Origin of the sequence: Polyangium sp. 15x6 (genome assembly GCF_029960785.1) — a bacterium.
Taxonomy (GTDB): domain Bacteria; phylum Myxococcota_A; class Polyangia; order Polyangiales; family Polyangiaceae; genus Polyangium.
Genome location: NZ_JASBQE010000015.1, coordinates 57,445 through 172,787 on the forward strand (window position 1 = coordinate 57,445; position 115,343 = coordinate 172,787).

At 69.6% G+C, this 115,343-nt stretch carries 93 protein-coding genes and 2 tRNA genes (2 of these 95 only partly in view); 42 read left to right on the plus strand and 53 right to left on the minus strand.

Annotated elements, in window-relative coordinates; all coding sequences use genetic code 11:
• Positions 1-1,018, plus strand: partial view of an alpha/beta hydrolase gene (locus QHF83_RS13575; protein WP_282418235.1) — the 3' portion only. Its footprint begins 20 nt before the window's first position; 1,018 of the gene's 1,038 nt are visible here — the last part of the coding sequence; its start codon lies beyond the left edge, outside the window; its stop codon occupies positions 1,016-1,018.
• A 27-nt stretch (positions 1,019-1,045) separates the two neighbouring features.
• On the opposite strand, the gene QHF83_RS13580 is transcribed toward QHF83_RS13575, so the two are convergent.
• A complete protein-coding gene (locus QHF83_RS13580) occupies positions 1,046-5,842 on the minus strand; it encodes a sigma 54-interacting transcriptional regulator (protein ID WP_282418236.1) in 4,797 nt (1,598 codons plus the stop codon).
• A 138-nt stretch (positions 5,843-5,980) separates the two neighbouring features.
• On the opposite strand from QHF83_RS13580, the gene QHF83_RS13585 reads away from it, so the two are divergent.
• Entirely contained in the window at positions 5,981-6,685 is a 705-nt protein-coding gene (locus QHF83_RS13585; protein WP_282418237.1) for a hypothetical protein, read from the plus strand.
• Positions 6,686-6,720: 35 nt separating this feature from the next.
• Entirely contained in the window at positions 6,721-7,197 is a 477-nt protein-coding gene (locus tag QHF83_RS13590) for a Kazal-type serine protease inhibitor domain-containing protein (protein WP_282418238.1), read from the plus strand.
• A gap of 10 nt (positions 7,198-7,207) precedes the next feature.
• On the opposite strand, the gene QHF83_RS13595 is transcribed toward QHF83_RS13590, so the two are convergent.
• Both QHF83_RS13595 and QHF83_RS13600 read right to left on the minus strand, forming a co-directional pair.
• Complete coding sequence (locus QHF83_RS13595) at positions 7,208-8,593, minus strand: sigma-54 dependent transcriptional regulator (RefSeq protein ID WP_282418239.1); 1,386 nt, start codon at positions 8,591-8,593, stop codon at positions 7,208-7,210.
• Positions 8,590-10,083: a HAMP domain-containing sensor histidine kinase gene (locus tag QHF83_RS13600; RefSeq protein WP_282418240.1), complete on the minus strand. Its 1,494-nt coding sequence runs from the start codon at positions 10,081-10,083 to the stop codon at positions 8,590-8,592. Before QHF83_RS13600 ends, QHF83_RS13595 begins: the two co-directional genes overlap by 4 nt.
• 345 nt (positions 10,084-10,428) lie before the next feature.
• Between QHF83_RS13600 and QHF83_RS13605 the strand changes: the two genes are divergently transcribed.
• From QHF83_RS13605 to QHF83_RS13630, 6 genes are all read left to right on the plus strand, one after another.
• On the plus strand, positions 10,429-10,800 hold the full coding sequence (locus QHF83_RS13605; protein ID WP_282418241.1) for a hypothetical protein: 372 nt from the start codon (positions 10,429-10,431) through the stop codon (positions 10,798-10,800).
• Positions 10,801-10,816: 16 nt separating this feature from the next.
• The gene (locus QHF83_RS13610; protein WP_282418242.1) at positions 10,817-12,259 is read left to right on the plus strand and encodes a TolC family protein; all 1,443 of its coding nucleotides are present in this window, start codon (positions 10,817-10,819) and stop codon (positions 12,257-12,259) included.
• Between the two features lie 18 nt (positions 12,260-12,277).
• Positions 12,278-13,585, plus strand: a complete 1,308-nt coding sequence (locus QHF83_RS13615; protein ID WP_282418243.1) for a copper oxidase — start codon at positions 12,278-12,280, stop codon at positions 13,583-13,585.
• Positions 13,586-13,651: 66 nt separating this feature from the next.
• Positions 13,652-16,000 (plus strand): helicase-related protein, encoded by a 2,349-nt coding sequence (locus tag QHF83_RS13620; RefSeq protein WP_282418244.1) that lies wholly within the window; start codon positions 13,652-13,654, stop codon positions 15,998-16,000.
• 105 nt (positions 16,001-16,105) lie between these two features.
• Positions 16,106-17,722 (plus strand): right-handed parallel beta-helix repeat-containing protein, encoded by a 1,617-nt coding sequence (locus tag QHF83_RS13625; protein WP_282418245.1) that lies wholly within the window; start codon positions 16,106-16,108, stop codon positions 17,720-17,722.
• 14 nt (positions 17,723-17,736) lie between these two features.
• Positions 17,737-19,203, plus strand: a complete 1,467-nt coding sequence (locus QHF83_RS13630; protein WP_282418246.1) for a right-handed parallel beta-helix repeat-containing protein — start codon at positions 17,737-17,739, stop codon at positions 19,201-19,203.
• Between the two features lie 48 nt (positions 19,204-19,251).
• On the opposite strand, the gene QHF83_RS13635 is transcribed toward QHF83_RS13630, so the two are convergent.
• The 8 genes from QHF83_RS13635 to aat form a co-directional block, all read right to left on the minus strand.
• The gene (locus QHF83_RS13635; RefSeq protein WP_282418247.1) at positions 19,252-23,475 is read right to left on the minus strand and encodes a serine/threonine-protein kinase; all 4,224 of its coding nucleotides are present in this window, start codon (positions 23,473-23,475) and stop codon (positions 19,252-19,254) included.
• A 15-nt stretch (positions 23,476-23,490) separates the two neighbouring features.
• Positions 23,491-24,444: a YdcF family protein gene (locus QHF83_RS13640; RefSeq protein ID WP_282418324.1), complete on the minus strand. Its 954-nt coding sequence runs from the start codon at positions 24,442-24,444 to the stop codon at positions 23,491-23,493.
• Between the two features lie 50 nt (positions 24,445-24,494).
• Positions 24,495-25,145, minus strand: a complete 651-nt coding sequence (locus QHF83_RS13645; RefSeq protein ID WP_282418248.1) for a globin family protein — start codon at positions 25,143-25,145, stop codon at positions 24,495-24,497.
• 267 nt (positions 25,146-25,412) lie between these two features.
• Positions 25,413-26,978, minus strand: a complete 1,566-nt coding sequence (locus QHF83_RS13650; protein ID WP_282418249.1) for an acyl-CoA carboxylase subunit beta — start codon at positions 26,976-26,978, stop codon at positions 25,413-25,415.
• A gap of 3 nt (positions 26,979-26,981) precedes the next feature.
• Entirely contained in the window at positions 26,982-27,773 is a 792-nt protein-coding gene (locus tag QHF83_RS13655; RefSeq protein WP_282418250.1) for an enoyl-CoA hydratase-related protein, read from the minus strand.
• Positions 27,770-28,678 (minus strand): 3-keto-5-aminohexanoate cleavage protein, encoded by a 909-nt coding sequence (locus tag QHF83_RS13660; protein ID WP_282418251.1) that lies wholly within the window; start codon positions 28,676-28,678, stop codon positions 27,770-27,772. Before QHF83_RS13660 ends, QHF83_RS13655 begins: the two co-directional genes overlap by 4 nt.
• Entirely contained in the window at positions 28,675-29,190 is a 516-nt protein-coding gene (locus tag QHF83_RS13665) for a MarR family winged helix-turn-helix transcriptional regulator (protein ID WP_282418252.1), read from the minus strand. Before QHF83_RS13665 ends, QHF83_RS13660 begins: the two co-directional genes overlap by 4 nt.
• Positions 29,191-29,257: 67 nt before the next feature.
• Positions 29,258-29,893, minus strand: a complete 636-nt coding sequence (aat, locus tag QHF83_RS13670; RefSeq protein ID WP_282418253.1) for a leucyl/phenylalanyl-tRNA--protein transferase — start codon at positions 29,891-29,893, stop codon at positions 29,258-29,260.
• 93 nt (positions 29,894-29,986) lie between these two features.
• On the opposite strand from aat, the gene QHF83_RS13675 reads away from it, so the two are divergent.
• Positions 29,987-30,460: an SRPBCC family protein gene (locus QHF83_RS13675; protein WP_282418254.1), complete on the plus strand. Its 474-nt coding sequence runs from the start codon at positions 29,987-29,989 to the stop codon at positions 30,458-30,460.
• On the opposite strand, the gene QHF83_RS13680 is transcribed toward QHF83_RS13675, so the two are convergent.
• The 3 genes from QHF83_RS13680 to QHF83_RS13690 are packed head-to-tail and all read right to left on the minus strand — an operon-like array spanning position 30,443 to position 34,353.
• Positions 30,443-31,660 (minus strand): tetratricopeptide repeat protein, encoded by a 1,218-nt coding sequence (locus QHF83_RS13680; protein WP_282418255.1) that lies wholly within the window; start codon positions 31,658-31,660, stop codon positions 30,443-30,445. The two genes, QHF83_RS13675 and QHF83_RS13680, sit on opposite strands and share 18 nt — an antisense overlap.
• Complete coding sequence (locus QHF83_RS13685; protein WP_282418256.1) at positions 31,660-33,222, minus strand: SpoVR family protein; 1,563 nt, start codon at positions 33,220-33,222, stop codon at positions 31,660-31,662. The genes QHF83_RS13680 and QHF83_RS13685 overlap by 1 nt, the downstream gene beginning before the upstream one ends.
• Positions 33,223-33,243: 21 nt before the next feature.
• On the minus strand, positions 33,244-34,353 hold the full coding sequence (locus QHF83_RS13690) for a DUF444 family protein (RefSeq protein WP_282418257.1): 1,110 nt from the start codon (positions 34,351-34,353) through the stop codon (positions 33,244-33,246).
• Positions 34,354-34,651: 298 nt separating this feature from the next.
• On the opposite strand from QHF83_RS13690, the gene QHF83_RS13695 reads away from it, so the two are divergent.
• Together QHF83_RS13695 and QHF83_RS13700 are read left to right on the plus strand one after the other, a co-directional pair.
• Complete coding sequence (locus tag QHF83_RS13695) at positions 34,652-36,352, plus strand: hypothetical protein (RefSeq protein WP_282418258.1); 1,701 nt, start codon at positions 34,652-34,654, stop codon at positions 36,350-36,352.
• A gap of 2 nt (positions 36,353-36,354) precedes the next feature.
• Positions 36,355-37,290 carry a hypothetical protein gene (locus QHF83_RS13700; RefSeq protein ID WP_282418259.1) on the plus strand — a complete coding sequence of 312 codons (936 nt, stop codon included), beginning with the start codon at positions 36,355-36,357 and terminating at the stop codon, positions 37,288-37,290.
• Here the strand turns inward: QHF83_RS13700 and QHF83_RS13705 are convergent, their stop codons facing one another.
• From QHF83_RS13705 to glnE, 5 genes are all read right to left on the minus strand, one after another.
• Complete coding sequence (locus QHF83_RS13705) at positions 37,291-37,797, minus strand: hypothetical protein (RefSeq protein ID WP_282418260.1); 507 nt, start codon at positions 37,795-37,797, stop codon at positions 37,291-37,293.
• Between the two features lie 388 nt (positions 37,798-38,185).
• Positions 38,186-39,514: a flotillin family protein gene (locus QHF83_RS13710; RefSeq protein WP_282418261.1), complete on the minus strand. Its 1,329-nt coding sequence runs from the start codon at positions 39,512-39,514 to the stop codon at positions 38,186-38,188.
• The gene (locus QHF83_RS13715; protein WP_282418262.1) at positions 39,511-40,881 is read right to left on the minus strand and encodes a flotillin family protein; all 1,371 of its coding nucleotides are present in this window, start codon (positions 40,879-40,881) and stop codon (positions 39,511-39,513) included. Before QHF83_RS13715 ends, QHF83_RS13710 begins: the two co-directional genes overlap by 4 nt.
• A gap of 73 nt (positions 40,882-40,954) precedes the next feature.
• A complete protein-coding gene (locus QHF83_RS13720; RefSeq protein ID WP_282418263.1) occupies positions 40,955-41,560 on the minus strand; it encodes an NfeD family protein in 606 nt (201 codons plus the stop codon).
• 225 nt (positions 41,561-41,785) lie between these two features.
• A complete protein-coding gene (gene glnE, locus QHF83_RS13725) occupies positions 41,786-44,761 on the minus strand; it encodes a bifunctional [glutamate--ammonia ligase]-adenylyl-L-tyrosine phosphorylase/[glutamate--ammonia-ligase] adenylyltransferase (protein WP_282418264.1) in 2,976 nt (991 codons plus the stop codon).
• A 165-nt stretch (positions 44,762-44,926) separates the two neighbouring features.
• On the opposite strand from glnE, the gene QHF83_RS13730 reads away from it, so the two are divergent.
• Together QHF83_RS13730 and QHF83_RS13735 are read left to right on the plus strand one after the other, a co-directional pair.
• Positions 44,927-45,592 carry a metallophosphoesterase family protein gene (locus QHF83_RS13730; protein ID WP_282418265.1) on the plus strand — a complete coding sequence of 222 codons (666 nt, stop codon included), beginning with the start codon at positions 44,927-44,929 and terminating at the stop codon, positions 45,590-45,592.
• 138 nt (positions 45,593-45,730) lie between these two features.
• A complete protein-coding gene (locus tag QHF83_RS13735) occupies positions 45,731-46,660 on the plus strand; it encodes a GGDEF domain-containing protein (protein ID WP_136967543.1) in 930 nt (309 codons plus the stop codon).
• A gap of 8 nt (positions 46,661-46,668) precedes the next feature.
• Here the strand turns inward: QHF83_RS13735 and trpA are convergent, their stop codons facing one another.
• From trpA to fni, 8 genes are all read right to left on the minus strand, one after another.
• A complete protein-coding gene (gene trpA, locus QHF83_RS13740) occupies positions 46,669-47,505 on the minus strand; it encodes a tryptophan synthase subunit alpha (RefSeq protein WP_282418266.1) in 837 nt (278 codons plus the stop codon).
• On the minus strand, positions 47,505-48,707 hold the full coding sequence (gene trpB / locus QHF83_RS13745; RefSeq protein WP_282418267.1) for a tryptophan synthase subunit beta: 1,203 nt from the start codon (positions 48,705-48,707) through the stop codon (positions 47,505-47,507). Before trpB ends, trpA begins: the two co-directional genes overlap by 1 nt.
• An 83-nt stretch (positions 48,708-48,790) precedes the next feature.
• Positions 48,791-50,893 (minus strand): M13 family metallopeptidase, encoded by a 2,103-nt coding sequence (locus tag QHF83_RS13750; protein WP_282418268.1) that lies wholly within the window; start codon positions 50,891-50,893, stop codon positions 48,791-48,793.
• Positions 50,894-51,031: 138 nt separating this feature from the next.
• Complete coding sequence (locus QHF83_RS13755) at positions 51,032-52,450, minus strand: hypothetical protein (RefSeq protein WP_282418269.1); 1,419 nt, start codon at positions 52,448-52,450, stop codon at positions 51,032-51,034.
• 40 nt (positions 52,451-52,490) lie between these two features.
• Positions 52,491-53,162: a phosphoribosylanthranilate isomerase gene (locus QHF83_RS13760; protein WP_282418270.1), complete on the minus strand. Its 672-nt coding sequence runs from the start codon at positions 53,160-53,162 to the stop codon at positions 52,491-52,493.
• Complete coding sequence (locus tag QHF83_RS13765; protein ID WP_136928355.1) at positions 53,159-53,536, minus strand: response regulator; 378 nt, start codon at positions 53,534-53,536, stop codon at positions 53,159-53,161. The genes QHF83_RS13760 and QHF83_RS13765 overlap by 4 nt, the downstream gene beginning before the upstream one ends.
• Positions 53,537-53,539: 3 nt before the next feature.
• Positions 53,540-54,394, minus strand: a complete 855-nt coding sequence (locus QHF83_RS13770; protein ID WP_282418271.1) for a GAF domain-containing protein — start codon at positions 54,392-54,394, stop codon at positions 53,540-53,542.
• 84 nt (positions 54,395-54,478) lie between these two features.
• Positions 54,479-55,576, minus strand: a complete 1,098-nt coding sequence (gene fni / locus QHF83_RS13775; RefSeq protein WP_282418272.1) for a type 2 isopentenyl-diphosphate Delta-isomerase — start codon at positions 55,574-55,576, stop codon at positions 54,479-54,481.
• Positions 55,577-55,679: 103 nt separating this feature from the next.
• On the opposite strand from fni, the gene QHF83_RS13780 reads away from it, so the two are divergent.
• Both QHF83_RS13780 and argH read left to right on the plus strand, forming a co-directional pair.
• The gene (locus QHF83_RS13780) at positions 55,680-56,642 is read left to right on the plus strand and encodes a hypothetical protein (protein WP_282418273.1); all 963 of its coding nucleotides are present in this window, start codon (positions 55,680-55,682) and stop codon (positions 56,640-56,642) included.
• Entirely contained in the window at positions 56,639-57,937 is a 1,299-nt protein-coding gene (gene argH, locus QHF83_RS13785; protein WP_282418274.1) for an argininosuccinate lyase, read from the plus strand. Before QHF83_RS13780 ends, argH begins: the two co-directional genes overlap by 4 nt.
• Here argH and rpiA read toward each other — a convergent pair.
• The 7 genes from rpiA to QHF83_RS13820 all read right to left on the minus strand — a co-directional run bounded on the left by rpiA (position 57,921) and on the right by QHF83_RS13820 (position 62,781).
• Positions 57,921-58,613 (minus strand): ribose-5-phosphate isomerase RpiA, encoded by a 693-nt coding sequence (rpiA, locus tag QHF83_RS13790; RefSeq protein ID WP_282418275.1) that lies wholly within the window; start codon positions 58,611-58,613, stop codon positions 57,921-57,923. The two genes, argH and rpiA, sit on opposite strands and share 17 nt — an antisense overlap.
• Complete coding sequence (locus tag QHF83_RS13795; RefSeq protein WP_282418276.1) at positions 58,610-59,284, minus strand: phospholipase D family protein; 675 nt, start codon at positions 59,282-59,284, stop codon at positions 58,610-58,612. Before QHF83_RS13795 ends, rpiA begins: the two co-directional genes overlap by 4 nt.
• Complete coding sequence (locus QHF83_RS13800) at positions 59,281-59,706, minus strand: thioesterase family protein (protein ID WP_282418277.1); 426 nt, start codon at positions 59,704-59,706, stop codon at positions 59,281-59,283. The genes QHF83_RS13795 and QHF83_RS13800 overlap by 4 nt, the downstream gene beginning before the upstream one ends.
• A 4-nt stretch (positions 59,707-59,710) precedes the next feature.
• Entirely contained in the window at positions 59,711-60,286 is a 576-nt protein-coding gene (locus tag QHF83_RS13805; protein WP_282418278.1) for a DUF3501 family protein, read from the minus strand.
• Positions 60,287-60,306: 20 nt separating this feature from the next.
• Positions 60,307-61,686: a heterodisulfide reductase-related iron-sulfur binding cluster gene (locus QHF83_RS13810; protein WP_282418279.1), complete on the minus strand. Its 1,380-nt coding sequence runs from the start codon at positions 61,684-61,686 to the stop codon at positions 60,307-60,309.
• Between the two features lie 115 nt (positions 61,687-61,801).
• Positions 61,802-62,224 carry a rubrerythrin family protein gene (locus tag QHF83_RS13815; protein WP_281317276.1) on the minus strand — a complete coding sequence of 141 codons (423 nt, stop codon included), beginning with the start codon at positions 62,222-62,224 and terminating at the stop codon, positions 61,802-61,804.
• A gap of 56 nt (positions 62,225-62,280) precedes the next feature.
• Complete coding sequence (locus QHF83_RS13820; protein WP_282418280.1) at positions 62,281-62,781, minus strand: Fur family transcriptional regulator; 501 nt, start codon at positions 62,779-62,781, stop codon at positions 62,281-62,283.
• A 346-nt stretch (positions 62,782-63,127) separates the two neighbouring features.
• Here QHF83_RS13820 and rpsU point away from each other — a divergent pair, with 346 nt between their 5' ends.
• The 3 genes from rpsU (at position 63,128) to QHF83_RS13835 (ending at position 64,728) form a co-directional block, all read left to right on the plus strand.
• Entirely contained in the window at positions 63,128-63,352 is a 225-nt protein-coding gene (gene rpsU, locus QHF83_RS13825) for a 30S ribosomal protein S21 (protein ID WP_136928365.1), read from the plus strand.
• A 116-nt stretch (positions 63,353-63,468) separates the two neighbouring features.
• A complete protein-coding gene (locus QHF83_RS13830; RefSeq protein WP_282418281.1) occupies positions 63,469-64,536 on the plus strand; it encodes a glycosyltransferase family 4 protein in 1,068 nt (355 codons plus the stop codon).
• A gap of 117 nt (positions 64,537-64,653) precedes the next feature.
• Positions 64,654-64,728 (plus strand) — tRNA-Pro (locus QHF83_RS13835).
• A gap of 162 nt (positions 64,729-64,890) precedes the next feature.
• Here QHF83_RS13835 and QHF83_RS13840 read toward each other — a convergent pair.
• On the minus strand, positions 64,891-65,373 hold the full coding sequence (locus tag QHF83_RS13840; protein ID WP_282418282.1) for a hypothetical protein: 483 nt from the start codon (positions 65,371-65,373) through the stop codon (positions 64,891-64,893).
• A 155-nt stretch (positions 65,374-65,528) separates the two neighbouring features.
• On the opposite strand from QHF83_RS13840, the gene QHF83_RS13845 reads away from it, so the two are divergent.
• The gene (locus QHF83_RS13845; protein WP_282418283.1) at positions 65,529-66,017 is read left to right on the plus strand and encodes a GAF domain-containing protein; all 489 of its coding nucleotides are present in this window, start codon (positions 65,529-65,531) and stop codon (positions 66,015-66,017) included.
• A 45-nt stretch (positions 66,018-66,062) separates the two neighbouring features.
• Entirely contained in the window at positions 66,063-66,848 is a 786-nt protein-coding gene (locus tag QHF83_RS13850) for a TIGR02594 family protein (protein WP_282418284.1), read from the plus strand.
• An 18-nt stretch (positions 66,849-66,866) separates the two neighbouring features.
• Here the strand turns inward: QHF83_RS13850 and QHF83_RS13855 are convergent, their stop codons facing one another.
• Entirely contained in the window at positions 66,867-70,424 is a 3,558-nt protein-coding gene (locus tag QHF83_RS13855) for a hypothetical protein (protein WP_282418285.1), read from the minus strand.
• A 210-nt stretch (positions 70,425-70,634) separates the two neighbouring features.
• Here QHF83_RS13855 and arfB point away from each other — a divergent pair, with 210 nt between their 5' ends.
• Complete coding sequence (arfB, locus tag QHF83_RS13860; RefSeq protein WP_282418286.1) at positions 70,635-71,090, plus strand: alternative ribosome rescue aminoacyl-tRNA hydrolase ArfB; 456 nt, start codon at positions 70,635-70,637, stop codon at positions 71,088-71,090.
• A 37-nt stretch (positions 71,091-71,127) separates the two neighbouring features.
• On the opposite strand, the gene QHF83_RS13865 is transcribed toward arfB, so the two are convergent.
• On the minus strand, positions 71,128-71,691 hold the full coding sequence (locus QHF83_RS13865; RefSeq protein WP_282418287.1) for a nuclear transport factor 2 family protein: 564 nt from the start codon (positions 71,689-71,691) through the stop codon (positions 71,128-71,130).
• Positions 71,692-71,967: 276 nt separating this feature from the next.
• Between QHF83_RS13865 and QHF83_RS13870 the strand changes: the two genes are divergently transcribed.
• Both QHF83_RS13870 and QHF83_RS13875 read left to right on the plus strand, forming a co-directional pair.
• Complete coding sequence (locus tag QHF83_RS13870; protein WP_282418288.1) at positions 71,968-75,159, plus strand: PAS domain S-box protein; 3,192 nt, start codon at positions 71,968-71,970, stop codon at positions 75,157-75,159.
• 74 nt (positions 75,160-75,233) lie between these two features.
• Entirely contained in the window at positions 75,234-76,055 is an 822-nt protein-coding gene (locus QHF83_RS13875) for an STAS domain-containing protein (RefSeq protein WP_282418289.1), read from the plus strand.
• A gap of 33 nt (positions 76,056-76,088) precedes the next feature.
• Here QHF83_RS13875 and QHF83_RS13880 read toward each other — a convergent pair whose 3' ends face one another.
• The 3 genes from QHF83_RS13880 to QHF83_RS13890 form a co-directional block, all read right to left on the minus strand.
• On the minus strand, positions 76,089-76,556 hold the full coding sequence (locus QHF83_RS13880) for a hypothetical protein (protein WP_282418290.1): 468 nt from the start codon (positions 76,554-76,556) through the stop codon (positions 76,089-76,091).
• Positions 76,557-76,612: 56 nt separating this feature from the next.
• The gene (locus QHF83_RS13885; protein WP_282418291.1) at positions 76,613-77,185 is read right to left on the minus strand and encodes a transglutaminase family protein; all 573 of its coding nucleotides are present in this window, start codon (positions 77,183-77,185) and stop codon (positions 76,613-76,615) included.
• Positions 77,186-77,501: 316 nt separating this feature from the next.
• Positions 77,502-78,269, minus strand: a complete 768-nt coding sequence (locus tag QHF83_RS13890; RefSeq protein ID WP_282418292.1) for a hypothetical protein — start codon at positions 78,267-78,269, stop codon at positions 77,502-77,504.
• 117 nt (positions 78,270-78,386) lie between these two features.
• Between QHF83_RS13890 and QHF83_RS13895 the strand changes: the two genes are divergently transcribed.
• From QHF83_RS13895 to QHF83_RS13910, 4 genes are all read left to right on the plus strand, one after another.
• Positions 78,387-78,731 carry a DUF4258 domain-containing protein gene (locus QHF83_RS13895; protein WP_282418293.1) on the plus strand — a complete coding sequence of 115 codons (345 nt, stop codon included), beginning with the start codon at positions 78,387-78,389 and terminating at the stop codon, positions 78,729-78,731.
• Positions 78,728-78,949: a type II toxin-antitoxin system MqsA family antitoxin gene (locus QHF83_RS13900; RefSeq protein ID WP_282418294.1), complete on the plus strand. Its 222-nt coding sequence runs from the start codon at positions 78,728-78,730 to the stop codon at positions 78,947-78,949. The genes QHF83_RS13895 and QHF83_RS13900 overlap by 4 nt, the downstream gene beginning before the upstream one ends.
• 88 nt (positions 78,950-79,037) lie before the next feature.
• The gene (locus QHF83_RS13905) at positions 79,038-80,102 is read left to right on the plus strand and encodes a PAAR domain-containing protein (protein ID WP_282418295.1); all 1,065 of its coding nucleotides are present in this window, start codon (positions 79,038-79,040) and stop codon (positions 80,100-80,102) included.
• Between the two features lie 8 nt (positions 80,103-80,110).
• Positions 80,111-80,701 carry a hypothetical protein gene (locus QHF83_RS13910; protein ID WP_282418296.1) on the plus strand — a complete coding sequence of 197 codons (591 nt, stop codon included), beginning with the start codon at positions 80,111-80,113 and terminating at the stop codon, positions 80,699-80,701.
• Here the strand turns inward: QHF83_RS13910 and QHF83_RS13915 are convergent.
• The gene (locus tag QHF83_RS13915; RefSeq protein WP_282418297.1) at positions 80,681-82,102 is read right to left on the minus strand and encodes a cytochrome P450; all 1,422 of its coding nucleotides are present in this window, start codon (positions 82,100-82,102) and stop codon (positions 80,681-80,683) included. The genes QHF83_RS13910 and QHF83_RS13915 overlap by 21 nt on opposite strands.
• 113 nt (positions 82,103-82,215) lie before the next feature.
• Here QHF83_RS13915 and QHF83_RS13920 point away from each other — a divergent pair, with 113 nt between their 5' ends.
• Both QHF83_RS13920 and QHF83_RS13925 read left to right on the plus strand, forming a co-directional pair.
• Complete coding sequence (locus QHF83_RS13920) at positions 82,216-84,189, plus strand: bifunctional serine/threonine-protein kinase/formylglycine-generating enzyme family protein (RefSeq protein WP_282418298.1); 1,974 nt, start codon at positions 82,216-82,218, stop codon at positions 84,187-84,189.
• Between the two features lie 116 nt (positions 84,190-84,305).
• A complete protein-coding gene (locus QHF83_RS13925; RefSeq protein WP_282418299.1) occupies positions 84,306-84,899 on the plus strand; it encodes a Fe-Mn family superoxide dismutase in 594 nt (197 codons plus the stop codon).
• A 205-nt stretch (positions 84,900-85,104) separates the two neighbouring features.
• Here the strand turns inward: QHF83_RS13925 and QHF83_RS13930 are convergent, their stop codons facing one another.
• Genes QHF83_RS13930 through QHF83_RS13950 form a run of 5 tightly spaced genes read right to left on the minus strand, consistent with a single transcriptional unit; the run spans position 85,105 to position 91,445 of the window.
• Positions 85,105-85,569 carry a hypothetical protein gene (locus QHF83_RS13930; RefSeq protein ID WP_282418300.1) on the minus strand — a complete coding sequence of 155 codons (465 nt, stop codon included), beginning with the start codon at positions 85,567-85,569 and terminating at the stop codon, positions 85,105-85,107.
• 26 nt (positions 85,570-85,595) lie between these two features.
• The gene (locus QHF83_RS13935) at positions 85,596-86,675 is read right to left on the minus strand and encodes a phosphotransferase family protein (protein ID WP_282418301.1); all 1,080 of its coding nucleotides are present in this window, start codon (positions 86,673-86,675) and stop codon (positions 85,596-85,598) included.
• Positions 86,676-86,727: 52 nt separating this feature from the next.
• Positions 86,728-87,381 (minus strand): glutathione S-transferase family protein, encoded by a 654-nt coding sequence (locus tag QHF83_RS13940; protein ID WP_282418302.1) that lies wholly within the window; start codon positions 87,379-87,381, stop codon positions 86,728-86,730.
• A gap of 54 nt (positions 87,382-87,435) precedes the next feature.
• Complete coding sequence (locus tag QHF83_RS13945; RefSeq protein ID WP_282418303.1) at positions 87,436-89,094, minus strand: methyltransferase; 1,659 nt, start codon at positions 89,092-89,094, stop codon at positions 87,436-87,438.
• Positions 89,095-89,096: 2 nt separating this feature from the next.
• Positions 89,097-91,445: a glycosyltransferase gene (locus QHF83_RS13950; protein ID WP_282418304.1), complete on the minus strand. Its 2,349-nt coding sequence runs from the start codon at positions 91,443-91,445 to the stop codon at positions 89,097-89,099.
• 134 nt (positions 91,446-91,579) lie between these two features.
• Here QHF83_RS13950 and QHF83_RS13955 point away from each other — a divergent pair, with 134 nt between their 5' ends.
• Genes QHF83_RS13955 through QHF83_RS13965 form a run of 3 tightly spaced genes read left to right on the plus strand, consistent with a single transcriptional unit; the run spans position 91,580 to position 94,361 of the window.
• Complete coding sequence (locus tag QHF83_RS13955) at positions 91,580-92,554, plus strand: carbohydrate kinase family protein (RefSeq protein WP_282418305.1); 975 nt, start codon at positions 91,580-91,582, stop codon at positions 92,552-92,554.
• Positions 92,551-93,402 (plus strand): BtpA/SgcQ family protein, encoded by an 852-nt coding sequence (locus QHF83_RS13960; protein WP_282418306.1) that lies wholly within the window; start codon positions 92,551-92,553, stop codon positions 93,400-93,402. The genes QHF83_RS13955 and QHF83_RS13960 overlap by 4 nt, the downstream gene beginning before the upstream one ends.
• 32 nt (positions 93,403-93,434) lie before the next feature.
• Entirely contained in the window at positions 93,435-94,361 is a 927-nt protein-coding gene (locus tag QHF83_RS13965; RefSeq protein ID WP_282418307.1) for a DUF4241 domain-containing protein, read from the plus strand.
• Between the two features lie 9 nt (positions 94,362-94,370).
• Here QHF83_RS13965 and QHF83_RS13970 read toward each other — a convergent pair whose 3' ends face one another.
• A complete protein-coding gene (locus QHF83_RS13970; RefSeq protein WP_282418308.1) occupies positions 94,371-95,288 on the minus strand; it encodes a hypothetical protein in 918 nt (305 codons plus the stop codon).
• A 108-nt stretch (positions 95,289-95,396) separates the two neighbouring features.
• On the opposite strand from QHF83_RS13970, the gene QHF83_RS13975 reads away from it, so the two are divergent.
• Complete coding sequence (locus tag QHF83_RS13975) at positions 95,397-95,774, plus strand: sensory rhodopsin transducer (RefSeq protein ID WP_282418309.1); 378 nt, start codon at positions 95,397-95,399, stop codon at positions 95,772-95,774.
• A gap of 3 nt (positions 95,775-95,777) precedes the next feature.
• On the opposite strand, the gene QHF83_RS13980 is transcribed toward QHF83_RS13975, so the two are convergent.
• Positions 95,778-96,224 carry a hypothetical protein gene (locus QHF83_RS13980; protein WP_282418310.1) on the minus strand — a complete coding sequence of 149 codons (447 nt, stop codon included), beginning with the start codon at positions 96,222-96,224 and terminating at the stop codon, positions 95,778-95,780.
• A gap of 306 nt (positions 96,225-96,530) precedes the next feature.
• Here QHF83_RS13980 and QHF83_RS13985 point away from each other — a divergent pair, with 306 nt between their 5' ends.
• Positions 96,531-98,843, plus strand: a complete 2,313-nt coding sequence (locus QHF83_RS13985) for a squalene/phytoene synthase family protein (RefSeq protein ID WP_282418311.1) — start codon at positions 96,531-96,533, stop codon at positions 98,841-98,843.
• A gap of 136 nt (positions 98,844-98,979) precedes the next feature.
• On the plus strand, positions 98,980-102,390 hold the full coding sequence (locus QHF83_RS13990; protein WP_282418312.1) for a prenyltransferase/squalene oxidase repeat-containing protein: 3,411 nt from the start codon (positions 98,980-98,982) through the stop codon (positions 102,388-102,390).
• A gap of 317 nt (positions 102,391-102,707) precedes the next feature.
• Here QHF83_RS13990 and QHF83_RS13995 read toward each other — a convergent pair whose 3' ends face one another.
• Complete coding sequence (locus QHF83_RS13995; protein ID WP_282418313.1) at positions 102,708-103,241, minus strand: tellurite resistance TerB family protein; 534 nt, start codon at positions 103,239-103,241, stop codon at positions 102,708-102,710.
• A gap of 93 nt (positions 103,242-103,334) precedes the next feature.
• Between QHF83_RS13995 and QHF83_RS14000 the strand changes: the two genes are divergently transcribed.
• On the plus strand, positions 103,335-105,137 hold the full coding sequence (locus QHF83_RS14000) for an FG-GAP repeat protein (protein WP_282418314.1): 1,803 nt from the start codon (positions 103,335-103,337) through the stop codon (positions 105,135-105,137).
• On the opposite strand, the gene QHF83_RS14005 is transcribed toward QHF83_RS14000, so the two are convergent.
• Positions 105,091-105,531, minus strand: coding sequence for an arsenate reductase ArsC (locus QHF83_RS14005; RefSeq protein WP_282418315.1), 441 nt, complete (start codon positions 105,529-105,531; stop codon positions 105,091-105,093). The two genes, QHF83_RS14000 and QHF83_RS14005, sit on opposite strands and share 47 nt — an antisense overlap.
• Entirely contained in the window at positions 105,528-107,477 is a 1,950-nt protein-coding gene (gene selB, locus QHF83_RS14010; protein ID WP_282418316.1) for a selenocysteine-specific translation elongation factor, read from the minus strand. The genes QHF83_RS14005 and selB overlap by 4 nt, the downstream gene beginning before the upstream one ends.
• 46 nt (positions 107,478-107,523) lie before the next feature.
• Here selB and QHF83_RS14015 point away from each other — a divergent pair.
• Positions 107,524-107,618 (plus strand) — tRNA-Sec (locus QHF83_RS14015).
• A gap of 176 nt (positions 107,619-107,794) precedes the next feature.
• Here QHF83_RS14015 and QHF83_RS14020 read toward each other — a convergent pair.
• Both QHF83_RS14020 and QHF83_RS14025 read right to left on the minus strand, forming a co-directional pair.
• On the minus strand, positions 107,795-109,174 hold the full coding sequence (locus QHF83_RS14020) for a sigma 54-interacting transcriptional regulator (protein WP_282418317.1): 1,380 nt from the start codon (positions 109,172-109,174) through the stop codon (positions 107,795-107,797).
• Positions 109,175-109,190: 16 nt separating this feature from the next.
• Positions 109,191-110,288 carry a serine/threonine-protein kinase gene (locus QHF83_RS14025; protein WP_282418318.1) on the minus strand — a complete coding sequence of 366 codons (1,098 nt, stop codon included), beginning with the start codon at positions 110,286-110,288 and terminating at the stop codon, positions 109,191-109,193.
• A 209-nt stretch (positions 110,289-110,497) separates the two neighbouring features.
• Here QHF83_RS14025 and QHF83_RS14030 point away from each other — a divergent pair, with 209 nt between their 5' ends.
• From QHF83_RS14030 to QHF83_RS14045, 4 genes are all read left to right on the plus strand, one after another.
• Positions 110,498-110,887, plus strand: a complete 390-nt coding sequence (locus QHF83_RS14030) for a CesT family type III secretion system chaperone (protein WP_282418319.1) — start codon at positions 110,498-110,500, stop codon at positions 110,885-110,887.
• A gap of 46 nt (positions 110,888-110,933) precedes the next feature.
• Positions 110,934-111,761, plus strand: a complete 828-nt coding sequence (locus QHF83_RS14035; protein ID WP_282418320.1) for a PspA/IM30 family protein — start codon at positions 110,934-110,936, stop codon at positions 111,759-111,761.
• Positions 111,762-111,777: 16 nt separating this feature from the next.
• Positions 111,778-114,609 (plus strand): cation-translocating P-type ATPase, encoded by a 2,832-nt coding sequence (locus tag QHF83_RS14040; RefSeq protein WP_282418321.1) that lies wholly within the window; start codon positions 111,778-111,780, stop codon positions 114,607-114,609.
• Positions 114,610-115,022: 413 nt separating this feature from the next.
• Positions 115,023-115,343 carry the 5' portion of a hypothetical protein gene (locus tag QHF83_RS14045; protein WP_282418322.1) on the plus strand. It continues 1,608 nt past the right edge of the window, so only the first 321 of its 1,929 coding nucleotides appear in the window; it begins with the start codon at positions 115,023-115,025; the stop codon falls past the right edge of the window.

Below are 115,343 nucleotides of genomic sequence, written 5' to 3' on the forward strand. Positions count from 1 at the left end.
CCCGGTTCCCCCGTTCCCCTACGAGGAGCGCGACGTCTCCTACGAGGGAGCCTCTCCCGAAATCACACTCGCCGGCACCCTGACGCTGCCGCGGGGTGTGCCAAAGGCGCCGGCCGTGCTCTTCGTGACGGGCTCAGGACCGCAGGATCGGAATGAAGAAGTCGCGGACCATCGCCCTTTCCTCGTTCTCGCGGATCACCTGACCCGGCGCGGATTCGCCACGCTGCGCGTGGACGATCGGGGCGTGGGCGGCTCCACGGGAGACGATACCCGAGCGACCCAGGAGGATCTCGCGCGGGACGTGGCCCGGGGCCTTGCATTCCTGCGGCAATACGAAGCGGTCGATCCGAGACGGACCGGGCTCCTCGGGCACAGCGAGGGCGCCCTCGTGGCGGCGATGGCGGCGGCGCATGACCCGGAGCTCGCGTTCCTCGTCATGCTGGCCGGACCCGGTTTGCCCGGGATCGATGCAATCCACCTGCAGAGCGCGCTCCTCGCCCGGAGCCGCGGCGCAGACGAAGGCGCCGTCCTGCGCGAACGCCGCATGAACGAGCGTGTCTTCGCAGCCGTGCTCGCCGCGCCGGACCCGGGCGCGGCCTTCGACATGGGAAAACGTGTCCTCCTCGAAGAGCTCGCGGCGCTGCCCGAGGGCGAGCGCCCGGCGGACGAAGAAATGGAGCGAACCGCCGAAACCATGGCCACCATCGTGAGTGCTCCCTCGTTCACGAGTTTCCTGCGCTCCGATCCGGAGCCATTCCTGCGCGCCGTCCGCTGCCCCGTGCTCGCCCTCGGGGGCTCTCTGGATCTCCAGGCGCCGGCGCGCGAGCACCTCGCGGGCATCGCGGCCGCGATCGAGGCCGGAGGCAATCCACGCGCAGAGGTGATCGAGCTGCCGGGGCTCAATCATCTATTTCAGACCGCGGTCACGGGGGCCATCGAGGAATACGAGCAGATCGAGGAGACCTTCGCGCCGGCGGCCCTGCAACGGATCGCCGCGTGGCTCTCGGCATGGGAATGAACGTCTCGTCCCCGCGCCCGGGAGGGTTCACCTCGGCCGCGCAATCCCATACCGTTCGAGCCGGCGATAAAAGGTCGCGCGTGGAATGGCGAGCGTTCGGGCCGCCTGCGCGGCATTCCAGCCATTCTCGGCGAGCGCGCGCAGGATGGCCTCGCGCTCGGCATCCCCGCGCGGCCGCTCGATGCGCCGCGACGGCAAGGGCCGCGCCTCCCGGAGGCCGAGGTCGCCGGGTCGGATCACCTCGCCCTCGGCAAGCACGATCGCCTTCATGAGCACGTTTTCGAGCTCGCGCACGTTGCCGGGCCAGGAATGGGCGAGCAGCACGCGCATCGACGACGGCGTGATGCGCGGAGCGGGCCTGCCGAGCTCACGGGCCGCGCGCGCGACGAGGTGCGCCGCGAGCTCCGGCAGGTCTTCGAGCCGGTCGCGGAGCGGGGGCAGCGTGACCTCCACGACGCCGACGCGGTAATAGAGATCCTCGCGAAAACGGCCGACGCGGACCTCGGTCCGGAGCGTCCGGTTCGTCGCGCACACGAGCCGGAAATCGACGGGGACCGTGGTGTCGCTGCCGAGCGGGCGCACCACGCGCTCCTGCAGGACGCGGAGCAATTTGGCCTGGACTTCGAGCGGCATTTCGCCGAGCTCGTCGAGGAAGAGCGTGCCGCCCGACGCCGCCACCATGAGGCCCCCGCGATCGCGATCCGCGCCGGTGAAGGCGCCTCGCTTGTGGCCGAAGAGCTCCGCTTCGAGGAGGCTCGCAGGCAATGCGGCGCAATTGATCCCCACGAAGGGGCCCGCCCGGCGCGGGCTCCCGTCGTGCACGGCCCGCGCGACGAGCTCCTTGCCGGTGCCGCTCTCGCCGAGGACGAGCACCGGGAGCGGCGATGCGACGACGCGATCGAGCGTCGCGAGCACGCGGCGCAGGGCGGGGCTCCGGCCGATGATGCCCCGATCGTCGTGGCGATGGTCGAGCGCCTCTTGCTTCGCGCGCACCTCGTCGCCGAGGCGTACGATCTCGGCGGCCTGGAGCCGCGCGAGCTCCTCCACTTTGCTGCGCTCGGCTTCGAGCTCCTCGGTGCGGCGCCGAAGGTCCTCGATGAGGCGCGCGCGCCGGAGGACCAGCGCGACGTGATCGGCGAACCCGAGGAGCAGGTCGATGTCGGCCTCGCGAAACCGCGCCTCGGTGAATCGATTGTCGAGGTAGAGCGCGCCGATCACGCCGTCGGGCGACCGGATCGGGACGGCAATGACGGACCGGAGGCGCATGGCGTGCACGGAGGCATTTTCACGGAAACGTTCGTCCTCGCGCGCGTCGGCAGTGCAGACGGCCTCTGCCGTTCGCATCGCCTGCTCGGCGATCGAGCGGCTGAATTTGAGGTGGCTCTTGCCGATCTGCTCGCGATCGACGTTCCGCGCGGCCGGCACGTAGAGCGCCCCGGAGCGCGGGTCTTCGAGCACGAGGAAGCCTCGTTCGGCGCCCGTGAGCTCGATGGCGGCGTCGAGCGCCATGACGAGGATGCCATTCGCCTCGTCGGTGCCATTGAGCTTCCGGTAGAGGTCGAGGAGGCGCGCGAGTTTTTCCGTGCGTCCCTGGGGCGCGCCTCGGGCGTGGAGCTCGGCAGGCGCCCGCGGGCGCCGTCGTGGATGGGCGAAAAACGCGCTCCGGAGCTCGGGCGCGAGGCCCGAGGCGGCTTCCTCCCAGAGCGCGTCCGCGCGGGCGCGCAGCGGTATGGCGCGCGCCCGTTCGCCGGAGGGGTCGAGCGCCGCGGCGAGCCGGCTCGCGCATACGGCAATGAGGTCCGGCTGCCCCGCGCGCTCGGCGAACGTGAGCGCTTCTTCGAGTCGCGAACGTTCGCCCGCGGGCGCGCCACGCAGCCGGTCGAGCTCCGCCCGCCCGAGCGCTTCCCGCGCCGCGACGTCGGGCGCCTCGCGCGCCTCGCCGGCCACCGCATCGAGCGCGCGCGCCGCGGCCGAGAGGTCCCCGGCCGCGAGGTCGATGTCGGCCCGTTCGAGCGCGACTTCGGCGGCCTCGCGCGCCATGCCGAGCCGATCGAACGCCCCGCGGGCCCGCTCGGCGGCGTCGCGCGCGAAGGCGAGGTCGCCGAGACCGAACGCGTTTTCCCCGACCGCCGACGCGGCCGCCGCGGCGATGGCCACGAGCCCGGCGGCCGTGGCGTCCGCCTCGGTTTTCGTCGCGGTGCGCAGGCCTCGCTCGAAGGCGCCGACGTCGGCCCATAACTTCGCGAGGTTCGAGGCGAACAAGAGGCCGACGTCTTGCTGCCCGAGCGCGCGGCTGACCCGCGCGCCGCGCTCGTAGGCCTCGAGCGCCTCGGCGAACCTGCCGATCTGGTGGCACGCGGTGCCGAGGTTCGAACACGTCCGCGCGATGGCGTCGCTCAGGCCGTGCTCCTCCGCGATCCAGAGCGCCTCGCGATGGCCGGCGAGGGCCGCGCGGACGTCGCCCGCGCGGTAGTCGTGAATGGCGCGATGGCTCCGCGCGCGGAGCAGGCGCCGCGGCGAGCGCTCGGTCGCGGCGGCCGAGAGCGAAAGATACTTCCGCGCCGCGCGGAGATCGCCGAGGTGGGTCGCGGCGACGACGAGATCCTCCACGAGGTCGGCGCGCACGTCGTCGTCTGGCAGCGCGGGCGCGGCTTCGAGCGCGGCCTCGGCGACCACGCGCGCCTCCGCGTGACGCCCGAGCCGCGTGAGCGCGCGTGCTTCGAGATCCGCGCGCCGCGCCCGGCCCACCTCGTCGAGAGGCTCGCGCGCGGCCTCCGCGAGGACCGTGAGCGCCCGCTGCGCCTCTCCCTGCTGCGCGAGGCAACTCGCGAGCGTGAGGAGCGCGCCGCCGCGCCGCGCCCCGTTCGCGAGGCGTGGGAGCCTTCGTTCGATCGCTTCTCTCGCGCGCGCTGGATTGCCGGCGAGCTCGATGACACGCACGGCGAGCAGCCACGCTTCGTCGTCGGCGTGCTCGGCGTCGACCACCGCCTCGGCCGCGCCCCGGAATGCGCGGGGTTGCCGGACCGCGTCGGCTCCGTGTTCGGCGAGCCGACGTGTCGCCTCGGTCGCCCGTCCCGCGAGCGCCCAGTGCCGCACGGCCTGCCCTGCCGCGTCCAGACGTTCTTCCAACGACGCCGCGGCATCCGCGCGACGCGCATCGAACGATCCCGCGATCGCCGCGTGCGCCGCGCGGATCGCCTCGTCGCTCAAGGCGAGCGTGGCCGCCTCGCGTCGCGTGATCCGCAGGGCATCGGCGTCCCGCCGCGCGAGGCCGCGGCCGACCAGCGCGGAGACTTCGGCTTCATCGACGCCGAGGCTCGACAGCAGGGGGAGACGCGCGCGGCCGGAGAGCGCGACGAGCAGCGAAAGCGCGCGCTCCTCGGCCGGCGGCAGGGCGCTCGTGACGGCGGCTCGGGGCCTCTTCGGGACGAGGCTCCCCTTCGTGATCGCACGATCGAGCTCTCCCTCCGCCGCGCTGCCGGCTTGCAGCTCCGCGACGACCTCGGCGATCGCCGCGGGGTGCCCGCCCGTCGTCGCGAAGAGCTCGGCCTCGACGCCGGAGAGGCCGACATCCAGCATCCACCGCTTCACCGCGTGCGCCGCGAGCGGCCCGAGCCCGATCACCGAGGCCCCCGCGGATTCGCCGAGGAACACGCCCTTCGCGTGGTCGATCTCGGTGACGACGAGGAGCACCGGATCGGAAGGATCGAGCGACCGCGCGAGGGCCGAGAGCGCCTCGCGGTCGTCGTCGGGCAGGAGGTGGACGTCGTCCACGAGCAGCGCCACCGGTGTGCCTCGACGAACCAGCCGATCCCGCGCCTCGAGCGCGGCGCGCAGGCTCCCTTCGGCCAGCGGCTCGGAGGCGGCGCGCGTGACGAGGGATGCGAACGGCCTTCGTGTCGTGGCGAGGGCTTCGACGGTCGCGACCCGCGTCTGCGCGATCCACTTGAGCTCGCGAAGCAGGCGGCTCCTCCCTGCCCCTTCCGGGCCGCGGACGATCGCCATCCGCGGCCCGGCCATCCCCGCTTCGAGACGATCGAGCAGCGCCACGAGAAGGCCGAGCTCCGCCTCCCGACCCACGAGCCGTGGCGCTTCCCGCGGCGGGACGTGTATCCACGACGCGTGCCCGCCGAGCGCCTCGATGACCTCCTCCGCGGACGCGGGACGCGCGGCGGGATCCGGATCGGCGAGCCGACGCGCGAGGCGCTCCACCAGAGGAGGCAGCCCGTGCCCGCGCGCGAGATCGAGCAGCGTGACGCCGACGGCGTAGAGATCGCTGCGCGCATCGGCGCGCTCTCCGCGTAACACCTCGGGCGCGATGAACCGCGGCGTCCCGCTCGGCGCCGCCACGCTCCCGAGCCGGCCCGCGCACGACAGATCGAGCAGCACGCCACGACCACGCTCGTCGACCATCACGTTGGCGGGCTTGAAATCCCCGTGCCGGAGCCCGAGGCGATGCAGGAACGCGAGCGCGGACAGGGCATCGACGAGCGGCCCGCGGAGCGCCTCGAACGAAGGCGCCGCCCGATCGAGCTCGCGCCCGGCGACGACCTCGGTTGCGAGGTAGTGCAGCGCCGCGTGTTCGCCGTCCCGCGGAAGAGACCCGAAATCGAGCACGCGGACGAGGTGCGGGTGGACGAGGCCCGCCAGGTAGCCGAGCTCCGCGCGCAGGGCCCATTCGTCCTCCGCGCGCCGTAGCACCTTCAGCGCGACGTCGGTCTCGAGGACGAGGTCTTTCGCGAGGAACGTCCGCGCGAGGCCGCCCTCGCCGAGCGTCGCGACGACCCGATAGCGGTGGGCGAGGATCTCTCCCGGGGCGACCAAGCCCGCGGAGTGTCTCACACGTGTCTCACATGTCGCAACGAGACACTTCCTGCGGGCGAATCACGCGTCCTGCCTCGTGAATTCGCGCGTCCTGCCCCCGGGTGTCGCCTTGGTACGCCCCCTGCTAACGGCCCGCGCATGCATTCCGGTCGCGTGCTTCTTCGTCTCCTCGCCGCGTCGCTCGCCCTGGGGGCGTGCATCGTGAGCCCCCAGCCGACGCCCCCCGAAGAACCCACGCTCCTCGCGGATCTCGTCTCGACGGGTGGGCCCATGGACATGGCCACCACAAAGCGCTTCGTGGGCGAGCCCGGCGCGGTCACGCCGCCGCGAGGCAACGTCGTGGTCACGAACCTGGACACGACCGACGCGCCGGGCGTGGCGACGGTCGCCGCGGACGGGAGCTTCGACATCACCGTCGACGGCACGGAAATGCACGAGTTCCGCGTCGAGATCGTGGGCCCGGACGGCCTCCGCTCCAAGCCCCTCGATCTCGTCCTGAATGCCGCCGGCAGCGCGTACGAGCCCGGTCCGCGGCCGCTTGCCGAGTGCCTCGTGCTCGACCCGGCGTTTTCCCTCTCGTTCGACGGCGCCGGCGACACCCGGAGCCTCGTCGTCCGCAACGATTGCCCGGACGAACTCTCGTTCCTCGCGCCTCGTCTGCGCCGCGGGCAAGCCGCATACGGGTTCGATCCGACGGCGCCGTTCGTCCTCGCGCCGGGCGGCGCGCAGACGATCACGGTCGACGTCGGATCGCAGGCGAACGAGCAGGTCGACGTCTTGTTCGTCGAGACGACCGGCGCCGTCCGGGATCGCCGCCCAATGACTCTCTTCGTAACCCCCTGACAAACCATCGATTCACCAGAAAGAAGGAGAACACCATGTTCCAATCGAATACGTTCGCGCTCCTCACGCTCGCTCTCGTTGCACTGCCTGCCTGCGGGAGCACCGTCGACTCGGGCGGCGATGAGCAAACCGGCTACACGAAGGACGAGGCCCGCGCGATGAACGGCGTCACCGAGGACGGCAAGGACGTGTGCGCCCTCGAAAGCTGGTACGACGACGGCACGTGCGACGACTTCTGTCCGGCGAGCGACGGCGATTGTGTGGTGGGCGGCGGCGGCGAGCTGTGCAGCGAGGAAGCCGGCATGCCGTGCGGAGAGGGCTACTTCTGCGATGTTCCGATCGACACGATGTGCGGGGCGATCATCGATCAGGCCGGGACCTGCAAGCCCAAGCCCGAAGCGTGCGACCAGAACTACGACCCGGTCTGCGGATGCGACGGCCAGACGCACGCGAACGCGTGCACCGCAAACATGGCCGGGACGGCCGTCGCGACGGCGGGGGCCTGCCCCTGATCACGCAGGGTCATTTGCGGAACTCGTCCGCCGAGAGCCCCGCGCGCCGGAGCAGCCGGTAAAAGCTCTCCCGCTCGATCCCCGCGTGCTCCGCCGCGGCCGTCACGTCCCCGAAAAACCTCTTCAACACCGCCTCCAGGTATCGGCGGCTCGCCTCGGCGCGCGACGCATCGACGGCCTCGCGATACGTGAGCTTCGCGAGCTCGGTGTCACGCGCGCCCGTGGCCGCCGCCGCGTTGGCTCCCTGGATTTCCGGCGGCAAGGAGCCGAGCGTGATCTCGCGCGTCGTCTCGATGATCGCGGCCCGCTCGACCGCGCTCCGGAGCTCCCGCACGTTGCCCGGCCAGCGATAAGCGCTGAGCGCATCCATCGCCGCCTCGGAAAACCGCGTCGCGCTCGATCCCGCGTGCGGCGCTCGTTCCGCGAGGAACCTCTGCGCGAGCAAGGGAATGTCCTCCGCACGCTCGCGCAGCGGCGGAAGCTCGAGCACGCACACGTTGAGGCGGAACCACAGATCCTCGCGGAACGATCCGGCTTTCACCATCCCGCGGACGTCGCGGTGTGTCGCGGCGATCACCCGGACGTCCACCTTCCGCTCGCGCGGCTCGCCGATGCGGCGAACGGAGCGCTCCTCGAGCACGCGCGTGAGCTTCGCCTGGATCGTCGGGCGGAGCTCGCCGATTTCGTCGAGGAACAGCGTGCTTTCGTGCGCCTCCTCGAAGAGGCCGGCGCGGTCGGAGGTCGCCCCCGTGAAGGAGCCGCGCGCGTGGCCGAAGAGCTCGCTCTCGATCAAGGACCGCGGAATGGCGGCGCAGTTGACGGCGACCAGGCGCGAGGGCGCACGCGAGGAGCGCTCGTGAATCGCGCGGGCCACGAGCTCCTTGCCGGTCCCCGTCTCGCCGAGGATCAAGACCGTCGCGTCCGTGGGCGCGACGCGCTCGATGAGCTGATAGACCCTTCGCATCGCGGGCGAACGACCGATCATCCCGCCAAACCCGTCCACGTCCCGCGGCTCGTGGCTCTCGTGGAGCACCGCCGCCTGCGCGAGCGCGCGCTCGACGAGGGCCTTGAGCGCGTCGGTCTCGAAGGGCTTCGTGACGTAATCGTACGCCCCTTCGCGCATGGCCTGCACCGCCGTCGGGACCGTCGCATACGCCGTCATCAAAATGAACGGCACCCCCGGCCAGCGCGCGCGCACCGCGCGGAGCACCTCGAGCCCGTCGCCGTCGCTCATGCGCAGGTCACAGAGGACCACGGTGATCGGCTCTCGCTCCAGCGCCTCCAGCGCCGATCGCACGCCCCGCGCGGTGACGACGCGCCCGAGCTTGCCGAGCACCTTGGCGAGCATGGCCGTCATGTTCGGTTTGTCGTCGACCACCAGGATCGTCGGCTTCACGCGGCTTCTTCCTTTCCGGCGTCCACGACCACGCCCGGCAAATCCACGACGAACCGCGCGCCCCCGCCGGCCCGCGCCTCGGCCCGGATGCGCCCGCCATGCGCGGTGACGAGGCCATAACAGACCGCGAGGCCGAGGCCCGTTCCATCCCGCCGTGTCGTGAAGAACGGCTCGAAGACGTGGTCGATCACGTCGTGCGACAACCCCTCGCCGCGATCGAGCACCTCGAAACGATACCCGTCCCCCTCGCGCCGCCCCTCGACGAGGACCGGCTCGGCGCTCGACGTCGCCTCGCGCGCATTCGAGACGAGGTTCACGATCACCTGACGGATCCGCAAGGAATCGACCAGGACCATCGCTGGCTCCGCGTCCACCACGACGGCCGGCGCGCCCGGTGAAGTGGATCTTCGCGAGGGCACGCCTTCAGCGCGATCCGCCGCGTCGCGGAGCAGTTCGGCCGCGTCCACGGGGCGCGGCACGAGCGCGGGCGTACGCGCGTACACGAGCAGCTCCTCCGCGATGCGCTGGCAAAGCGCCGCCTCCTCGTCGAGGATCCGGAGCTCGTCGCGCATCGCATCGTTCTCCACCTCCTCGCGCATCGTGCTCAGGTATCCCCGGATGACGGTGACGGGATTGTTGATCTCGTGCGCCACGCCCGCTGCGACCCGCCCGATCGCCGCCAAACGCTCGGCGGCCACGAGATCCGCCTCCGCGCGCTTCAGCGTGTCGAGCATGCGATTGAACGCGTCCGCCACGACCGCGAGCTCGACCGCGGGGACGGGCTCGACGCGCGCCGTCCGATCCCCCTCGGCCACGCGCCGCGCGACGCGCTCAAGCGACCCGAGCGGCGTGGCGAACGACCGCCACAGGTTCCGCCCCGCGAGCAGCGCCACCGCGGCCGCGAGCAGGCCCGTGCCCACGGCGATCAGAAGCGCGAGCCGCACGGCGCTCGCGGACTCGCCTTCGGCTTTCATCGCCTCACCGTCGAAGTAGCCGGCGATCGCGTCGGCGTGCTCCGTCATCCTGTCGACGAGGGCGTTCGCCCGCTCGTGCGAGCGATGCACCTCCGCCCAGTCTTTCCGATCGATCGCCGGCAGGATCTCCTCCGTGAAGACGCAGCTCAAGTCGCAGCTCGCGTCGGCGATCGCGTCGAGGCGCAGGGCGCCCGCGTCGTCGACCATCGGCCGGAGCGCGCGGAGCTCGTCGTTCAACTTGTCGACCCACTTGTCGTGGTGCGCGACGTGGGAAGGGTCGCGCAGGATGATCGTGTGCGCCTCGTGGATGTATTGCTCGCGCGCCACCACGCTGAGCAGCGCCGCGCGGCGCGAGGCCACTTCCAGGTCGTGCGCCTTCAAGATGGCTCGACGCGACGCGAGCGCCGAGACCACGGCGCTCGCGCCGCTCGCGAGCACGAGGGCCACGAGGAGGCTCACGGTCAGGAGCAGACGGCCGCGGAGGCGATACGCCTGCGGCGACGACGACACCGCCATGCCACGCCTTTAGCAATGCGCATGACCCGAAGCCAGCGCGGCGCGAGGGCGCTCGTATCCGCGGAGGTCACGTGTTGTAACCGGTTCGGTCACTCCCTCCTCCCCTGGCCACGTGATGCTCCGGGAAACCCGAGGGGTCCGCCCTGGCACGAAGCGTGCTGCGCCGCCGCTGCGGCTTGGCGACGAAAGACCCTGCGGACGACTGTAATCAGCGGCTCCCCCTTGCGTCGGCAAGGCGAGGGTTGCGCAGACGCGGATGCCGCGCGATGAACCGGAGCCGCCTGCCCGAATCCACCCCCTCCCCCGATCGTGATGCCGAATTCAGAAGGAACTTGGAGTCCACGCATGAAGACCACGCTGGGCCTGCTCGCCCTGCTCTTCGCATCCGCCTGCAGCGGGCCGGAGGTCCCTTCGGCCTTCCAGCCGGATTCTCCCGCATCACCCGCGGCGTCCCCGGCGCCTCGTCCGCCCGTCGCGGCGGTGCTCGCGGCCTCGGACCCGCGGGACGCCAGCGTCTGCGTGCCCGAGAAGCCTTGCGTCCTTCCCGACTCCGAGGACGAGGGCGGCTCCGGGCATCAACACGGCGGCCACGATCACGGAAATCACGGCGGCCACGATCACGGAAATCACGGCGGCCACGATCACGGAAATCACGGCGGAAAAACCCCCGCGCCGCCCCCCACGGGCCACGAAGGCCATCGCGGCCACCACCATTGACCGGATGGAACCTGCCATGACGACGAGGTCTCTCTTTTCGTTCAGCGCGCTTCTGCTCGCCTTGGGCCTGTCCGCCGGCTGCGCGAGCGGGACGCTCCCCCAGCACGTCGGCGAAGTGAACGACATCTTCGCGGCGCGGAACCGGCCTGATCTCGCCGTGTCCGTGCCCGGGGAGGACGAAGACTGGGAGAAAATCGCGGCGGAGGTGCCGAAGCTTTTGTCGAAGCCGCTCGACGCCAACGGGGCCGTGCGCATCGCGCTCGCGCAGAACCGCGAATTGCGCGCGGCCTTTTACGAGATCGGCATCGCCCGCGGTCGGTTCGTCCAGGCGGGCCTGCCGCCGAACCCCGAGATCGATATCGGCGTCCGGCGCCCGAACGATCCGGCGCAGCCGCTCCAGCTCGACATCGGGATCGAATACAACCTCACCGGGCTCCTCATGCTCCCGCTGCGCAAGGGCGTCGCCGAGGCCGAGCTCGCGGCGGAGCGGCTCCGCGTCGCGGGGCAGGTGCTCGACATGGCCTACGCCACGCGGACGGCGTTTTACACGGTCCAGGCGCGGCAGCAGGAGCTCGACCTCCGCGTCCGCGCGCTGAAAGCGTTCCAGGCCGGCTTTTCCGCGGCCGAGGAGCTCCACCGGGTCGGCAATCTCCCCGAGATGGATCTCGCCACCCAGCGGGCGGCCGTGGAGTCGGCGCGCGTCGACGTCGCGGAGGCGGAAAACCGCCTGCTCGACGCCCGCGAGAACCTGAACGTCGCGCTGGGTTTGTCCGGCGAGCAGACTGGCTGGACCGTCGATCCGAAGCTCCCGGATCCGCCGGCCGAGCCTCTCCCGGTCGAGCGGCTCGAGCAGCGCGCCGTCGCGTCGAGCTTCGAGCTCCAGGAGCTCGAGGCGCGCATGCGTGTCGCCTCGAAGCGCGCCGGGCTCGCGCAGACCGAGGGCACCGTCCCCCACATCTCCGGCGGGTTCCACGGCGAGCGGGATGAGCTTGCGTGGGAGATCGGCGGCCACGTCACGGTGGGTTTGCCCATCTTCGATCGCAACCAGGGCACGGTGCTGAGCGCGCGCTCGGAGTTCGGCGCGCAGCGCGAGCGGTATCTCGCGACCGCCACGTCGCTCCGCGCGACGGCGCGCTCCGCGCTGAACCGCGTCGAATCCGCGGGCCGGCGCGCGCGCCATTACCGCGAAGTCGTCCTGCCGGCGCGCGAAAAAGCCCTCGCGGAGACGCTGCTCCAGTACAACGCCATGCAGGTCAGCGTCTTTCAGGTCCTCGAGAGCCAGCGCCAGGTCACGCAATCGGCCCTCGCCTACGTCGAGACGCTGCTCGATTACTGGAATGCGCGCGCGGCCCTCGATCAAATCCTCGCCGGCCGCCACCGCGGCCTCGCGCTCGGCCCCGCCGGCGCCTCGCGAACGAACCTCCCCTCCGGAAGCGACGGCGCCGCCGCCGAACACTGATTGCAAGGAAGAGATACCATGGATCGCCGCAAATTCGTCCAGTTCGGGGTCGCCGCCGGTGGAGCCTTGCTCGCCTCGCAATCGTTTGGGCAGGCCAAACCCGGCGCCGCGCCTCCTCGTCCCGCGCCGAAGCGCGCCGCCTTCCCCGGCGGACAGGTCGCCGTCACCACACCGAACGGCGTGACCTTGCCCCTCAAGGAAAAGGACGGCGTGAAGATCGGCCACCTCGTCGCCATGCCCGTCAAGCACACGTTCGCGCCGGGGCTCGAGGGCGATTGCTGGGGCTACAACGGCCGGACGATCGGGCCCACGATCGAGGTCGTCGAGGGCGATCGGGTACGGTTTTACGTGACGAACAAGCTCCCCGAGCCGACCACGGTGCACTGGCACGGCGTGATCTTGCCGAACGGGATGGACGGCGTGTCGGGCTTGAACCAGCGCCCGATCAAGCCCGGGGAGACGTTCGTGTACGAGTTCACGTTCCGGCACGCCGGGACGTACATGTATCACCCCCATTACGACGAGATGACCCAGATGGCGCTCGGCATGATGGGGATGATCGTGGTGCACCCGAAGCGGCCGAAGGGTCCGCCGGTCGATCGCGATTTCGTGCTCATGACGCACGAGTGGAAGATCACGCCGGGCTCGCGCCGGCCGGATCCGAACGAGATGACCGATTTCAACGTGCTCACGTTCAATTCGAAGGCCTTCCCCGGGACCGAGCCGCTCCTCGTGGGCCGCGGCGAGCGCGTGCGGATCCGGTTCGGCAATCTCTCGGCGATGGATCACCACCCGATCCATTTCCACGGCCTGACCTTCGAGACCACGTGGACCGACGGCGGCGAGATCCCGGCGGTCGCGCGTCATCCGGAGACGACCGTGCTCGTGCCCGTCGGCAGCACGCGCGTCATCGAGTTCGTCCCCGACGAGCTCGGCGACTGGGCCTTCCATTGCCACATGACCCACCACGTGATGAACCAGATGGGCCACGGGATGCCGGTCATGGTCGGGGCCGACGCGCGGAAAATCGACCCCAAGGTGCAGAGCCTGCTCCCCGGTTACATGACGATGGGACAAACCGGCATGGGCGAGATGGCCGAGATGGGCATGCCCGTGCCGAAAAACTCGATCCCGATGGGCGGCGGGCCCGGTCCCTTCTCGTCGATCGACATGGGCGGCATGTTCACGATCCTGAAGGTCCGCGACAATCCCGAGACGGCCGATCCGAAAGGCTGGTACCAGCACCCCAAGGGGACCGTGGCCGATCGCGTGGACGATGCGCAGTTGAAGGCGGATGGGATCGATCCGGATGTGAAGTTCGGCTGACCGCGCGAAGCCGCTCCCGTCCCCTCGCGTGCGCCTCCCGCCGTCCGCGCTACGCTCGCCCCCGCGATGATTGGCTCTGCGGTCACGGCCGTGCTCGGCCCGACGAACACCGGCAAGACGCACCGGGCCGTCGAGCGCATGCTGGAGCACGAGTCCGGGATGATTGGCCTGCCGCTCCGGCTGCTCGCGCGCGAGGTCTACGACCGCATCACGGCGCGCCTCGGGGAGCAGCGCGTCGCGCTCGTGACGGGCGAGGAGAAACGTATCCCGCGCCGGCCGCAATACTGGGTCTGCACGGTCGAGGCGATGCCGCGGAACCTCGAGGTCGAGTTCGTCGCGGTCGACGAGATCCAGCTCGCCTCGCACCCGCAGCGCGGGCACGTGTTCACCGAGCGCCTCCTCGATGCCCGCGGCACGAAGGAGACCTGGTTCATGGGGGCCGCGTCGATGCAGCCGATCATCGCCGAGCTCCTGCCCGCGGCGCGGATCCAGTCGTTCCCGCGCCTCAGCCGGCTCGCCTTCGCCGGGGCCGAGAAGCTCGCGCGGCTGCCGCAAAGGAGCGCGATCGTCGCGTTTTCCATGCAGGAGGTCTACGAGGTCGCCGAGCGGCTGCGGGCCACGCGCGGGGGCGCGGCCGTGGTGCTCGGGGCGCTCTCGCCGCGCACGCGTAATGCGCAGGTCGCGATGTTCCAGTCGGGCGAGGTCGAGTACATCGTCGCGACCGACGCCATCGGGATGGGGCTGAACCTCGACGTGAAGCACGTGGCGTTCGCGGCGCTGCGCAAGTTCGACGGCCGCGACGTGCGGGACCTCGAAGCCGCGGAGATCGGGCAGATCGCCGGGCGCGCGGGGCGCTACACGAGTGATGGGTCGTTCGGCACGCTCGCGCCGCTCACGCTGCCGCAGGGCCTCGCGAACGCCGTGGAGGCGCACAGGTTCCCCGCGGTCCGGCGGCTCATGTGGCGGAACGCGGATCTCGATACGAGCTCGATCGACGGCCTGCTCGCCTCGCTCAGGCGCTCTCCGGGGCGGCGATCGCTCGTGCTGCAGGAGAGCGCCGAGGACGCGGCGGCGCTCGCGCGGCTGGCCCAGGATCCGGCGATCCGGGCGCGGGCGCAGGGCCCCGAGGCGGTGGAGCTGCTCTGGGAGGTTTGTCGGATCCCCGATTATCGCAAGCTGCTCTTCGAATCCCACGTCGCGCTGCTCGCGGAAATTTTCGCCCACCTCGCCGGGCCGCGGGCATGGATCGACGAGGCGTGGATGGACGAGCGCGTGCGGGAGATCGATGATCCGGCCGGGGACATCGATACGCTCATTGCGCGGATCTCGGCCATCCGGACGTGGACGTACGTGTCGCATCAAGGCCGCTGGGTGAAGGATCCGGCGGCGTGGCAGGAGCGGACGTCGGCGATCGAGGATCGGCTGAGCGACGCGCTGCACGAGCGGCTGGTGCAGCGGTTCGTCGAGAAGAGCGGCGGCGGGAACAAGGCGCGGGCGGCACAGGGCCCCACGCGAAAACCGGCGCCGACGCGGGCGGAGCTTCGCGCGATGGACAAGGCGAATCCATTCGGCAAGCTCGCGGCGCTCAAGGCGCCGCAGGCGCGCGAGGCGGGCGGGGCTTCGACCGACGAGGCGCGCTGGGTGGAGTCCGTCGTCGCGGCGCGGCACGCGGCGATCGGCGTCGATGAATCGGGGCGGGTCACGTTCGAGGACGGGCGCGAGCTCGGGCGGCTCGTGCGGGGATCGAGCCTGCTCCTGCCGGACGTGAAGCTCGCGGCCCTGCTGGAGCTCGGCGCGGGGGCGCGGGCGCGGATCACGCGGCGGCTCGTGGCGTTCGCGCGCGACCTCGTGGAGGAGCTCTGCGCACCCTTGCGAGCGCACGCGCCGCGCGGGCTCGGGGCCGCGGCGCGCGGGATCCTTTATCAGCTCGAACAGGGGCTCGGGACGGCGAGGGCCGAGGACGCGGCCGCGCAGATCGCCGAGCTCGCGCCGGAGGACCGGGACAAACTCGCCGCGGCGGGCATCGTGGTGGGCGCGCGGGTGCTCTACGTACCGGCGATGCTCAAGGGGCCAGCACTTTCGCGGCGGAGCGCGCTCGTGGCGGCGTTCGCGGGGGCGAAGGCGCCGCGAGCGCCGGGGCCGAGCGTGGTGTCGATGCCGATCACGCGGATCGCGGAGATGTCGCTCCACACGGCGGTGGGATATCCGGTCTTCGGGCCTCGCGCGGTGCGCGCGGACGTGGTCGAGAAGGTATTCGCGGCGATCGAGGAGGACGGCGGCCTGCCTCCGGCGGGAAAGCTCGCGGGATGGCTCGGGTGTCCGGCGAAAGAAGCGGCGAAGGTCGGCGCGGCGATCCTGGGCGAGGCGCGGAGCGAGGCGGCGGCCCCGGAACCAGCGAGCGCGGCGAAAGCGTAAGATTTGCTCGGAAACGTGCGTTGGATCCGCGAGCCGCCTTGTGGCGCGGGGCGTCGACATTTATAGTCAGGTGCCTACTTTTTTTCCTTAGCGGAGGTCCGTCTCATGCGTGACGCGTGGATGCGTGCGGGTTTGCTTTTGTGCGGCGTCGTGGGGATGACCGCGGGATGCTTCCAGGTCCCGGCGGAGTCGAACGCGCCCGATGACAGGAACGAGTCCAGCGGCACCCCGGGCGCGGGCGGCAACGGCGGCGAAGGAGGCGACGACGGAGGCTTCGGCTCCGGCGGGGAGGGCGGCTCGCAGGGCGGCAACGACGACTGCGCGATCGGGCAATACCCCACGCTCGACGGGATCCCCGCGAGCGCCACGGTCCGGTACGTGTCGACGATCTGCACCGCGAAGCCCGGCGAGGGAGACGGCACGCGGGACAAACCCTTCGGGAGCCTGCAGGAGGCGGTGAAGGAGAGCGCGCCGGGCGACTATCTCGTGCTGATGAACAAGTCGATCTTCCTCGAAAACGTGGTGATCGACAAGCCGCTGACCGTCCTCGGCGCCGATCCCGAGACGCCCGCCGAGGAGGCCTCGATCATCGTGCAGGCGCCCGCACCGAACGCGATCATCGTGCAATCGAAGGACGTGACGCTGCGCGGGATCATCGTGCAGAACCCCCAGGGGGCCGGGATCTGGGTGCAAGGCGGCGCCGCGACGATCGACGGGTCGAAGGTGACGAAGGCCGAGAAGAGCGGCGGAAGCGAGCTCGAGCGGGGCAACGGGATCCTCGCGACCGACGACGCGAGCATCATCGTGCAGCGCACGATCATCGTGCAATCGGACAACACGGGCGTGCTCGTGCAGGGCGCGCGCGGCACGATCACGGGCAGCACGATCTCGCAGAACAAGGGCGTCGCCGGGATCTGGGTGCAGCGATCGAGCGGGTTCGTGACGCTCTCGGGCAACATGATCGCGGCGAACGCGGGGACCGGCATCTCGGTCCTGAGCTCGCGGGCGATCATCGTGCAAAACACGGTCGGCCAGACTGCCGTCGGCGGCAGCGGCGACGATCGCGCCGACGGGATCGTCGTGGCCGAGCATTTCGTGAATGGCGTGTCGGAGGGCTTCGCCGAGGCTTCGCTGCAAGGCAACGAGATCAGCGGCAATGCGCGGCTCGGCGTGCTGTTCTCGGGCGACGCGCGGGGCATCATCGTGCAGAACACGGTGAAGGGCAACGGCGCCGCGGACACGGCGAAGCGCGGCGCGGGCATCTGGGTGCAATCGGGCGCCGGCGCGCTCGCGCCGATCACGATCGAGCAGAACGTCGCCTCGGGCAATGGCTTCGCGAACATCGGCGTGGGCGGCAATTCCCGGGCGATCATCGTGCAGAATCCGTCGATCGGGAGCGCGATCGCAAAACCCTGGACGGCGAACGGCGTGACGGCGAACGCGGGCGAGGGCATCGTGGTGTTCGGCGGCGGTCACGCGTCGATCAAGAACAACGTGCTCGCGGCGAACGGGCGCTCGGCCGTCTTGCTCGAAGGCCCGGCGAGCGGCACGACGGTCCAGGGGAACACCATTTCGGGCAGCGAATACGCGATCATCGTGCAAAGCGTGGCCGAGCTGCCCTTCCTCGAAATGAACACCCTCCTCGACAACGGGAAGATCGACATCGTCGCGGCCGGAGAGGCCGGTCACCCCGTGCCCCACGAAACCTTCGATACGCCGTGAAAGGAAGGACGACCATGACGAACCGATTGCATTTCGTACGTCTGGCTGCACTGCTCGCCGCGCTGCCGATCGGGGGCTGCGGGGCTGACAATTCGCAGGCGACGCCCGCCTGCGGCACATACGCCGACGCGCCCAAGGGCGCGAGCAGCGCGGTGTACGTATCCGCGACCTGCGGCGCGCGGGACGGGGACGGCTCGGCGGAGCGGCCGTTCGCGAGCATCCAGCAGGGGATCGACGCGTCGGCCCAGGGCGGCGCGGTGCTCGTCGACGCCGGGACGTATGCCGAGAACCTGAGCATCACGAAGACCGTGGAGGTGCTCGGCGCGAACACGCGCGGCGAGCCGGAGAATGCGAGCATCATCGTGCAAGCGCCCTCGCCGTACGCGATCACGGTGGAGGGCTCGACCGTGGTCCTGCGCGGGATCATCGTGCAAAAGCCCCAGGGCGCGGGGATCTGGGTGCAGAAGGGCGGCAACGCCGTGCTCCAGGACTCACGAATCGAGGGCACGGTCGCGGTGAACGAGGACGGCCACGGCGTGATGGCCACCGACAGCGGCAGCATCATCGTCCAGCGGACGATCATCGTGCAATCCGAGGGCGCGGGCGTGTACACCAACGCTGCCGCGGCGGCGAAGGTCGAGCGCAGCATCATCGTGCAGAACGGCGGCTTCGCGGGGATCTGGGTGCAGAGCACGCTCGGCGAGGTTTCCCTCGTGGGGAACGAGATCAGCGAGAATGCCGAGGGCGGCATCACGATCCTCGGCTCGCGCGCGATCATCGTGCAGAACCAGGTGAAGAACACGAAGAGCCGCATGTCCGGAGGGCTTGCGGACGGCATCCGGGTGATCGGCGACAGCAAGGTCGGCGAGGCCTACGTGGAGATCGGCGGCGAGAAGCCCGAGAGCAAGAACGTGGTCGAGGGCAACGACCGCGTCGGGATTCTCTTCTCGGGCGAGAAGGCGCGCGGGATCATCGTGCAAAACGAGGTGGTGGCCAACGCCGACGACACCAAGCGCGGGGCCGGGATCTGGGTGCAATCGAACGCCGGCACCGCCCCGAACGCGGACCAGACCGTGGGCATTCGAATTGCCCAGAACCGCGTCGAGGGGAACCATTACGTCGGGATCGGCGTGACCAACAATGCCCGGGCGATCATCGTGCAGAACCCGAGCATCAGCGGGACGATCGCGGGAGACATCAAGGCGAACGGGATCCTCACCAAGATCGGCGACGGGCTCGGCGTGTACGCGGGCGCGAGCGCGCACGTCGACAAGAACACGATCAGCGCGAACGCGCGCGTGGGCGCATTGTTCTTCGGGGCGGCGAATACGTGCGTCATGACGAACAACGTCTTCGAAAAGAACAGCGAAGGGTCGATCATCGTCCAGAACACGGACGGCCTCGCCCTCGATACGAACGAGGCCGACGTCCCGCCGGTCGCTCCCGCCTTCCCGGTCGGCGTCGACACGTCCGATCTGTGATCCCACCCCGGCGGGCGCCGTCGCTGACGCGCGCCCGCCTCCCCCCGCTCAGCCCGATAGCGACGCCGCGAGCGCCCTCGTCTCCTCGGCGAGCTTGCCCATGTTCGCGGATTCGAAGATCGAGATGCTCTCGTCGAGAAAGCGGCTCGCCTCGGCGAGCGCCGCTCCGTCGCCCTTCGCGCGCGCGTGGAGCACGCGCGCCATCGTGCGGCGCGCCGTGCCCCGCATGTAAGGCGAGCTCATGCGGTCCGCGAGCTCGATGCAGCGCTCGGCGTGCCCCTTCGCCGCGTCGAGCTCGCCCGTGACCAGGTGGCATTCGGCGAGCGCGCGTTGCGCCTCGGCGAGGCCACGCAAAGAGCCGAGCCGCTGGTGCAGGACCTCGGCCCGCGAGAGCGTGCGGATGGCCGCGCGGGCGTCACCGCGGGCGAGCTCGAGCTCGCCGACGTTGCTCAGGATGACCGAGCGGTGCTGGACGAGGTCCCAGCGCTCGGTCTGTTCGAGCGCCGCCCGCCAGGTGGATTCGGCCAGATCGAGGCGGCCGCGGAAGTAATGGAGCGCGGCGAGCCCGTTGTAGGCGTCGACGGCCTCGACGGGCGCGTTCGCCGCGATGGCGCGATCGATGGCCCGCTGGTAGGTCGGCTCGCCCTCGTCGTACCGGCCGGTGTGCAGATAGCCGTTCCCGAGGACGCGGTAGGCCGACGAGAGCGCCCGCTCCCATTCCTGCGTGCGCGCGGCGGCGTCGCCTTTTTCGTGCGATTCGAGCACGCGGCGGAGACGCTCGGCGCAGTCGCGGTGATCCCCGAGGTGCACGCTCGCCCCCATCGCGCCCGTGAGCGCCCGCAGCGCGAGCAGGCTCTCGTCCTCGCCGAGCCATTGTTCTGCTCGGACAAACGATTCTCGCGCGTCCGCATATCGCCCGGAGTGCTCGAGCGCCCAGCCTTTTTCGATGGCCACGCGGGCCTTTTCGTCGGCGAAATCGTCGCGCTCGGCGGCGCGGGCGAGCGCGTCGTCGGCGACCTCGATGGCGCGCGCGAGGCTGCCCGCGAGAACGAGCTCGTGCGCGAGGCTGCCCGCGAGCGAGAGGAGCTCGCCGAGCCGCGTGGCCTCGTCCATGGCCGAGGAGGGCATTTCGAGGAGGATCTCGCGCGCCGCTTCGAGCATCCGCACGGCCTCCTCGATGGCGTGGGTGCGAATGGCGCGCTCCGCCGCGCGGCGCTTGTACGGCAAGGCGAGGGCGAGCTCGCCGGCCTCGCGGAAGTGGTGGCCGATGAGGTCGTCGTGCGGGCCGGGGGAGCCGCCCGTGGCGCGCTCGAGCCAGAGCGCCGCGGCTCTATGGAGCGCGCGCCTTCGCGCCTTGGGCACGCGCCGCTGCGCGACCTCCTGCAAGGCCGCCTGCGTGAACGCATAATCGAGCTCGCCGGCCAGCATCGCGTCGCGGCGGTGCGCGAAGATGCCGCGGCGCACGAGCTCGGCGAGCGAGCGCGGCTCGAAGCGCCCTTCCAGGAGCTCGCCGAGCAGCGACGGCCAGAACCTACGGCCCGCCACGGCCGCGGCCTCCACGGCCTCGCTGAGGCGCGGTTCGAGCCGATCGAGGCGCCCGAGGAGGAGCTGCTCCAACGTCTCGGGCAGGCGCACGCTCGCCGCCCGCGACGACGAGAGCCGCCACGTGCCCTCGCCGACGACGAGCACGCCCTCGTCGACGAGCTGGTGCACGGTCTCCTCGACGATCAGCGGCACGCCGCCCGCGAGCGCCGCGATCTGCCGCACGAGCCCCGCGGGCACGTCGATGAGCGCGCGGAGGACGTGCCGGATGAGCGCCTCGCACGCGTCGTCTTCGAGCGGGTCGACCGGGATCGTGACGACGCCCGAGGCATCGCGGAGGAACGAGAGATCCGGCGCGGCGGCGCCCTCGGCGCGGCTCACCAGGACGAACAGCGCGGGGTAGCCCGCGAGGCGCTCGATCACGTGGCCGAGCAGGGCCTTCGTCGTCGCCGTGGCCCACTCGAAATCTTCGAGCAAGAACAGCAGCGGCGTGCGCGTGGCGAGCCTGCGGTAGGCCTCGGCCACGGCGTCGAAGAGCACCTTTTTTTGCGCCTCGTCGCCGGCCACGACGTCGCGCTCGGCGGTCGCGTCGCCGCTCGTGCCCACGCCGAGCAGCGCGCCGAGGTTGCGACCGAGCTCGACCTCGGCCTCGCCGAGCGTCGTGGGATCGACGGCGCAGTAGCGGCGAATGTAGTGGTCGAGCTTGGCGCGGACCTGCTCGGGGCCGTCGTCGTCGACGACCCGCGCGCGGTGGCGGATGGCCTGGAGAAACGGCTCGTACGGGACGCCTTGCCCCGCCGGGGTCGAGCGGCCCATCTCGAAGTAGTAGGTCTCCCCCTCGCGCTCTTCGAGCTCCTCCACGAGCGCCATGCAGAGCCGGCTCTTGCCAACGCCCGCGGGTCCGGTGACGACGACGACCTCGGGCTTTTGCTCCATGCGGGCCCGCGCGAGGACGGCGCGCAAGACGGAGAGCTCTTCGTCGCGCCCGATGAGCGAGATGCGAACGCCGTGGATCTCGTTCGTCCCGAGATACGCGGTGGATTTCTTCGACGCGACGCGGCGGCCGGGGACGTCGGCGCCCGCGCTCGTGGTCTCGTAGAGGCCGCGGACGCGGCGGAGGACGGCGTGCGTCGCGACAATCTCGCCGGAGGAAGCGGCGCGCGCGAGGCCGCGGGCCTCGAAGACGGGCGCGCCCGAGACGAAGGGGACGCCGCCGCCACGCGGCTGGGTGGAGACGACGCGGCCGGCGTCGATGCCGAGGCGCACGCCGAGCTTGAACGAGGGCGGGAACGTGGGGTCGGAGGAGAGCGCGCCGAGCGCGGCGCGGAGCGAGAGGGCGGCGTCGAGGGCGCGCTCGGCGTCGTTCTCGGCCGCGCCCTCGGGCCCGAAGAGGCAAAGCGCGCGATCAGTGAAGGGCCCGATGGGCTCGCCGCCGTGACGCGCGAGGACCTGCTCGAGGCGCGCGCCGACGACGGCGAGGCAATCGAGGTGCTCTTCCAGATCGACCGAGGCGTCGAGCGCGCCGAGGGTGAGGTCGACATAGAGGACCGTGGCGCTGCGGACCGAGCGCGCGTCCTTGGCCTCGCGGGGCGCCCACGCGCCCGAGCCGACGGCCGTGGGGAAAGGCCGCGACGCGCCTTCGAGGAGCGAGGTCACGCCGGGCAGCGGCCCGAGGGTGCCATCGGCGCCGACGACGATGGTCTCGGAGAGCTCGATCGGCGCGGGCGAGGACGGGCTCGGGGGACGATCGGTGACGGCGCCCCCGCCCGCGTCGAGTGATCGGAGCTCGCGCAAAAGCTCGTGCGTGAAGTGCTCGACGGTCTGGTAGCGATCGCCGGGGTTTGTCCGGAGCGCTCGGCCGATGACGGCGTCGATCCCCGCGGAGATGCCGAGGTCCGGACGGAGGCGCGAGGGCAAGGTCAGGGTGCCTTCGAGGCGCGCGGCGAAGAGGCGGGCGAGGCCGCCGGACTCGTCGAAGGGCCGCGCCCCGGTGACGAGCTCGCAGGCCATGATCCCGAGCGCGTAGATGTCCGCGCGCCCGTCGACGTCGTTCGCCTCGATCTGCTCGGGCGCCATGTACGCGGGTGTGCCGCTCACCTGGCCGTCGACGGCGAGCTCGGGGCCGCCATCGAGGCCAAACGCCTTGGCCACGCCGAAGTCGACGACCTTCACGAAACACGCGTCGCCCGCGAGGGTCGTGAGCAGCACGTTGCCGGGCTTCAGGTCGCGATGGACGATGCCGCTCCGGTGGGCCTCGGCAACGGCGCTGCCGACCTGGGCCATCACGTGGCCGACGAGCGCGGGCTCGAGCCGGCCCACGCGGCGCAGGCGTTCGTCGAGCGACTCGCCGCGCACGTACTCCATCACGATGTAGTGCAGCTCCGTCGAGGCACTGCCGAAGGCGTGGACGACGACCACGTTCGGGTGGCTCAGGCGGGCGAGCAGGCGCGCTTCACGGCGGAAACGCGCGTCGGTCTCGAGAAGCGTGGACAGCTCGGGTCGCAGGATCTTGATCGCGACGAACCGATCGAGGGCGAGATCACTCGCGAGCAGCACCTCGCCCATCCCACCGGCGCCGAGGCGCTTGATGATCTGGTACTTCTGCCCGAGGACCGTTCCGGGGGTGAGCTTTGCCGTGTCGATGACGCCCCTCGCGGGCCCCGAAAGACCTCCCCCGATCCCCGTGGGCCGTGTTCGCCCGTCGTACCATACCGACGAGCGCCGCGTCACGAGGGTCGCGCGGGGCTACTGGAACAGGAACGAATGCCAGTACGCGAGGACCTCGCGGACGATGAACCACGGCTCCTTCAAGAGCCGCCGGCTCATGCGCGCGGGCACCGTGTACACCGCCACGCCCGCGCGCTCGAAGAGCATCTTCACGCGCGGCTCGTGATAATAATGCGTCACCGCGATCGCCCGCGAAAAGCCGTGGCGACGCATCAAGAGCGCCCCGTTCCGCGCCGTCCACGAGGACGTGATGCCCGCCTCGTCGAGGATCACCGCGTCCTTGGGCACGCCCGCCGCGACCGCGCGCGCGCGCATCACCTCGGGCTCCGAAAAACCATTGTGGTCGTCGACAGCGCCGCTCATCACGAGCGCCCCGACGAGCCCCTGCTGGTAGAGGCGAATCGCCTCGTCCACGCGATCCGAGAGCGCGAGCGACGGCGTGCCGTCGTCCCAGACGCGCGCCCCGAACACAATCGCGCAGTCCGCCCGGCGTTCGTACCGCGTCGGGCCGAGCGTGACCATGAGGAGAAGCGGCATGGCCACGAAGCTCGCCGCCGTCACGGCCCCGCACGCGGCCGCCCGCGCGAGCGACCATCGAGGACGATCCGCGCGATCCGTCGCGATGCTCGCCGCGAGCGCGGAGAGACAAACCAGGACGACCAGGGAAGCCGGGACAAACGCCGGGCCATGGATCGCCCCGCTCGCGAGGACGCCGTAAAACGTGGCGACGTCGCGCGCGGCGAGCGCGGCCCCGATCCCGACCACGATCGCCCCCCCGAGGCGCGCCCACGCCGGGCGCAAGGGCCGCGCCGCGTGCCACAGGAGGACGACGGCGGAGGCGAGCTCGAGGACGCGGAAGATCGGCCGCGGCAAACCCGCGTCGCCGAGCCAGGTGTGTGTCGAATCGAAGGGAGGCCGCAAGGCCTCGCCCGCGAGGTTCACGAGGGCGAGCAGGCCGACGGCGAGGCCCACGCCGCGCAAGGTGAAGGCGGCGTGGGAGCGGAGACGAGAAGCGCGCGAGATCAGGTGATCGTGGGCGGGTTCGAGATGCGGGGCAGGCGCGTGCTCGGCGACGCGCCGCTCTTCGAAGACGGCGCCGCTTGCGAGTTCGCGCCGCCGTAGAGGGCCTGGATCGAGGCCGGCATGCGCGAGCCGGGCGGCATCGACGGACGGCCCATCGGCGGGCGGTACGAGGGACGCTTGACGGCGGGCATGCGATGCGCGCTGCCGCGGCGCGAGAGCGGCGTGCGGAGCGAGAGCGGCGCGACCTCGTTCGCCGCGTCCTTCATGACCTTCGCGAGCACGCCGTAGACCGTGGCCCACGCTTCCTTGACCTCGGGCGTGAACGCCTCGCCGAGGCCCTTTTCCAGCGTCCAGAGGAGCGCCGCACCGACTGTGTCGTAGTGATCGTCGCGCACACCGTAGGCCAGGTGGCGGCGACCGAGCGCCTGGACGGTCGGGATCAGCGCATCGAGGCGATCGAGCGCCTGGACCGCCACCTTCAGCGTGGACATGAGCTTCTTGCCCTGGTCCTTCATGTCACCCCGGAAGAGGGGCTTGAGAGACGGATCGACCTCGAAGAGCCGGCCGTAAAATAGTCCGGCGGCCACGTCCGCAATCGGCGCGACCATCTCGAAGGTCTTCTGGACCAGAAGCTTCTGCTCGTTGTTCATCGTTTCCTCGCGGTCAGCCCTGTTGTCCGGGCGGAGAGATGCTTCGGCGACCACCAGCGCAACGACCTCTATCCAAGATCTGCGCCGACGTTTCACCGTAGCATGGGTCGGGCAGGCTCCGACAGTATTTGTTGCGAGGACGCCAAGCACATGGCGTCCAGCGCGCATCGTCCGCGCCCCGACGCGAGGCCCGCAACGTTTGCACCCCAACGACATGGATGTCGCGCCGAACGGTGGAAACGCGCGGGATCGCAGGGCGCGGAGGGGTCAAACGGGAATGATGCCGCGCTTCTTGAAGGGCCGCTCGATGCGCTTGTGCCGCGCGAGCTCGAGGCCCCAGGCCACGGCGCGCCGCGTGTCTCGCGGATCGATGACGTCATCGATGAGGCCCCAGCCGGCGACCTTCATGATGTCGATGTTCTTCTGGAGCATGTCGACCATCTGCTGCTTGAGCTCCGGCGGCGGCGGGGCGTCGCCGAAGAGCTTGCGCGCGGCGATGCCGAGCATGCCCTCGGGGCCCATGACGCTGATCTCGCCGGTCGGCCACCCGACGATGAGGTCCGGCTCGTAGGCGCGGCCGCACATCACGTAATAGCCGGCGCCATAGGCCTTACGCACGACGACCGTGACCTTGGGGACGGTCGCGGCGCTCATGACGTGCAGCATCTTCGCCCCGTGCCGGATGATGCCCTCGTGCTCGACCTTCGACCCGATCATGAAGCCGGGTACGTCCTGCAGAAACACGAGCGGGATGTTGAAGGCGTCGCAGATCTGCATGAACCGCGCGGCCTTGTCGGACGAGTCGACGTCGAGCACGCCGCCCATGTGGTTCGGCTGGTTCGCCACGATGCCGACGCTCTGGCCCCCGATGCGCGCGAGGCACGTGATGATCTGGCGCGCGAAGCGGGGCTTGATGTCGAAATACTCGCCGTGGTCCACGATCGCCGCGATGAGCTTGTACATGTCGTACGCTTTGCGCGGGTTCTCGGGGAGCAGGTCGAGCAGCGACTCCTCGCGGCGATCCGTGGGGTCGGTCACGGCGAGGCGCGGCGGCTCCTCCTCGCAATGCGACGGGAAGAACGAGAGGTACTTCTTGATCGCCGCGATGCATTCGGCGTCGTTCTTGAATTCGCCGTCGCCGACGCCGCTCTTCGTGGAATGGATCTTCGAGCCGCCGAGGTCCTGCTCGGAGATGTCCTCGCCGGTCATGGCCTTGACGAGCGGCGGGCCGCCGAGGGCCATGGAGCCGATTTCCTTCACCATCGGTACGAAATCGGCGAGGCCCGGAATGTAGGCCGTGCCCGCGGCGCCGGGGCCGACCATGGCCGCGACCTGCGGGACGACGCCGCTCATGACGACCTGCTCGCGGAAGAGGTGGCCGCTGCCCGCGAAGAGCGAGATCGTGTCGGGGTGGCTCGATCCCGGGTCGATACGCGCGCCGGCGGAATCGATGAACCACACCATGGGCCAGCGGCCGCGCAGGGCCATCTGGCGCAATCGCGTGACCTTTTCCTCGCCGGTATGGCCGATGCTGCCGCCCTTGACCGTGAAATCGTAGGCAGCGGCGCAGACCATGCGGCCGTCGACCTTGCCGAAGGCGCAGACGACGGCGTCGGACGGCGGGCGATCCTTGCCGTCGCCGGCGGCGAGGCCCATCTGCGTGCCGTGCATGCCGACCTCGAAATGGACGCCGTCGTCGAAGAACGCGGCGAGCCTCTCGCGGGCGGTCAGCTTTCCGCGCGAATGTTGCTTCGCGACCTTGTCCTCGCCGCCCATCTTGCGCACCTCGGCGCGCCGGGCCTCGAGGTCCTTCAAGAGCTCACGCATGTCCATGGGTCATTTACCCGTCCATTTGGGGGTGCGTTTTTCCAGGAACGCCATCAGGCCTTCCCGCGCGTCGTCCGTCGAGAGCACGGCCCCGAGGCGCTCGCGCAAGAGAGGCAATGCATGTTCGAGTGCGAGATCGGCTTGCGCGGCGAACGCTTCGAGGCCGAGCTTGACCGTGATCGGGCTCTTGCTCGCGATCTGCCCCGTGATCCGCGCGACCTCGGCGTCGAGCCCGTCCGCGTCGACGGCCTTTCCGACGAGCCCGATCGCCGCCGCCTCGTCGGCCTCGAGTTTGTCGCCGAAGAGCATCATCTCCAGCAGGCGCCGCTGCGGTACGACGCGCGCCAGCACGGCCATGATCATCATCGGGAAGAGGCCCCGGTTGATCTCGGGCGTGCCGAGCTTGATCCCGCGCGCGGCGACCGCGAAATGGCAAGCCGCCACGAGCCCGAGCCCGCCGCCCATCGCGACCCCGTTCACCCGCGCGACGAGCGGCTTCGGCGAGCGCGTGATGGCGAGCAAGAGATCCGCGTAATCGCCCTTCGGCGGCAATTCCGAGCCCGGCCCGGACGAGCTCATCTGCGTGAAATCGCCGCCGGCGCAGAACGCGTCGCCCGCGCCCGTCAGGACGATCGATCGCACCGAATCGGCGGCGGCCGCGTCTTCGAGCGCCCAGAGCAGCTCGTTCACCATCGCGGGGCCGATGGCGTTTTTCTTGGGCGGGTTTTTCAGGGCGATCCAGAGGGCGCCGTTCTCCTTCGCGGCGACCTCCAGAAACCCATAGGCGCGCGCCGTCGTCATCGCGGCGCTCCGAGCGAGAGGATCTCCCGCGCCTCCTCGACCGTCGCCGGCCGCCGGCCCACGTCGCGCACGAGCCGCACCGCGGTCTCGACGAGCTCACCGTTCGATTTCGCCATCTCGCCATTCGGCAGATAGAAGTGGTCCTCGAGACCACAGCGGACGTTGCCGCCGAGCACGAGCGCCGTGGCGATCATGCGCCAGGCGCCGTGGCTGATCCCGATGACCTCCCACTCCGATCCGGCGGGCATGATCTTCGTCTGGAGCTGGAGCGACTCGACATGCGCCGGAATGCCGCCGAGCACGTTCACGATGAACGAGAACTGGAGCGGCGGCCGGAGCACGCCCATGTCGAGCAGCGGCGCGATCCCGTGCGTGTGCCCCGTGTCGAAGCACTCGAGCTCGGGCTTCACGCCCGCCTCGTTCATCACCTCGAGCAGCTTGATGATCTTCGAATAGGTGTTCGGAAACACCATGTCGAAATCGAATTGCTTGCGCTTGGCCGAGTACTTCGCGTAGTTCATCGTGCCCATGTTGAGGGCAGCGATCTCGGGCTTGCTCTCGCGCACGTACGTGCATTGATCGGACACGTCTTCGAGGATCGTGCCCGTCGAGAAATTGAGGATGATCGGACAGCGGGCGCGGACCTCTTCCTTGATGCGGGCGAAGACGGCAGGCGAGAAGGTCGGGCCGCCTTCGTCGTTCCGGGCGTGGATGTGCACGACCGAGGCGCCGGCGTCATAGGCGCGCTTGCATTCGTCGGCGATCTCCACCGGCGTGTACGGAATGCCCGGGTTTTGCTTGCGATTGGCGAGGACGCCCGTGACGGCGCAGGTGACGACGCAGATATCGGGATCACGCACGCCGGGCTTCTTGGCCTCGCCCGTGAACGACGGCTTCTCCTTCATGGCTTCTCCTCTTCTTCCCCTGCGCGGGGAGCGCCCTCCACCTCGGACACGCGGCCCTCGACGTGCGAGACGACGCGCTTTTGCAGCTTGGTCAGGATGCGCAGCAAATGTTCGAGATCGCCCTGCGACAGATCCGTCAGCGCGCTCCGGAAGATCTCCATCGGCTCGACCTGGATCTCCCGCGCGAGCTTCTGACCTTTTTCGCTGAGCCGGATGTAAACGACCCGCCGATCCGTGGTCGAGCGCTCGCGCTTGACGAGCCCCTCGCGCTCCATGCGGTCGATGATCCCGGTCACCGTGCTGTTCTGGGCCCGGATGCGCTCGGACAGCGACGAGAGCGACAGGTCGCCGAGCTCCTGCAAGAGCTTGATGACGGTGAGCTGCGGGCCTGTGAGCCCGAACTGCGCCGCCAGGCCCTTCGTCAGGCGGCGCGACTCGGTATAGAGGTAGATCATCGTCTCGACGATCGCATCCACCTCGGGCTTGGTTTCGGGAGGGAGGGAGGCCGCCACGGATGTTTCGTGTACGAAATATCCGGGCCGGAACCAAATGTCAAGGAGGGAGTTCTAGCAAGCAAGCTCACGGCTTGAACGGCCGGAGCCCCATGGTCCGCGTCCGAGCGAGCCGTTCGAGGAACTGCTTGCGGGTGAGGACGATGGCGCCGAGCGCCTTCATGTGCGGCGTCATCACCTGGATGTCGATCCAATCGCAGCCCGCCTTGCCGAGGTGGTCCACGAGATACAAAAGCGCGACCTTCGACGCATTCGGCGTGAGGTGGAACATGCTCTCCGCCGAGAAATATCCCTCGACGCAGACGCCATAAATGCCGCCCACGAGCGCGCCCGCCTCGTCCCATACCTCGACGCTGTGCGCGAAGCCGAGCCGGTTCATCTCCTTGTAGGCGTCCATCAGCTCCGGCGTGATCCACGTGCCGTCCTGCCCGGGCCGCGGGACCTCGGCGCAGCGCTCGATGACCGCGTCGAAGCCTTGATCCACCGTGCAGCGGAGCGGGGTCTTCCGGAGCTCGCGGCGGAGGCTGCGCGAGAGGTGGATCCGCGAGAAATCGAGGATCGCCCGTTCTTTCGGGCAAAACCAGGGCAAGACATCGAGCCCGTCGATCGGCCAGGGAAAAACCCCGCGTCGGTACGCCTCGACGAGCACACGCGGCTCCAGGCTGCCGCCCACGGCCACGATGTCGTCGGCGTCGATGCTCATGCTGGGTCTTCCGGGACGCCGGCCATAAAAGCGCCAAACCCCCCCCAGGTCAAGCCTTTGAGCGCGGCCGAATCCGGCTTATAGGCCAGGCGCGTGCCCGTCTTCGAGAAACGTACCCGGATCCAGGCCCCGCCCGAGGTCGTCTTCGCGTTCCACGAGCGTCCGGACGCGCTGAACCTCCTCTTGCCGCCGTGGGAGCATGCCCGCATCCTCGAACGCAGCGGTGGCCTGGAGAAGGGCGCGCGGACCGTGCTCGAGACGTACATCGGTCCCGTGAAACAACGCCTCGTGGCCGTGCACACGGCATACGAAAAAGGGCGGATGTTCCAGGATACGGTGATCGAAGGGCCGTTCGCCCGGTGGGTCCACACGCACACGATGGAGCCGGACGGCGAAGGCGGGACCTTCCTCGTCGACCACATCGATTACGCGCTGCCGCTCGGCCCGCTCGGCGCGCTGTTCGGCGGGGCGTTCGCGCGGCGGAAGCTCGAAAAGATGTTCACGTTCCGCCACGCGGTGACGAAAAAAGCGTGCGAGGGTTCGCTCGGCTCAGCGTTTGTCCGATGAACCGGGCCCGCTGCCCTTCTCGAGCGCAGAGAGCTCGAGGAGCACGGCCTTGACGCGCGGATCCTCGGGATCGAGGGCCTGCGCTTTCTCGTACGCCTCGCGCGCCTCCACGAGTTTGCGCTGCTTGGCGAGGGCGTTGCCGAGGTTCACCCACGCGCTCACGAGCGCCGGATCGAGCGCGAGCGCCTCGCGGTAGACGACCTTCGCGCGCTCGAGGTCGCCCTTCTGCGCGATCGCATAGCCGAGGTTCGAACGGTACGTGGCGCGGCGCGGATCCCGCGCGACGGCCGTCTCCAGGCATCGAACCGCGCGATCGGTGTCGTTCAGCGTGAGCAGCGCGGTGCCGAGGTCGTTCTGGACGCGGGCGTCGTTCGGGGCGAGGCGCGCGGCGCGCTCGTAGGCGCGGACGGCCTGCTCCCGCCGGCCGAGCGCGAGCAGGGCCGTGCCGAGGTTCGTCTGTCGCTCGGCCACGCCGGGCTCGATCTCGGCGGCGCGTTCGAGCTCGCGGACCGCTGGTTCGAGCTGCCCCGTCGCGACGAGCCCGACCCCGAGCGCGGAGTGCGCCTCGACGTCGTTCGGCGAAAGCTCGGTGGCCTTGCGCAAGGCGGCGAGCGCGGCGTCGGCGCGGCCGAGGACGAGGAGCGTGCGGCCGAGCTCGAGGTGCGCCGGCGCATACGCGGGCTCTTTTTGCAGGATCGCTTCGAGATCCTTCACCGCCTGGAGCAGCCCGGGGTGCGTGGGCGCGGCGCCGTAATCGACGGGCGCATCCTCGGCGGACAGGCGCGTCCGCACGAGGCCGACGACCGGCGCGGCATCCTTCGGCGCGAGCGTCTTCGCCTTCTTGTACGCCTTCTCCGCCGCCGGAAAATCGCCCTTCGCGAACGCCTCGTCGCCCTCGGCGAGCGCCTTGTCCGCGGGCGTCCCCGTGCCGCGCGCGAGCTTCGACGGCGCCGGCTGCGCGGCCTGCTCGGTGGAGACGGGCGCGTCGAGCGGGACCCCGGAGCCCGGAGGCGGCGTCGCGGACGCGGGCGCGGAAGCGGGCGCAGGTACGGAAGCCGTTGCGGAAGCGGTTACGGGAGCACTTCCGTAAGTGGTGGGCGGCAACGGTTGGGGGGGCGAGGGCGCGGGCTGCGTGGCGGGGCCGCAGGCGGCGAGGATCACGAGCGTGATCACGCCGCCCGGGCTGGCTCGGTTCTTCATCACAGCTTGTACGGGGTCATCGAATGCTCTTTGCCGTCGTAACGCAGGAGCACGGGCTTGTTGTCGAGGCGCGTCGCCACGGCCACGGGCCGCTTCCAGCAGCGGACGAGCGAGACGAGCGTCTCGCGCGCGTAATCGGCCCGGAGGTCCACGCCGCCGTGCTGGTGCTCGAGCAAGAGCTCGCCGCGATTCTGATGATTCGCGTCGACCACGCGGATGTACGGATCGCCGAAGTTCGTGAGCGAGAAGAGCAGCTTCTCCTTCACGTCGCGGAACTGACGGCTCTCGATCTCGAACCGATCGTTTCGCCCCGAAAAACCGAACGTGTAGAGCTTCTGCTCCAGCACGAATTCGGGGGTCAAGAACTCGTCGATGAACGTGACGTCGTTGTAGAGCGCGCGGACCTGGAAGATCTTCTGCCGGCCGAGGCCGAGGCGCATGTCCCAGCTCCGCTTCGCGTCGAGGTCGTTGCACTCCTCCCATTCGCGGCCGAAGCGCCCCTTGTTCCAGCGCTCCTCGATGTACCGGAAGAGCTCGACCCCGAGCTTGTACGGGTTCAGCCGGCCCGGCGCCGTGGCCATGACGCCCGCGTTGTTGTCGGCGTAATCGATGATCTCCGAGGCATCGAGGATCTTCTCCGTGAGAATCTTCGAATGCCAGTACGCCGCCCAGCCCTCGTTCATGATCTTCGTCTGGCGCTGCGGCACGAAATAGAGCGTCTCGTCGCGGATGACCTCCAGGATGTCGCGCTCCCAGCGCTCGAGCGGCGCGTGATCGAGCAAGAAGCCGAGCACGTCCCGCTCGGGCCGCTCGGGGACCTTGCGCTCGGGTTTGTCCTTCGCGAGCTGCTTCTTCTTGGCCTCGATGTACTCCTCCGGGTTGATGAAGGATTCCATGTACTCCTTCGCCCGGAGCCGCGGCACCTCGATCGGCTTCTCGTCCTCCTCCTCGTCGCCCTTCTTCGCGGCGCCGCGGCCCGAGAACGGCTGCCAGGGGTCGATGAGGTTTTCGAGGGACAGACATCGATCGATGAAATCCTCGACCTTGTTGATGCCGTGCCGCTCGATGTGCCGCGCGACGCGCGCGCCGTGATTCGCCATCTTGTCGATCCAGCGCCGATCGGGGTCGTACGGCGTCGTCTTGCGGACCGGATCGATGATGTTCCCCTTCTGATCGAGGTCGGTCGAGCGGAAGCAGAAGTTGTTCTTGAAGAAGTCCACGTGCGCGTACACGTGGGCCATCACGAGCTTCTGATCCGTCAGCGAGTTCCCTTCGAGCAAATAGGCGTACGAGGGGTTGTTGTTGATGACCATCTCGTAGATCTTCGAGAGGCCATACTCGTAGCTCTTCGAGAGCTGCTCGTACTCCATGCCGTACCGCCAGTGCGGATACCGGCTCGGGAAACCGCCGTACGCGGCGATCTCGTTCATCTGGTCGTACGTCAGGATCTCGAAGATCACGGGGAAGAAGTCGAGGCCATAGTCGCGCGCCACGGCCTCGACGCGCTGCTGTGTGTCCCGCAGGTAGCGGGGGAGCGCGGTGTTCAGGGCAAACTTGCTCATCTCGCCTCTACGCTCCCTCTCTCACTTCCCCTTGCCCAGGAAATCCTTGATGCTCCCCACGATCCCGTCCTTGTCGCGGATCTCGCTCGTCACGACGCGCTCGTCGCGGCCGAAATGCTCGCGCAGGTCCTTGATGAACTGGCCCGAGCCGTACGGGCTCTCGACCTGGCCGTACGCGAACATGTTCGCCTTCGGCAGGATCCGGTTTTTCAGGACGTCCACGCACGAGAGCGTGTCGTCCATCGACCAGTTGTCCCCGTCCGAGAAGTGGAACGGGTAGATGTTCCACTCGTCCGCTGGATAATCGGCGTCCATGATCTGCGCGCAGAGCTTGTACGCGCTCGAGATCATCGTGCCGCCCGACTCGCGCGTGTGGAAGAACGTCTCCCGATCGACCTCGCGCGCGACCGCGTCGTGAATGATGAACCGCGATTCGAGGCCCTTGTATTGCTTCGTCAGCCAGGCGTCGATCCAGAAGGACTCGATGCGAACGATCTCCTTCTGCTCGTCGCCCATCGAGCCCGAGACGTCCATCATGTAAATGATGACGGCGTTCGCGACGGGCTCGGTGACCGTCTTCCACGATCGATATCGCTTGTCGTCCGGGACGGGCACCACGACGGGCTTGTCGTGCTGGAACGTGCCGCTCGCGATCATGCGCTTCAGCGCCTCGCGGTACGTGCGCTTGAAATGGCGCAAGGACTCGGGACCGACGCGCCGGATCCCCGAATAACGGTCGTGCGCATTCGAGATCTTGTTCTTGCCCTTGTCCTGGATGTCCGGCAGTTCGAGCTCTTCGCCCAGGATCGCCGCCAGCTCGTCGAGCGTGACGTCGACTTCGAGGATGTGATCACCGGCGTCGCTGCCAGCTTGCCCTTGCCCGGGCTGCTTCTCGTCCCCGCCGTGGATCGGGTCGCCGGGGTTGCCATCCCCCTGCCCCACGCCCCCTCGCTGCTTGTCCCCGTATCGGAACCGCGGGATGTCGATATGAGGGATGGGGATCGATACGAGATCCTTGCCCTTCCGCCCGACGAGCTCGCCTTGCGAAATGTACTTGCGCAGGTTCTGCCGGATCCTCCCGCGGACGATCTGGCGAAAACGGCCGTGGTCCTGGTCGATCTTCAGCGACACCTCGGAAGTGTAGCAGATCCGATCCAAGCGAGGCTCTTTCTGCCCGACGAACTGCGCGGCCGCCAAGCACGTTTTCCGCACGTCCAGCCTGGTCTACACGAGGGTCGCGTCCCCCGTCGCTCGCGCTCTCGATCGTCGGGTCGCTCACGCGGTCCTCGATTCCTTGCCCGGGGGCGCGGCCGTTCAGCGCGCGGAGCAGGCGGTCAGTGATCCGCGCGATCGCACGGTGAATTGGGCGTCCAGGACAGGGCTTGTGATACGCTCCCAGGTGATGTCGCGGGGCACTTATTCCATAAGGATGCTTTGGTTCTTGCTGTCCTTCGTGGCCCTCGGATGCGGGGGTCGAGCGGAGCTGCTCGGGCCAGGACAAGGCGAGGGCGGCCAAGGCGGCCAGGGCGGCCAGGGTGGCCAGGGCGGAGGCAATCCCTGCGTCGAAGACGGGAACCCCTGCCAGGACGGAAACGCCTGCTGCAGCGGCACCTGCGAAAACGGCGTGTGTGGCCCGAGCGCGTGTCTTCCCGATCAGGCGCCTTGCACGGACGCAAGCGAGTGCTGCGCGAAGATCTGCCAAAACGACCGCTGCGGCTTCAACCAGTGTACCCCCGACGGGTTCGGCTGCGAGTCGAGCCTCGATTGCTGCAGCGGTATTTGCCAGAACGGCATCTGCGGGATCGGCCCGTGTTTGCCCAACGGCGCGAGCTGCATCGAGGGCATCCAGTGCTGCAGCGGCAGTTGCTTCGACGGCCTCTGCGGGTTCGGCGAGTGTTTGCCCGACGGCTTCGACTGCTCGCAGGACCCCCAGTGCTGCAGCGGCGTCTGCAACGCGTTCGGCGTCTGCGGGTTCGACCAGTGCGTGCCCGACGGCGGCTCCTGCGGCGATCTCCTCAAGTGCTGCAACAGCCCGTGCATCAACGGGGTCTGCACCATCGGGCAGTGCACGGGCAACGGCATCATGTGCAGCTCGTCCGACGAGTGCTGCTCGGGCCTGTGCGGGAACGGCGTCTGCCTCGGCAAGCCCTGCACGCACGACGTCTGCGTGGTCGGCCCCGCGCTCGATCCCGGCTGCGGCCCGTGCATCGCGTCGATCTGCAAGCTCGACGCGTTCTGCTGCACCACGAACTGGGACGGGCTCTGCGTGAACGCCGTGGACTCGGTCTGCGGGCTGAATTGCGGCGAGTGCACGGAGGATGGGCTGCCGTGCATGTCCGGGGATCAGTGCTGCTCGCAGGTCTGCAACGCGAAGGGGACCTGCGGCGCGCTCGTCTGCGCGCCCGACGGCAAGCTCTGCCAGACCGGGTCCGATTGCTGCTCCGGGCAGTGCTCGAACGGCGTCTGCGGTCCGCCGCAGTGCAAGTCCGACGGCGTGCCGTGCATGATCGCCGGCGAGTGCTGCACGGCGCAGTGCTCGAACGGCGTCTGCGGCCCGCCCAAGTGCCAGCCCGACGGCGCGATGTGCGCGAGCGCCGCCGACTGCTGCACGGGGCAGTGCTCGAACGGCGTCTGCGGCCCGCCGCAGTGCCAGCCCGACGGCAAGGCCTGCATGACGGCCGGCGACTGCTGCACGGGCGCCTGCACGAACGGCGTCTGCGGCAAACCCGTCTGCCAGCCCGACGGCGTTCTCTGCAACGTGTCGAGCGAGTGCTGCTCGGGGCTCTGCTCGGGCAACGTCTGCGGTCCGCCGGAGTGCCAGCCCGACGGCGCGATGTGCGCGGGCGCGGCCGACTGCTGCAACGGGCAGTGCACGAACGGGATCTGCGGCGCTTCCGCGTGCCCCTCGGACGGCAGCGTGTGCGGCGACTGCGTGGCCCAGAGCTGCTGCAACCAGCTCCAGAACTGCTTCAACAGCCCGACCTGCCAGAACAACGTGCAGTGCTTCCTCACCTGCGTGGCCGGCGGCTCGGGCCCGGGTCAGTGCTTCTTCCAGTGCGTGAACAGCCCGCAAGCCGTGCAGCTGCTCGTCTGCCTCGGATCGAACTGCGGCCAGGGCGTCTGCCTCTAGTCGTGCCCGTCTCGCCCCTCCGGATCGCCGCGGCGTTTTCCCTCCTCGTCTCGCTCCTCATCCCGGAAAACGCCGCGGCAGAGCCGCCCACGCCCGCCGAGTCCGCGCTCCTCCACGACCTCGAGAAGATCGTCGAATCGAAGGCGAACGCAGGCTGGAAGATCGATCGGTACGAGCTCGAGACGATGATGCCGGACGCGCTGCAGAGCATCTGCGGCGCGCCGGAGACGGCGCGGCTCGACGCGCTGGACAGGCAAGCGCGCAAGGTGGAGTCGCTCGGAGGGCCCATCGCCGAGGCGTTTCGCAAGAACGGCGGGAAGCTCAGCGGGCTCTCGGATCTGCTCGCCGCGACACGGGTGCACGATCTGCTCGCCGAAGCGTTGAAGCGCGCGCCTGCCGAGTGCCCGTTCTGGATCACGCCGAGCCCCGCATTCCGTGGTCTGCAGACAGACGCGTCTCGCTTCACGCTGAACCTCGAGACCGGCGGGCTGTTTCTGCTGCGACGAACAGAGGGAGTGTTTCTCCCCGGCGCAGGCACGCTCGGCCGGCTGCTCGTCGGGCGCGGGCTGTCGGAGCGCTGGACGGCGCTCTTCGGTCTGGAGTTCGGCGGATGGGCGATCATCGAGCAGAGCGACGGCACGACGAACTTCCCGCTGGAGTTCATCGGCGCCGCGCCGTTCGTCCTGCGTCACGTGCGAACGACGTGGCAATACGATCTCGAGCTCGCGCCCGTCGTGTTCCTGACGCAGTCGGATCTACGGCCGAGCGCAGGCGGCCGCGTGGGCATCGCAGTGGGCGTCTCGACGCTGCGAATCCGAGGCATCATGCCGTGGGCCGGCGTGCAGCTCTCTGCCGAATATTTCCCGGAGAACGGAGTGCGCGACTCCGTGACGGTGCTGAAGGGCGGCGCGCGCGTGGGCTTCGACTGGGACTTCTGATCAGCGCGAGAAGGAGAGGCCCCACCAGGCAATGACGCGCGGCGAGCCGCCCTGATCGAAGATCACAGGGCCGATGCCGATGCCCGGCGCGATCCCGCGGAGCTCGTCGCGGAGCGCGCGCACGGGCCAACCATGTCCCTGCGCAGGATCGTCATACCGAAACACGAGCGTGGGCCCGCCATCGAGCGACGAGTCCGCGCGCTCGATGCGAAACGGCGCGACCCGGCGGCCGCCCTTGAGGAGGTTCCACCCGATCTCCGCCTCGATGGCCTTGCCCTCCCAGGGCAAGAGGTCCGTCGCAAGGAGGCGAACGAGGCTCCGCACCGCGAGGAACGCGCCAGGCGCAGCAACGAGCGCAAGGACGCGCCCACGCCCTTCACCAATCGAAGAGGGATCGAGGGAGCTCCCAGCCGCATAGATGCGGCGGAGCGACTCGGGATGCGCACCGACGAGCTCGTCGAGCGACCGAACCTGCGAGACGACACGACCGTGCTGCACTGCCTGCATACGCCGGCAAGTCGCACGGTTTGAGACGCGCAGCAACGCGGAAGCTCGTCTTGGGCCGCCGCGCCGCCGGGGCTCTGCCCCGGACCCCGCGGGGGCTATCCGCCCCTCGACCCGGACCAGGGCAAGCCCTGGACTCGGGGTGGAAGAACTGCGCGATGCGCAGTTCTTCCAACGAGCCCGTTGGATCGCCTCGCCAGTCGAAAGGACAGCGCGGCCGTCTTGGTTGGCAGGGTCGTCGGTGGTCTTGAGATCGGCCTGTTCGATGAACTGCGCGAAGCGCAGTTCATCGACCCCGGGTCCAGCGCTTGCGCTGGTCCGGGTCCAGGGGCGGACAGCCCCGGTGGGGCCTGGGGCAACGCCCCAGCGAGGCGTCCCCAGGAAAACCTCGTCAGGCGCGCGGCGTGCGGCCTGGCGGAGGCGTGCTTCGCGAGGGGACCTGCTGCGGCACGGGCGGCGGGGACGGGGGCGCGAGTGCGGGTGCTGGTGCGCTCGTGCCGAGACGGCGCGCGACGTCGGTCAGATCGAGGCCTGTGGCTGCGCGGATCTGCTCGGACATGGCGATGGCCTTGCGCGCGAGCGAGCCGTCGTCGCCTGACGGGAGCACTGAGAGCGTCCCGATCTTCGTCGGCGTGCGGGCGCCTGCGATGTGCGGCAAGAGCGGCATCATCTGCTGGAGTGCGAGGATTTCCAGCGCGCCGGGCCCGGCCTTGCGGATCTCGTCGACGATGCGGTGCAGCGCCTCGGCTTCGGCTTTGCCGAGCTCGATGATCTTCGCTGCTTCGCCGCGTGCTTGCTCCTCGAGGTTCCGCCGCTCGGCGTCGTGCGGCTGGATCACGTCGGCGAGCAGCTGCCGCTCGACCTGGAGTGCGCGGGCCTTCTGGCGGTTGATCTCTGCCTTGACCTGCGCGATCTGCGCGAGGACCTGACCCTTTGCCTCCTGGATCATGGCCTCGCGACGGCTCATCGCGTCCTTGATCCGCTTCTGCGTCTCCTGCCGCGCGATGGCGAGGTCTGCGTCGATCTTGGCGACCTCGCTCTTCGCCCAGTTCTCCGCCTTCTGCTCGGCCGACTCCGCCTGCGTCCTGGCCTCGACGATGCTCGCGTCCATGCGCACGCTCGCGCCACGCATGCGACCGATCGAGTTCAGGTAGTTCGCGTCGTCGGCGACGTTCTGGATCTTCAGCGTATCGAGCACGAGACCCATGCGCTGCATGTCGTGCTCCGCCTCTTCGAGCAGCTTGTCCGCGAACGCGGTCTTGTCCTGGTTGACCTGCTCGGGCGTGAGCTGCGCCAGCACGCCGCGCACGTTGCCTTCGAGCGTCTCGCGCGCGATCGCCGCGATCTCGTCGCGCGACTTGCCGAGGAAACGCTCGACCGCGTTCGAGAGCCGCGGCTCCTCGCCCGGCAGTTTTACGTGCGCGACGCCTTGCACGTTCAGGGGGATGCCGCCCTTCGAGTAGGCGCCCTTCACGGAGATGTCGACCGGGATGTTGTTCAGATCCATGCGGTCGACGCGCTCGAGCAGCGGGATGCGCACCGCGCGGCCGCCGCGCACCGAGCGATAACCGACCTCACGCGAGCCCACCTGATGCGACCCGCCCGAGAGGACGAGCACCTCGTTCGGCGAGCTCACGAGCAAGAGGTTCTTCAGCGTGTAGACGACGAAACCCACCACGACGAACGCGGTGAGACCGAGGACCATGATGATCGGAATCACGAAGCCCTCCCGTGCGATCCGAGGACCTGCTGGATGTCGATGCCCATCGCGCGCCCCGTCTCCTGAAGGACACGCGTCACCGCGGCCGGGTACGCCGCGACGAGCGCGCTGAACGCCTCGACGTCGTTGCCCGCCACCACGTTCACCTCACCGACCTGCGTCTGCGCCACGCGCGCCGCCGCGGCCGTCACGAGCTGCCGGAGCTGCTGGAGCACGTACGCGTCCTTCGCGAGCTGCCCTGCGGCCGCCCACTCCTGCGCCACGAGCCGGAGCGCCTCGGCCGTCGCCTTGCCGTTCTCCACCGTCGGCGCCGCCTCGCCGCGCGCCTTGAGCTCCTGCGCCTTGCGGTTCGCCTCGGCCGGCAGGATGACGTCGCAGTTGAGACGGAGTTTTTCGAGCTCGGCGCGCAGGGCCTGGAGCTCCTGCTCGGCCACGGCGCGCTCGGTCTCGGCCGCGATCTCGGCCTCGTTCTCGATCTGCTTCGCCTCGGCTTCGAGCTTGGCGCTCTCGGCGCGGTAGTTGTTGCGGCTCTGCACGATCACCGTCTCGGCGCGCTTCGCCGCCGTCTCGGCCGCCTGCCGCGCCGCCGCTTGCGCCTCGGCCACCGCCTGGTTCGCTGCGTTCTCGGCGTTCGCCGCGTCGCGCAGCATCGTCGCGATCCGGCCGCGGCCGAGGTTCGCGAGGTAGTGCTGATCATCGGAGACGTGCTGGACCTTGAGCACGTCGAGCTCGAGCCCGAGCTTGTCGAAGTCGTCGCGCGCGTTCTCCACGAGCGTCTCGGCGAACTTCAGCCGATCCTCGTTCACCTCCTCGGGCGTGAGCTGCGAGATGACCTCGCGGAGCACGCCTTCGAGCGTCTGCTGCGCCGCGATCGAGATCTGCGTGGGCGTCGTGCCGAGGAAGCGCTCGACGGCGTTGCGCACGGCCGTGTCGTTGCTCGCGATCTTCACGTTCGCGATCGCGTGCACGCTGAGCGGGATGCCGCCCTTCGAGTAGGCGTTGTGCACCTGCACCTCGACGGGGAACAGCCGCATGTCCATGCGGGCCACGCTCTCGAGGAAGGGCACGCGGAAGCCGCGGCCGCCGTGCAGGATCTTGTAGCCGCTCACCGTGCCGTCGGGCAGGACGTGCTTGCGGCCGCTGAAGACGAGGATTTCGTTCGGCCGGCAGATGAACAGGAACTGCCGCAGGACCGCCACGAAGATCCCGAAGAGCACGATGATGCCGCCCGCGGCGAGCAGCACGAGGACGGCTTGATCGAGGTCGGGCGTCCCCGCGCCCGACGTCTCTGGATACGGACGGCTCGTGCGTCGCTGCTGCGCGTCGATCGACGCGAGGAGGGCACTGCCGAGAAGATGATACCCCATCCGCCGAGCGTAGCAGGCATGACGCCGCGCCCGGTGCGTGATCGACCACGCGATCGCCCGATTTCCTGAGACCTCAAGCGAGCTCGGAGGGCCGCCGCGACACGCGCGCCACGTCGCCCTCCACGTCCTCCACGAGGACATGGTCGCCGCGCGCGATCTCCTCGCCGTCGCTGCGCGCGAGGATGTCGACGCTCTGCCCCTTCAAGACGATACGAATCTTGCCGACCTTGTCCTTGCCGACGGGCACGAGCACGCGCCCCACCGAGCCGCCGGCGTGGGTGACGTCCGCCGACGTCGACGCCGATCCTTGGGACACGAAACGAAATGCGAGCTGCGCGAAGAGGCCCGATGAGAGACCCGAGGTCGCCGCGAGCACGAAGATCACGACGGGCCCCGCGAGCGCGAAGAGGTGCAGGAGCGAGCCCGACATGCCGAAGCCGAGGAGCGTGAAGACCCAGAACCGGAGCGAGAGAAAAAACGCCAGGATGTCACTGGCTCCCGTGCCCGCGGGCGTCGTGGTGAGCGCCTTGCCGGAGACGTCCTTCGCGAGGTCCTTGCCGCCGCCGTCGCTCGCGTCGTGCGCGTCGCCGGCGTCGGCGTCGCCCTTGCCCCCCGATACGATCTGCACGAGCAAGATGCCCAGACCGACGACCAGGGAGAAGAGGTAGACGAGGCCCATCGGCAAGAGAGTATCGCGATCGAAGGGCCGAACGATATGGATCGGCGACCGAGACGCCCGGTCGCCGATCCGTACGATCCGGATCGGCAACCTTGCCTCCAGGGAGGCGATCCCAACGATTCGGATCGGCAACCCGGGCTCCAGGGAGTCGATCCGAACGATCCGGATCGGCAACCCTGCCTCCAGGGAAGCGATCCGAACGATCCGGATCGGCGATCGTGCGCCCTAGCTGCCGCGCAGCACGGCCTCGTAGACCTCGCGCACGCGCATCGTGACCTCCCGGTAGCGCGCGAGCAGCTCCACGGCGGCCTGCGCGCCCGGTCGATCACGGATGCCCATGCGCCGCGCCAGCGGCCAGAGGCCCGGCGCGCTCTCTTCGAGCAGGTGCGACGCGTCGGCGTGCACGATCCGGATGCGCCCGCCGAGCTTGCGCAGGAACGCATATCCATCCCGCAACGCCTCGGCCTGATCCGGCGAGAGCTTGCCCGACGCCGCGAGCGCCTCGATCGCGAGCGCCGTCTCCGTGGTGCGTACGCCGGGATCCGCGCCGCTCAACATCTGCAAGAACTGCACGCAGAGCTCGAGCTCGAAGAGCCCGCCGCGCCCGAGCTTGAGGTCGTATCGGCCATGCCGCTCCAGCGAGAGCTCCTGCTCCATGCGCCCGCGGAGCCGGCGGAGCTCGTCGGCGACCCGCGCCGGATCCCCCGGCATCGCGTAGGCCGCCGCGTGCGCGATCTCGATGGCCCGCGCCCCGAGCTCGACGTCACCCGCCACGGCGCGCGCCCGCAAGAGCGCGAGGCGCTCCCAGGCCGCGGCCTCGACGTGCGGCGTGTCCGGCCCCTTCGCGTGGTAGCGCGCGAAGGCGTCGATCGACGTGACGAGCAAGCCCTGGTTGCCCGAGGGCCGGAGGCGCGTGTCGAGCTCGTAGCCGGGCCCTGCGGGATGGAGGATCGAGATCAAGCGGATCACGCGGCGCGCCGAGCGCGCGAAGAACGCGTCGGGATCCGCGCCGGCCGGGGCCTTCTCCGGATCGAAGAGGAAGAGGACGTCGAGGTCCGAGCCGTAGCCGATCTCGCGCCCGCCGAGCGTGCCGACGGCGAGCACGGAGAGGCCTCGCACGGGCTCGCCTTCCGGCGTGCCGAGCGCATGCCGCGTCGCCGCTTCGAGCGAGGCATCCGCGAGCTCCGAGAGCACGTAGCCGACCTCGCGCGGGCCGAGCTCGCTCGCGAGATCCGCGAGGCCCACGTCGATCACGACACGCGCCTTCGCCTGGCGGAGCGCGCGGACGAGCTGCTCGTCGGGATCCTCGTCCGCCGTCGCGGCCTCGCGCTTGGCCTGTTCGAGCTCCGCGCGCACGGACGCGCGCGTCGGGACGCCACGCGCGAACAGGATGCGATCGCCGTGCTCGGGGTGCTGCACGAGCGCCTCGGCGAGGAACGCGCTGCCCCCGATCGCCTCGACGAGCCTTCGCACGAGGCGCGGCTCGTCGCCGAGGAAACGCAGGTACACGCCGGGATGACGGAGCCGCGTGAAGAGCCGGCGTAACGTGCGCGCGGCCTGCTCGGGATCGGCCGCGTCGGCCACGGCGTCGAGGACCGCCTCGCCGAGCCGAGGATACGCCTCGCGGCTGCGCGCGCCGAGCACGGCGTCCGGGCGGCGCGAGAGGTCGAAGAGATCCCGCGCGACGTCACCCCAGCGCTCGACGGTCTCGAGGGCATCGGTCGCTTCGGGCGTCGCGCCGGGCAAGGAGACCTGCGCGACGCGGCGGAAGGCCGCCTCGAACGCCGCGGCGTCGCCGTCGTCGAGCGCGGCGAGGGCCTCGGCCCAGGGGGAGGGCGCAGGCGCGCCGTCGGGCACGAGCGAGCGAAAGCGCTCTTCGACGCGGCGGAGGTGTTTTGCCAGGTCGACCTCGAACGCCTCCGCGGATGCGAAGCCGAGCGCCCGCGCGAGCCTGCCTGCGGACTCAGCGTCCGCGGGCCAGACGTGCGTCTGCAGGCCCGTGGCGAGCTGCACGGCGTGCTCGGCGCGGCGGAGCACGAGGTAGGCCTCGGCGATCTCGCGCGCCTCGCGATCGGTCACGAACCCGGCCGCGCGCAGGCGCCGGAGCCCATCGAGCGTGCCCTTCACGCGGAGGCGCGCCTCGCGGCCGCCCCAGATGAGGAGCAGCGTCTGCACGAAAAACTCCGCCTCGCGGATGCCGCCCGATCCGAGCTTCAGATCCCGCCCCGGCTCGCGCGAGAGCTCGGTCCGCGCCCGCTGCACGAGCTTCGTCATCTCGACGGCGATCGTCGGATCGACGCGCCTGCGCCACACGAACGGCTCGAGCGCGGCGAGCACCTCGTCGCCGAAGTCGAGGTCCCCCGCGATGGGCCGCGCGCGCACGAGCGCCGCGCGCTCCCACGTCCGCCCGAACGACTCGTAATACCGCTCGGCCGCGGCGAGCGAGTTGACGAGCGGCCCGCTCCGCCCCTCGGGCCGCAAGCGCAGATCCACGCGCCACACGAACCCGTCCGCGGTCACGTCTTCGAGCGACGCCGTCACGCGCCGCGCGACACGCGTCCAGAAGTCGTGGAGCGGGAGCGTCTCGCCGCCGCCCTGCGAGCACCCGCCCTCGTCGGTGTCGTAGAAGAACACGAGATCGACGTCGGATCCCACGTTGAGCTCGCCCCCGCCGAGCTTGCCCATGCCGAGCACCACGAACCGCGCGGGCGCGCCGCTGTCGCGCCGCGGAGGACCGAACCGCGCCGAGAGCTGCGCGATCGCGGCCTTCACGGCCGCGTCGATCGTCACCTCCGCGAGCACCGCGATCTCCTGCGACGTCACATCGACGTCGGCGCCCCCGAGCGAAGGTGGCAAGAGCTCGCGCAGCGCCACGCGGATCCGCTCTTCCCGCGCGAATCTCCGCAGCTCCCGCGCCACGCGCTCGCCGTCGTCGCCGTCCCCGATCCGCGCCCGGAGCCTCGCGACGAGCCCGGCGTGATCCCGCGCGGCCTGGTGCCCCTCGGCCGCGATCGTCTCGACGATCTCGGGCGACGCTTCGAGCGCGGGAGCGAGGCCCGGGTAAGCGCTCGCGAGCAGCACGGCGAGGGCGAAGCCGACCGAGCCGGGTTCGAGCCGCTCGGCGAAACGCGCGGCGTAGATCTCGGCGCGCCGCCGATCGACCCGCTGCGCGAGGGCGTGGAGCCGGGAGCGCCGGAGCATCGGAAGGCCGCAACGTAGCAGCGACGCGCGTCCGGCGCCTCGTCTCGTTTTTTCCTTCTTCCTCGGGGCCGCGCCGAGCAGGCGGGGCGGAAGCATCGCCGATCTCCCTCCCGTCGATCCCGATGCGCCTTGGCGAGTCTCCGCCCACCTCCTATGCTCCGCTGCGTGCGTCTCCTCTGCCTGTCCGACATCCATGGACGCGCGGATGCGCTCTCCGCCGTGCTCGCGGTGGCCGAGCGCCGCGGCTACTCGAAGATCCTCGTCGCCGGCGATCTCTGCTTTCCCGGCCCCGATCCGCTCGAGACGTGGCGTCGCCTCACGCAGATACAGGCCATCCTGGTCCAGGGCACCGGCGATCGCGCGCTCGCGACACTCGACATCAGCAAGGTCGTCCCGAAGAGCCCTCATGAGCGCTCGCGGCTCGAGCGCCTCTCCGCGGTGCGCACCGAGCTCGGCCAGCTCATCCTCGCGCGGCTCGGCCGGCTCCCCACGACCCACCGGATGAACCTCGAAGACGGCAGCGAGCTCCTGCTCGTCCACGGATCCCCGGTCGATCCGTTCGAGCCGTTCTCCCACGACATGACGGACGAGGAGATGGCGGCCCTGCTCGGCGACGACCCGGCGGACGTGATCGTCTGCGGCGGCTCGCACGTGCCGTTCGACCGCATGGTCCAGGGCGTGCGGATCGTGAACGTGGGCAGCGTCGGCGAAGCCCCGGGCGGCGAGGGCGCAGGGCAAGGCTTTTCGCATGCCGATGTCACGCTCCTCGAGACCAGCATCGCCGGCGTCGAGGTCGAGCAGATCTCCGTCCCCCTCGGGAAGGCGGCTTAGTGAGGGCGCGGCGAACCCATCGGCGTTTCAGTCGGCTGGCTTTCTTTCATCTTCTTGTAACCCCGAGAAACCACACCGTCCCTGCACGGTAGCCGTTCCCAAACGACGACGTGCAGCGCTATGATGTAGTTTGGCAGCATGAACAGCGGGCCGCCTGACGACGATATCGAAGCCACGCGGGTCGCCCACGTGAAGGAGCTCCAGGACGAGCTCAGGGCTCGATCGCAGCGTGATCGCGCCTATCTCATCGTGCTCGTCGGCTCGAACGTCGGCGAGATGTTCGAGGTCGAGTTTCCGGAGACCGTCCTGGGCCGCGGGGCGAACGCCACGGTGCGTCTGAACGACGACGGCATCTCGCGTCGGCACGCGCGGCTCGTCCGCGCCGGCAACGACGTGGTGCTGGAAGATCTCAACAGCTCGAACGGCACCTCGGTGAACGGCGAGAACATCAGCCAGCGCATCCTGCGCGACGGCGACAAGATCCGCCTGGGATCGACCACGATCCTCAAGTTCACCTACCACGACCACCTCGACGTCAGCTTCCAGCAGCAGATGATCGATGCGGCGCTGCGCGACGGGCTGACGAAGGCGTTCAACAAGCGCTACTTCCTGAGCCGCCTCGAGACCGAGATCGCCTACGCGAAGCGGCACCGCGCGCCGCTCTCGCTCGTGATGTTCGACGTCGACCACTTCAAGCGCGTGAACGACACGTACGGCCACCTCGCCGGCGACTACGTGCTCACGAAGATCTCGAAGCTGACGATGAACACGGTGCGGACCGAGGACGTCTTCGCGCGCTACGGCGGCGAGGAGTTCGGCGTGATCTGTCGCGGTGTGTCGCTCGGCAACGCGGGCATCCTCGGCGAGCGGCTGCGCTCGGCCGTGGAGACCGCGTCGTTCGAGCACGAGGGGACGCGTATCCCCATCACGATCAGCGTCGGCGTCGCCGCGAGCCCGGATCTGCCGGTGGAGACGCCCGAGCAGCTCATCGCCGCCGCCGACGAGGCGCTCTACCAGGCGAAGCGGACGGGTCGAAACCGCGTCCTCCTGAAGCACGGGACAGGCTGACAGGCTTTCTACGCGGGTTCGTCGAGGGCCCGTCGCAGATCGCCGACGAAGGAACGGACGACGCGCCGTTGTTCGTCGCCGCTCGCGGCCTGCTCGATGCGCCGCGCGAGCGCGGTGCCGACGACGACGCCATCAGCGCCGCCGGTCGCCTCGCCCGCCGCGAGCCTCGCGCTCACGCCGCTGTCGATGCCGAAGCCGACGAGCACGGGCCGATCGAACGACCGACGCATCGCCTCGGCATCCCGCGCAGCCGCGGCGAGATCCGACGGGCTCGCCCCCGTCACGCCCGTCATCGAGATCGAGTACACGAACGCGCGAGGCGCGCCGTCGAGCGGCATGGAAGCGCGCCGGATCGCCTCGACCCGCGCCGCGTGGCTCGTCGGTGAGACGAGCGGCACCACGCCGAGCCCCTCGGCCGCGCACGCGCCTCGGAGCGGCCCCGCCTCCTCGGGCGGCAGATCCACGACGAGCAGCGCATCCACGCCGGCCTCGCGCGCGAGCCGCGCGACCTTTGCTTCCCCCGCGACGAGCACGGGGTTGTAGTACGTGAACAGGACGAGCGGCGCTTCCGAGCGAGCGCGGATGCGCGACGCCACGTCGAGCACGCGTTCGAGCGTCGCGCCCGCCGCGATCGCTCGCTCCGCCGCGCGCGCGAGCGTCGGGCCGTCGGCGGTGGGATCACTGAACGGCACGCCGAGCTCGAGGATGTCGGCGCCCGCGTCGATCGCCTCGACCGCGAGGAAGCCCGACGCCTCGAGCGAAGGATCCCCGACGCAGAGGTACACGCAGAGCGCCTTCCGGCCCGCGCGACGGAGCTCGACGAAGCGCTGATCGATCCGGTGCATCACTTCCCTCCGCCGTACGCCGTGATCGTGTCCAGGTCCTTGTCGCCGCGGCCCGAGAGGCAGACGAGGATCCGCGCAGGCCGTCCCCTCGCCTCGGCCTCGCGCCGCGCGATCGCCCCGATCGCCGCGAACGCGTGCGCCGTCTCCAGCGCGACCACGATGCCTTCGGCGCGCGCGACCTCCCGCGCCGCGTCGAGCGCCTCCGTGTCCGTCGCCGAGACGTACGTCGCGCGCCCCGTGTCGCGCAGCCGCGCGTGCTCCGGCCCCACGCCTGGATAGTCGAGGCCCGCGCTCACCGAGTGCGCCTCGTTCACCTGCCCCGCGTCGTCGCAGAGCACGTACGTCTTCGCCCCGTGCAGCACGCCGACGCGCCCGCGCGAGAGCGTGGCCGCGTGCTTGTCCGTGTCGAGCCCGTGTCCCGCGGCCTCGACGCCGTAGAGCGACACGCTCGGATCGCCCTCGAACGCCTTGAAGATCCCGATCGCGTTCGAGCCGCCGCCCACGCACGCGATCACCGCGTCCGGTAGCGCCCCGCGATCCAGGCACGACGCGCGCGCCTCGTCGCCGATGATCCGCTGCAGCGACGCAACGAGCGTGGGATACGGGTGCGGTCCCGCCGCACTGCCGACGCAGTAGTACGTCGTGCGCACGTTCGTCACCCAGTCGCGCAGCGCCTCGTTCATCGCGTCCTTCAGCGTCCGCGATCCCGACTCCACCGGCACCACGCGCGCCCCGAGCAGCCGCATGCGCGCGACGTTCGGCGCCTGCCGCTCCATGTCGAGCGCGCCCTGGTAGACCTCGCACGGTAGGCCGAGGAGCGCCGCCGCCGTCGCCGTCGCGACGCCGTGCTGCCCCGCGCCCGTCTCCGCGATGATCCGCGTCTTGCCCATCGCCTTCGCGAGCAAGAGCTGGCCGAGCGCGTTGTTGATCTTGTGCGCCCCCGTGTGACAGAGGTCCTCGCGCTTGAGCAGGAGCTCCGCGATCGCGCCTCCGTCGGGATCGATCCGCCGCGCGAGCCGCTTCGCCTCCGTCAGGGGCGTCGGCCGCCCGACATAGCTCCGCAAGAGCTCGTGGAGCTCCGCCTGGAACGAAGGCGCCGGCAAGATCTCCTGCCGCGCGCGATCGAGTTCCTCGAGCGCGGGCACGAGCGTCTCTGCGACGAAGCGCCCTCCGAACTGTCCGAAATACCCTGCCCCGAGCACCCGAGAAGCCTGCTCGCCCGCGTACTACCGGGCGAGCAGGTCCTTCCTGAAAGGCGCGTGCAGCGCGCCCCGCGGCGCGCAGGTCACCAAACGGCGCACATCTTCGCCGGGTGCATCGGCGTGCCCTCGGCGCACGAGAACGCCTGGGCGAACTCGGGCGTGTTCACGAGCGGACCGTTCACACGGAACTTCGGCGCCGAGTGCGTGTTCGTCTTCGCGTGGAGACGCGCGTACTCGTCGCGGCTCTTGGCGCACCAGGCCTGCGCGTGCGCGAGGAAGAACTGCTGATCCTCGGTGAAGCCGCCGGCGACGGTCATGTTCGCCGCGCCCTTGCGCATCTCGCGGTAGGCCATGAACGCGAGCCTGATGCCGCCGAGATCCGCAATGTTCTCGCCGAGCGTGAGCTTGCCGTTGAGCTTCACGCCGGGCAGCGGCTCGTACGTCGAGTACTGCTCCTCGACGCACGTCGTCTTCTTCTTGAAGAGCTCGCCGACGGCGGGCTCCCACCAGTTCTCGAGGTTGCCGTTGCCGGCGTACTGCGAGCCCTCGTCGTCGAAGCCGTGCGTGAGCTCGTGGCCCACGACCATGCCCATGCCGCCGAGGTTCACCTGGATCGCCGACTTCACGTCGTAGAACGGCGGCTGCAGGATGCCGGCCGGGAAGACCATGTGGTTCTTCTGCGCGTCGTAGTACGCGTTCACCATCGGAGGGCTCATCTGCCACTCCTCGCGGTCGACGGGCTTGCCGATCTTGGCGAGCCTGCGCTTCTGCTCGAACGCGCCGGCGGCCATCGCGTTCTTCCCGTAGCTCTTCCGGTCGATCTCGAAGTCGTAGCTACGCCACTTCGCCGGGTAGCCGATGAGGTAGGCCATGGTGGAGAGCTTGGCGAGCGCGCGCTCCTTCGTCTTGTCGTCCATCCAGTCGAGCGAGCGGACGCGGACGCCGAAGGCCTTGCTGATCTCCTGCACCATCTGCTCGGCGGCGCGCTTCGAATCGCCCGCGAAGTGCCGCGATACGAATGGCTGCGCGACGAGCTCGCCGAGCGCGTGATCCGTCGCCTCGACGCACCGCTTCCAGCGCGGCTTCTGCTCCTTCAGGCCGAAGAGGCGGGCGCGAAGGGAGAACGCTTCGTCCACGAACGGCTTCGACAGCTCGTCGGCCGACGCGCGCACGATCTGCCACGTCAGGTAGCTCTGCCAGACGTTCGGCTTCACCGACGCGAGCAGCTTGTCGAGGCCCTCGAAGAAGGGGATCGACGTGAGGTTCGCCTGCTTCACGTCCGAGATCCCGAGCGCCTTGAAGTACGCATCCCAGGGGAACGTGGGCGCCTTCTTGGCGAGATCCGCGCGGCTCACCATGTTGTAGATGCCCTTCGGATCACGACGCTCCACGCGCGTCTTCGAGATCTTGGCGATGTCGGTCTCGAGCGCGAGCACGTCCGCCGCGGCCTTCTTCGCGTCCGCCTCGGCGAGCCCCGCGAGCTTCAGCATGCGCTCGACGTGGGCCACGTACTCGGCGCGGAGCTTCTTCGAATCGTCGTCGTCCTTCGTGTAGTAGTCGCGGTCCGGCAAGCCGAGGCCGCCCTGATCGAGCGTGGCGATGACGCGCGTCGCGTCTCCGGGATCCTGTTCGCCCGAGATCCAGAACAGCGGGAAGATCCCCTTGCCGTGCAGGTCGGTGACCAGCGCGGTCACGTCCTTCGCCGACGAGACCTTCCGCGCCCGATCGACGAGCGGCTTGATCGGCGTGATGCCCGCGGCGTCGACGGCCGCCTCATCCATGCACGCGGCGTAGTAGTCGCCGATCTTCTGCGTCGTCGGATCGGGGTTCTTCGCCTTGCCCGCGTCCTCGAGGATCGTCTTCAGCGCGAGCTCGTTGCGCTTGTCGATCTCGCTGAAGCTCCGCACCCAGGTCGCCTCGTCGGACGGGATCTCCGTCGACTTGAGCCAGCCGCCGCAGGCGAACGAGTAGAAGTCCTTGCAAGGATCGACGGATTTATCGAGCGCGGCGCCGTCGAGGCCCACGCTCTCCAGCGTGACCTCCACGGGCGGCGGGCCCTTGTCGGCGGGCGGAGCGACGGTGGGCACGGGGCCCGCGGTGTCGGTGATGGGCTCGGGTGTAGCCGAGCCACACCCAGCGAGGAGGGACATCGCCACGGAGGCGAAGGCGAGGGAAAGCGTGCGCATACGAGTCTCCGGTCGGGGGAGCGGCATCCTAGGACGAACCGCGGACGTCGCAACGATGGACGTCGCTCCGAAGCCCGTGTGAACCCGCGAGAGCGCGTGAACCGGAGAGGACGTGGAAGGCCGTGTTCGAGACTGCGATCAGCGACGCGAGATTTCTACGCGCCGCCGGCCCCTGCGCGCCGCGACGGCCGCGCCGACCGCGAGGCCCGCGATCCAGCCGAAGGATGCATCGCTCCCGCCGCCGACGACCCGACACCCGCAGCTCGCCTCCTCGCCACCGTCCGTGCCGCCGCCGTCGCTCCCGCCCCCGCCTCCGCTTCCGCCGGCAGCTCCGCCTCCGCCCGCGCCTCCGCCGCTTCCACCGCTTCCGCCGCTTCCGCCGCTCCCGCCGGCGCCTCCGATGCCGCCCGCGCCACCCTCACCGTTGAGCTCGTAGGCGCCGATGTCGATCGTGCCGACCGTCGTGCGTTTCGCGCCGTCGTACGGGTGTACGTACTGAATCTTGGGGGTCAAATCGATCCCGCCGCCCATCCCCGGCGCCTCGCCCGCGTCCACGCAGGGCGAGCCTTCCTTCAGCCGGTAGTTGAACCCGGCCTGGTCGACGAACATCGGATCGCCCTGGAAGTTCTTCCCGAGGCTCGCGTTGCCCTGGTTCGTGAGCGTCCCCGGCCCGACGAAGATGTTGTTCCGGATGACGGCCGGCACGGCGTTCGAGCCGATGTTGAGGAACGTGCCGCCGTTCGGGCGCTCGTTGACGAACGTGTTGTTCACGACGAACAGCTCGGTGATCGGGTTCGCCCCGTTCGACTCGAGGCCATAGGCGAGGATCGAGCTGTTGTCCGTGTTCGGCCCCTGCTGGATGAGGTTGCCGATGATGAACGTCAGGCCGCTGCTCGGAATGTCGATCTCGTAGCTGCCCGTCCCGTCCTCCTGCGTGAGGCGGTTGTAGAGCACGTGGTTCTCGAGCGCGCGGCTCTTCAGGAGGTGGCCGATCTTCGATCCGTGCGACCAGTTGTGCTGGAAGACGAACTTCTTGACGTGGTTGATGTAGAGGTTGTGCGACTGGCCGTCGCCCGCGCCGTTCTGCGCGAACTCGCTGAACTCGATCAGGATCGTGCTGTCCGGGTTGTCGCCGGCGAGGATGCCGTTCTCGTTGTCGTGGAAGTAGCTGTTGCGGACCGTGAGGTTCGCGCCTTCCTGACGGATGCCCGCGCCGTTCTTGGCCGGGACCGCGGCGCCCGAGAACTCGATGTACTCGATCGTCGTGTCGTTCCCCGCGATGACCCAGGTCGCCTTGCCGCCCGAGTTTTTCCCCCCCGCGTCGATCTTCGCGACCCCACCCACGCCGCGGATCAAGAGCCCGTTCTTCGACCAGCTGCAAACATCGCCGGTGTAGTCCCCGGCCGCGTCGATGTGGATCCAGTCGCCGTCTTCCGCCGCCGCGATCGCCTGGCAAGGCGTCTCGTACGTCTTCCCCGGGCCCACGCTCAGCGTCCCCGCCGATGCCGTCGCCGCCACGAGCGCGCACGGCGCCGCAACGAGAACTGCCCAAAGCACTCTCGAACCACTACGCATCATCATCACCAAGACCTCCTACCTACGCGTCGTCCGCGCCGTCCGCCGCTCCTGCGGCTTCCTGCGCGGCGCGCCGAGCTTCGTGGACGAACGCGCGCATCTTGCGCTCATCCTTCACGCCCGGCGCGTACTCGACGCCGCTCGCGACGTCGACGCCCCACGGACGCACGACGCGCACCGCCTCGGCGACGTTGTCGGGCCCGAGCCCGCCCGCGAGCAGGAGGCGACGCGCACGCGCGAGCTCGACGACGAGCGCCGGATCGACACGCACGCCCGTTCCCCCCTTTTGTCCCGGGACATGCGCGTCGACGAGCAGGAGATCACCGCCGTACCGCGCCGCGAGCGCGACATCCTCCGCGCTGCCGACGCGCAGCGCCTTGAACGCGCGCGGCCCGAGCGCGTCGATCACCTCGGGCAGCTCGTCTCCATGGAGCTGCACGCGATCGAGCCCGACTTCTCGGGCGAGCTCCTCGACGCGCGGCGGATCCAGATCGGCCACGACGCCGACGATCTCGACGCGCCCACGCGCGGCATCCGCGAGCGCACGCGCGAGCGTCACGTCGATACGACGTGACGAACCTGGAACGAAGTTGAGGCCGATCATGTCGGCGCCCGCGGAGACGGCGGCCTCCACGTCCTCGATCCGCGTAAAGCCGCAGATCTTGACGTGGAGGGCCGGGGGGGGCCGATTCACTCGATGCCGAGGAGCTCTTTGACCTTGGCGATCACCTGCGGCGCCTGGATGGGCTTGGTGATGTACGCGTTCGCGCCGAGCTGCAGCGCGCGCTGCCGGTCTTCTTGCGAGCCCTCGGTCGTGATGATGATGATCGGCGTGTCCTTGTGTACCGGATCCGACCGGACACGCTTGACGAGCTTCAGCCCGTCCATGATCGGCATGTTGATGTCGGTGATGATGACGTCGTACTTCGTCGAGGCGAGCTTGCGCAGGCCGTCGACGCCGTCGTCCGCCTCCGTGACGCGCAGGTTCTTGAGCCGCGCGAGCGCGAAGACCAAGAGCTGCCGCATCATGGGCGAATCTTCGACAATCAGGCAGGAGTACTCGGCCATCGATCAGTCCTCCAGGTCGAGGAACGCCTGTACGGAAGGCACCTTGCGACCTGCATCGGTAAACAGCCGCGCGCTGACGAGCGCGAGGGCGGCCTGCGCGCCCAGGAGCCGGAACAGCTCACCGTCCTGGTCGTCGAAGGCCGTCTTTTGGGAAAGCGTCCCGAAGATGGCGATGACGCCGATGGGCTGGCCATCGATGAGCAGCGGGACCACCGCCGCGGGGCGCTCGACCGTACCCTTCGAGACGTCGTTTTCGGCGTCGTAGTACAGCTTGCCGGTGGAGAAAGCACGCCCGATCGGGCCGTCGTCCACCGGTAGGGTCGCGATGTCGGCGAAGCTCTGGCCCTCGGTCGCCACCGCCACGAGCTCCTTCTTGTCGTCCGAGGCGATGTAGACACCGAACCGAGCCGCGCCGAGCAGCTGCGCCAGGAGCTCCTTGATGTTGCGGAGCACGTGGCGAACGTTCGTCGAGGAGTGGAGCTGCGAGGTCGCGACGTAGAGGTTCGCGAGGCTCGCGAGCTCCGACTCCACTTCTTGATGGCGCGAGGTGTAGCGATCACTCACCGCCTCCATCGCCACCGAGCGCTGGAGCAGCGCGTTCTTCTCGCTCTCGAGCGCCTCGATCTTCCGCACGAGATCCCGGATCGCCGTGTCGCTGGCGATGTGCGAGCGGAGCCTCCCGTTCTCGTTCTCGAGCTCCGAGAGGCGCTCGCGGAGACGCTCGTTCTCCTTCAGGACCTCTTCGGTCAGCTGAGCGCCTTTGCGGAAGAACTGCTGGATGAACAAATCCCGCTCCCTTTTCAGGTCTTCCGGAGGCTGTTCGCTGGGCGCTTTGGATCGCCCTTCGTTGTCGCTCATCGTCTCCCTGGGATCTCCAGCGACCCGGACGGTAGCACGCCCGGCTCGCCGGCAGGAAGGCCCCTTAAGATGGGCGGGCCAAGCTCATTTCTTCCGGCCGCCGGCCGCGAGGGCCGCCCAACGCTCGAGATCCGGGGAAAGAAGGGTCGGTACTCGCCGAAGGGCTCGTACGTCCCGTGCGCCCACCAAAAGCATGACGGCGCGAAGCTCGGACTCTACCTGGTCGAGGAAGGCGAGCGCACCATCCCGGCCCCCCGAAAGAAGCGCTTGCAGAACGGGACGCGCGATCCCAGCCGCATGCGCGCCGAGGGCGATCGCCTTCGCCACGTCGACGCCGCTCGTGACGCCGCCGGTCGCGATGATGCTCTTGAACCGCGGCCGCACCTCGCGCGTGAACAGCACCGAGGCCGCCGTCGGCACACCCCAGTCACGCAGCTTCACGCCGAGCGATCGCTCCTGTCCCGCGGCGCGCGCCGTCTCCACCGCGACCCAGCTCGTGCCGCCCGCACCCGACACGTCCACGTGCCGCACGCCCGCCTTCGCGAGCTTCTTCGCGGTGCGCGGCCCGATCCCGCAGCCCGTCTCCTTCGCGACGACCGGCACCGGCAGCTCGGCGACGAGCCGTTCGAGAGCCCCGACCACGCCCTCGAAATCCCGATCCCCGCCGGGCTGCACGATCTCCTGCGCCGGGTTCAGGTGCACGCAGAGCGCGTCGGCGCCCACGGCCTCGACGAGCTCCGTGACCTTCGCGGTCTCGAGGCTCTTGGCCTGCACGCCGCCGATGTTGCCGAGCACGAGCGTCGTCGGCGCCACGTCCCGCACCATGTACGTCTCGCGCGGCTCGCCCTTCAGGATCGCGCGCTGGCTGCCGAGGCCGAAGCCATAGCCGCGCTCCTCCGCGATCCGCGCGAGCTCCCGGTTGATGCCGCGCGCGCGCTCCGTGCCGCCCGTCATCGCCGCGATCACGAGCGGCACGCGGAGCTTCTTGCCGAGCAGCTCGATCGACGTGTCGATGTCGTCGATCACGAGCTCGGGCAGCGCGTCGTGCACGAGCTCGACGCCCTCGAACAGCGTCGTCTTCGCGCGGAAACCCACGTCACCCGTGGCACAGAGGTCGATGTGGTCGGCCTTGCGCGAGGAGATCGACGAGGCCTGAGCCGGGAGTGTATGCAGTTCGGTCATTCGATCCGTCCGCCCCCTCCATGAGGCTTGGCGGTCCACGAATCAAGGGAAAGAATCCCCGACACTTTTCGACGCGAAGCCGCTCACGCACTAGACTGATCGCATGGATCTACCCGCCGAACCGAGAGTCCGCTGGATCCTCCATCGCGCCGCGGCCCTGCTCGAGCAAGGCGCCGAGCCCGTGCGCGGCCTCGTGCTCCCCACCGCCGACTATTTTCCCGATCCCTTCGACGGAACGCCGAACGCGGTGGCGAAGCTCCTCGAGCGCGTGCAAGCGCTCGCGGGCCTCTCGGATCTCACGGTCGAGCTCACGCTGGTCACGCCCGAAGGCGAGGCGATGAGCACGGGCTGCGGCAGCGGCGCCTGTGGCTCCGGCGGCAAGATCGAGGCGCGCCTCGATCGCGTGGGTCGTCGCCCCGATGGCTCGTACGTCGTCGCGGTGGGCACGGGCGAGGTGCGTGATCCGGTGGTCCTCACGACGGCCCTCGTCCGCTCCGTGGCCTGCATGTTCATGACCGAGGCCGACGCGTACGACGGGCTCTCCGCGGCCGAGCGCGAGCCCGTCACGGATCTCGCGGGCGTGCTGCTCGGCTTCGGCGTCCTCCTCGCGAACGGATCACACGTCGTGGTGAAGGGCTGCGGCGGCGCGAAGATCCACTCCGCGACGCGCCTCACCACGAACGAGCTCACGCTCGCGCTCGCGATGTTCTGCAAGCTCTTCGGCACGGACGGCCGGATCGCCACGCGCCACCTCGACGCCGTGCCGCGCGAGCGCTTCGCGGAGTCCGAGACCTGGGCCCGCGCGAACGCGGCCGTCGTGCGCAGGCTGCGCGAGGATCCGGAGGGGATCCAAAGCGACGCGTTCGTCCTCGATCAAGCCGAGGGATGGATGTCACGCCTCTTCGGCTTCGGCCGCAGCAAGCGCGCGCCCACGGCCGAGGAGACGCTCTCCGAACTCGAACGATCGATGCGCGCGTCGGCGCCGAAGAAGACCGTCGATCCCGAGCGCGCCAAGAAGCTCGCCGAGCTCCGCGCGCTCGTGGACGAGACCCTGGAAGGACAATGAGCGGACGACTCTGGGACAAGGGCGGCGCCACCGACGCCGCCATGCTCCGTTACACCTCCCGCGACGACTGGAAGCTCGATCAACGCCTGCTCGCCTACGACCTCGTGGCCACGCGCGCACACGTGCGCGGGCTCCGTCGCATCGGCGTCCTCTCGGAAGGCGAGCTCGACGCCATGGAGCGCGCGCTCGCCGAGCTCATCCGCAAGAACGACGCGGGCGAGCTCGTGCTCACCGAGGCCGATGAGGACGGCCACACGGCAATCGAGGCCGCGCTCGTCTCGATGCTCGGCGACACCGGCAAGAAGGTGCACACGGGCCGCAGCCGCAACGATCAGGTCCTCGTGGCGATGCGCCTCTACGAGCGCGACGCGATGGACGAGCTCGAAGCGCTCGTGCTCGCCGCGGCCTCGGCCCTCGTCGCGCTCGCGCGTCGCGAGGAGAAAACACCGCTCCCCGGCTACACACACCTCCAGCGCGCCGTGCCGAGCTCGGTGGGCCTCTGGGCTGGCTCCTTCGCCGAAGGCCTCCTCGACGCGGTCATCATCGTCCGCGCCGCGCGCGCGCTCACCGATCGCTCCCCGCTCGGCGCCGCCGCCGGCTACGGCGTGAACCTCCCGCTCGATCGCGAGGGCGTGGCGCGCGAGCTTGGTTTCTCCGACGTCGCCTGGAACCCGCTCGGCTCGCAGACCTCGCGTGGCATCGTCGAGGCCACGCTCCTCGCCGCCGCATGGCAGGTCATGGCCATCGTCCGCAGGCTCGCTTGGGACCTCTCCCTCTTCACGACGAGCGAGTTCGGCTTCGTGCGCCTCCCCGACGCGTTCACCACGGGCTCGTCGATCATGCCGCAGAAGCGCAACCCCGACGTCGTCGAGCTCATGCGCGCCGCCTGCTCGATCGTGCAGGGCGCGCTCGTCGAGGTACAGACCCTCGTCGCGCTCCCGTCCGGATATCACCGCGATCTACAGCTCACGAAATCGCCCGTGCTGCGTGGCCTCGACGAGACGCTCGCCACGGTCCGCCTCCTGCCGCGCCTCGTCGAGGGCCTTCGTTTTGACCACGAACGAATGCTCGCCGCGATCACGCCAGAGTGCTTCGCCACCGACCGAGCCGTCGAGCTCGCCGCCTCCGGCGTCCCCTTCCGCGAGGCCTATCGCCGCGTCGCCGACGAGATCAAAGGGCTCGCTCAGGGAGACGCGCCGGCGAGCCTCGCCGCGCGCGTCTCACCGGGCGCCCCTGGCGATCTGCGCCTCGATCTCCTCGAAGCGCGCCTCAAGTCGCTCACCGCATCTCGGTAACCGCGTCCGCGCCGCCCACCAGCACCACGTCCGCCAGGCCGACGAACAGGCCCGTATCGACGACGCCCGGGATGCGCCGCACCTCGGCGTGCGTCCGCTCCGGGTCGTCGAGCGGCTCGAAACGCGTGTCGAGAATCCAGTTCATGTTGTCCGACACGAAGGGGAACCCGTCCGCCTTCTTGCGCACGACGGGCTCACCCCCGAGATCTTTCAGGTGCCGCGACGCCGTGGCCACCGCGAATGGCACCACCTCGATCGGGATCGCCGTCCTCGATCCGAGCTTGTTCACGAGCTTCTCCGGCGTCACCAGAATCACGAGCCGCTCGGCCTCGTACGCGACCACGCGCTCGCGCAGGAGCGCGCCGCCGAGGCCCTTCGTGAGCGCGAGCTCCGGCGTCACCTCGTCCGCGCCGTCGAACGCCACGTCGATCCCGTGGATCTCGTCGAGCCCGACACACTCGATCTGCAGCCTCTTCGCGAGCTCCTCCGAGCGCTTCGAGGTCGGCACGCCCCGCACCCGGAGCCCTCGGCGCACCCGCTCGCTCAGGCGCTCGATGAACGCCTCCGCCGCGCGGCCCGTACCGAGGCCGAGCGTCATGCCATCCGCCACGTGCGTGAGCGCTGCCTGCGCCACCCGATCGAGCGCCGCCGGATCCGGCCCCTGAGACATCGTCATGCCCCGCCCTTGCTCGATCGCGGCCGCCGCGGCAACCGCGAACGACCTTTTTCCGCGGCCGTCTTCGCCGGCGACTTCGCGCTCGGCTTCACGCCGCCTCCCGCACCGTCGAGCGGCGCCGGGCAAACGTCGCGCACCCTGCAGCCTTTGCACTCTCTCCCGGACCAGATCCGATCGAACGCCTCCTGCATCTCGTCGAGCAGCACGTCGTCGTCCGTCAGGATCCCCGCCTCGAAATTGCGCCGCCCCTCGCCCTTCGCGCCGAGCCCCGCGCCCGTCAGGTTCGCCGATCCGAGGTACAGCGCCGCGCCGTCGACCGCGATCATCTTGAGGTGCACGCGCGGACAGCGGCGCATCGCGAGCCCACCCGCGGCGAGCTCCCCGTGCCGCGCGAGCTCCTCGCGAAACGCGCGTGACGGCACGCCCGCGTGAAGCAGCCTGAGCTCCACCCCGCTCTGCGCGAGGCCCTGCAAGACGGAAAGCAGCGACACGTATCGACCGCGCGCGCGCGCCCTCGATCCCACGGGCGCCTCCACGCGGAGCTCCTTCACGTTCGCCGTCGCGATCCACACGCTCACGCGCGCCGACGCGAGCACGCGCTGCACGAGCACGTCGTAATGCGCGCGGTCTCGGAGCAGGCGCAGCTCGACGCGCCGGCCGCCCAGGCTCAAGGCGACGTGGCCTCGACCGAGAGATGCGCGGCGAGGATCGACCGCACGTCGTCCGGCATCGGGCACGACGCCATCACGTCGAGGTTCGTCGTGACGATCGTGTGCTCCACCAACGCCACGAGCACGGCCCCCTCCTCGCGCAGCATCCGGTACCTGAGCGTCGCGCTCCGATTCCCGAGGTGCGCCGTGCTCGTCTCGATCCGCAGCGCCTCGCCGTACCGCGCCGGCGCGCTGAACGACATGTTCACCTTCACCGCCGGCAAACCCACGCGCCGCTTCACGATGAGGTGCGGGTATCCCCCGTCGAGCCCCGCGAAGAAGTGCTCCATCGCCTCGTGCGCGAAGCCGAGGTAGTGCCCGAAGAAGACGATGCCCGCGGCGTCGACCTCCTCGAACTTGATCGGCCGCACGAAGGCGATCATGGCTTCAAGCGAGATCCTCGGCGAGCTTCGTGATCGACGCGGGCCCGAACTCGGCCCGCGCCACGTACCGCGGGTGATCCACGCACACCGCGACCTTCGCCGTCTTCGCGCGGATCGCCGCGACCGCCTCCTCGGAGAGCTTCACCTTGAAGTAGTGCACCGCCGTCGTCCGGTCCGGCATCACGCCCTTCGGATCACTCTTCGCGGGCGCGCGCACCCCGTCGACTTCCACGCTCACGCAGCCTTCGAGGCCCTGGAGCTCGATCAGCATGCGGTCGCGGACCACGGCGTCCGGGATCTCCACGAACAAGGTCAGGCTGAGCTCGCCCGGGCCCGGGATCAGATCGTTGTACGTCTCGATCTCGTGCGCGATCGCGCTCTCGCTCGTGATGCGCTCGGTGCGCAGCATCTCCTGGATCTGCAGGAGCACCGAGTCTCGGTTCTCGAACACCCCCGACATCTGCTCGCCGAGCTTCACCCGGCGCGGCCGTTTCTCCTCGATGACACGCGCCCGGAACCTCGCCCGGATCTGCTCGTAGTCGCCGAGGGGCAGGATCTCGCTCCGATCGATCGGTCGCATCGCTCTCTTCTCCTCCAGGATCAGGCTCGTTCGGCCTTCGTCGTGGGTTCGGCGCCCTCGGCCGACAAGAGCCCGTAGGCGCGCGCGAGCGCCTCGATCGGGTGGAGAACGTGCTTGCCCGTCTCCTTCACCACGCGCAGCCCCGCCAGCGTGCAGTCACTCACGACCATGTCCGGCTCCATGTCCGACACGCCGCGCACGAGCTTCTGCGCGTAGCGGCGCCCCGTCTCGTAGTTCGCCGCCTTCATGCCCCACGTCCCGTCGACGGCCGAGCACTGCTCGATCACGCGCACGTCCGTGTCGGGCACGACGCCGAGCACGCGCGCGCCGGGAAAACCGACCTTCTGCGCGCGCAGGTGGCAGGCCGCGTGATAGGCGACCTTGCCGAGCTTCTCCGGGAACTCGCGCACGAGCTTCTTCTCGCGGCCGAGCTTCACCAGAAACTCCATGAGGTCGATCGTCGCCGCCGCGACCTCCTTCGCCTCGGGCGTCGGCAAGTACTCCGCCCACTCCTTCTTCATCGTGTAGCCGCACGTCGGCCCCGGCACGACGATCGATCGGCCCGCGCGCACGTGCGGCAGGAGCAGCTCCACGTTGTGCCGGATCTTCTCGGTCGCGGCCTTCACGTCGCCGCCATCGAGGTTCGGCATCCCGCAGCACGTTAGCATCGCGCCGCGATCTTCCCCCGCGCCGGGGTAGCGCACGCGCACGCCGTTGTGCTCGAGCACGCGCACCGTCGCGTGCGCCACGTTCGGCACGTTGTACTCGCCGTAGCAGGTCGCGAAGAGCACGACCTCGCCGTTCTTCCCCGCGCTCTCGGCCGGCTCGTGATCCGCGAACCACTCGCCGAACGTCACCTTTGCCATCGGCGGCAGCGGGAACTCCGCCGAGATGCCCGTCACCTTCTCCTGCACCTTCCGCACGAGGCTCGACGCGAGGACGAAGTTCGAGATCGGCGCCATCACGCCCCCGCCCACGGCGCCGATCGCCTGCGGCTCGCCGAGGATCTTGTCGACGAACGTGATGCCGTCGCGCGCGGCGCGGTTCGCTCGCTCGCGGGCCATGAGCCGCGGGAAGTCGAGCATCTCCGACGAGCTCTCGTCGGGCGTGTACGGGCACTTGATATAACAGAGCTTGCACTGCCAGCAGGCGTCGCTGACGGCCTTGATGTCCGCGTCGTCGATGAGCTCCGCGCCCTCGGCGCGGCCCGACTCGATCGCCTTGTCGACCCGGTTGAACAGCTCCGGGAACGAGCCGCAGTAGCCCACGCACATGCGGCACTCGTGGCAGATCTGGAACGCGCGGCGGAGCTCCTCCTCGAGATCGCGCGCGTCGTAGTAGCGCGGATCGTGCGGGCTCGTCGCCGGCGGGGCCTTGGGCTTGCGGGGGATGACGCTCACGGCTTGCTCTCGTCTCCGGTTCGTCCGGGCAAAGGGGAGGACGCGCCTTGGGACGCGGCAGGCGCGCGGGAGAGCAGCGGCTGCCGCTCACCCGCGCGCCGCGCGGCGCGCTCGATCAGAAGTCGAGCGAATCGAGGGCCTTCGCGAAGCGGCCCGCGTGCGACTTCTCGGCCTTCGCGAGCGTCTCGAACCACTCGGCGATGTCGTCGAAGCCCTCCTCGCGGGCCGTGCGCGCCATGCCGGGGTACATCGTCTCGTACTCGTGCGTCTCGCCGGCGACGGAGGCCTTGAGGTTCTTCTCCGTGTTGCCGATCGGCAGGCCCGTGGCGGGATCGCCGACCTGCTTCAGGTAGTCGAGGTGGCCGTGCGCGTGGCCCGTCTCGCCGTCGGCCGTGTCCTTGAAGAGGCCCGCGATCTCGGGGCGCCCCTCCACGTCCGCGACCTTGGCGAAGTAGAGATAGCGGCGGTTCGCCTGCGACTCGCCGGCAAACGCGTCCTTCAGGTTCTGGTGGGTCTTGGTTCCTGCGAGGTTCGCCATGGGTGATCTCGTCTCCTTCGTACTTCGGAACGATGGGGAGGAACTGCGAGGTGAAACTAGCGTGGTTTGCCCGCGCGCGTACGGAAAGCCGTGGGCACGTCTGCGGCGCAGGCCTCGCACAGCCCGCGGTAGATGCGCTCCACGGCGCGCAGGGAGAACCCCGGCGCGGCCGCGTTCACGCAGGGCGCGAACTCCGTGATCGGCTCGCCGTTCGCGCACGAGGGCACGTCGCGCACGAGCCCGCAGCGATCACACACCGCGTGGTTGTGCGGCGTCATGTTCGCGTCGAAGCGCGCCGCGCCCGGTGACAGGCTCAAGGACACGCAGAGCCCTGCCGCGGCGAGCGCGTCGAGCGTGTTGTACACGGTCGCGAAGCTCATCGTCGGCATCCCGGGGCGGAGCCGTTCGAAGAGCTCCTGGGCCGTCGGGTGCGTCGGGTCGCCCGCGAGCTCGCGCGCGATGGCAAGCCGTTGCGGCGTCAGCTTGAGGCCGGAGGCCCGGACGCGCGCCAGCATCTCGGCGTAACGTGCTTCGGCCTCGGGGCACGCGTTCGGCACGTCCGGTGGATACTTAGAAAATTTCTCAGCTGCAAGAACTCCTGAGTTGAGGAAAATCCCTACACTTCTCTGCGTCAGCGGCCCCCCTAGGAGCGACAGGGGGACGCGAAAAACCGTGGAGAAGCTCACGTTTTTACCTGGCCCACGATCCACCGGTCTCTCGAACACGCGTGGACGGCCTTGCCAGACAAAAAACCGACTGACATACTGTCGCCCCCTCGCGAACCGGGTTCACGTATACGTGTACCTGCGCGCTGCGGGGAAACCGGAAAACGAGGACGACAACGCCCCGCGCGGCCCGGGGGAACAGGGCCCGCACGATGGAAACGAGAGGACGCGTTCAGAGATGCCTACCGACGCCATTCAGTGCAAACCGCTCGAGGTCGCCGTGGGCGACAAGGGAATCGAGCGCGCGATCAAGCACCTCAAGCGGAAGATGGCCGCGGAGGGCATCCTTCGTGAGCTCAAGAGGCGCCGGCACTACATGAAGCCCTCGGTCAAGCGCCGCAAGAAGGCGTCCGAGGCTGCCCGCCGCCGCCGCAAGCGGTCCAAGATGGACGTGATGCAATAGCCCGGCGGCGCGTCCGCGCGCCTCCTGGTAACCCGGTGCGCCTCCGCGCGCCTCGGGCCATCGACGATGACGCCGGCCGCTCTGCGAAGTCCGGCGTTTCGTCGTTTTGTTCGACCTTGAAGCTGCTCGTCGTCACCACCTCCTATCCCAAAAGCGACGCCGATCCCTCGGGGCACTTCGTCCGCGCCGAGGCACGCGCGCTCGCGCGGCAAGGCCACGAGGTGCACGTCGTCGCGCCCGGAGGATCGCCGTTCGACGAACCCGCGCGCGATCCCGCGGCGCCCTCGCTCCACGTGCATCCGGCGGGCGGAGGCGCGCTCTTCGGATGGCCGGGCGCGATCGATCGCGCCCGCCGCGCGCCCGCGCGCCTGCTTCATGCGCTCCCCTTCGCCGTCGCCGCGCGCGCGCGTGCCTCCGCGATCGGTCACGTCGATCGCGCCATCGCGCACTGGATCGTCCCCTCGGCCGTTCCCCTCCTCCTCGGTTTTCCCGCGCCGCTCGAGGTCGTCGGCCACGGCGCCGACGTGCGCCTCCTCTGCGCGATGCCCGCCGCCGCGCGCATCCTCGTCATGCGATCGCTTCTCGATCGCGACGCCTCCTTCCGCTTCGCCGCGGCGTCCTCTCTCGACGCCCTCTCTCGCGCCTTGCCCGCGCCGCTCGCTGCGCGCCTCGAACGCGCCTCTCGCGTCGAGCCCGTCCTCCTCGATCTTCCCGACGTCACGACGCGCGCCCGCATGCTCCGCGCCTCGCTCGTGAAGGACCCATCCGCGGACAAACTCGTCGTCGCCGCGGGCCGCCTCGTCCCTTCGAAGCGCGTCGACCTCGCGATCGAAGCCGCGGCCTCGGCGTCGATGTCGATCGTCGTCGTGGGAGATGGCCCTCTGCGCGCCGAGCTCGAAGCTCTCGCGCGTGCTCGTCGCGCCGATGCGCGGTTCGTCGGCCTCGTGCCGCGGGACGAAGCCCTCGCGTGGATCGCCGCGGCCGACGTCCTCCTGCATGCCTCCGCGGCAGAGGCTGCGCCCACCGTCGTACGCGAGGCGCGCGCGCTCGGCGTGCCCGTCGTCGCGTGCGCCGCCGGGGACGTCGCCGCGTGGGCTCGCCATGACCCTGGCCTCGTCGTCGTCGCGCCCGACATCCGGGCCCTTTCGGCCGCGCTCCGGGCCGCCGCGGCTGCGCGTTCGTAGGGTGCCATCCCGAGTTCGGAACGGACGTACAAAGCGACGAACGTGGCTCTTGCAATCCTCGACAGTTCGACTAGGGTGCCGCCTCGCGCTGCGGGGCAAACACCACGCAGAGCGGCTCGGGGCGTAGCGCAGCCTGGTTAGCGCACTTGACTGGGGGTCAAGGGGTCGGTGGTTCAAATCCACTCGCCCCGACAAGGTCCGGAGGATGAAAGTCCTCCGGACCTTTCGGTTTTTTGTGCTTCGGCGTCGAACGAGACGCGGACGAAGGCCGTTCGCGCCTCGGCGCGTCGTGCCTTCAGGGTCCGTTTGTCGAGGGGATGGGAAAAACCGCGCGGCCGCTCGTGCCGCGCGCGCTCACTTGAAGCCGATGCGGAAGTTGACCGGGCCGCAGTCGGGCGCGTCCTCCATCGACAGCGTCGCCTCGTGCCGGCCGGGGTCGCCCGTCAGCGTCAGGCTGCCGCCCGTGCTGCGGTCGCCCTTGTCGCCGATGCCGATCGGCAGGTCGAGGGCCGCGCCCGCGCCGGCCCAGGTCAGGCGCAGCGTCGCCGTCGTCTGCTGATCGACGGGGCTCAGGTTCTCGCCCTTGAACTCGACGACCAGACGCTCGGCGTTGGCGATATCCGAACGGAACGTCGCCTTGGCGCCGCAGTCCATGCGGAAGCGGTGCGTCTCTCCGCGCTTGATCGATAGCGCCGCCGAGGGCGGAGGCTGGAACGCGTCACCCTTCTTCGGCGGCGGGATCTTCACGACGATGCAGCCCGTGGACGCCGCGGCGAGGACACCGAGCGTCGCGATACGCGCGGCCCCGGAAAGAATCGCGGAAACCTTCTTCGACATGACAAGCGCCTCCATGGAGCCCGCCGGCCCCCTCCGCGCCCGTGCGGGTACGGATCGGCGGCTACCATTTCGCGTATAAACGACGTCGCACGGAAGATCCACACTTTCACGCGGTCCGTGGCGCGCCTCGCGCTTCGTAGTATCGTGCGCGTCCCATGGCCGAATCCACCCCCGATCTCCGCGACCTGCCCAAGGACCGCGCTTACGACGAATTGGACCGCACGCTCGAAGCCGTCCTCGCCGGCATCGAAGATCCCATCGCGGCCATGGCCACGATGAGCGCGCTCCTGCATCACGGCTTCGGCCATCTCTGGACCGGCTTCTACCGCGTCGTCGCCCCCGACCTCCTCCGCGTCGGTCCTTATCAAGGCACGCTCGGCTGCCTCGAAATCCCCTTCGGCAAGGGCGTCTGCGGCGCCGCGGCAAAGGAGCGTCGAACGGTCGTCGTCCCCGATGTCCACGCCTTCCCCGGCCACATCACCTGCGACGCCCGCTCCCGCTCCGAAATCGTCGTCCCCGTCCTCGATGCCTCGGGCGCGCTCCTCGCCGTGCTCGACATCGACTCCGACCGCCCCGCCGCCTTCGACGACGAGGACCGGCGCCGCCTCGAAGCGATCGTCGGCTGGTTCGCCCGCACGCCCTGAAGGCGCATCTTCCCTCTTCGCAGCCCTTCCCTTACACTCGGCCGCATGCTCCGCCCCACCTTGCGAATGCCGTCCGGATATCCCGACGCGGCGCCGCATCTCCGCGACGAGGTCCGCGTCCTGCAACGCGAGCTCAAGCGCTGGGCGTATTCCATGAGCCCCGACGGCCAGTTCGGACCGCGAACCGATGCCGCCGTGCGCCATTTCCAGCGCAAGCGTGGCCTCAAGGACGACGGCATCGTCGGACCGCGCACCTGGGACGCCGTCCTCGATCCCGACGCGAAGGCCATTGGCGCGAGCTTTCAGTATCAGCCCGTCGGCGCCTCGGATCCCACCCCCTCCAAGCCCAAGCCCTCCGAGCCCGAGACGACCCCGACGAATCCCGGCGCGGGCGGCGCCTCGTGGATGACCATCGCGCGCAAGGAAGAGGGCGTCCGCGAGACGTCGGGGAAGGCGGCCAATCCGCGCATCGTCGAGTACCACGCGACGACCACGCTCCGCGCGAAGTCGGACGAGATCGCGTGGTGCGCCTCCTTCGTGAACTGGGTCCTCAAGAAGGCCGGGTACAAGGGCACGAACTCCGCCGCCGCGGCGAGCTGGGTGAAATGGGGTTCGCCCACGACCGCGCGCCAGGGCGCGATCACCGTCATCTACAATGCCAGCGCCGCGAATTCGTCCTTGTCGACCTCCGGCAATCACGTCGGATTCCTGGTCCGCGAGACGAGCACCCATTACGTGCTCCTCGGCGGAAATCAGTCGAACTCCGTGAAGGAATCGAGCTTCGCCAAGACGAAATGGCGGCTCAAGGCCTATCGCTGGCCGTCGTCCTGAGGGCGACGCCTCGCGCCCTCACCGCTTCGTCGCCGGAACACTCGCGTCTCGTTGCGCGAACGCCGCGGCGGACGGCAAGAGCCGGGTCGTGCCCTCCACGGTGAATCGATGCTCGTCCCCGCGCGCGTCCCAGATCACGACGCGCCGGATCGCCCCGAGATCCCCCCGCGCGACGAGCACCCGATCGACCTCGATCCGGGCCCGCGCGCAGCCCGCTCGCGGCCTGCGCGGAACCGCGGAGATCACCGCCATCCACGCGCGCCCCTCGTCCCCCGAGACGACGACGTCGAACGCGGCGCCGAGGCCCTCCGAGAGGACCGCGGCGAGCGCGACATAAGGCGAATCCTCCAGCGTCGACTTCGCGATCACGTGCCCTCGACGCACGAGCGAGGTCTCGTTCCCATTCGCGAGCAGGACCTCTTCCGCCGGATCGTCCGGGAAAATCCGCACGAGCGGCTCGCCGTCCTCGCCGCGCCACGCGTCCACGAGCTCCGCCACCTCCTCCACGCCCCCCGCGTGCACGGTCGTCCGCCGCAATGCCGCGCGGTAGGCCGACGTGCCCGTGTACAGCGCCGCGAGCACGCCGAGGAGATCGCCCTCGGGCCCCGTCCTCGGCGCCGGCAGCGTGATCTCCGGCAGCGCGACCTCGGGCACCTCGCCCCGCGCCCGCCCGGAGACCCCGCTCGCCGACGTGATCACGCCCTCGTCCTGCTGTTCGAGGAGGAGCAACGGGCACGAGAGCCAAGGGGTCGGAGGCTCCGTGGAGAGTAATGTGTCGGGTCGACAAACAGCCGCCGCGTGGGTGCGTATCGCCCGCGTGTTCGCCCGACCGAGCCCCCCGCCCGGCGCTCCCTCCGGCGGCGTCGCGCCTCGGGCGGTAGCGCCCTCCTCCCGCGCGGCGACGGGGGCGCCGGCGAGCGCGTGAATCCAGGCCAGGCCCGAAGGATCCCGTGCGCCGAGCGCGTCGCGCGTCTCGCCGGAGATCGACGAAATGCGCGCCCCGATCTCGCGAACGAACCAGCTCTCGTGGGGCTTCATGGCCGCTCGCACGGCGCCCCACGCCCGCGCGAGCGCCGCTTCTCCGCCTCGCGTGAAGGCTTTCTCCAGAAAACCGCGCGCCTCTTCCTCGTCCGCGCGGAAGAGCGCGAGGATCCCCGCGCAGCCGAGCAGGAATGGATCCGATCCGCCATGCTCCGCGGCCTCCCGAAGATGCTTCCGGGCGACCTCGAACGAAGCCTCGCTCGCCGGCACGCCGAACCCCTGGAGCATCGACGCGACCCGCAAGAGCGCGAGCCCGGCCCGCCCCAGGATCCGCGGCCTCCGTGGATCGTCCCAGCGCGCGCGCAAGGACGCCTCCGCGAGCGCCGCGCGCGCCTCGTCCACGCGACCTTGCCGCTCGAGCACGTACGCGAGCGAATACGACACCCCCGCGACCAGCGCGAGCAGGCTCGGCCCCGCTTCGAGCCGGAGCCACGCGCGCATCAGCCGATCCCGCAGGACGGAAAGCGTCTCGCTCGCCTCCCCTGCCCGGCCGCGCGCGGCGCCCACGATCGCGTGCGAGCACTCCGCCGCGCAGAGCGCCTCCAGGATGGGCAGGTGAAGGCTCCCCGCGAAACGCGCGCGCACCTCGGCGATCCGCGCGTCCGCCTCTTCGTGTCGGCCCGCGGCGTCGAGCGCCGTCACCTCGTTGCACGCGACCGCGGCGGCGATCTCGAAATAGGGTGTCTCCGTGGCGCCGGCGAGCCGCTCGCGCAGCCCCGCGAGCACCGTGGCCGCCTTGGCTGGATGGCCCGCGAGCGCGAGCGTCGCCGCCGCATTCGCGGCCCCCAGGGCAAACGATGCGGAAAGCGCCTCCGCGGCGGGCGCGGCGGCCCGGCGCGCGAGCTCCCTCGCCGCTTCGAGCGCCCGATCGAACGCGCCCATGCGCCCGAGCGAGAACACCGACCCCGCGAGCGACGCCGCCTCCACGGCGCGATAGCCGCTGCCCAGGGCGCCCACGCCCGCCGCGCAGGCCATCGAGAAATGGTTCGCCGCGGTATCGTCCCAGCCGAGCTCCTGGCAGCAGACGCCCGCCGCGTGGGCCGCGTCGGCGTGCACGGCCCGAAGCCACGGCGGCTCGCCCGTGAGGCGCATCTCCTCGGCGAGCTCGAGCGCCATCCCGAGGTGCTTGCACGCCTCGGCCCACGCCTCGCGGGCCGCGTGGAATTTGCCCTGACGATACGACGCGAGCAGCACGGCCGTGAGGAACTCCCGGTCCTCGAATCGCCGCGGGAAAAAGCGCCGGATCACCTCGCCGTAATCGGAGACGCTCGTATCGCCCGACTCGATCGAGAGATCCCCGAGCGCGAGCAGGGCCCGCGCCGCGTCACGCGATCCCCCCTCGTCGCGGATCTCGCCGCGCGCGATCTCCAGGTACGCCTTCCTCGCCGCCCGAAAATTCCCCTCGGCCCGCAGCGCCGCCGCGCGGACGAACGGATCCCCCTCGATGAGCCGCGCGCTCTGCGGCGTCTGCCCGGAGGGCGGCGACGAGCCCCTGTCCTCCACGACGAGCCGCGACGACGGCGGCGACGAATCCGGCCCGGCTCGCCCGCGCCGCGCCTCGATCGCGGCCCAGAGATCCCGCGAGCTCGGCCGCGCCGCCTCGCCCACGTCGAGCGGGCTCTGGCGCCGGAGGCATTGCACGAATCGCAGATAGGCGTGTGCGAGGCTCTTCGGATCCGCGGCCGACTCGATCTCCGCCGCGATCGCCGCTCCCCGCGCGGCGCGCTCGTTCCAGGGGATCGTCGCGAGCCCGAGGTAGGGCCCGAGATCCCGGCCCATCACGTTCGTCGTCTCGTAGATCAGCCCTTCGAGCTGCTCCTTCGCCTCCTGCACGAACGCGCGCCCGCTCGCGCCCTCCTCCACGCGCACGAGCAGCGGAAACAGCGGGAGCGGCCGGCTCGCGTCCACGAGCGCGCGCCGCGCATGCGCGAACCGACCGAGCTCGATCGCCTCCTCGAGCGAAGCGTCGTCCACGAGCAGCACGAGTTTGTCCACGAGGTGCGCGGCGAGCAGCGCCGTCGCCTCGGTCCTGCCCGAGGGCATGTTCACGAGCACCTCGTCGTACCGAGCCCGGAGCGCCTGCGCGAGCGGCGCGAGCAGCCACGCGCACTCCTCGATCACCCGGGCCCGTGTCACGGCCGATCGCGTCCCTTCGGCGGGCCAGTAAAACATCTCGGCGGGCGCTCCGCCGAGCTTGAGGGGCACCACGCGGATCCCCGCCCCGCCGTCGAGGAACTGCGTGATCCCCGCGCGCACGGCCGCCTCGGGCGGGACTTCCCGCGCGCGTCCGGACACGAGCGGCAGCGACGCGGCGCGCACGCCTTCGAAGAAATGGACGACGCCCGCGCCCCTCCGCCCCTCGCCCCGCCCCTGGAAATAACGCTCCAGGGCGGGCTCGTCGACGGCCAGATCCACGACGAGGACGCGTTTCCCTTTCTGCGCGAGCAGCGCCCCGACATTGGCGACGGCCATCGCGCGCCCGACGCCTCCGCGCGCCGAAGCGAGCCCGACGATGATCCCCTGCCGATCGCTCACGCCGCCCTCGTCCCCGCTTCCATCCCGCGCCCGGGAATTCGACGGGGCCGGACTCTACCGGACGCAGGTGTCGCCTGGCAATAGACGCCCTTCGGTGAGCACTCTTCCAGGCAATGAAGCGCGACTTCGGGCTCGGTATCTCGACGAACGGCGGCCTTGGTGCTTACCTCCGCGCGGCAACACGCGAGAGAGAGAGTAAGGAGACGAGCCGTGGATCCCCGAGAAAGCCGCACGCCATCTGAAGGCGCCATCGTGGTGAACGATCGTGTTCACGTCCCGGCGTCGGCCCTCACCGTCACAACGGCGCGCTCGTCCGGCCCCGGCGGTCAGAACGTGAACAAGGTCGAGTCGAAGGTCGACGTCCGGGTCGATCTCGCCGCGATCGTCGGCCTCGATGACGGCGCGCAAGCGCGTCTCCTCGCGTCGGTGCGCACGCGCCTCGACGCCGAGGGCAAGCTGCGCGTCACGAGCCAGAGGACGCGGGACCAGTTGAAAAACCTGGCCGACGCCCACGACAAGATCCGCGCGCTCGTCGCGGCGGCGCTTCCAGCGCCCAAGCCTCGCAAGCCCACGCGCCCGAGCCGCGGCGCGGTCGAGCGGCGCCTCGACGAAAAAAAGCGCGCGGGGGAACGCAAACGGTCTCGGGCCGGCCGCGGCGACGATTGAAAGACCGAAGGCGGCGCCCCCCGCGCCGGGGATCGATTCAATCGCCCTGGTTCGTCTGGTCGTGCGGGGCCTCCGCTTCTGGCGGCCCGTCGTGAATCGGCACCGAGACGTGCTCGTGCACGATGAGCCATTGCCCCTCGCGCCACTCCCATACCACGGTCCAGCGCGCGTCGAACGACTCCGTCATCCCGTCCTGGAACGTGGCGTCGAAGTGCACGACACCTGCGGCCAATGCGTGGTTACCGTGGGCGTCGATCCGGGCGTCGTCGCGGACCTTGGCTTTCAGGCTCGTGAACTGCGCGAGAAGATCCTTCACACCCTTCTCGTAGGCATTCCAGCCTCGAAACTGGAGCGGCGCGAAATCGAAAAAGACGAGGCCATCGTCCTTCGCGTAGAGCGGGGCGACCTTCTGCGGATCGAGGGTGCTCCAAGCGTCCCACGTGCGCTGCATGAGCTCCGTGGTGGGCTTCTCGGGCGCGCTTTGCTCCTGCTGCGAGGTCGGGGCTTTCTTGCAGCCCATGGGCGCCGCGCATAGCGCTGGAATCGAGAGCGCGGCGGCCAGGGAGAGTCCGGCAAGGAGAGAAGAGCGAACCTTTTTCATGCGCATCGCCTCCTGCGAATCGCCGCGAGATGCACGCAGCGGGCCGCCGGGCGGGGCGCGTGGACGAAAAAAGGGAGTTTCAGCCCGACGAGAACCGACCGACCGCTCAGGGAGCCCCGAGCAACCAATTCAGGAGAAACCCGACCCATTGAAGAAATCTAAGCGATGGAGAGGTAAGACCTATTGTATCGGCTGGTTGACACGTAGCGGATATGTCACGTAATGTCGGCGCATACAGTTGGGTCGCTGGCGCCGTGGCGAGCACGGGAGGACGGGATGGGCACGGGGTTGGGATCGTCTTGCCGACCGCATGACGAGAGCGGGGCGCTCCTCGACCTCGCGCTCCGAGCGTCCGGTGCAGGACATTGGTCCTGGGATCTGGGGGCGCAACACGGCTACTGGTCCGACGAGGTCTACCGCATGTTCGGAGAGCGCCCGGCCCCGGACGGGGGCCCGGTGTCGGGCGAAGTCTGGCGCACCGCCGTCCATCCGGAGGACCTCTCGCAAACGCAGGCGCAGTTCGCGGCCGCATTCGCGGAGAGGAAAGACTTCACTGCCGAATACCGTATTCGGCGCTCCGACGGCGCCATCCGGTGGATTCGCTCCCGCGGCCGCGTGCTCGCGGACGACGCCGGGCGGGCGCGCATGGTCGGCGTATCGCTCGACGTCACGGCGGAAAGAAACCAGGAAGCCCGGCTCCGCGCGAGCGAGGAGCGCTTCCGGGCGGCCGTGGAGGCCTCGCTCGACGCGGTGGGCATTTATTCGGCCGTCCGCGATGCCTCCGGCGCCATCGTCGATTTCCGCACCGATTACGTGAACGCCGCCGCCTGCGAGCTCCACCGGATGCCGCGCGAGGTGCAGATCGGCAGGACGCTCCGCGAGCTCTACCCCGCCCCGCGCGCCGCGCGGGGCATCGAGCGTTATACGCGGGTCGTCGAGACGGGCGAGCCCCTCTTCAACGAGACTCTCCATTACGAGGACGAGAACGAGAACGACGACCCCGACGGGCGCTTGCAGCGTGCCTACGACGTGCGCGCGGTCCGGATGGGCGACGGATTCATGGCGACGTGGCGCGACATCACCGATCGCGTGCGAAGCGAGCACGAGGTCCGCGAGACCAAGGAGATGCTCGAGGCGCTGATCGACAACTCCGCCGCCTCCATCTTCGTCAAGGACGCGAGCGGGCGCTTCCTCCTCGCGAACCCGCGCGTGCAGGCGAACTTCGGCCTGCCCGAGAGCGAGATCCTCGGAAAGACCGATCACGACCTCCTTGGCCCCGCCACCGCCGACGTCTTCCGCCGGAACGACCTCGAGGTGCTCCGCACCGAGCGCGTGCTCGAGAGCGAGGAGGAAATGGTCATCGACGGCAAGGTCCACACCTTCCTCTCGCTCAAGTTTCCCCTGCGGGATCGCTATGGCAAACCCTACGCCGTCTGCGGGGTATCGACGGACATCACGGATCGAAAGCGCGTCGAGGAGGCCCTCCGCGAGAGCGAACTGCGCTTCCGCAACATGGCGGACACGGCCCCGGTCATGATCTGGGTCTCGGGCACGGACGGCGCCTGCACCTTCCTGAGCCAGCGCTGGTACGATATCACCGGCCAAACCCCGGAGCGCGCCCAGGGCCACGGCTGGCTCGACGCGGTCCACCCGGACGACCGCCAGGAGCTCTGGAAGAAATTCCTCGCGGCCTCCTGCATGCGCGAATCCGTACGGCTCGAATATCGCCTGCGACGAAAGGACGGCGAATATCGCTGGGCGCTCGACTCCGCGACCCCGCGCTTCGGCCCGCGGGGCGATTTTCGCGGCTATGTCGGCTCGGTGGTGGACATCAGCGAGCGCAAGCAGCTCGAAGACGGCCTCCGGGAGAGCGAGGAGCGCGCGCGGGCCCGGGCCCACGAGATGGAGGCGATGATGGATGCAACGCCGGCCGCCATCTGGATCGCCCACGACCCGCAATGCCACGTCATCACCGGCAGCCGCACCGCGTACGAGATGATGCGCGTGCCGCTCACGCAGGCGAACATCACGAAGACGGGCGCGGAAGGCGACACCGTGCCGCACATCCGCATCTTCCGCGACGGCAAGGAGCTCGGCCCCGGGGAGCTGCCCATCCAGAGAGCCGCGCGCGGAGAGCCGGCGCGTGACTGGGAGGAGGAGATCGTCTTCGACGACGGCGACCGCATCACCATCTTCGGCAGCGCCGTCCCGCTGCGCGGCCCGAACGGCGAGCTGCGCGGCTCCATCGGGGCCTTCGTCGACATCACGGCGTTCAAGAAGGCCGAAGCGGCGCTGCACAGCGAACGGCAGCGGACGGAGGAGGCGCTGCGGACCGCCGACCGTCGCAAAGACGAGTTTCTGGCCATGCTCTCGCACGAGCTCAGAAACCCCCTCTCGACGATCCGCAATGCGGTGGGCGTGCTCCACTGCATACGCACGGACAACCCGCGCGTCGAGCGCCTCCACGACATGATCGATCGCCAATCCGAGCAGCTCGCGCGCATGGTCGACGACCTGCTCGACGTCGCTCGCATCACGCAGGGCAAGCTCGGCCTGCGCAAGGAGCGCATCGACCTCGCCGCGATCGTGAGCCGCGCGGTGGAGACGAGCCGCCCGCTCATCGACGCGGCCGGGCACACGCTCTCGATCACGATGCCCCCGGGCAACGTCATGCTCGAAGGGGACCTCGGCCGGCTCTCGCAGGTCCTCTCGAACCTGCTCAACAACGCGGCGAAGTACACGGAGAGCCGGGGCCTGCTCCGGCTCTCCGCCGACGTCCAGGGCGACGAGGTCCAGATCCAGGTCGAGGACAATGGAATGGGCATCCCGTCCGACGTCCTGCCCCACGTCTTCGACCTCTTCACGCAATCGAGCCGCGCCATCGACCGCGCGCAGGGCGGCCTCGGCATCGGCCTCACGCTCGTGCGCACGATCGTGGAAATGCACGGCGGCAAGGTCGCGGCGCGCAGCGCCGGTCCGGGCCAGGGCGCCGCGTTCACCGTGCGTTTGCCGCTCTGGCGCGTCGCGCCGGCGGAGGAGCTCCACGCGCCGACGAGCGAGGAGCGCGGGCTCATGCGCCGGGGCGAGCACCGGCGCATCCTCGTCGTGGACGACAACGTCGACGCCGCCGAGAGCCTGGCCTTGATGCTCGGCTACCTCGGGCACGAGACCCGCGTCGCGCACGACGGGCCGAGCACGCTCCAGATCGCCGCGGCGTTCCAGCCCGAGCTCGTCCTGCTCGACATCGGCTTGCCGGGGCTCGACGGATACGAGGTCGCGCGCCGCCTGCGCGCGCAGCGCGAGACGCGGACGGCCGTCCTCGTCGCGATCACGGGCTACGGGCTGGAGGAGGATCGACGGCGCGCGCGCAAGGCCGGCTTCGATCATCACCTCACGAAGCCCGTCGACCATGACCGGCTGATTTTCCTCATCGACACGATGGTGGCGCCGGTCGACGTCTCCGCCTGACGTAACGGGACACTCCACGCGAGCTTTCCCTCTCTGCCCACCCTCGTGCAACATGGCGGGCGGAGCGAGGGTGCATGCAGCGCGTGATCGATGCCTTCTGGGAGCGGCTCGAGGACAACGTCACGACGTCGTGCGCGCGCGTGGAAGCCGCGTACATCCCCTTCTATCGAGACCTGCCCGCGGAGGCGCGGCGCGGGGCCTTCAAGCGCGCGTTCGAGGCGATGGGCCACGACCTCGGGGCGAACGAATCGAAGGCGTTCCCGGCGCTGCTCCGGGCGATCGGCGAGCAACGCTCGGGCCTCGGCGTCACCATCACGGACATCCTGCGGGGCATGCTCATCGGCTTCGAGGTCGTCACCGAGGATTTTGCGATCGTTTTTGGCGACGACCTCGAAGCGCGCGTCCACTGGGAGCGAGTCCGGGCCCGCGTGAGTTACCTGGGCGCGGCGGCGCTCGCGGACGCGTACCTCGCGGCGCGCGAGAAGCTCGTGCGCGCGCAGGCCGAGGAAATCGTGAAGCTCTCGGCGCGGGTCCTCCCGCTCTACCCGGGGATCCTCGTGCTCCCGCTCGTGGGAGCGATCGACGCCGCGCGCGCGGCGCACCTCACGCCCCTCTTGCTCCAGGCAGTCGTGGAGAACCAATCACGCGTCGTGCTGCTCGACGTGACGGGATTGCCCTCGGTCGGCGCGGAGACGGCCGAGCATTTGATGGGCGCGGCGCGAGGCGTCGAATTGCTAGGCGCGACGGCGATCCTCGTGGGCGTGCGCCCGCACATGGCCCGCGCGATGGTCGAGGCCGGCGTCGATCTCGGGGGATTGCGCTCCCGCGCGGACCTCGCGAGTGGGCTCAGGGACGCGCTCGACGAGCTCGGGCTCACGATTGCGCGGAAGCGGTGAGGAAGATTTTGCCGAGGGCAAGCCCTCGGCGTCTCAGGAAGGACGCTTGGGTTTCAGCTGTTCGGACCAGACGTTCGGTCGGCCGTCGAGATGATCGCGCAGCCTGTCTTCGACGTGATTGTCTTCCCAGACCGCGAGCCTTTCGATCCCCTCGACCTCCTCGATGCTGGCAGGCCTCGCTTGCCCGGCAGAATCGATGATCTGGATGTCCGATGGATCGGCGATGTTCTGCATGAACTGCGAAGGAATTCCCGGGACGTCCCGCGGCTCGTTTCCGACGACCACCCAGTTCTCGTTCTTCTTCCAGCTCTTGTGCACGGACAGCGTGAAGATCGGCTTCGAGCTCGCAAGCTCGCGCCAGCCGTCCCCTGATTCGTTTGCGGCGATCTTCGGATCGTAGAATTCCAGGAAGCCGCTGTCGATGACACGACCATATGCGAAGGTGTTGTCGTCGATCTTGATCCTGATGATGTTTCCGATTCGATCTTTTCGTCCCTTCATGTCTCTTCTCGATCCGCAGCGCCTGCTCCGGTAAGGGTTTACCGCGACGAACGATACTAGACGGACACAAGCGTTTGATCCGGCAGATCCGCGGCGAAGCTCTGCCAGTCCGCGTGCGCGCGCAGCTTGGCCACGACGGCCGGCAGCGGATGCGCATACACGGTCGGATCGGTCGCCTCCCCGGGCGCCGTCGCGGCGTAGGCCAGCCGAACGCTTGGCGGCTCGAAGACGGTATCGATGCCGGGCTTGTTGCCGCGCGCGTCGATCCGGTACCAGCCGAGACCCGGCAGATGGACGGCATTGAAGCCGTGCAGGCAAAAGCCCGATTCATGGGCGAGCCGCTGATAACAGAGCCCAGCGGGCAGGCCATTCGCGCGCAGCAGGGCGGCGAGCAGATGGCTCTTGGCGTAGCAGAAGCCGACGCGGTGGCGCAGCACCTCCGAGGCCGTGCACGTGAGCGGCCCGGCCTGGATGTCGAGGGTATGGCGGACCTCGTCGCGCACCCAGGTGAAGCAGCGTTGCGCGACCTCGACGGGCCCGGCGGCACCCTTCGCCAGCACGGCCGAAAGCGCGGCGACCTCGGGATGCTGCCCATCGATGATGTCGGTCATGGCCAGGTAGTCGTTCACCTTCCGTCTCCTCGGCGGTCCTGCGGCATGGCCGCGCCCGAGCTCCCTCTTACCAAGGCTCGCTCAAGGCGATCCATCGGATGATGCCCAGAGCCCGGATGCGACGGGCTTCGCGACCTGACCGGACCTCCCCGAACGGGTTGGAAGCGTCGTGGGAGAGGTCCTTCGACCTCGGCGGGGTGGATGAAAGCACTTCCTCCGGGTCGCCGAAGTGCCTGAATCCTGTTTGCCTTACAATCCGGCGGCTTGCGGAAGGGTTTCGGGGTGGTTCGAAGGCGGTTCGGGAGGTCGATCGACCTCGCGCGGGTGGTTTCGATCAGCCTGGCTGTACGGATTCAGTGTTGCCGGGTGGTTGGACGTTGCTGCCGCGTCGGGCGGCGGCTTCGCGAAAGGCGTCGAGGGGGCGGAGGGCGGAGCGGGCGGCGGCGATGCTGGATTCGTCTTCCTCGTCGACGGAGGCGCAGACCTTGGTGGCGTATTCGACGATGGCGCGGCCCATGGCGCGGACGTGGTCGGCGAGGTTGACGCCTTCGGCCTGCTCGCGGAGGAGGATGCCTTGCACCATGGCGCCATACTGCTCGTGCTGGGCGCGGACGTTGTCGAGGAAGACCTTTCCGGCGATGCGATCGATGTCCTTTTCGAGCTCCTCCTCGTCGATCCGCTTGAGGATGGTATCGGCGGTGGACCATTGCACCGGATAACTCTCCCTGAGGAAGGAGAGGCCGTCGGGCCCGAAGAGAATGGTCACGAGCTCGGCGGCGCGCTTGGCGTCCTGGTACTTGGCGGCCGGGAGGTCGGCATACGCGAGGAGGCGCATACGCAGGGCGCCCCAGGAGGAGTCTCCGCCTTGATCGACGAGGCGCGCGTCGTCGTCGGAGACCTTGCCGAGGGCTTTCTGGCGAATGGCGAGAGCAGATTGGGCTTTGTCGGCCGCGGTGTTGATCTTGGCGGCGGATTTCATGAGCGCCGCGGTGGCGACCTTGGGGCAAGCAGCAAAGAGCGCGCGGCAGAGGGCAATGCCGGCCTCCGCGGTCATGATGGGGGCGCGGACGTAGAGGGTGGGATCGGGGGGATCGAGGGACATGGTGGGGGAGGGTACGGGAGGCGGGGGTGGAAAGGGAAGGGGGATTTGTGGGGTGAGGATCAGGTGGGGGACACGTCCCCCTTGCTCCTCCCTTCCCCCTGTGAAACCCTGCGCCCGATGCCCGACCCGCGGCTGCTCCCTCCCGATCCGCTGGCGTTCGTCCAGCGCTGCGTTCGGTCGGGGAGCATCCTCTGGACGCACCACGTGAACATGCGCTTCGGTCAGCGCAGGGTCACCCGTGACATGGTCCTCGGCGCGGTCGACTCGTTCGAGATCATCGAGTCGTACCCGGACGACAAGTATCTGCCGAGCTATCTCGTCCGCGCCGAGCACGCGTCGACCGTGTTCCACGTGCTCTTCGCGGTCGATGTGGCAGAAGACAACGTGCGGGTCGTGACGGCCTACCTTCCCGACCCCTCGAAGTGGGAACCCGGTTTCCGACGACGGAGGCAACGCCCATGATGTGCACCACCTGCGGCAGCGACCTGGAGGAGCGGGTCACGGATCTCCCGTTCAAGCTCGGGGATCGCTCCATCGTCATCATCAAGGACGTCCCCGTCCTGCAATGCCCCCACTGCCACGCCTACCTCCTCCGGGATCCCGTGATGGCCGAGGTCGAACGGCTCCTCGAATCGGCGAACGAGGGCGCAGAGCTCGCCATCCTCCGCTACGCAGCCTGACCACCCCCGCGCCCACAACCCCGCGAAACCCTTCACCTACTTTTTGCTGCGCTCGCCGTCCGTCCTCTGATACCATCGCGGGCGAGCCATGACCCAGCTTGCCGCACGTGTTGGTGATGCGCACACCTGTCCGGCGCATGTCGGGGGGCCGATTTTGCCGCCGGGGTGCCCGACGGTCGTCATTGGGGGACAGGCGGCCGCGCGGATCGACGACCTCTGCCAATGCGAGGGCCCGAGAGACGTCATCAAGACGGGCGCGCCCACCGTGCTCATCGGCGGCAAACCCGCGGCGCGCAAGGGCGACCTGACGCGGCATGACGGCGTCGTCGCCATGGGGTTTCCCACGGTCCTCATCGGGCCCCTCGCGCCCGGCGACGCGGTCGCGGCGCTCTTCACCGACGAATACCTGTCCACGCTCGTGGGCAAGGAATGGCAAGGGGCGAACTCCGAGCAATTGAAGAAGGCGATGGAGACGCTCTGGGAGCATCGCCACGACCCGAACCACCCCGATGTCCAGGAGGCGCTCCGGCAAATCGCGGAGGCGCGGGGCAAGCCGCTCGATCAGATCCAGCAGGATTGGCAGAGGTATCAGGCCGCGCTCGCCGAGCAGGAGCGGATCGCCGCGGAGAAGGGCATGGATCCGCCCCCCGGGGTCAACTGGCTGCACGGGGACCACATGGGGAGCACCTCGCAGCTCCGGTATGGCCAGGTCGCCGGGGATGCGCTGGGCATGGATCCCGTGTTCGGCGCGCTGCTCAATCCGACCGGGGGGCTCGTCGGTCCGGGCAATGCGGCGGTCGACGGCAACGACTCTGCGATCGGGTATCACGGCGCCGTGCACGACGCCGGAGGGTATCTGTACAATTATCACAACCAGGGTCCGGGATACGATTATCTCGGCCAGGAGGGGCGCGACACGTCGAGCCCGCTCTCCGGCCAGCGGTCCGGCATTTCGTACTGGCGTGACCAACTGCCGGATCGCAGCGGCGGGCAGAAGTTCACCGACGGCGCGGGCGACGTGATCATGGATGGGGTCGTCGGGGGGATCGACGGGGTCTCGAATGCCTGGGAGGCCACCAAAGAGACGGTCTCCGATGCCTGGGAGGGCGCCAAGGATTGGGCCTCCGACACCTGGAACGGCCTGTGGGATTAGGGCGAACGATGAAAGCCTATACGCTCGAAATCGAGGAGCTCGCGGCCCTCGTCGGCTTCTTGAATGCGAAGAAGCTCGTGGGACTCGACGAATCGCTGTTTCGCGTGTTCTCCGAGGAGAACATCCCGCGGCTCGTGGCCAAGCTGAACGAGCACGGCTGGCTCACGCCGGCCGAGCGGCCGAATACGTATCACTTCGAGGAAGACCTGATGCAAACCCTGGCCGTCGCCGTGGCGCCGGAGTTTGCCGTGCTCGCGCGATCGGAAGCGCAATCGAAGTCGATCGTGTTTTACCTGGCCGGTACGGAGATCACCGAGATCGTGATCACGGCGGATCGCGCCGTCGTCGCGCGGATCGAGAGCCTGGACGAGATGAGCGCCCAGGTGACGGCCTTCCTGCAGGGCGCGTGGCCGGGCGAGATCGCGGTCGCCCGCGTGAAGGGCGAGGCCTTCGACGCGGGACGGCGCGCGACGATCGATGCGCAGGGGACGTTGACGACGAAGACGCCGGGGCTCTTGCCGGGAAATACGTGGAGCGCCGAGAACGTCGCGGCGCTGCTGCGCGGCGCGCTGGCCGAGCTACGAGCTCCGCGAGGGTAGCCGCCGCTCCACGGAGAGCTTGAACCCCTTCGAGGGCGTGATCGTGATCCCCCGGATCTCGGCCTGCACCACCGATCCCGGCGCGATCCGGAGCTCCGTGCGTTCGAGGATCCGCGCGAGCACGATCCGCATTTCGACGCCCGCGAACGCCATGCCGAGGCAGGTCCGCCTGCCGCCGCCGAACGGGAAAAAATGATTCGTCGGGGCCGCGCCGGCCTCGAGGAACCGTTCGGGTCGGTAACGCATCGGATCACCCCACGTATCCGTGCGCCGGTGCGCGAGGGCGGTGCACGCCCAGACGATCGTATCCGGCGGGATGTCGTAATCGCGGATCTTCATGGGCTTCTTGAGATGGCGCCCCACCGCCGGCGCGATCGGCGAGATCCGCATCGCCTCTTTGATGCACGCGTCGAGATAGACGAGCTCACCCGCGCGCGTCGGATCGAAGGGTTCGTCGCCGAAGACGCGCTTCATCTCGGCGCGGATCTCGGAGAGCACCTCCGGCCGCGAGAGCACGTGATAAAGCGTCCAGGAGAGCGTGTTCGCCGTGGTCTCGTGGCCGCCGACGAGCAGGGTGACGAGCTCGTCTTGCACCTGCTCCATGGCCATGGGCTCGCCGTCGTCGTAGCGGGCCTCGGCGAGGAGCGCGAGCACGTCGGAGCGCCCCTTCGTGCCCTCCTTGCGGCAACGCTCCACGTCCTCGCGCAGGTATTCGAGGACCTCGGCCTTGGCCGCGCCCCATTTCTCCCACGGGAGCAAAGGCCGCCGCGGCACAGGGCCGCCCGCGAGGCGACGGCGCACGACCGTGTCGAGCATGGCGCGCACGCGGTTCGCATTGAGGAGCGCCGAGGCGAAAAAAAGCGCAGGGGTCATCGAGCCGTTCAGCCACGTGAGCAGCGGGCCGCGAATCCGAGCCGCACGAAAGTCGTCACCGGCGCCGAACACGCAGCGGAGGATGACGTCGAGCGTGATGTCCTGGAGCTCGCCGTGGATCGCGAGCTCGGCGCCGGACGTCCAGCGGTCCACGGCCTTGTCCGCGGCCGCGCACATCGAGGCGGCATAACTGCGCAGCCGCTCGCCGTGCAGGTGCGGCATCATGAGCTGGCGCTCGCGGTGGTGCCGATCGCCGTCGAGGAAGAGCAGCGAGTTCTCGCCGATGTTCATCGGGAACGACGTGAGCCCTTGGGCGTAATCGTCGGGCTTGAGCGCGAAGATCTGCCGCACGACCACGGGATCGCTGCTGACCACGCGCGGCGGGTCGCCGGGCAAACGTAACGTGAAGACGTCGCCGTAGCGGCGGACGCATTCTTCGAGATAGGCGTAAGGGTCACGGCCGAAGCGCATCGCCTGGAGGAAAGGCGGCTCCGCGGGCCCAGGGGGAAGCGGTGAGCGCGTCTGCATAGGGGTGTATGGTAGCCGAAGAGCTCGCTGTCGTCGCGGCGGGGTCTTCGATGTGGAGGCCTCACGCTTCCCCTTCCCCCTGCGCTCGCCTTCGCGTTATCCTCGGCGCCCGCATGGCGTCCGCTGCTCTCGCCGATCCCTTCGCCTGGGTGGGCCAAACCATCGACGGCAAGTTCCGCGTCGAGGCGGTCGTCGGCGAGGGCGGGTTCGGCATCGTGTACCGCGCCCTGCACCTCGGGCTCGGCGAGCCGGTCGCCGTCAAGTGCCTCAAGATTCCCCCAACACTCGCCCCGGACGAACGTGAACGTTTCCAGCAGAGCTTCCTCGAAGAGGGGCGCCTGCTCCGGAAGCTCTCGCGCGCGACGCCCTCGGTCGTGCAGGCCCTCGACGTCGGCGCGGCCGTCGCGCCGAGCGGCGTCTGGGCGCCGTATCTCGTGCTCGAATGGCTCCACGGCGAGACGCTCGAAGCATTCCTCGCGCGCCGGAACGACGAAAAAAAGGGCGGAATGCCCCTCGCCGACGCGGCCGCGCTCCTCGAACCCGCGGCGCTCGCGCTCGCCGCGGCGCACGACGAGGGCATCGCGCATCGAGACATCAAGCCCGCGAACCTCTTCCTGACCGACGCGGGCATCGTGGGGGGCGCAACCCCCCACACCCCCGCCGGCGTGCACACGATGAAGGTGCTCGATTTCGGCATCGCCAAGGTCATCGCGGACAATGCCTCGATCACCCGCGCGATGGAGCAGACCGGGCACGCGCCGTCGATCTTCACGCCTTTTTATGGCGCGCCCGAACAGTTCAATCGGAGGTTCGGCGCGACCGGGCCGTGGACCGACGTGTATGCGCTCGCGCTCGTGCTCGTCGAGCTCTGCTCGGGCAAGAGCGCGCTCGTCGGCGACGACGTGACGCAGCTCTACATCGCCACGACCGACGTCTCGCTGAGGCCGACGCCCCGCACCCATGGCGTACGCACGAGCCACGCCGTCGAGGCCGTCTTTCAGAAGGCGCTCGCAATCGAGCCGCGCGGCCGATACACCTCGGCGCGCCTGTTCTGGGATGCGCTGCGCGAGGCGCTCCCCTCGCCCATCGAGGCCGACGCGCCGGGCACGACCGTGGTCCGCGAAGTCAGCCACGATTCGCTCACGCCCTCGCCCCAGATCACCGAGGCGCGCACGAGCAAACCCGCCTCGTCGCGGCGCTCTCTCTTCGCGGCGATCGGCGCGTTCACGTTCGTCGCGGCCGCCCTCGCGGCATCCGTGGTGATCAAGAATCGAGGCGAGATCGAGCCCATGCCGACGGTCTCCCGCATGGGCCCCGAGTTTGGCCACGTGGAGCTCCCGAGCCCGACGGCGGAGATGATCCTCGTGCCCGCGGGCAGCTTCACGATGGGGCACGCGAAGGAAGGGAAAACCGAAAGACCAGCGCACGCCGTGACGATCTCGAAGCCGTTTTACCTCGACCGCACCGAGGTGACGGCGGAGGAATACGCGCGCTGCGTGGCCGCGGAGAAATGCACGCGGAGCGGCGTGCACGGGCCGGGCGTGGACGAGGCCGAGGCCACGAAGTTCGCGACGTTCTGCACGGAGCCCGATCCGGCGAAGGCGCGCCACCCCATCAATTGCATCGACCAGGGGCAAGCGGCGAAGCTCTGCGCGTTCCTCGGCAAACGATTGCCCACGGAGGCCGAATGGGAGTACGCCGCGCGTGGCAAGGACGAGCGTCTCTATCCCTGGGGCGAGGAGCACGCCACGTGCACGCTCGGCAATTTCTCGCGCGCGGCGGGCCAGTGCCCAGGGCGTGCAAAAGGCACGATGCCCGTGGGCTCGTTCCCGGATCACGCGAGCCCCTTCGGCGCGCTCGACATGGCCGGGAACGTCTGGGAATGGGTCGCGGACGCCTTCGATCCGGGCGCCTACACGAAAGCCGAGCGCAAGGACCCGCTCGTCGCCGCGGGCGCGAAGGGCGTGATCCGCGGCGGCTCCTGGGATTTCGCGTCGAGCGCCGCGAAGAGCACGACACGGTACGCATTCGACCGCGCCACGGGCCACGTCAGCACGGGCGTGCGCTGCGCGAAGACCGCAGACTGAAGCGGTCGATCTTTCGGCACGGCTGCCAACGTGTTGGAGAGCTGCCCACGCATTGGAGGTATCCTTGCGCCGTTTCCCTTTCGCACCTACGAGAAGAAGCGAAAGAGGAGGCGAACATGGCCATCATTCCGGCGAAGTACACGGCGAAGGATTATTCGGCGCTCAAGGGCCTGCAGGGCATCACCGACGATCAGGTCGCCGTCCACCTCACGCTTTACAATGGGTACGTCACGCGCTCGAACAAGCTGAACGAGACGCTCGCGTCGATGGTCGCCGAGAACAAGGCGAGCACGTTCGAATACAACGAGCTGAAGCGCCGCGCAGGCTGGGAGATCAACGGCGTCCTGCTCCACGAGTATTACTTCGACAACCTCACGGCGAAGGCGACGGACGGCAAGGACTCGCGGTTCGCCGAGGCCATCGCGCGCCAGTACGGCAGCCTCGACGACTGGAAGAAGGACTTCCTCGGCGTCGCCAAGATGCCAGGCGTCGGCTGGGCCATCACGTATTTCGATCCCACGCGCGGTCAGTTCGACAATTACTGGATCGACCGCCACGACGTCGGTCACCCCGCAGGCCACCGCCCAATCGTGGTGCTCGACCTCTGGGAGCACGCGTGGAGCGCGTACCTCAAGCCCACCGAGCGCGCGAAGTACCTCGAGGACTTCTTCGGGAACGTGAACTGGAACGTCGTCGACGGGCGGCTCTGATGGCGTAGCGCCGGGGTTTCACCCCGGGCCCCGACCAGGGGCTGTCCGCCCCTGGACCCGGACCAGCGCAAGCGCTGGACTGTGGGTGCATCGGCCGCGATGCGGCCGATGCAAGGATATCTCTCAGAGGGTGTTTCACAGGCGTCGCGAGCGGCTCGAGGCCGACCGACGCATCGAGCCGCGCAGCAGCCTGTGGAACACCCTCTCAGGGCTCGGCCGGGGGCAAACCCACGCGGAGCATGGCCTTGTTCGGCACCGTCTCCACGAGGCCGACCCAGACCCCCGTCGCCTGCTGATAACACACCTTCCCGCCCGGCAATTCGCGCCCGAGGCTGACGTCTTTCGTCTCGCTCCCGTGTCGCACCGTGACCCGCGCCATCGCGAGGTTCCGATCCGCGGCGACGGGCGTGTATTTGACCTCCCGCACCGTGACCTCCACGCCTTGCTCGAAGGCGAAGGCCTTGTTCACATCGACGGCCACGCCAGCGAGCGGCGCCTTGCCCGGATCCTTTGCAGGGCCGAGCCAGCGTACGTTCTGCACGACGGGCGGCTGCGGGCCCTCGCATTGCATCGACGCCTGCGTAGGCGCGTCCGGGCCGTCCAGCGTGGCCTCCGAGGCCCCGCATCCGAGGAGACCGATCCCGAGCATTGCCGCGAAAAACCCCCGCATGATGTTCCTCCGTGCTCCCATGGTGACTAGCCCGCGCGAACCCCGGCGATGTTGCATCCGAGATCGGCCAGCGCAAAGACCGCGGCCCCGAAAGCGCCCGCGCTCTCCGAGCTCGCGTTGCCTTGCAGGCTGCGCTTGTAGACGCCCTGCGCGATCGCCGCCAACCGAAAAATGCCGAACGCCATGAAATAAGGCCAGTCCTCGATCTCGCCCCGGCCCGTGAGCTTGCAATACGCCTCGACGAGCCCCTTCTCGTCGGGAATGCCGAGCGCCCCGAAATCCGCACCGACGAGGCTGCCACGCCCCGGGAGCGCGAGGTGATACCCCATGCAGAGATACGCGAGGTCACTCACCGGATGCCCGAGCGTCGAGAGCTCCCAGTCGATGATCGCGAGCGCGCGAGGCTCGTTCGCCGCAAAGATCACGTTGTCGATGCGGTAATCGCCATGGACGAGCGTGGTCTCGTCGTGCCTCGGCGCGCTCTTTCCGAGGAAGGCCATGAGCGCCTCCATCGCGGGCACGTCGCCCGTGCGCGAAGCCTCGTACTGGCGCGACCAGCGCTGCACCTGGCGCGGGACGAACCCGCCGATCTTGCCATAATCGCCGAGGCCCACAGCCGCGTAATCCACGCGGTGGAGGGCGGCGAGGGCGCGGACGAGGTCGTCGTAGATCGCGCGGCGTTCGTCCGGGCCGCTCGTCCCCGGGAGCTGGGGATCCCAGAAGATCCTGCCCGGGACGTGGCGCATGACGAAAAACGGCGTGCCGATCACGGCCGGATCCTCGCAGAGCGAAAGGGCCTCGGGCACGGGTACGTCCGAGCCGCCGAGCGCGCGCATCACGCGGTATTCGCGCTCGACCGCGTGCGCCGAGGGCAGGAGCTCCCCCGGCGGCTTCTTGCGCAGGACGAGCTCGATGTCGCCGTCGGGTCCCGAAAAGCCGATCCAGTACGTCGGGTTCGACTGACCGCCCTGGAACTGGAGCGCGGTGACCGCGCCTCCGCCGCGGCACGCCTCGACGTTCGCCGCGAGCCAGCGCGCGAGCGAGGGCTCGTCGATGCGGTGGGCTTCACGCGGAGGGCGGGCGCTCTTCGGCGGCACGAGGGGCATGGCGAGGGGCTTATAACACGAACGCCCCCGCCGTCGTCGATTGGAAAGAGGCTCAGCCGCGGCGGTTCGCCATGAGCTGGGCAAACGCCTCGCGGCTGCCTTCGAGGACCCGCGCGACGTGCGGCCGCTGGCCGATGCGCTCGACGTACGCGGCGACCTCGGGCGCGTCGGCGAAGACGTCCGCGCCGAACACGCGCTGGGTGGCCAGCGAGACGAGCGGGTAGTGCACGGCCACCGCGCAGTCGGCGAGGGTGAACGCGGAGCCGGCGACGAACGGATCGAACTTCGCGAGCTGCGAGAAGGCCCGGATGCCCTTGGCGAGATCGGCCTTGATCGCGGCCTTGGCCTCGTCGGAGATCGAAGCGCCCATGAAGGCGGCGGGGTAGGCGCGCCGCGCGACGAGCTCGACGTTGAGCTCGAAGACCTGGATGAGCTCGCGGACCTTGGCGCGGGCGAACGGATCACGTGGATAGAGAGGGTTGTCCGGGTACACCTCTTCCAGGTACTCGCAGATCACCTGCGACTCGCAGACGACGCCGTGCGGCGTCTCCAGGAAGGGCACGCGTCCCATGGGGGATCGCGCGAGATGCGCGGGGTCCTGGGAGGGAAAACAGCTCGGATCTTCCTCGTGCGGAATGCCCTTCTCCAGGAGGGCGAGGCGGACCTTGTTGTGGTAATTGCTGATGCGAAAGCCGCAGAGCTTCATGCGTCGGATGATGGATCGGATGGGCCTTCCGTGGGAAGGGCCTACCGAGAGCCGTCAGGCGGGCGACGCCACGAGGACCTGCGGCAGGGACGGCGTCGTTTGCACACGCACGAGTCGGAGCCCCGCGGCGTCGAGGATTCGCTCGAAATCGCGGCACGTCCGCTCACGGCCGCCGGTCACGGCAAGGAGGTGGAGGTCACAGAGTCCACCGCCGGGTCCGTCCTCGTCGAGCACCATTTCCACGATGGCAATGCGGCCGCCTGGTTTCAATGCATCACGCGCGCGGACGAGGAGGCGGATCGCGTCGGGGTCGTCCCAATCGTGGAGCACGCGCGCGAAGAGCACGACGTCGGTCGAGACGGGCCAGGGTTCGAAAAGGTTCGTCTCAACAAACCGAACGGGGACGCTCGGCTCGGCCGCCGCCGGGACGCCCGGGAGTTCGAGCACGAAGACCCGGCTCGAAGGCCACGTCGCGGCGACGAGAGACGCGAGCGTGCCCGTGCCTCCGCCCGCGTCGACGACGACATCGCCTGCCTGAATGGGCAAACGTGCGACCAGGGGCTCGTAATCGTATCGAGCGTAGCTCTCCAGCATGCGATGGTGCGTGCGGCATCGCTCCGGCGAGCGCGCGACCTCGCGGAAGATGTCGTCGGGCCGATGGACCTCGGCGCGTAATGCCCTTGCGAGAGAGGTCCACCGCTCCCGGAGCGGTCCCGCGTATTCGAGCGCGGCGCCGGCGAGCGTGAGCGGATGATCGGCGCAAAGAAACGCGCCTTTGGGTGTCGCGATGAAGTCGCCGTCGGATCGCCGCGTGACCACGCCGAGCTCCGCGAGGGCCCGGAGCACACGCCGCATCTTGTCGACGGGCGTCCCGCAACGCTCCGCGAGAGCGTTTTCCGCGCCGGGCAAACCGTCGAACACGCCGAGCGACACCGCCGCGGCGAGCGTATCCGTCCTCCAGTGCCCCACGAGGTCCCCGGACAGCGCGGCGAAATCGGTCGCACGAGCGGGCCGGATCTCCACGATCGTGTCGCCTCGCTCGTCGATGACCTCGCGCCCCCCGTCGAATCGCTCGACGCGCGCCTGGCCATTGTAGAACGGCTCGACCGCCGCGAATCGGCGCGCGTACGTGGCCCGCCCTGCCCTGTCCACGTGCGTCCACCCGGATGCGTCCCGCGCGCGGGCAAACCCCTTGTGGAACACGTCGAGGTCCACGAACCAGAGGCCATGCAAGAGCGCGCCGTCCGCGCGAACGTGGGTCGAGCGTCCGTCCTCGGCCTGCACCACGGCCGAGCCCTCGCGGAAATCACCGGCATAACGCCATCGCGTCGCGGAAATCGGACGACCCCCGGGATCGAGGTGGCCGTAGAGCCCGCGATCGTCGCGGAAGGCGCATCGATCGTGCTGGTAGTTCCCGCACCAGGCGTGACGCTCGTGATAGAGGTCGGTCCCGTCCGGCAGGATATGGTGCCATCCTTCACGCCCGCGCACGGCGGCTCGCCCCTCGTAAAAGCCGAACGTGCGCTCGAAGCGCCGCGGATATGCGGCCCGTCCACGCACGTCGACGTGAAAGGCCTCGCCCGCGCGGCGCACGGGCGCGAGGCCCGGCGCATGGAACGCGAGGACCTCGTCGAACCGCTCGTCGTAAAGGGGCTCGCCGGAGACGACGTGGTGCGTCCCGTCCTCGGCCACGCGCGCTCGTTGCCATTCCATGGTCATGGCGCTCCCACGGGTTTGCGCATGTTGCAGCCGAGGCAAAGACCCCGCGTTCGATAGGTCGCGACGAGGCGCCGATACGGTTCACCGTTCCAGATCGCCAAGAGCCCCTGGGCGTGGAGCGACCCGAAATCGCCGAGCGTGCGCCGCTGCTCGTCCGGAGCGCAGCACGGATCGAACCGGCCCTCCGCGCTCACCCACGCCTCTTGCCCCAAAAAGGGACAGGGCCCGCCCGACGCGAGGTCCTCCGACGCGGATTCCGAGAGGAGGAAAATGTTCTCCAGCAGGAGGTACTTTCCATTTGGCAACGTCTTCGCCGACGCCGCGGCGCGCGCGTCGAGCACGGCCGCGTTCCACCGCTGGATCGCCTCGGGGCTCCGCCGCATGGAGAGCCCTTCGATCTCGGGAAAATGCGCCCAGAGGTGGTGGCCTTTGACGCGATCGACGCCGAGCTCGATCGCGAGCCGCACGATATCGGCGAGTTCATGCACGTTCGTCTCGAGGAACGTGAGCTGGAACGTGACGCGGCACCGGTCGGAGTTCGTCCGGGCATGTGTGTCACGCACGTCGAGGAACGTTCGCACGTCGTCGAGCATCTTCTCCCATCGCGCGCCGATCATGACGCGCTCCTGGGTCCCCTTCGTGGCGCCGTTCCAGGAGATTTTGACGTCCGACGTCACGGGCACGATACGCTCGGCCCAGGCGCGGGCGCCGAGGCGCGGGAACGTCCCGTTCGTGGTGAGGTTCATCTTCACGCCGTACTTGCGGCAGAGCTCGATGATCTCCTCGAAATGCTCGTAGAGGAGCGGCTCCCCCATGGTGGAAGGGATGATTTCGCGGAGGCCCTTGCCCGCCGCCTCTTCGACCACCTTGCGGACGAGCTCGATCGGCATGACCCGGCGAGGTTTGCCGAGGAGCCGGCGTTTGTCCTGCTTGTCGCTGTGCGGCGAGTGCTCCTCGCACATCACGCATTGCAGGTTGCAGGTGTCCGGGTTCGTGTCGAACGTGATGCGCCACGGCCCCGGCCGCGGATCGAGCCGGGCCGTGTCCCTGCGCGCGAGGGCCTCTTCGTACATGGCCTCGACCGCGCGCACGTGCGAATCGATGTCGGGGACGCGGCCTTCCGGATCCTGCGCGTACCCTCGGCTCCCGAGGCGCCGCGCGAGGTCTGGCTCGTCCACGAGGCGCTGCATCTGCTTCGCGAGCGCCGTGGGATCGCGGTGCGCGAAGAGGAGGCCATTCTCCTCGTGATGGACGTACTCCGCCATTCCGCCGACATCGGCCGTGATCACGGGGACGCCCGCCGCGAGGGCCTCGTGAATGACGAGCGGCGAGTTCTCCACCCACACGCTCGGCACGATGATCGCGTCGACCCGATCGAAGACGTCGCGCACCATGTCCTGGTTGCGATATTCGGGGAGCCATTCGATGCGGTCGGGCGCGTCGCCGGACAGCCGCCTTCCGAGCTCCCGCAACGCATCCGTATCCTGCCCCCGCGGTCGCCCCCAGATACGCAGGCGCGCGTCTCCGCGAACCGCGCCGAAGGCCTCGATCAAATGGTGGATTCCCTTGGCCGGGATGTGCGTCCCGATGTACCCGAACGTGAACGACTCACCTTGCTCCCGGCGGCGTCCCTGGAGCCTTTCGAGATCGAAGCCATAATCGAGGTAAGTGAGCTTCCGTGGCGGGATCCCGAAATGATCACGGTAGCGATCGTGGAGATACCTCGAAGGCGCGACGAAGAGATCCACGAGCTCGACCATTTCACGCACGTGCTTCATGCGCCGCGACACCCAGCCCGTCCAGTAGGCGACGTCCTCGGCGCGCTCGTCGGGCGCGCCGGAGAAATACCGCGCGTAGCAGCGCTCGGCGCATTTTCGATCCTCCTGCCCATCGCAGGCGGCCCAGAGGTCGTTCGGATCCTCCGGGTGCATCTGCATGAACTGGCCGCGTGGACACATGATCCAGTAATCGTGCAGCGTGTAGAGGATGGGGATCTGTCGCGTGGCCGGGACGACGAGGAGCGAGGTGGAGAGGTGATTGAGGTGGCCCACGTGGACCACGTCGGGGCGAAGCTCGTCGCAGAGCTCGGCGAACCGCTGATCCACCTCGACGTGCCTGTACCTGTCGCGGCTCCGTGGCACGTTGACGACGTGCAGAGTGACACGCGGGTCGGTCACGTCGTGCTCGCGCCGGAGCGCGAAATCGGGTGCGAACGAGTCCTCCTCGCGCGTGAAGACGTGCACCTCGTGGCGCGGCGCGAGCGCGTGACAGAGGGTCTGCGTGTACACTTCCGAGCCGGCGTTGTACCGCATCGGATACCCGTGAATGACCTGCAGGATCTTCATGCTGCGCTCCCCCGCCGAACCTCGCGCATCATACACGCCCAGCCGAGGACCTCCGCCAGCCATCTTGCGGTCGACTCGTGATATGGTGTGCCCATGATGGCTTTCGGAGACCGTCCGGGCTAGAGTCCGTCGGCATGGTTTTCCTCGTCGTCGGCGACGCCAACGCAGACATCTCGAGCACGCTCGCGCGTTTTCCGGACGAGGGCGACGACGTGCCGATGACGTCGCTCGGGTACGGTAGCGGTGGCTCGGGCGCGAACGTGGCGACGGCGCTCGCGAAGCTCGGCGCGCGCGCCCGGCTCGTCACGGCGGTCGGCAACGATCCCGGTGCGGAGATCGCGCTCCGGGCCGCCCGGGAGGCGGGCGTCGATCTTTCGTTCGTCGAGACGCACCAAGCGGTGGCCACCGGGCACTGCGTCGTGGCCATTTCCCCCGGCGGCGAGCGGACGTTCCTGAGCTTCCGCGGCGCGAATGCCGCAGTCTCGTGCCCCGATCTCGCGGCGGTGTTCCAGGACGTCGTGCATTTGCATGTGGCAGGGCACGCGCTCCTCGGAGGCGCGCAGGGGACGACGACGCTCGCGTTGATGGCGGAAGCGAATCGCCGCGAAATCCCCATCTCGCTCGATATCTGTCTGCCGCTCGTCCGTGCCCGGGCCGCGGAGCTCTTCGCGCTCGCCCCGCGGTTTTCGGTGCTCTTCGGCAACCAAAGCGAGCTCGGCGCGCTCGCCGCCTCCTGCGAGGCTGCCATCGCGGAGCTCCTTGCCGCGGGCGTGCCGCTCGTCGTGGGCAAGCTCGGCGCCGAGGGCGCCGTCGTGGCCGAAGGGCCCGCACGAACGTTTCTGCCTCCGTTTCCCGCCGACGTGCGTGACACGACGGGCGCCGGAGATGGGTTCGTCGCAGCATTCCTGTACGCGTGGCGCCGCGGCGCTTCCACGGCAAACGCGGGCAGGCTCGGCAATGCCGCGGGCGCGCTCGTCGTGAGCCGGCTTGGCGCGGCGACGTCGCTGCCGGGGCAGGAGGAGCTTTCCCACCTGCTCTCGGGGCATGGTATCGAGCTGGATTCGTTCTTGTTCGCAAACGAAAACCCAACGATCGGAAGGGAGACATGACGCCTCCGTGGAAAGCGCGCCTCGACGCGCTCAAGCTCCAGGATCTCGGGGACCTCTTCGGCACGAAGAAGCCCGTCCTCGGAATGGTGCATTGCTGGCCGCTGCCCGGCGCGCCGGGATATTCGGGCTACGGGATGGACGTGATCCTCGAACATGCAATCCGCGACGCTCGCGCGCTCGCGGAGGGCGGCGTGGACGGGATCATCGTGGAGAACATGTGGGACATCCCCTTCCGCGCCGGATCCCACATCGCGCCCGAGAGCATCGCGGCGCACGCGGTCGTGGCGCGGGCCGTGGGGCAGGCCGTGCCTTTGCCGCTCGGCATCAACCTCGTGCACAACGGCGGCGTCGCGCTGCTCGGAATCGCGATCGCCGCGGGCGCGAAGTTCGTCCGGGTATGCATGCTCGCGGGCGCGGGCGTGTGGGAGGCGGGCTCGTGGGACGAGGGGTGCGCGGCGGAGCTCTTGCGGCGGCGCAAGGAGCTCGGCGCCGAGCACATCAAGCTGTTTGCCGACGTCGACAAGAAACATTCGGTGCGGTTTCCGGGCATCGATCTCGCGACGCACATCGAATGGACGCGTTTCTCCGGGGCCGACGCGCTCATCGTGTCCGGAAAGATGACGGGGGACGCGCCGGATCTCGTGAAGGTGCGGGAAGCGAAAGCGCTCGCCGGGGATTCGCCGGTGCTCATCGGCAGCGGCGCGACCGAGGAGAACGTGACGGCTTTCCTCGGCGCGGCTGACGGCGTGATCGTGGGATCGAGCATCAAAGAGAACGGGCGCATCGAGGAGCCAGTCGACGTGGAGCGCGTGCGTAAGTTCGTGCGGGCCGCGCGCGCCGCCGGTTGATATCACCGAGTTTCCAGCTACCCTCGCCCGCCGTGCCTTCCTTCCGACGCGCTCTTCCGCCGACGTTATCGCTCGCTACAGGTTTGGTGCTGCTCCCGCTCTCCGGGTGCAGCACCTCGTCCACGCCCGCGCCTCGGGAAACTTCGCCGGCCGTGACCGCGGCGCCCCCGCCTTCAAGCCCTCCTTCGGCGGCGCAGGAGCGCCCGAAGGCGAGCGTACCTGGGCCGGCGCAGATCGATTTCCACGACCTCTTCACGGGCGCACCGCTGCGTGCGCGCGACGAGGAAAACGACGAGCTCGTCGCCGTGCCGACGCGCCGCCTCGGCATCGGGATGCTCGTCGTGCCGACGGGAAAACTCATGGCGGGTGATCCGCTCGCAAACCTCTCGGCGAACCAGGTGCTCTCGCGCGCGGTCCCGCCGGGGCGTTACCCCGTCGAGCTTCTCCTCCTGGACGACGAGCGAGGCCGTGCCGATTCGCTCTTGCTCGCGCGTGTCGTCTTCACCGCCGGCCGCCCGGCGCGATGGGAGACGGCGGCGGTCGCGGGAGAGAATCCCACGCCGTCCCGCCCCGGAGCGCGTACGGGGTATCCGTCCGACGCCGCGACGGGCTGCTTCGTGGACGCCAGCGTGCACGCCGAATATGCGCCGCCGGGCCAGGTGCGCCGATCCATCCGCGGCGGCATCGTGCACGAGGAACACATCAACGATGGTCGCGCCGAGCGAAACAGCGGCGAGCTGATACAGGCGCTCCGGGCGACGCGCGGCGCTCCAGGCGGGAGCCTCGGTCATGCAGAATGGAAAGGGACGCTCGGAAACCTCGTCGCGTTCGGGCTCGGCGGGGATCAGGTCGTGCCGACGTACTGGGGGATCGACGCGAGCGGCGCGCTGGTGGAGATCATATCGGTCGTCGACCTGGATGAAAAGAGGTTTCCGGACGTGCGATGGCCGGACGGTTGAGAAACCTTTTCAAGGTTCGGCGAACGCGCGGTACATCGCCGGATCCGTGATCGAGCGCAGTTTGCCCGAGCCGGCCACGAAGACGTAGCGCGTGAGCACGTGGCCGACCTTGCCGCCGAACCGCGTGATCTTGCGGCAATCGGCGGTGTAGGTCTCATTGTCCGCCGCCGCCGAGAAATCGCAGAGCTCGTGCACGGCCGCGTAATCTTCATATTTGCCAAACTCGTGCTCGAAGACGGCGACCGCCTCGGCGCGCGACTTTTCCTTGAGGAAGACGCGCACGCGCTCGTCGAAGAAGCCCGTGAGCGCGGAGGCGCGGCGCGCATTCAAGGTCCGCTCGAGGTCGAGGACGTTCTTCGCCATGGCCCGGAGCATGGCCGGCTGAATGTCGCGGCCCGCCGCGGCGAGCGCGGGCGTGCAGCAGGCGCCGGCGCGGAACGGGCTCGCCTGCGCCCCGGGGGCGACGGTCTTCCGGCCACACCCCGCCCCGCCGCCGCGCACCAAAAACCCCGCGTCGCGCTCGGGCGTGAGGGTCCAGGTCTCGACGGCGGAGACGGCCGGATCGGCTTCGCAGGCGGCCTGCCATTGCGTGGCCGTGCAGAGGTGTTTGCCCGCGGCGACGCACGCGTCCTCGGCGGCGAGCCAGGCCATGCCCTCGTCGCCTGCCGCGCGCTCGAAGGAAAACTCGCCGAGCAGGCTCCCGTCCGCGAGCGTCTTGCTCGGCACTTTGCGGGCCGGAAGCGCAGGGAGGCTCGGCGCGGCGGGCGAGGGAGCGGCGCTTTCAGCACGCGAGGGCGTGGGGACCGCGCTCGCGGGCGGTGATGCGGAGGGCGCGGTCTCGGGGGCCTTCGTCGGGGACACGCTTTCGTCCCGACAACCGGTCCCGAGGACGAGCGAGAGGGCGACCATCCCGACGCGGACGAACATTCGCAGGCAGCATACAGGCAAGCTCGGGCGAAGGGAACGCGCCTCGGCGGCACGGGCTCTGCAGGCCGCGTTTTTCGGGGCGGAAGCGCCCGGAGGAGGGGGACCAGGATGAGCAAGCCGGCAGGGTGCAAACGGTGGTCGGTCGCGGAGGGGCACTTGGCGAAGCGGGCGGGCGACGCGGAGCCCGACGGCGCGAACGACGTGCTCTGGCTGCTCAATGCCTCCGCGCACGAGGCGCACGTGGAGATCATGGTGTACTTCGAGCACCGCGTGCCGGCCGGGCCCTACCGGCTCACGCTCCTGCCCGAGCGGAGCCGGCGGGTCCGCTGGCAGGACCTCGAAGGCCCGGAGCCGCTGCCGATCGGAACGGATTTCGCGAGCGTGATCGAGTCGGACGTTCCGATCGTCGTGCAATACACGCGCGTGTCGCCCGGGGGCACGGGCGCGATGACGACGATCGCGCACTGGGAGCGCTGCGGTATGTGAGGTTCAGCGGACCGGCGCGCAATTCGGGTAGAGCCGTTGCATCGAGGCCGCGCTGCAAAGCGCGACGATGTCGGGCTGCGTGAGCGTGGTCTCTTGCGCGGCGCGCTCATAACACTCGATCGGGGCGAGCGACTCGGCACAGCGGCAGAGCACTATCGCCTGCGAGGAGAGCATGAGCCCGGCAGCGGCTCGCTCGTAGCAGGCGATCGGCGCATCCGACGTCGCGCCCGTGCACAGGAGATAGGCGTCGTGCTGCGTGAGCATCGTGCGATCCCGCGCGCGCTGGTAACAGCCGAGCGCGGGGAACGGCTCCTCCGCCTGCACCGGGAGGAGCGTCGCGTTTTGCGGACGCGCGCCTTCGGGTTCACGGGAAATGGTGGGCGCGTCGCGCTCGCAAGAGGCGAGCGAGGCGACGAGCGCAGCCCAGATCAAGGTTCCCCTCGTACTCATGTCCGTCCACACATGCAATGGTCGGGCGAGAACAGGACGTTGCTCGAAAGCAACACCGGAGAGACGGACGGATGCGAACACGGCTTCGCGCCCCGCCGCCCCAGCAACAAAAAGCACGTGAACGTAGGCGGGCGCCCCTTGACACGATTGCCCTTCGTGCGCCATGTACCGCGTCTCCGCAAAGTCGGACGATCGGGCCGAACGATCGAAACGGCAATGCGGTACACAAACACTGGGCACTGATTCTTCGATTACTTCGTTGACAGCCGAGACCACGAGGCGCCGGCGGTAAGGGAGCGGCACGGAATGGCGAGGCATGACGTTTCTGGGCTCCGCGACGCGGGGCTGCGGATTGGTTTGTCCGAGGACGGGAGCGGGGCCATGGCCGCCGCCCTGGAGGCGCTCGCCGCGCAGAGGGTCGCCGATCGCGATTTCTGCGTCCGCACGCTGCCGCGCGTCTCCCGGACGTTCGCGCTCTCGATCTTGTCGTTGCCCGAGGGGCTCTCCGATTCCCTCTGCGCCGCGTATCTCCTCTGCAGGGTCGTCGACAGCATCGAGGATGCGAATCCGATCGCGCCCGAGACCCGCGTGTCGCTCTTCGACGCGTTCGACGCGCTCATGCGGGGCGAGGCGGGCACTCTCACCGAATTCGAGGCTCGATTCGCGGACGAGGCCATCGGGATGGCCGAGGCCGATCGCGCGCTCTGCAAGGGCTCGGGCGCGGTGTTTCGGGTCTACCGCGCGCTGCCCGCGGCCGATCAGGAGGCGATCCGGCCGTGGGTGCTCGAGATGAGCCGGGGGATGCGCGAGTACGCGGGACGCGCGGACGCCGAAGGCAAGACGCGCATCCGCGACGTGGCCGACCTCGAGCGATATTGTTATTTCGTGGCCGGCACGGTGGGCGAGCTGCTCACGTCACTCTTCGAGCGCACGGTGCCCACGGCGAGCGAAGAGGTCCGCAAAGCGGCGCGGAGCCGCGCGACGCGGTTCGGGCTCGGCCTGCAGATGGTGAACGTGCTGAAAGACGTCGCCGAGGATCTCGATCGCGGCGCGTGTTTCCTGCCGGAAGACGTGCTCGCCCGGCACGGGGTTCGTCGCGACGTACTGCTCTCGCCCGAGGCGCGCGCGAACGGGCTCGCGGCCGTGTCCGAGGTGTGCACGATCGCGCGAAGGCACCTCGACGCCGCGGTCGAGTACACGCTCTGCTGGCCGGGCCGCGAGGGCGCGGAGGTGCGCGCGTTCTGCGCCGTGCCGCTCGCGCTGGCGATCGCCACGCTGCGTGAAGTGGAGCGCGGCGAGGACACGCTCGTCCGCGGGCGCGAGCCGAAGATCGACAAGCGTCTCGTGGCCGAGGTGCTCGCCGGCGCGCGGCGCGCGGCCGAGAGCGACACCGCGCTCACCGCCCTGTTCGCCCGCGCGGGCGAGGCCAGGCCGAGCGCGCCCGCGGGCGGGACGGGTCGCGCGGCGATGCCGTTGCTCCGCGCGCGGAGGCCGCCGGTTCCGCCCGAGCGGCGCGCGTCGATGACCGTGATCCGCGGCGGCGCGGATGCGAAGAAGTCGTCGGGAAGCGAGGCCTCTCGGAATGACGCGCGGACCCGCGAGGGGCGCGTGCTCGTGACGGGCGGCGCGGGGCACCTCGGGCAGAACCTCGTGCGGCGCCTCGTCGCCGAGGGCAAGGAGGTCCGCGTGCTCGTGCGGGGCGCGCGCGGCGCGGCGGCGCTCGCGGGGCTGCCCGTCGAGGTCGTAACCTGCGACGTGCGGGACGCGGACGCGCTCGGCGCAGCGACGCGCGGCATCGCGGAGGTGTATCACGCGGCGGCCCTGGTGGCCGAGGGCGACGAGCAGGCGTTTTTCGAGACAAACGTGCTCGGGACACGCGCGCTGCTCGGCGCATGTCGCGAGGCCGGCGTGCGGCGGGTCGTCGTGACGAGCTCGCTCGATGCGGTGCGGTACGACGAGACGCGCGGCGCGCCGATCGACGAGGCGACGCCGCTCGACCCGTTCTCCGCGCACTCGCCGCACGCGCGGACGAAGGCGCTCGCGGAGCACGAATGCTTGAAGGCCGTGGCCGACGGGCTCGACGTGGTCGTGGTTGCGCCGACGACGCTCGTCGGGCCCTTCGACGAGCGGCCGAGCGCGATCGGCCGGGCGCTCGTGGATCACGCGAACGGGAGGCTCCGCGCCTTCGCGCGCGGCGCGCTCCTGCTCACGTCGACGCGCGACGCGGTGGAGGCCCACCTCGCGGCGATGCGGAGCGGGCGCAAAGGGCAGAAGTACGTGGTCGCGACCGAGCTCGTGTCGATCGACGATCTGCTCTCGTTCTTCGAGGAAGCGAGCGCGCGGCGCCGCCCGCCGTTCGCCGTGCCGGGCTTGCTCGCGCGGACGTCGCTCGCGCAGAAGTTCGCGGCGGCGCGTATGCTCGGAGGCGAGCGTCCGCCCGGCGCGCCGTCGCCCGCGTCCTCGCCGCGGCGCGCGGATACCTCGAAGGCGGAGCGCGAGCTCGGCTTCGTTCCCACGTGCGTGCGAAGCGCGATTTACGACGCATACGCCGATTTCTTCCGTCGGGCGCTCGTGCCCGAGGGCCCCGCGTCGCGCGGGGCGCACGTCACGCGTCCGTGAACGCGTGAGACCAGGGGGCGGTCACGACGCGCGGTTTGTCCGGGCGTCCGATCGCCTTCGCGATCGCAGGGGGGGACCAGTTCAGGGGTGCCGCCGGTGAATGCCGCGGCTGTGAATGACGAACGAGGTCCTTAACATGAATGGGAAGGCAGAGAGGCTCGACTACGACATCGCCGTGATCGGCGCAGGTCCGGTCGGCTGCGTGTCGGCGCTCGCGTTCGCGGAGCGAGGCGCCCGGGTACTCTTGCTCGAGTCGAATCCGCGCGCGGTCGAGCGGCTCGCCGGCGAGTGGTTGCACCCGCCCGCCGTGGAGATCCTCCGCGGGCTCGGCGTGGATCTCAAGGCCGGCGCGACGTACGAGTCCGGCCGCGGGTTCGTCCTGTACCCCGACGACGGCACGAACCCGATCCCGCTGCCCTACCGCGCGGGAAACGTCGGCCACGCGATCGAGCACGTCCGGCTCGTCGAGCGGCTGCGCGAGCGCGCGATGGGCGAGTCGCTCATCGACTATCAGCCCGGGTCGCGCGCGACGAACATCGTCGATCAAACCCTCTCGTACCAGCAGAAGGGCGGCGGGACGCGTATGGTCCGCGCCGGGCTCGTCGTGGGCGCGAGCGGGCGCAGCGGCGTGGCGCACGCGGCGCTCTCGATCGACCGGAGCGCGGCGACGTACTCGCGCATGGCGGGGCTCTTGCTCGAAGGCGTGCGCATGCCGCTCGAAGGGCACGGGCACGTGTTCCTCGGCGGGCCGGGGCCGGCGCTCGCGTATCGGATCGACGATCGGCACGTGCGGCTCTGCCTCGACGTGCCGCTGTCGATGCGCGTACAGCGCAGCAAGGCGGCGACGCTCTGGGAGGCGTTCTCGCGCATCCTGCCCGAGGCGCTGCGGGGCGCGTTCCGCAAGGCGCTCGAGAGCGGCGAGATCGCGTGGGCGACGAACCAGATCCGCCCGCGCGTCGATTACGGTCGCGAGGGGCTCGCGCTCGTGGGCGACGCGGTGGGTCACCACCATCCGCTCACGGCGCTCGGCATGACGCTCGGCTTCCAGGACGCGGTGGCGCTCGCCGAGGCGAAGAACTTCCGCGCCTACAGCCGCGGGCGCACGATCCAGAGCCGCGCGCCGGAGATGCTCGCCGTCGCGCTCTACGAGGTCTTCGCCGATACGTCGGACGAGACGGCGGCGATCCGCAGCGGGATCTACGATCTCTGGCGCGAGCAACCCGCGGAGCGGATGCGCACGATGGGCTTCCTCTCGTGCGAGGACACGAATCCGCTGCATTTCGGTGGTTCGTTCCTGAAAGCGCTGCTCCGCGCGTCGAGCGCGATCGTGCGCGACGGCGTGGTGCGGCGCGATCCGCGGCACGCGGCGGAGGTCGCGGGCGAGCTCGGCATGCGGCTGCGCTGGCTGATGCGGGCGACGCTGCACCTCACGCCGGCCGAGCCGACGCGGGATTTCCCGCGGTCGGCCGAGGATCGATATGGCGCGGCGCTGAAGGCGGCGGCCGGGCGCGCGGAGGTGCTCGAGCATCCGGCGGCGGAGCGCGCGACGCGGCTCGGAAAAGCGCGGCTCGAGCCGCGGACGGCGCTCGCGCGGGGCGTGCGCGCGCTCGTGGCCGAGCAGGCCGAGGACGGGTCGTGGGAGGGCGAGGTCATCTGGAACCCGATGCTCGCGGCCCAGTACGTCATGGCGTGCCACGTGATGGGCTTGCCGATCGATCCGGTGCGCCGGGAGCGGATCTTGCTCCAGTTCGCGCGGACGCGGCTGCCCGATGGAACGTGGGGCATGCACGAGCTCTCGCAGCCCTACCTGTTCGTCACGACGCTCGTATACGTGGCGGCGCGTCTGCTCGGCGTGCCGGCGGAGGATCCGCTCGTCGCCAAGGGGCTCGGATTCATCCGAAAAGAGGGCGGCGCGGCGGCGATCCCGAGCTGGGGCAAGTTGTGGCTCGCGCTCTCGGGTCTTTATGGCTGGGAGGGCGTGCCGAAGGTGCTGCCCGAGGCGTGGCTCTTGCCGCGATCGTGGGCGCTGCACCCGTCGAAGTATTATTGCCACACGCGGTACATCTACCTCGGCATGTCGCTGCTCGTGGCCGCGCGGCGGAGCGCGCCCGAGACGGCGATCACGCGGGCGCTGCGGAACGAGCTTTACCCGGGTGGGTTTGGCGCGGTCGATTTCTCGGCGGCGCGGCGGCAGAGGCGCGCGGCGGAGCTCCAGACGCCGCCGAGCCTGGCGGTCGAATTCGCTTATCAGGCGTTCGAGGTCGTCGATCGGATCCGGACGCCGAAATCGCGGGCCGGACTGCTCGCGGCGCTCCGCGAGGAGGTGCGTTACGATCTGCGCGCGAGTGGCCATACCGCATTGTCGCCGGTGAGCGGGCTGCTCGGGATCCTGGCGCTCTGGATGAACGATCCAAAGGATCCGGACGCGATGCTCGCGCTCGAGCGGTTCGAGGGCTGGATCTGGGAGGACGACACGGACGGCGTGCGGGTCGCCGGGGCGCGCAGCGCGACGTGGGATACGTCCTTCGCGGCGCAGGCGCTCGTGGCCGCATCGAAGCACGTGGACGTCTCCGAGGCGCTCGCGCGGGCGGATCGATTCTTGGAGGACCAACAGATCCGCGAGGTGGTCGGGGACGCAGCAGCGCACGACCGGCTCGATCCACGCGGCGGGTATTGCTTTGCCGGGGTCTGGCACGGCTGGCCGGTGAGTGATTGCACGGCGGAGGCGATGCTCGCGCGGCTGGAATCACCGCAAGCGCGCGCCTCGGCCGAGGACATGGCGGCAGCGGTGCGGTTCGTGCTCCGGTGCCAGAACCCGGACGGCTCGTTCGGCAGCTACGAGGCGCGCCGGACGATGATGCCCCTCGAATGGCTGAACCCCGCGGAGATGTTCGGGGATTCCATGAGCGAAGCGGCGTACGCCGAATGCACGGCCTCGTGCATCGCGGCGCTCGCGGCCTTCCAGAAGCATTACCCGGAGCTCCTGCGGAACGAGGTCGACTCCGCGATCCGCCGCGCCGCGGCGAGCCTGCGCGCGCTGCAGCACGCGGACGGCTCGTTCCCGGCAGCCTGGGGCGTGTGCTTCATCTACGGGACGATGTTCGGCGTGCGGGGCCTGCTCGCGGCAGGCGCGCCGCCGCACGACCACGCCATTCGGAAGGCGTGCACGTGGATCAAGGCGCGGCAGCGGCCGGACGGCGGCTGGGGCGAGCACCACGAGAGCGCGCTCCGCGGGCAATACCGCGAGAACGATCGGAGCCAGGTGATCCAGACGGCCTGGGCACTCACGGCGCTACTCGAAGCAAAGGATCCAGACTGGGACGCGATCGATCGGGGCGCGCGGTTCCTCGCCGCCGCGCAGCGCGACGACGGCACGTGGCCCGCAGAAGAGCCGGCCGGCCTCTTCTTCCGCACGGCGCTATTGCATTACACACTGTACCGGAGCTATTTCCCGATCGCTTCGCTCGGCCTCTACGAGACGCGCAAGGCCGAACGCGAAGCCTGGGGACGCGAGCGCGCAGCCGCGTTCGAGCCGGCATTCGGTTGAGGAGGCGCGTCGCTGGGGCGTTGCCCCAGGCCCCACCCGGGGCTATCCGCCCCGGGACCCGGACCAGCGCAAGCGCTGGACCCTTGGTCGATGAACTGCGCGATGCGCAGTTCATCGAACAGGTCGAGGCAAGACCAGCTACGACCCTGCCAACCAAGACCGCCGTGACAGGCAACGCTGTCCCAGGTCTTGCCACCGGCCCGTTGGAAGAACTGCGCATCGCGCAGTTCTTCCACCCCGAGTCCAGCGCTTGCGCTGGTTCGGGTCGAGGGGCGAACAGCCCCCGCGGGGTCCGGGGCAGAGCCCCGGCGCGGCGGTCAGCCGTGCGCCTGGCCCATGATCTTGTGCAGCTCGTCGATCGAGAAGCCGAAGGCGCGGGCGAGGGACTGTAGCGCGAGGCCTTCCTTCTGACCGACGCCGCCGTCGAGCCATGCGACGGCGGAGGCGACGAGCAGGGTCGCGCGGCGGAGTTCCGGATCTGGCAGGAGCTCGGCGATGGCGCGGGCGCGGGCGTCGATGCCCTCGGAGGCGCGGCCCTGGGCTTCGCTTGCCATGGCGGCGAGATGGTCTGCGGCGAACTTGTTCTCCGTGAGTGCGCCGACGCGCTCGACGAGCCGATCGGATTCGCTGCTCGTGTAACGTCCGTCTGCGGAGGCGACCAGATACGCGGCCTCGACGAGCGCGCCGATCTGGGCGCCTACGTGCGCCTCCTCGGCGGCGTGCCGGGCTTCGGCCTCGGCCTTCGCGGCGGCTTCGCGCTCGAGCATTTCCTTGTATGCGTCTGCCTGCGCGAGGGCTTCCTGCACCGCCGCGACGTTCCCGAGGCTCCCCAGCCGCTTCACTTCCGCCATGATGACCTCCCTTTCGGGCAGGGACCTTCGCACGTGAGCGGCGGCATTGTCCACGCCCTTCCGGCGCGCGGGGGCGATACGATACCGGCCCCCATGCCCAAGCCGCCCCGCCCTCCGACCTCCGCTTGGCTCGCCGTGCTCTTGCCCCTCGCCGCCTGCGATCTGGGCGCCGTGGCGCCGGAGCACGTCGCTCGCGCCTCTGCGGCGCTCGTCGCGACCGAGGCGATGGAGCTTTTGGCGCCTGACGGCGATCCGAGCGACTTCTTTGGCTTCTCCGTGGCGCTCTCGGGGGACACGGCCATCGTCGGAGCGCCCGACGAGGACACGAAAGGCACGGACGCGGGCGCGGCGTATGTGTTCGTCCGGACGAACGAGGTATGGACGTTCGAGCAGAAGCTCGTGGCGAGTGACGGCGGGCCGGGCAAATGGTTCGGGCACGCGGTGGACATCGACGGGGACGTGGCCGTCGTGGGATCGCCGAGGGGCGACGGCGGGGTGCCGGCGTCGGGCGTCGTGTACGTGTTCGCCCGGACGAACGGGGTTTGGACGCAGCAGCAAAAGCTGTTCGGGAGCGACGGGAAGCCGGGGGATACGATGGGGCAGGCGGTCGCGGTCGCGGACGGGACGCTCGTCGCGGGGGCGCCGGCCGAGGACACGAAAGGCGCGGACGCGGGGGCGGTGTACGTATTCGGCGAGAATGGGGGCGTGTTCACGCAGCAAAAGAAGATCCTCGCGGCGGATGGGCAGGCGGGGGATCGGTTGGGGGCGTCGGTGGGTTTGTCAGGGAAGACGGTGATTGCCGGCGCGCCGGGGGAGGACGACGCGGGGGCGGATGCTGGCGCGGCGTACGTGTTCGTGGGCGCGGGGCCGGTGTGGAGCCAGCAAAAGAAGTTCCTCGCGGCGGATGGGCAGGCGGGGGACGCATTCGGCTCGGCGGTCGCAATCGAGGGGGACGCGGCGATCGTGGGCGCGCCGCTCGCGAATGCGGCCGGGGGCGACGCGGGAGCAGGGTATGCATTCGCGCGCGCCGGGCTCACGTGGGCGGAGGCGGGCAAACTCGTGCCGGCGGGGCTCGGCTCGGACGATCGGCTGGGGACGAGCGTGGCGATCACGAAAGGTCGCGTGATCCTGGGCGCGCTCCTCGACGATACGAAGGGGTCGAATGCGGGCGCGGCCTACGTGTTCACGGAGAGCGGGGCCGGATGGATCGAGGATCTCCTGCTCGTGGCGGGTGACGGGACGGCGGGCGACGCCTTCGGGTTTTCCGTGGCCATGGAAGGGGAGACGGCGTTCGTCGGCGCGTATCTGGAGGACGATACCGGGACAAACGCGGGCTCGGCGTACGTGTTCGTCCTGAAAAGCGAGAATGGGGAGGCCTGCACCACGGGCGCGTCGTGCGCGAGTGGTTTTTGCGTGGATGGCGTCTGCTGTGACAGCGCGTGTGATCTCGGCATGTGCGATGCATGCTCGATGGCCACGGGCGCGAGCGCGGACGGGGCGTGCACGCTGCTCACGGGGACGGCTTGCGACGACGGGGACGCGTGTACGGCCTTCGATACGTGCGTGGAAGGCGTGTGCACGAGCGGAGCGCCCAAAGATTGCGGCGGCGCGGCATGCGTGGACGGCCAATGCATGACGGAAGCGGACGCAGGTCCGGATGCGGACGCGGGCGCGGACGCAGAGGCGGAGGCGGGCACGGATGCGGCGGCGGACGCGGAGGCAGATGCGGAAGCCCCCGCGGACGAAGCCGTTCGCCTTTCCGGCGGCGCTTGCCAGATTCGCCGAGGCACGGGCGAACGTGCCGGCTGGTTTTTCCTGACGCTCCTCGCGGCCGCGCTCCGGCGGCCCTTCAGGTCCGGTCGAGGAGCGCCGCGAGGGACTCGAGTTGCCCCTTGATCTCGTCGCGCGCGCGTCGGAATCGCGCGAGCATCTGCTCGCGGCCGAGGCTCGGATCGTCGCTCGCGGGATCCTCGATCGGCAAGTAATAGTGCTGCTTGTCGCCCAGGGTCGCCGGACAAACCTCCTCGTCGCAGAGGCGGATCACCGTGTCCACGGAGTCGGGCTCGATCGTGCCCACGAATTTCGAGGTGTGTCCGCGGAGGTCGATACCGATCTCACGGCAAACCTCGATCGCCCACGGGTTCACGTGGGAGGGCTCGCTGCCCGCGCTCTGGACGCGGATGTCGTCCCCGAAGATGGCGCGCCCGAGACCTTCGGCCATCTGGCTACGCGCGGAGTTTTTCACGCACAAGAATACGACGGAGCGAACCTTCGGACGTTGGAACGTCATTTCCCCCTCACCCGGCTGTCATCGGCCTCGCGCCGCGTGACTCCCTCCCGATCGAACAATTCGAGGAGCGGAATCGCCTGCCTCCGCCCGAGGCCCGATAGATCCTTGAAATCGGCGATCGACATGCGGCCGTGTTTGTCGAGGTGCTCCTTCACCTGGGTCCGCAGCGCGTCGATGTTCGCCCGGAAAAACCAGAGCTCGCCGGCGTGAATGGCGTGCCCCTCGCGCACGAGCTTCGCCAGGATCGCCTTCACTTCCTTGGGCGAAGCGCCCGAGGCCTCCTTGACGCCGAACTCGGTCAACCCCTTGAGCTGCGCCTTCTCCAGCGCCGTGAGCGCCGCGCCGAGCGCGCCGAGCGCGCCCGAAGCCGACGCAGCCGTGACCGCCGGCGCGCGCACGACGTCGCCCTCGACGACGATGGGCTCGCCCGCGACGCTGCCGCTCTTGGAAGCCGCGAGCTTGATGATCTCGTCGGCCGCCTCGGCCCCGGCCCGCGCAGCGAGGCGCGCGCGCAAGGTCTCGAGGACCATGCCACGATCGAGGGGGTTTTTCTTTTGATGTGCAACGACGAGCCCACGCGCCTCCACGGCGAGCTCGACGAGCGCAGCACGAGGCACCCAGCCAAGGCGCTTGATGCGCGCGAGCTCGCCCTTGTCGCCGAGCTTGTCCGCCGCGCGTTCGAGCTCGGCCGCAGGCAAGGAGAAGCGCGAGGGCAAGGCGTCGCGCGGGAGCGTGCGCGGCGAGGTTTCGAGGGCAAGCGCGCGCATGACGGCCTGCGGATCGCGGGAGGCAAAGAGGGCTTCGAGGACGGCGAGGCGCGCAGCGCGGCCGCGCCTGCGCAGGCTCTGGGGCGGGCGCGCGTCGAGGACTTCGCCGCCGCCGAGCACGGCGCCCGCAGGGCCGTCGACGTCGGAGCCGCGAAGGACGAACCTGTCGCCGCCGACGACGGCGAGCGCGTCGGCGAGGCGCAAACGAGCGAGGCGGCGGCCGTCCTCGAGCGGTTCGCCGAGGAGATCGAGCTTGCCCGAGGAGCGCGCGGTGCCGATGTACACGGAGACGCTCATGCCGCCGCGCACGGGGGCCGTGGCGCGGAGCGAGACGTCGATGCGGCGCGTGGGGACGACGCTGGGATCGTCGGTGACGAGGTCGCCGCGGTGCACGGATTCGAGCGGCAATCCCGCGAGGTTCAAGGCGAGGCGGGTCGGGGCCTCGGCGAGGTCGACGGAGCGATCGTGGACGTGGAGGCCGCGCGCGCTCGTCTTGTGGACTTCGCCCTCGGCGCTGCGCTCGCCCGCGCGGCCAGTGCCGACGACGAAGAGGGGCGCGCCGAGCGGGATCTTGCCTTCGACGAGGGTGCCCGTGACGACGGTGCCAGCGCCGCGCACGGAGAAGACGCGGTCGACGCCGAGGCGCGCGCGCGGCGCGGCGGCAGGCAGCGGGAGCGCGGTCAAGGCGCGCCTGACAGCGTCGCGTACCGCGTCGAGGCCCTCGCCCGTACGCGCCGAGCAGAGGACGACCTCGGCCTGCATGCGGTCGGCGAGGAGCTCGACGGCCTCGTCGCCGGCAAGGCGCGCGAGCTCTTCGCCGACGCGATCCATCTTGGTGACGACCACGACGGCGCGGCGAATGCCGAGTAGCTCGCAGGCGGCGATGTGCTCGCGAGTCTGCGGCATGACGCCCTCGTCCGCGGCGACGACGAGCATCACGACCTCCATGCCGATCGCGCCGGCGATCATGGTGTGCACGAGGCGGCGGTGGCCCGGGACGTCGATAATGCTTACTTCGATGCCGTCGCCGAGGCTCCACGGCGCGAAGCCGAGCTCGATGGTGATGCCGCGCCGCTTCTCCTCGGGCAGGCGATCGGTATCGATGCCCGTCAAGGCGCGGACGAGGGTGGTCTTTCCGTGGTCGACGTGACCCGCGGTGCCGAGGACGAAGCGACGCACGGGGCGAGGGTAGCCCTGCGCGAAGAAACCCGCTAGAAGGGCAGGTGGAAGCGCGCGGTCGGCTGGTGCCACCCCCGGTCTTCAAAATCGGTGCGGGGCAGTTCCGCTGTCCTGGGCAGGTTCGATTCCTGTGCGCTTCCGTCGTTTTTCAGCGCAGCTGCGCGGAGGGGGCTCCACGGCGTTGCGCCGGGGTTTCACCCCGGGCCCGAGCAGGGGCTATCCGCCCCTGCACCCGGACCAGCGCAAGCGCTGGACCGTTGGTGCATCGGCCGCGATGCGGCCGATGCAAAGGGGAGTGATTTGCGGGTGGTGGCCGATCAGGCGTCGCCGCCCTCGGTCTTGCCGTGGATGCCGTGCCGTTTGAGGTAGGTGCGGACGTGGGCGCGCTCCATGCCGGCGCGGCGCGCGATTTCCGAGATGTTGCCCTTCGCTTCGTCGAAGAGCGCCGCGAAGTACTCGCGCTCGAACCGCGCGAGCACGTCGTGCTTGGCCTCCTGGAAAGCCTTGCCCTTGAACGACGCGCCCGCGCCGGTCGAGACCGGCCCGCCTGCGCTCGACGGCGGCGGGCCCGCGACGTGCGGCTCGTGGATCTCCGTCAGCGCTCCCAGGTGCGCCGCGACGTCGAGCTCCTCGCCCTCGCCCCCGAGCGCATACGCCACCGCGACCGCGTTCTTCAGCTCGCGCACGTTGCCCGGCCAGTCGTGGCGCATGAGCCGCTCGAGCGTGGAGTTACTGACCCGATCGAACGAGCCCTCATCGCCGCCGAGATCTCGCAACATGCGGCGCACGAGCACCGGGATGTCCTCGAGCCGCTGGCGCAGCGCGGGCAGCTCCACGCGCACCTGCGCCACGCGGAAGTAGAGGTCGCTGCGGAAGGCGCCGGTATTCACGGCCCGCACGAGATCCCGCCGCGTCGCCGCGAGCACACGGACGTCGACGTCGCGGTACGAGGAGCCGCCCACGCTCTTGATGCGGCGCTCCGCGAGCGCGCGGAGTAGCTTCGGCTGCACCTCGATCGGAAGCTCGCCGAGCTCATCGAGGAAGATCGTACCGCCCTCCGCCTCCACGAACGGCGAGAGGCGCTTGTCGACCGCGCCCGTGAACGCTCCGCGCTCGTGGCCGAAGAGCGTCGCCTCGGCGAGGCTCGACGGGATCGAGCCGCAGTCGACGACGACGAACGGCTTTTTCGCGCGCGCGCTCGCCTGGTGGATCGCCTGCGCCACGACCTCCTTGCCCGTGCCCGTCTCGCCCGTGATCAGCACGGTGAGGTCCGTCGGCGCGACCTTGGAGAGTTTTTCGAAGATGCCGCGCATGCCGGCGCTCTGCGCGACGAGCGGGCCGAAAGCCGGAATCGCGGGCACCGTGATCCGCTCGGGGCGCGCCGGCTCGAACGAGAGCTCGGTTTCGCCGAGCCGGAGCTTGCACGCGGCGAGCAGGAAGACCTCGCCGACGCGCACGCCGCCCGCGAACGTGCCGTTGCGGCTGCCGAGATCCCGCACGCGCACGCCCTGCTCGGTGGCCACGAGCTCGGCGTGCACGGCGCTGATCTTCGCGTCGTCGAGCACGATGCTGCACTGGGCGTTGCGGCCGACGATCACCGGCTCGGTGCCCACTTCCACCCAGCCCGCTTTGCCGGCCTTGATGCGGCCTCCGCGGACTTCGACCTTGTTTCGTGAAAGGACGGTCGCGTCGTTCACGGCGTCACCCGATTCGTCACCTGCCGGTCCTGCGTCCTCGCCCCGGCTCGAAGGAAACGTCGGGCGCCTGCCCGAGCAGCGGCGTGTCCACCGTCTCCGTGGGCGGATGATCGACCCACGTGGGCAGATCGTCCTGGCTCCCCGCCGCCTCCGATTCGTCCGCGACCGTCGGCGGATCGGGCGGCGCGAGGTTGAGCGACGAGGGCTCCGGCGCCCGCGGCGGCGGCGGCGGCTGGATCGCGCGTCCGCCCGGCGCGAGCGTGCGCCATGCGTCGAGCGCCTCGCGCGCCGAGGCGAACCGGTTCTCGCGCTTGCGCTCGAGCGCGCGCTCGAGGAACCGCTCGATCCCCGCGGGCCAGCGGTCGCCGGTCGCCTCGGCCAGGCTCGGCGCTTGTCGTTCGAGCTTCATCGCCACGAGCAGCGCCGCCGTGGTCCCTTCGAAGGGCAGCCGCCCCGAGAGCGCGCGGAACGCGACCGCGCCGACCGCGTAGATGTCCGCCCGTTCATCGGCCCGCGCCGCGCCGCGCACCTGCTCGGGGGCCATGTACGCGAACGAGCCCAGCGTCGCGTCGAAGGCCGTGAGCGTAGGCTCGTTCTGCTCGCCGTCGCCGCGCTTGAGCTTCGAGATGCCGAAGTCGAGGATCTTCGCGCGCTCGGGCCGCTCGGGGTGCGCCGTGCGCTCGAGGAAGATGTTTCCGGGCTTCAGATCTCGATGGATCACGTCGGCCGCGTGGGCCGCGCCGAGCCCGCAGAGCACGTCCTCGATGATCGGGAAGACCTCGGTGAACGGCAGGTATTGCTCGCGCTTCAGCCGGTCGGCCAGGCTCTCACCGTCGAGCCGCTCGAAGACCAGCAGATGCGCCCCGTCGGGCGTCTGGCCCACGTCGAGCAGGCTGCAGACGTAGGGGCTCTGGATGGCCGAGGCGATCTTGGCCTCGCGCTGGAAGCGCTGCACGAGGTCGGGCTTCACGGCGGCGCGGGCGAGGAGCACCTTGATGGCCACCTCACGCCCGGTCGTATCGCTGCGAGCAGCCCACACCTCGCCCATACCGCCGCGGCCGAGGAGGCGGGTCACTCGGTAGCCCGCGAGGATGTCGCCAGGGTGGATCGCCACGGACCGGGGGTTTGGGGGCGAAGCTCGGGTCATCCGAGCGTAGTCCCCAAGCGTTGACCTGCAAGAAAGACCGTACCAGCGAAGGCCCGGATATTGGAAGGGAGAAACGCGGCGCTTGTTTCTCGGGAAACGCTTGCTCGCGCGGGCACCGGAAAAGTGTTCGGATCCCCTCGACCCTGCCTTGCACTGCCTGTACGCTCCGGCCGGCCATGCCGCGAACCGCCGAGGACGTAGAGAGCTTCCTCCTGCAACTGAACCGCCCCTTCGAGATCGACGGCGGGACTTACCTCGTCTCCGCAGGCGCGGAGAAGCCGCCGATCGCGATCCGCGTGGCGCCGCCGATCCTCGCCGTGCGCGTGGCGATCGGCCCGCTGCCGAAGGATCCCGAGCACCAGAACAAGCTGTTTCGTCGGTTGCTCGAGTACAACGCGACGGACCTGATGCACGCCGCCTACGGCATCGCCGATCACACCGTCGTGCTCTCGGCCGCGTTGCCCCTCGACAACCTCGACCTCAACGAGCTCGAGGCCACGCTGAGCGACCTCGATCTCGCGTTGGCGCAGCACGTGCCGACGCTCCACGATCTCGCCACCACCTAGCTCACCTAGCTCGCGAGACCAGTTCTCGGACGAGAGGCCAATCGAGATGGGAATTTTCGCGCGACTCGCCACCCTCATCAAGTCGAACCTGAACGACCTCATCAGCCGCTCGGAGGACCCCGAGAAGATGCTGAACCAGGTCGTCATCGACATGTCCAACCAGCTCATCGAGGCGAAGAAGCAGGTGGCCGTCTCGATCGCGGACGAGAAGCGGCTGGCGAAACAAGCCGAGCAAGAGGCCGCGAACGCCGCCGAGTGGGAGCGGCGCGCGATGCTCGCGATCAAGGCCGGCGACGACAATCTCGCGAAGGAAGCGCTCGCCCGGAAGAAGGAGCACGACCAGCTCCACGCCTCGTTCAAGGATCAGTGGCAGAAGCAGAAGCAAGCGGTCGAGCAGCTCAAGACCGCGCTGAAGCTCCTGAACAACAAGATCGAGGAGGCCAAGCGCAAGAAGAACGTGCTCATCGCGCGCAAGAAGCGCGCGGAGGCGCAGAAGGCCATCCAGGAGACGCTGTCCGGCCTGAACAACGCCTCCGCCTTCGAGACGTTCGATCGCATGTCGGCCAAGATCGACCAGATCGAGGCCGAGGCCGAGGCCGCGGGCGAGATCCAGGAGCAGTACACCGGCGACACGCTCGCGCACCGCTTCGGCCAGCTCGAGGCCACGCAGGGCGCCGAGGACGAGCTGCTCGCGCTGAAGCGCAAGATGGGCGTCGCGCCGCCCGAGCCGCCGAAGGAGGTCGCCCCCGCGCAGGTGCGCGTCGCGGGCCCGGCCCCCGCCCCGCCGACGCAGGCCGAGCAAGACGAGCTCGCCGCCGCGCTCGCCGAGCTCGAAGCAGAAGAGCAACGCGAGCAAGCCCGCATGAAGCGCTAGTCGAGTAGTACCTGCCATGAGTGAAGCTGGGACGACGGGCACGGGATCCGTCCGCCCTCCCCCGGAGCAGCGCGCGCCTGCCAGCAAGGCGCAGCCGCCAGCGACCGCGGGGAAGGACGGGCCCGTTTACACAGAGGACATCGACGCCCTTTTGGGTCGGCTCGGCGCGAGCTCGATCGACGGGCTCGACGAAGCCGAGGCCGCGGCGCGGCTCGAGAAGTACGGCAAGAATCGGCTCCCCGATCCGCCGCGGAAGAGCACGCTGCGAAGGCTGCTCGAGCAGTTCGCGAACCCGCTCGTCCTGACGCTCCTCGCCGCCGCCGCGATCGCGGTCGTCGTGGGCTTCACGGACCACGAGGGCGGGTTCCTGAGCCGCTTCGGCGACGCGATCGCGATCCTGCTCATCGTCATCCTCAACGCGTTCCTCGGCTACTACCAGGAGCGCCGCGCCGAGGCTGCGCTCGACGCCCTGCAGAAGCTCAGCGCGCCGGCTGCGCGCGTGCGTCGCGGCGGCAAGGTCCGGGTCATCCCGGCCGAGGAGGTGGTCCCGGGTGATCTCCTCGAGCTCGAAGCGGGCGACGCGATCGCGGCCGACGCGCGGCTCGTGCAGACGATCGACCTCGCGACCGAAGAGGCGGCGCTGACGGGCGAGAGCACGGCCTCGATGAAGGACGCGCTCTCGCCGGTGGGGGCCGACGCGCCGCTCGGCGATCGCGTGAACATGGTCTTCACGGGGACGACGGTCGTGCGCGGCAAGGCGCGCGCCGTCGTCACCACGACGGGCAGCGGCACGGAGCTCGGCCGGATCGGCGAGATGATCAGCTCCGTCGGCGAGACGAAGACGCCCCTCGAAGAGCGCCTCGAATCGTTCGGCACGACGATCCTGCGTGTCTGCCTCGTGCTCTCGGCCGTTCTCCTCGGCTGGGGCTTTCTGCGCGGCGGGCGGCCGTGGCACGAGCTCTTGCTCGAAGCCGTGAGCCTCGCGGTCGCCGCGATCCCCGAGGGACTCCCCGCGATCACCACGATCACGCTCGCGCTCGGCATGCAGCGTATGGCGCGGCGCGGGGCCATCGTGCGCAAGCTGCCGGCGGTCGAGACGCTCGGCGCGGCGACGGTCATCGCCTCGGACAAGACCGGCACGCTCACGCAGAACGAGATGACCGTGCGTGTCGTCTACGCGGGCGGCAAGCGCTACCAGGTCACGGGCGAGGGCTACGATCCGCACGGCGGCTTCCGGCACGAGGGCGAGATCGATCTCGACCTCGACAGGCTCCCGGCGCCGCTCACGTACACGCTCTCGACGGCCGCGCTCTGCAACAACGCGCACCTCGAGCAGGACAGGGAGACGAAGAAGTGGCGCATCGTCGGGGATCCGACGGAAGGCGCGCTGCTCGCGCTCGCGGCCAAGGGCAACCTCGCCCGCGAGTCCGTCGCTCCCTCGCACCAGTTCGTCCACGAGTTGCCCTTCGACAGCGACCGCAAGCGCATGACCGTGATCACGCGCGACAAGAACGGCCGCGAGATCGCGCACGTGAAGGGCAGCGTCGACGTGCTGCTCCCGCTCTGCGTCAAGTACGCGAGCGACGACGGCGTGCGTGGCCTGACCGAGGAGGATCGGCGCACGATCACCCACGTCGCCGAGGAGATGAGCGGGCAGGCGCTGCGCGTGCTCGCGATCTGCCGCCGCGTGCGCAAGGACTCCGCGGAGGACGGCGACGTCGAGCGAGAGCTCACGTTCCTCGGCCTCGTGGGCATGATGGATCCGCCGCGCGGGGGCGTGAAGGAGGCCGTCGCGACGTGCAAGGCGGCGGGCATCCGCGCGGTGATGATCACGGGCGATCACAAGCTCACGGCGACGGCGATCGCCAAGGAGATCGGCCTCTGGGACGAAGGCGACGAGGCGATCACGGGCTCCGAGCTCGCGAAGATGACGGACGAGGAGCTCACGAAGCGCGTCGAGCACCTGCGCGTCTTCGCGCGGACCACGGCCGAGCAGAAGCTCCGCATCGTGCGGGCGTTCAAGGCCAAGGGGCACGTGGTGGCGATGACGGGCGACGGCGTGAACGACGCGCCGGCGCTGCGCGAGTCGCACATCGGCGTGGCGATGGGCCTCGGGGGCACGGACGTCGCACGGCAGGCCGCGGACCTCGTGCTCGCGGACGACAACTTCGCCACGATCGTCGAGGCCGTGCGCGAGGGCCGCGCGATCTACCGCAACATCCAGAAGTTCATCTTCTTCTTGCTGTCGTCGAACATGGGCCTGCTCGTGGCCGTGTTCGTGGTGTCGTTCTTCGGCAAGTGGCCGCCGCTGACGCCGCTCATGATCCTGTGGATCAACCTGGTCACGAACGGCCTGCCGGCCCTGGCGCTGGGCATCGATCCGCCGGATCCGCACCTCATGCGCGAGCCGCCGCGCGACACGGCCGAGGGCCTGCTGAACCGCCGCGACTACCTCGGAATCCTCTACGTCGGCGGGATCATGGGCGCCGCCGCGGTGGCGCTCTACGTGATGTCGCCGCAGGACGAGACGGGCCTCTTGCAGACGCGGGCCCTGGCCTTCTCGCTGCTCGCGCTCTCGCCGCTCTTCCACGCGTGGAGCTGCCGGAGCCCGATCCTCTCGGCGTTCTCGTCGAAGCCGCTCGTGAGCCTCCCGCTCCTCCTCGCGTGCGCGGCGAGCGCGGCGATCCACCTGGTCGCGATCCTGGTGCCGAGCCTGCGCCCGGTGTTCCGGACCTACGCGATGTCGCCGAACGAGTGGATGCTCCTCTTGGTGCTGTCCGCGCTCGTGGTGCCGGCCGTGGAGGTCGCCAAGGCGATCGATCGGGCGATCCGACCGCGAAAGGCCTGACCGAGGGTCTCCAAGCGTTCGAGCCCCCTCGATCCACAGTGACGCGCGCGTCTCCAACCCTTCGACCACGCGCGCGTCACGCTCTCCCCTCCCCCCTTCAAAGCTTCGAACCCCCCTCGCGTCACGGTGACGCGCGCGTCTCCAACCCTTCGACCCCCCTCGGTCCAAGCTGACGCGCGCGCCTCCAACCGTTCGATCCCTCTCGCGTCACGTTCTCCCGTCCCCCCCTCGAACGTTCGAACACCCACGCGTCACGGTGACCAACCACCGTTCAAACGTTCCATCCCCCTGGACACACGATTGACCGCCTCCCGCTCGCCACTTCGCCCGGGTATCTTCGCGGGAACAACCGCCTCCGCGGGGCCTCAACACCCGGTGAACAAAGGTCCCCTACCCCCGTCCATAACCTGCTCATGACGCCCCACCGCGCTCGCTTCGGCTCCGCCCTCACCGCCCTCGCCGCCCTCGCGGGGGCCTTCTTCGCCACCTCTCCCGCCGCCGCCGAAGGGTCGGCCGTGCGCGCTGCGCTCGTCGAAGCCAAGTCCATCAAGCTCGACGGCGTCCCCAAGGAGTGGCCCTCGTTGATGGCGCTCTCGTACGCCACCAAGGGCAAGCCGTCGAAGACGGACCTCGAAGCCAAAGCCGCCCTCTCCTACGACGGCACGAGCCTCTTCGTCGCCGTCGACGTCACCGACGACGTTCTGCGCGGCGGCGGCGGCGACCACGTCGCCCTC

Bases quoted from the DNA above. Each gene is read 5' to 3' on its own strand.
- QHF83_RS13585 (WP_282418237.1), top strand. From the start codon at position 5,981: ATGCATTCCGGTCGCGTGCTTCTTCGTCTCCTCGCCGCGTCGCTCGCC.
- QHF83_RS13590 (WP_282418238.1), top strand. From the start codon at position 6,721: ATGTTCCAATCGAATACGTTCGCGCTCCTCACGCTCGCTCTCGTTGCA.
- QHF83_RS13600 (WP_282418240.1), bottom strand. From the start codon at position 10,083: ATGGCGGTGTCGTCGTCGCCGCAGGCGTATCGCCTCCGCGGCCGTCTG.
- QHF83_RS13605 (WP_282418241.1), top strand. From the start codon at position 10,429: ATGAAGACCACGCTGGGCCTGCTCGCCCTGCTCTTCGCATCCGCCTGC.
- QHF83_RS13610 (WP_282418242.1), top strand. From the start codon at position 10,817: ATGACGACGAGGTCTCTCTTTTCGTTCAGCGCGCTTCTGCTCGCCTTG.
- QHF83_RS13615 (WP_282418243.1), top strand. From the start codon at position 12,278: ATGGATCGCCGCAAATTCGTCCAGTTCGGGGTCGCCGCCGGTGGAGCC.
- QHF83_RS13620 (WP_282418244.1), top strand. From the start codon at position 13,652: ATGATTGGCTCTGCGGTCACGGCCGTGCTCGGCCCGACGAACACCGGC.
- QHF83_RS13625 (WP_282418245.1), top strand. From the start codon at position 16,106: ATGCGTGACGCGTGGATGCGTGCGGGTTTGCTTTTGTGCGGCGTCGTG.
- QHF83_RS13630 (WP_282418246.1), top strand. From the start codon at position 17,737: ATGACGAACCGATTGCATTTCGTACGTCTGGCTGCACTGCTCGCCGCG.
- QHF83_RS13645 (WP_282418248.1), bottom strand. From the start codon at position 25,145: ATGAACAACGAGCAGAAGCTTCTGGTCCAGAAGACCTTCGAGATGGTC.
- QHF83_RS13650 (WP_282418249.1), bottom strand. From the start codon at position 26,978: ATGGACATGCGTGAGCTCTTGAAGGACCTCGAGGCCCGGCGCGCCGAG.
- QHF83_RS13655 (WP_282418250.1), bottom strand. From the start codon at position 27,773: ATGACGACGGCGCGCGCCTATGGGTTTCTGGAGGTCGCCGCGAAGGAG.
- QHF83_RS13660 (WP_282418251.1), bottom strand. From the start codon at position 28,678: ATGAAGGAGAAGCCGTCGTTCACGGGCGAGGCCAAGAAGCCCGGCGTG.
- aat (WP_282418253.1), bottom strand. From the start codon at position 29,893: ATGAGCATCGACGCCGACGACATCGTGGCCGTGGGCGGCAGCCTGGAG.
- QHF83_RS13680 (WP_282418255.1), bottom strand. From the start codon at position 31,660: ATGAAGAACCGAGCCAGCCCGGGCGGCGTGATCACGCTCGTGATCCTC.
- QHF83_RS13685 (WP_282418256.1), bottom strand. From the start codon at position 33,222: ATGAGCAAGTTTGCCCTGAACACCGCGCTCCCCCGCTACCTGCGGGAC.
- QHF83_RS13695 (WP_282418258.1), top strand. From the start codon at position 34,652: ATGCTTTGGTTCTTGCTGTCCTTCGTGGCCCTCGGATGCGGGGGTCGA.
- QHF83_RS13705 (WP_282418260.1), bottom strand. From the start codon at position 37,797: ATGCAGGCAGTGCAGCACGGTCGTGTCGTCTCGCAGGTTCGGTCGCTC.
- QHF83_RS13715 (WP_282418262.1), bottom strand. From the start codon at position 40,881: ATGGGGTATCATCTTCTCGGCAGTGCCCTCCTCGCGTCGATCGACGCG.
- QHF83_RS13720 (WP_282418263.1), bottom strand. From the start codon at position 41,560: ATGGGCCTCGTCTACCTCTTCTCCCTGGTCGTCGGTCTGGGCATCTTG.
- glnE (WP_282418264.1), bottom strand. From the start codon at position 44,761: ATGCTCCGGCGCTCCCGGCTCCACGCCCTCGCGCAGCGGGTCGATCGG.
- QHF83_RS13735 (WP_136967543.1), top strand. From the start codon at position 45,731: ATGAACAGCGGGCCGCCTGACGACGATATCGAAGCCACGCGGGTCGCC.
- trpA (WP_282418266.1), bottom strand. From the start codon at position 47,505: ATGCACCGGATCGATCAGCGCTTCGTCGAGCTCCGTCGCGCGGGCCGG.
- QHF83_RS13750 (WP_282418268.1), bottom strand. From the start codon at position 50,893: ATGCGCACGCTTTCCCTCGCCTTCGCCTCCGTGGCGATGTCCCTCCTC.
- QHF83_RS13765 (WP_136928355.1), bottom strand. From the start codon at position 53,536: ATGGCCGAGTACTCCTGCCTGATTGTCGAAGATTCGCCCATGATGCGG.
- QHF83_RS13770 (WP_282418271.1), bottom strand. From the start codon at position 54,394: ATGAGCGACAACGAAGGGCGATCCAAAGCGCCCAGCGAACAGCCTCCG.
- fni (WP_282418272.1), bottom strand. From the start codon at position 55,576: ATGACCGAACTGCATACACTCCCGGCTCAGGCCTCGTCGATCTCCTCG.
- QHF83_RS13780 (WP_282418273.1), top strand. From the start codon at position 55,680: ATGGATCTACCCGCCGAACCGAGAGTCCGCTGGATCCTCCATCGCGCC.
- argH (WP_282418274.1), top strand. From the start codon at position 56,639: ATGAGCGGACGACTCTGGGACAAGGGCGGCGCCACCGACGCCGCCATG.
- rpiA (WP_282418275.1), bottom strand. From the start codon at position 58,613: ATGACGATGTCTCAGGGGCCGGATCCGGCGGCGCTCGATCGGGTGGCG.
- QHF83_RS13800 (WP_282418277.1), bottom strand. From the start codon at position 59,706: ATGATCGCCTTCGTGCGGCCGATCAAGTTCGAGGAGGTCGACGCCGCG.
- QHF83_RS13805 (WP_282418278.1), bottom strand. From the start codon at position 60,286: ATGCGACCGATCGATCGGAGCGAGATCCTGCCCCTCGGCGACTACGAG.
- QHF83_RS13815 (WP_281317276.1), bottom strand. From the start codon at position 62,224: ATGGCGAACCTCGCAGGAACCAAGACCCACCAGAACCTGAAGGACGCG.
- rpsU (WP_136928365.1), top strand. From the start codon at position 63,128: ATGCCTACCGACGCCATTCAGTGCAAACCGCTCGAGGTCGCCGTGGGC.
- QHF83_RS13840 (WP_282418282.1), bottom strand. From the start codon at position 65,373: ATGTCGAAGAAGGTTTCCGCGATTCTTTCCGGGGCCGCGCGTATCGCG.
- QHF83_RS13845 (WP_282418283.1), top strand. From the start codon at position 65,529: ATGGCCGAATCCACCCCCGATCTCCGCGACCTGCCCAAGGACCGCGCT.
- QHF83_RS13850 (WP_282418284.1), top strand. From the start codon at position 66,063: ATGCTCCGCCCCACCTTGCGAATGCCGTCCGGATATCCCGACGCGGCG.
- QHF83_RS13865 (WP_282418287.1), bottom strand. From the start codon at position 71,691: ATGAAAAAGGTTCGCTCTTCTCTCCTTGCCGGACTCTCCCTGGCCGCC.
- QHF83_RS13870 (WP_282418288.1), top strand. From the start codon at position 71,968: ATGGGCACGGGGTTGGGATCGTCTTGCCGACCGCATGACGAGAGCGGG.
- QHF83_RS13875 (WP_282418289.1), top strand. From the start codon at position 75,234: ATGCAGCGCGTGATCGATGCCTTCTGGGAGCGGCTCGAGGACAACGTC.
- QHF83_RS13880 (WP_282418290.1), bottom strand. From the start codon at position 76,556: ATGAAGGGACGAAAAGATCGAATCGGAAACATCATCAGGATCAAGATC.
- QHF83_RS13890 (WP_282418292.1), bottom strand. From the start codon at position 78,269: ATGTCCCTCGATCCCCCCGATCCCACCCTCTACGTCCGCGCCCCCATC.
- QHF83_RS13895 (WP_282418293.1), top strand. From the start codon at position 78,387: ATGCCCGACCCGCGGCTGCTCCCTCCCGATCCGCTGGCGTTCGTCCAG.
- QHF83_RS13900 (WP_282418294.1), top strand. From the start codon at position 78,728: ATGATGTGCACCACCTGCGGCAGCGACCTGGAGGAGCGGGTCACGGAT.
- QHF83_RS13905 (WP_282418295.1), top strand. From the start codon at position 79,038: ATGACCCAGCTTGCCGCACGTGTTGGTGATGCGCACACCTGTCCGGCG.
- QHF83_RS13910 (WP_282418296.1), top strand. From the start codon at position 80,111: ATGAAAGCCTATACGCTCGAAATCGAGGAGCTCGCGGCCCTCGTCGGC.
- QHF83_RS13915 (WP_282418297.1), bottom strand. From the start codon at position 82,102: ATGCAGACGCGCTCACCGCTTCCCCCTGGGCCCGCGGAGCCGCCTTTC.
- QHF83_RS13920 (WP_282418298.1), top strand. From the start codon at position 82,216: ATGGCGTCCGCTGCTCTCGCCGATCCCTTCGCCTGGGTGGGCCAAACC.
- QHF83_RS13925 (WP_282418299.1), top strand. From the start codon at position 84,306: ATGGCCATCATTCCGGCGAAGTACACGGCGAAGGATTATTCGGCGCTC.
- QHF83_RS13930 (WP_282418300.1), bottom strand. From the start codon at position 85,569: ATGCGGGGGTTTTTCGCGGCAATGCTCGGGATCGGTCTCCTCGGATGC.
- QHF83_RS13935 (WP_282418301.1), bottom strand. From the start codon at position 86,675: ATGCCCCTCGTGCCGCCGAAGAGCGCCCGCCCTCCGCGTGAAGCCCAC.
- QHF83_RS13940 (WP_282418302.1), bottom strand. From the start codon at position 87,381: ATGAAGCTCTGCGGCTTTCGCATCAGCAATTACCACAACAAGGTCCGC.
- QHF83_RS13945 (WP_282418303.1), bottom strand. From the start codon at position 89,094: ATGGAATGGCAACGAGCGCGCGTGGCCGAGGACGGGACGCACCACGTC.
- QHF83_RS13950 (WP_282418304.1), bottom strand. From the start codon at position 91,445: ATGAAGATCCTGCAGGTCATTCACGGGTATCCGATGCGGTACAACGCC.
- QHF83_RS13955 (WP_282418305.1), top strand. From the start codon at position 91,580: ATGGTTTTCCTCGTCGTCGGCGACGCCAACGCAGACATCTCGAGCACG.
- QHF83_RS13960 (WP_282418306.1), top strand. From the start codon at position 92,551: ATGACGCCTCCGTGGAAAGCGCGCCTCGACGCGCTCAAGCTCCAGGAT.
- QHF83_RS13970 (WP_282418308.1), bottom strand. From the start codon at position 95,288: ATGTTCGTCCGCGTCGGGATGGTCGCCCTCTCGCTCGTCCTCGGGACC.
- QHF83_RS13975 (WP_282418309.1), top strand. From the start codon at position 95,397: ATGAGCAAGCCGGCAGGGTGCAAACGGTGGTCGGTCGCGGAGGGGCAC.
- QHF83_RS13980 (WP_282418310.1), bottom strand. From the start codon at position 96,224: ATGAGTACGAGGGGAACCTTGATCTGGGCTGCGCTCGTCGCCTCGCTC.
- QHF83_RS13985 (WP_282418311.1), top strand. From the start codon at position 96,531: ATGGCGAGGCATGACGTTTCTGGGCTCCGCGACGCGGGGCTGCGGATT.
- QHF83_RS13990 (WP_282418312.1), top strand. From the start codon at position 98,980: ATGAATGGGAAGGCAGAGAGGCTCGACTACGACATCGCCGTGATCGGC.
- QHF83_RS13995 (WP_282418313.1), bottom strand. From the start codon at position 103,241: ATGGCGGAAGTGAAGCGGCTGGGGAGCCTCGGGAACGTCGCGGCGGTG.
- QHF83_RS14000 (WP_282418314.1), top strand. From the start codon at position 103,335: ATGCCCAAGCCGCCCCGCCCTCCGACCTCCGCTTGGCTCGCCGTGCTC.
- QHF83_RS14005 (WP_282418315.1), bottom strand. From the start codon at position 105,531: ATGACGTTCCAACGTCCGAAGGTTCGCTCCGTCGTATTCTTGTGCGTG.
- QHF83_RS14030 (WP_282418319.1), top strand. From the start codon at position 110,498: ATGCCGCGAACCGCCGAGGACGTAGAGAGCTTCCTCCTGCAACTGAAC.
- QHF83_RS14035 (WP_282418320.1), top strand. From the start codon at position 110,934: ATGGGAATTTTCGCGCGACTCGCCACCCTCATCAAGTCGAACCTGAAC.
- QHF83_RS14040 (WP_282418321.1), top strand. From the start codon at position 111,778: ATGAGTGAAGCTGGGACGACGGGCACGGGATCCGTCCGCCCTCCCCCG.